105 protein-coding genes (2 of these 105 cut by a window edge) are annotated in these 115,343 nt (G+C 71.7%); 70 read left to right on the top strand and 35 right to left on the bottom strand.

Going from position 1 to position 115,343, the window contains the following annotated elements; genetic code table 11:
• Positions 1-311: the end of a thiamine-phosphate kinase gene (locus ABT057_RS06685; protein ID WP_352341365.1), read on the top strand. Its footprint begins 655 nt before the window's first position; 311 of the gene's 966 nt are visible here — the last part of the coding sequence; the start codon falls outside the window, past its left edge; its stop codon occupies positions 309-311.
• A complete protein-coding gene (gene thiD, locus ABT057_RS06680; protein WP_352341364.1) occupies positions 308-1,108 on the top strand; it encodes a bifunctional hydroxymethylpyrimidine kinase/phosphomethylpyrimidine kinase in 801 nt (266 codons plus the stop codon). Before ABT057_RS06685 ends, thiD begins: the two co-directional genes overlap by 4 nt.
• Positions 1,109-1,329: 221 nt before the next feature.
• Here the strand turns inward: thiD and rpmB are convergent, their stop codons facing one another.
• Positions 1,330-1,515 (bottom strand): 50S ribosomal protein L28, encoded by a 186-nt coding sequence (gene rpmB, locus ABT057_RS06675; RefSeq protein WP_003993230.1) that lies wholly within the window; start codon positions 1,513-1,515, stop codon positions 1,330-1,332.
• A gap of 229 nt (positions 1,516-1,744) precedes the next feature.
• Here rpmB and ABT057_RS06670 point away from each other — a divergent pair, with 229 nt between their 5' ends.
• Positions 1,745-3,439, top strand: a complete 1,695-nt coding sequence (locus tag ABT057_RS06670; protein WP_352341363.1) for a DAK2 domain-containing protein — start codon at positions 1,745-1,747, stop codon at positions 3,437-3,439.
• 98 nt (positions 3,440-3,537) lie between these two features.
• Here the strand turns inward: ABT057_RS06670 and ABT057_RS06665 are convergent, their stop codons facing one another.
• Together ABT057_RS06665 and ABT057_RS06660 are read right to left on the bottom strand one after the other, a co-directional pair.
• Complete coding sequence (locus ABT057_RS06665; RefSeq protein WP_352341362.1) at positions 3,538-6,516, bottom strand: tetratricopeptide repeat protein; 2,979 nt, start codon at positions 6,514-6,516, stop codon at positions 3,538-3,540.
• Entirely contained in the window at positions 6,509-8,362 is a 1,854-nt protein-coding gene (locus ABT057_RS06660; RefSeq protein WP_352341361.1) for an HSP90 family protein, read from the bottom strand. The genes ABT057_RS06665 and ABT057_RS06660 overlap by 8 nt, the downstream gene beginning before the upstream one ends.
• Before the next feature lie 167 nt (positions 8,363-8,529).
• On the opposite strand from ABT057_RS06660, the gene ABT057_RS06655 reads away from it, so the two are divergent.
• The 8 genes from ABT057_RS06655 (at position 8,530) to mutM (ending at position 17,081) form a co-directional block, all read left to right on the top strand.
• On the top strand, positions 8,530-11,760 hold the full coding sequence (locus tag ABT057_RS06655) for a helicase-related protein (RefSeq protein WP_352341360.1): 3,231 nt from the start codon (positions 8,530-8,532) through the stop codon (positions 11,758-11,760).
• Positions 11,761-12,081: 321 nt separating this feature from the next.
• Positions 12,082-12,666: a 16S rRNA (guanine(966)-N(2))-methyltransferase RsmD gene (gene rsmD / locus ABT057_RS06650; RefSeq protein ID WP_352341359.1), complete on the top strand. Its 585-nt coding sequence runs from the start codon at positions 12,082-12,084 to the stop codon at positions 12,664-12,666.
• 26 nt (positions 12,667-12,692) lie between these two features.
• Positions 12,693-13,172, top strand: coding sequence for a pantetheine-phosphate adenylyltransferase (gene coaD / locus ABT057_RS06645; protein WP_352341461.1), 480 nt, complete (start codon positions 12,693-12,695; stop codon positions 13,170-13,172).
• 69 nt (positions 13,173-13,241) lie between these two features.
• Positions 13,242-14,318, top strand: a complete 1,077-nt coding sequence (locus tag ABT057_RS06640; protein WP_352341358.1) for a F0F1 ATP synthase subunit B — start codon at positions 13,242-13,244, stop codon at positions 14,316-14,318.
• Between the two features lie 149 nt (positions 14,319-14,467).
• Positions 14,468-15,121: a YceD family protein gene (locus ABT057_RS06635; protein WP_352341357.1), complete on the top strand. Its 654-nt coding sequence runs from the start codon at positions 14,468-14,470 to the stop codon at positions 15,119-15,121.
• Positions 15,122-15,123: 2 nt separating this feature from the next.
• Positions 15,124-15,297, top strand: a complete 174-nt coding sequence (gene rpmF / locus ABT057_RS06630) for a 50S ribosomal protein L32 (RefSeq protein WP_003951102.1) — start codon at positions 15,124-15,126, stop codon at positions 15,295-15,297.
• Between the two features lie 19 nt (positions 15,298-15,316).
• Entirely contained in the window at positions 15,317-16,147 is an 831-nt protein-coding gene (gene rnc, locus ABT057_RS06625; protein WP_502973798.1) for a ribonuclease III, read from the top strand.
• 73 nt (positions 16,148-16,220) lie between these two features.
• Positions 16,221-17,081: a bifunctional DNA-formamidopyrimidine glycosylase/DNA-(apurinic or apyrimidinic site) lyase gene (gene mutM, locus ABT057_RS06620; RefSeq protein WP_352341460.1), complete on the top strand. Its 861-nt coding sequence runs from the start codon at positions 16,221-16,223 to the stop codon at positions 17,079-17,081.
• On the opposite strand, the gene ABT057_RS06615 is transcribed toward mutM, so the two are convergent.
• Complete coding sequence (locus tag ABT057_RS06615) at positions 17,054-17,446, bottom strand: winged helix-turn-helix transcriptional regulator (protein WP_352341355.1); 393 nt, start codon at positions 17,444-17,446, stop codon at positions 17,054-17,056. The genes mutM and ABT057_RS06615 overlap by 28 nt on opposite strands.
• Before the next feature lie 56 nt (positions 17,447-17,502).
• Here ABT057_RS06615 and ABT057_RS06610 point away from each other — a divergent pair, with 56 nt between their 5' ends.
• On the top strand, positions 17,503-17,955 hold the full coding sequence (locus ABT057_RS06610) for a flavodoxin family protein (protein WP_352341354.1): 453 nt from the start codon (positions 17,503-17,505) through the stop codon (positions 17,953-17,955).
• A 28-nt stretch (positions 17,956-17,983) separates the two neighbouring features.
• Here the strand turns inward: ABT057_RS06610 and ABT057_RS06605 are convergent, their stop codons facing one another.
• Positions 17,984-19,168, bottom strand: coding sequence for a CAP domain-containing protein (locus ABT057_RS06605; RefSeq protein WP_352341459.1), 1,185 nt, complete (start codon positions 19,166-19,168; stop codon positions 17,984-17,986).
• 195 nt (positions 19,169-19,363) lie between these two features.
• Between ABT057_RS06605 and ABT057_RS06600 the strand changes: the two genes are divergently transcribed.
• From ABT057_RS06600 to ABT057_RS06585, 4 genes are all read left to right on the top strand, one after another.
• Entirely contained in the window at positions 19,364-19,645 is a 282-nt protein-coding gene (locus ABT057_RS06600) for an acylphosphatase (protein ID WP_352341353.1), read from the top strand.
• 379 nt (positions 19,646-20,024) lie between these two features.
• The gene (locus ABT057_RS06595) at positions 20,025-20,228 is read left to right on the top strand and encodes a hypothetical protein (protein WP_352341352.1); all 204 of its coding nucleotides are present in this window, start codon (positions 20,025-20,027) and stop codon (positions 20,226-20,228) included.
• 276 nt (positions 20,229-20,504) lie between these two features.
• A complete protein-coding gene (smc, locus tag ABT057_RS06590; RefSeq protein WP_352341351.1) occupies positions 20,505-24,113 on the top strand; it encodes a chromosome segregation protein SMC in 3,609 nt (1,202 codons plus the stop codon).
• A gap of 154 nt (positions 24,114-24,267) precedes the next feature.
• On the top strand, positions 24,268-25,686 hold the full coding sequence (locus ABT057_RS06585) for a sugar porter family MFS transporter (RefSeq protein ID WP_352341350.1): 1,419 nt from the start codon (positions 24,268-24,270) through the stop codon (positions 25,684-25,686).
• Between the two features lie 131 nt (positions 25,687-25,817).
• On the opposite strand, the gene ABT057_RS06580 is transcribed toward ABT057_RS06585, so the two are convergent.
• Positions 25,818-26,171 (bottom strand): hypothetical protein, encoded by a 354-nt coding sequence (locus ABT057_RS06580; RefSeq protein ID WP_352341349.1) that lies wholly within the window; start codon positions 26,169-26,171, stop codon positions 25,818-25,820.
• A 61-nt stretch (positions 26,172-26,232) separates the two neighbouring features.
• On the bottom strand, positions 26,233-27,204 hold the full coding sequence (locus ABT057_RS06575) for an LLM class flavin-dependent oxidoreductase (RefSeq protein ID WP_352341348.1): 972 nt from the start codon (positions 27,202-27,204) through the stop codon (positions 26,233-26,235).
• Positions 27,205-27,360: 156 nt separating this feature from the next.
• Here ABT057_RS06575 and ftsY point away from each other — a divergent pair, with 156 nt between their 5' ends.
• On the top strand, positions 27,361-28,566 hold the full coding sequence (gene ftsY, locus ABT057_RS06570) for a signal recognition particle-docking protein FtsY (RefSeq protein ID WP_352341347.1): 1,206 nt from the start codon (positions 27,361-27,363) through the stop codon (positions 28,564-28,566).
• A 96-nt stretch (positions 28,567-28,662) separates the two neighbouring features.
• Here ftsY and ABT057_RS06565 read toward each other — a convergent pair whose 3' ends face one another.
• Positions 28,663-29,319: a bifunctional DNA primase/polymerase gene (locus ABT057_RS06565; RefSeq protein WP_352341346.1), complete on the bottom strand. Its 657-nt coding sequence runs from the start codon at positions 29,317-29,319 to the stop codon at positions 28,663-28,665.
• A 447-nt stretch (positions 29,320-29,766) separates the two neighbouring features.
• Between ABT057_RS06565 and nsdA the strand changes: the two genes are divergently transcribed.
• The 6 genes from nsdA (at position 29,767) to ftsH (ending at position 39,433) form a co-directional block, all read left to right on the top strand.
• On the top strand, positions 29,767-31,251 hold the full coding sequence (gene nsdA / locus ABT057_RS06560) for a transcriptional repressor NsdA (RefSeq protein WP_352341345.1): 1,485 nt from the start codon (positions 29,767-29,769) through the stop codon (positions 31,249-31,251).
• 340 nt (positions 31,252-31,591) lie between these two features.
• Positions 31,592-32,923: an ammonium transporter gene (locus ABT057_RS06555; protein ID WP_352341344.1), complete on the top strand. Its 1,332-nt coding sequence runs from the start codon at positions 31,592-31,594 to the stop codon at positions 32,921-32,923.
• The gene (locus ABT057_RS06550) at positions 32,920-33,258 is read left to right on the top strand and encodes a P-II family nitrogen regulator (RefSeq protein ID WP_003997576.1); all 339 of its coding nucleotides are present in this window, start codon (positions 32,920-32,922) and stop codon (positions 33,256-33,258) included. Before ABT057_RS06555 ends, ABT057_RS06550 begins: the two co-directional genes overlap by 4 nt.
• 26 nt (positions 33,259-33,284) lie before the next feature.
• A complete protein-coding gene (locus tag ABT057_RS06545; protein ID WP_352341343.1) occupies positions 33,285-35,732 on the top strand; it encodes a [protein-PII] uridylyltransferase in 2,448 nt (815 codons plus the stop codon).
• 122 nt (positions 35,733-35,854) lie between these two features.
• Entirely contained in the window at positions 35,855-37,405 is a 1,551-nt protein-coding gene (gene ffh, locus ABT057_RS06540; RefSeq protein WP_352341342.1) for a signal recognition particle protein, read from the top strand.
• Positions 37,406-37,501: 96 nt separating this feature from the next.
• Positions 37,502-39,433 (top strand): ATP-dependent zinc metalloprotease FtsH, encoded by a 1,932-nt coding sequence (gene ftsH, locus ABT057_RS06535; protein WP_352341341.1) that lies wholly within the window; start codon positions 37,502-37,504, stop codon positions 39,431-39,433.
• A 16-nt stretch (positions 39,434-39,449) separates the two neighbouring features.
• Here the strand turns inward: ftsH and ABT057_RS06530 are convergent, their stop codons facing one another.
• Positions 39,450-40,334 carry an SAM-dependent methyltransferase gene (locus ABT057_RS06530; RefSeq protein WP_352341340.1) on the bottom strand — a complete coding sequence of 295 codons (885 nt, stop codon included), beginning with the start codon at positions 40,332-40,334 and terminating at the stop codon, positions 39,450-39,452.
• 553 nt (positions 40,335-40,887) lie between these two features.
• On the opposite strand from ABT057_RS06530, the gene ABT057_RS06525 reads away from it, so the two are divergent.
• From ABT057_RS06525 to ABT057_RS06445, 17 genes are all read left to right on the top strand, one after another.
• The gene (locus ABT057_RS06525) at positions 40,888-41,487 is read left to right on the top strand and encodes a hypothetical protein (RefSeq protein WP_352341339.1); all 600 of its coding nucleotides are present in this window, start codon (positions 40,888-40,890) and stop codon (positions 41,485-41,487) included.
• Between the two features lie 283 nt (positions 41,488-41,770).
• Positions 41,771-42,199, top strand: a complete 429-nt coding sequence (gene rpsP / locus ABT057_RS06520) for a 30S ribosomal protein S16 (protein WP_352341338.1) — start codon at positions 41,771-41,773, stop codon at positions 42,197-42,199.
• A 2-nt stretch (positions 42,200-42,201) separates the two neighbouring features.
• Entirely contained in the window at positions 42,202-42,441 is a 240-nt protein-coding gene (locus ABT057_RS06515; protein WP_003973401.1) for an RNA-binding protein, read from the top strand.
• Between the two features lie 84 nt (positions 42,442-42,525).
• A complete protein-coding gene (gene rimM / locus ABT057_RS06510; RefSeq protein ID WP_352341337.1) occupies positions 42,526-43,068 on the top strand; it encodes a ribosome maturation factor RimM in 543 nt (180 codons plus the stop codon).
• Entirely contained in the window at positions 43,068-43,901 is an 834-nt protein-coding gene (trmD, locus tag ABT057_RS06505) for a tRNA (guanosine(37)-N1)-methyltransferase TrmD (protein ID WP_352341336.1), read from the top strand. The genes rimM and trmD overlap by 1 nt, the downstream gene beginning before the upstream one ends.
• 133 nt (positions 43,902-44,034) lie before the next feature.
• A complete protein-coding gene (gene rplS / locus ABT057_RS06500; protein ID WP_020128707.1) occupies positions 44,035-44,385 on the top strand; it encodes a 50S ribosomal protein L19 in 351 nt (116 codons plus the stop codon).
• 79 nt (positions 44,386-44,464) lie between these two features.
• Positions 44,465-45,163 carry a signal peptidase I gene (gene lepB / locus ABT057_RS06495; RefSeq protein ID WP_352341335.1) on the top strand — a complete coding sequence of 233 codons (699 nt, stop codon included), beginning with the start codon at positions 44,465-44,467 and terminating at the stop codon, positions 45,161-45,163.
• On the top strand, positions 45,156-46,259 hold the full coding sequence (gene lepB / locus ABT057_RS06490; RefSeq protein ID WP_352341334.1) for a signal peptidase I: 1,104 nt from the start codon (positions 45,156-45,158) through the stop codon (positions 46,257-46,259). Before lepB (ABT057_RS06495) ends, lepB (ABT057_RS06490) begins: the two co-directional genes overlap by 8 nt.
• A complete protein-coding gene (lepB, locus tag ABT057_RS06485) occupies positions 46,147-47,127 on the top strand; it encodes a signal peptidase I (protein WP_352341333.1) in 981 nt (326 codons plus the stop codon). The genes lepB (ABT057_RS06490) and lepB (ABT057_RS06485) overlap by 113 nt, the downstream gene beginning before the upstream one ends.
• A 103-nt stretch (positions 47,128-47,230) precedes the next feature.
• Entirely contained in the window at positions 47,231-48,016 is a 786-nt protein-coding gene (lepB, locus tag ABT057_RS06480; protein ID WP_352341332.1) for a signal peptidase I, read from the top strand.
• A complete protein-coding gene (locus ABT057_RS06475; protein WP_352341331.1) occupies positions 48,006-48,530 on the top strand; it encodes an NUDIX hydrolase in 525 nt (174 codons plus the stop codon). The genes lepB (ABT057_RS06480) and ABT057_RS06475 overlap by 11 nt, the downstream gene beginning before the upstream one ends.
• Before the next feature lie 56 nt (positions 48,531-48,586).
• On the top strand, positions 48,587-48,895 hold the full coding sequence (locus tag ABT057_RS06470) for a DUF2469 domain-containing protein (protein ID WP_056791138.1): 309 nt from the start codon (positions 48,587-48,589) through the stop codon (positions 48,893-48,895).
• A gap of 106 nt (positions 48,896-49,001) precedes the next feature.
• Complete coding sequence (locus ABT057_RS06465; RefSeq protein WP_352341330.1) at positions 49,002-49,364, top strand: YraN family protein; 363 nt, start codon at positions 49,002-49,004, stop codon at positions 49,362-49,364.
• A gap of 1 nt (position 49,365) precedes the next feature.
• Positions 49,366-50,991, top strand: a complete 1,626-nt coding sequence (locus ABT057_RS06460; protein ID WP_352341329.1) for a YifB family Mg chelatase-like AAA ATPase — start codon at positions 49,366-49,368, stop codon at positions 50,989-50,991.
• A complete protein-coding gene (gene dprA, locus ABT057_RS06455; protein WP_352341328.1) occupies positions 50,988-52,148 on the top strand; it encodes a DNA-processing protein DprA in 1,161 nt (386 codons plus the stop codon). Before ABT057_RS06460 ends, dprA begins: the two co-directional genes overlap by 4 nt.
• 281 nt (positions 52,149-52,429) lie before the next feature.
• Entirely contained in the window at positions 52,430-53,272 is an 843-nt protein-coding gene (gene whiG, locus ABT057_RS06450; RefSeq protein ID WP_352341327.1) for an RNA polymerase sigma factor WhiG, read from the top strand.
• A 94-nt stretch (positions 53,273-53,366) separates the two neighbouring features.
• Positions 53,367-53,924, top strand: coding sequence for a TetR/AcrR family transcriptional regulator (locus ABT057_RS06445; RefSeq protein WP_352341458.1), 558 nt, complete (start codon positions 53,367-53,369; stop codon positions 53,922-53,924).
• An 11-nt stretch (positions 53,925-53,935) separates the two neighbouring features.
• Here the strand turns inward: ABT057_RS06445 and ABT057_RS06440 are convergent, their stop codons facing one another.
• Positions 53,936-54,499, bottom strand: a complete 564-nt coding sequence (locus tag ABT057_RS06440) for a murein hydrolase activator EnvC family protein (RefSeq protein ID WP_352341326.1) — start codon at positions 54,497-54,499, stop codon at positions 53,936-53,938.
• A gap of 270 nt (positions 54,500-54,769) precedes the next feature.
• Here ABT057_RS06440 and rpsB point away from each other — a divergent pair, with 270 nt between their 5' ends.
• From rpsB to ABT057_RS06395, 9 genes are all read left to right on the top strand, one after another.
• Positions 54,770-55,696: a 30S ribosomal protein S2 gene (rpsB, locus tag ABT057_RS06435; RefSeq protein ID WP_352341325.1), complete on the top strand. Its 927-nt coding sequence runs from the start codon at positions 54,770-54,772 to the stop codon at positions 55,694-55,696.
• Between the two features lie 180 nt (positions 55,697-55,876).
• Positions 55,877-56,713, top strand: a complete 837-nt coding sequence (gene tsf / locus ABT057_RS06430) for a translation elongation factor Ts (protein WP_352341324.1) — start codon at positions 55,877-55,879, stop codon at positions 56,711-56,713.
• A gap of 210 nt (positions 56,714-56,923) precedes the next feature.
• The gene (gene pyrH / locus ABT057_RS06425) at positions 56,924-57,682 is read left to right on the top strand and encodes a UMP kinase (protein ID WP_352341323.1); all 759 of its coding nucleotides are present in this window, start codon (positions 56,924-56,926) and stop codon (positions 57,680-57,682) included.
• 146 nt (positions 57,683-57,828) lie between these two features.
• A complete protein-coding gene (gene frr, locus ABT057_RS06420) occupies positions 57,829-58,386 on the top strand; it encodes a ribosome recycling factor (protein ID WP_352341322.1) in 558 nt (185 codons plus the stop codon).
• The gene (locus ABT057_RS06415; RefSeq protein WP_352341321.1) at positions 58,386-59,567 is read left to right on the top strand and encodes a phosphatidate cytidylyltransferase; all 1,182 of its coding nucleotides are present in this window, start codon (positions 58,386-58,388) and stop codon (positions 59,565-59,567) included. The genes frr and ABT057_RS06415 overlap by 1 nt, the downstream gene beginning before the upstream one ends.
• Before the next feature lie 78 nt (positions 59,568-59,645).
• Complete coding sequence (gene rlmN / locus ABT057_RS06410) at positions 59,646-60,752, top strand: dual-specificity RNA methyltransferase RlmN (protein ID WP_352341320.1); 1,107 nt, start codon at positions 59,646-59,648, stop codon at positions 60,750-60,752.
• Between the two features lie 231 nt (positions 60,753-60,983).
• On the top strand, positions 60,984-62,051 hold the full coding sequence (locus tag ABT057_RS06405) for a thiamine ABC transporter substrate-binding protein (protein ID WP_502973805.1): 1,068 nt from the start codon (positions 60,984-60,986) through the stop codon (positions 62,049-62,051).
• Entirely contained in the window at positions 62,027-63,691 is a 1,665-nt protein-coding gene (locus ABT057_RS06400; protein ID WP_352341318.1) for an ABC transporter permease, read from the top strand. The genes ABT057_RS06405 and ABT057_RS06400 overlap by 25 nt, the downstream gene beginning before the upstream one ends.
• Entirely contained in the window at positions 63,691-64,710 is a 1,020-nt protein-coding gene (locus ABT057_RS06395) for an ABC transporter ATP-binding protein (RefSeq protein WP_352341317.1), read from the top strand. Before ABT057_RS06400 ends, ABT057_RS06395 begins: the two co-directional genes overlap by 1 nt.
• A 54-nt stretch (positions 64,711-64,764) precedes the next feature.
• On the opposite strand, the gene ABT057_RS06390 is transcribed toward ABT057_RS06395, so the two are convergent.
• From ABT057_RS06390 to ABT057_RS06360, 7 genes are all read right to left on the bottom strand, one after another.
• Positions 64,765-65,490, bottom strand: a complete 726-nt coding sequence (locus tag ABT057_RS06390) for an LAETG motif-containing sortase-dependent surface protein (RefSeq protein ID WP_352341316.1) — start codon at positions 65,488-65,490, stop codon at positions 64,765-64,767.
• A 163-nt stretch (positions 65,491-65,653) separates the two neighbouring features.
• Positions 65,654-66,784, bottom strand: a complete 1,131-nt coding sequence (locus ABT057_RS06385) for an LOG family protein (RefSeq protein ID WP_352341315.1) — start codon at positions 66,782-66,784, stop codon at positions 65,654-65,656.
• A gap of 111 nt (positions 66,785-66,895) precedes the next feature.
• Positions 66,896-67,315, bottom strand: coding sequence for a VOC family protein (locus ABT057_RS06380; protein ID WP_352341314.1), 420 nt, complete (start codon positions 67,313-67,315; stop codon positions 66,896-66,898).
• Positions 67,316-67,426: 111 nt separating this feature from the next.
• Entirely contained in the window at positions 67,427-68,647 is a 1,221-nt protein-coding gene (locus tag ABT057_RS06375) for a hypothetical protein (protein WP_352341313.1), read from the bottom strand.
• The gene (locus ABT057_RS06370; protein ID WP_352341312.1) at positions 68,629-69,393 is read right to left on the bottom strand and encodes an ABC transporter ATP-binding protein; all 765 of its coding nucleotides are present in this window, start codon (positions 69,391-69,393) and stop codon (positions 68,629-68,631) included. Before ABT057_RS06370 ends, ABT057_RS06375 begins: the two co-directional genes overlap by 19 nt.
• Positions 69,394-69,611: 218 nt before the next feature.
• Positions 69,612-70,976: an aspartate aminotransferase family protein gene (locus ABT057_RS06365; protein WP_352341311.1), complete on the bottom strand. Its 1,365-nt coding sequence runs from the start codon at positions 70,974-70,976 to the stop codon at positions 69,612-69,614.
• A 19-nt stretch (positions 70,977-70,995) separates the two neighbouring features.
• The gene (locus tag ABT057_RS06360) at positions 70,996-71,514 is read right to left on the bottom strand and encodes an Lrp/AsnC family transcriptional regulator (RefSeq protein WP_352341310.1); all 519 of its coding nucleotides are present in this window, start codon (positions 71,512-71,514) and stop codon (positions 70,996-70,998) included.
• Between the two features lie 168 nt (positions 71,515-71,682).
• Here ABT057_RS06360 and ABT057_RS06355 point away from each other — a divergent pair, with 168 nt between their 5' ends.
• Entirely contained in the window at positions 71,683-73,131 is a 1,449-nt protein-coding gene (locus ABT057_RS06355) for a gamma-aminobutyraldehyde dehydrogenase (protein WP_352341309.1), read from the top strand.
• A 30-nt stretch (positions 73,132-73,161) separates the two neighbouring features.
• Positions 73,162-74,340 carry a polyamine ABC transporter substrate-binding protein gene (locus ABT057_RS06350; RefSeq protein WP_352341308.1) on the top strand — a complete coding sequence of 393 codons (1,179 nt, stop codon included), beginning with the start codon at positions 73,162-73,164 and terminating at the stop codon, positions 74,338-74,340.
• 77 nt (positions 74,341-74,417) lie between these two features.
• On the opposite strand, the gene ABT057_RS06345 is transcribed toward ABT057_RS06350, so the two are convergent.
• The 10 genes from ABT057_RS06345 to ABT057_RS06300 all read right to left on the bottom strand — a co-directional run bounded on the left by ABT057_RS06345 (position 74,418) and on the right by ABT057_RS06300 (position 84,349).
• On the bottom strand, positions 74,418-75,116 hold the full coding sequence (locus tag ABT057_RS06345; protein ID WP_352341307.1) for a LuxR C-terminal-related transcriptional regulator: 699 nt from the start codon (positions 75,114-75,116) through the stop codon (positions 74,418-74,420).
• 91 nt (positions 75,117-75,207) lie between these two features.
• Positions 75,208-75,870: a YceI family protein gene (locus ABT057_RS06340; RefSeq protein ID WP_352341306.1), complete on the bottom strand. Its 663-nt coding sequence runs from the start codon at positions 75,868-75,870 to the stop codon at positions 75,208-75,210.
• An 81-nt stretch (positions 75,871-75,951) separates the two neighbouring features.
• Positions 75,952-77,154, bottom strand: a complete 1,203-nt coding sequence (locus ABT057_RS06335) for a hypothetical protein (RefSeq protein ID WP_352341305.1) — start codon at positions 77,152-77,154, stop codon at positions 75,952-75,954.
• Between the two features lie 19 nt (positions 77,155-77,173).
• The gene (locus ABT057_RS06330) at positions 77,174-78,013 is read right to left on the bottom strand and encodes an IclR family transcriptional regulator (RefSeq protein ID WP_352341304.1); all 840 of its coding nucleotides are present in this window, start codon (positions 78,011-78,013) and stop codon (positions 77,174-77,176) included.
• On the bottom strand, positions 78,010-78,729 hold the full coding sequence (locus tag ABT057_RS06325; protein ID WP_352341303.1) for an MBL fold metallo-hydrolase: 720 nt from the start codon (positions 78,727-78,729) through the stop codon (positions 78,010-78,012). Before ABT057_RS06325 ends, ABT057_RS06330 begins: the two co-directional genes overlap by 4 nt.
• On the bottom strand, positions 78,720-79,877 hold the full coding sequence (locus tag ABT057_RS06320) for a M20 family metallopeptidase (protein WP_352341302.1): 1,158 nt from the start codon (positions 79,875-79,877) through the stop codon (positions 78,720-78,722). The genes ABT057_RS06325 and ABT057_RS06320 overlap by 10 nt, the downstream gene beginning before the upstream one ends.
• Positions 79,874-80,812 (bottom strand): ABC transporter permease, encoded by a 939-nt coding sequence (locus ABT057_RS06315; protein WP_352341301.1) that lies wholly within the window; start codon positions 80,810-80,812, stop codon positions 79,874-79,876. Before ABT057_RS06315 ends, ABT057_RS06320 begins: the two co-directional genes overlap by 4 nt.
• A complete protein-coding gene (locus tag ABT057_RS06310; protein WP_352341300.1) occupies positions 80,809-81,762 on the bottom strand; it encodes an ABC transporter permease in 954 nt (317 codons plus the stop codon). The genes ABT057_RS06315 and ABT057_RS06310 overlap by 4 nt, the downstream gene beginning before the upstream one ends.
• Positions 81,755-83,269, bottom strand: coding sequence for a sugar ABC transporter ATP-binding protein (locus ABT057_RS06305; protein ID WP_352341299.1), 1,515 nt, complete (start codon positions 83,267-83,269; stop codon positions 81,755-81,757). Before ABT057_RS06305 ends, ABT057_RS06310 begins: the two co-directional genes overlap by 8 nt.
• 12 nt (positions 83,270-83,281) lie before the next feature.
• The gene (locus ABT057_RS06300) at positions 83,282-84,349 is read right to left on the bottom strand and encodes an ABC transporter substrate-binding protein (protein ID WP_352341298.1); all 1,068 of its coding nucleotides are present in this window, start codon (positions 84,347-84,349) and stop codon (positions 83,282-83,284) included.
• Positions 84,350-84,627: 278 nt separating this feature from the next.
• On the opposite strand from ABT057_RS06300, the gene ABT057_RS06295 reads away from it, so the two are divergent.
• The 7 genes from ABT057_RS06295 to ABT057_RS06265 all read left to right on the top strand — a co-directional run bounded on the left by ABT057_RS06295 (position 84,628) and on the right by ABT057_RS06265 (position 89,215).
• The gene (locus ABT057_RS06295) at positions 84,628-85,026 is read left to right on the top strand and encodes a sortase-dependent protein (RefSeq protein WP_502973797.1); all 399 of its coding nucleotides are present in this window, start codon (positions 84,628-84,630) and stop codon (positions 85,024-85,026) included.
• Complete coding sequence (locus ABT057_RS06290) at positions 85,023-85,652, top strand: class F sortase (RefSeq protein ID WP_352341297.1); 630 nt, start codon at positions 85,023-85,025, stop codon at positions 85,650-85,652. The genes ABT057_RS06295 and ABT057_RS06290 overlap by 4 nt, the downstream gene beginning before the upstream one ends.
• A complete protein-coding gene (locus ABT057_RS06285; protein ID WP_352341296.1) occupies positions 85,649-86,149 on the top strand; it encodes an RNA polymerase sigma factor in 501 nt (166 codons plus the stop codon). Before ABT057_RS06290 ends, ABT057_RS06285 begins: the two co-directional genes overlap by 4 nt.
• Positions 86,133-86,636: a hypothetical protein gene (locus tag ABT057_RS06280; protein WP_352341295.1), complete on the top strand. Its 504-nt coding sequence runs from the start codon at positions 86,133-86,135 to the stop codon at positions 86,634-86,636. The genes ABT057_RS06285 and ABT057_RS06280 overlap by 17 nt, the downstream gene beginning before the upstream one ends.
• Before the next feature lie 77 nt (positions 86,637-86,713).
• Positions 86,714-87,667, top strand: a complete 954-nt coding sequence (locus tag ABT057_RS06275) for a hypothetical protein (protein ID WP_352341294.1) — start codon at positions 86,714-86,716, stop codon at positions 87,665-87,667.
• Positions 87,668-87,711: 44 nt separating this feature from the next.
• Entirely contained in the window at positions 87,712-88,371 is a 660-nt protein-coding gene (locus ABT057_RS06270; RefSeq protein ID WP_352341293.1) for a hypothetical protein, read from the top strand.
• Entirely contained in the window at positions 88,346-89,215 is an 870-nt protein-coding gene (locus ABT057_RS06265; protein WP_352341292.1) for an inositol monophosphatase family protein, read from the top strand. The genes ABT057_RS06270 and ABT057_RS06265 overlap by 26 nt, the downstream gene beginning before the upstream one ends.
• A gap of 79 nt (positions 89,216-89,294) precedes the next feature.
• Here the strand turns inward: ABT057_RS06265 and ABT057_RS06260 are convergent, their stop codons facing one another.
• Positions 89,295-90,551 carry an ArsB/NhaD family transporter gene (locus ABT057_RS06260; protein WP_352341291.1) on the bottom strand — a complete coding sequence of 419 codons (1,257 nt, stop codon included), beginning with the start codon at positions 90,549-90,551 and terminating at the stop codon, positions 89,295-89,297.
• Positions 90,552-90,643: 92 nt separating this feature from the next.
• Here ABT057_RS06260 and ABT057_RS06255 point away from each other — a divergent pair, with 92 nt between their 5' ends.
• Positions 90,644-96,475, top strand: a complete 5,832-nt coding sequence (locus ABT057_RS06255; RefSeq protein WP_352341290.1) for a WD40 domain-containing protein — start codon at positions 90,644-90,646, stop codon at positions 96,473-96,475.
• Between the two features lie 10 nt (positions 96,476-96,485).
• On the opposite strand, the gene ABT057_RS06250 is transcribed toward ABT057_RS06255, so the two are convergent.
• Entirely contained in the window at positions 96,486-97,634 is a 1,149-nt protein-coding gene (locus ABT057_RS06250) for a serine hydrolase domain-containing protein (RefSeq protein ID WP_352341289.1), read from the bottom strand.
• Between the two features lie 259 nt (positions 97,635-97,893).
• Here ABT057_RS06250 and ABT057_RS06245 point away from each other — a divergent pair, with 259 nt between their 5' ends.
• Positions 97,894-99,585 carry an RNA polymerase sigma factor gene (locus ABT057_RS06245; RefSeq protein ID WP_352341288.1) on the top strand — a complete coding sequence of 564 codons (1,692 nt, stop codon included), beginning with the start codon at positions 97,894-97,896 and terminating at the stop codon, positions 99,583-99,585.
• Here ABT057_RS06245 and ABT057_RS06240 read toward each other — a convergent pair.
• Positions 99,530-99,937, bottom strand: a complete 408-nt coding sequence (locus ABT057_RS06240) for a winged helix-turn-helix transcriptional regulator (protein ID WP_352341287.1) — start codon at positions 99,935-99,937, stop codon at positions 99,530-99,532. The genes ABT057_RS06245 and ABT057_RS06240 overlap by 56 nt on opposite strands.
• A gap of 85 nt (positions 99,938-100,022) precedes the next feature.
• Between ABT057_RS06240 and ABT057_RS06235 the strand changes: the two genes are divergently transcribed.
• Positions 100,023-100,616, top strand: coding sequence for an NADPH-dependent F420 reductase (locus ABT057_RS06235; protein ID WP_352341286.1), 594 nt, complete (start codon positions 100,023-100,025; stop codon positions 100,614-100,616).
• Here ABT057_RS06235 and ABT057_RS06230 read toward each other — a convergent pair.
• Both ABT057_RS06230 and ABT057_RS06225 read right to left on the bottom strand, forming a co-directional pair.
• Complete coding sequence (locus ABT057_RS06230) at positions 100,613-101,290, bottom strand: glycerophosphodiester phosphodiesterase (protein WP_352341285.1); 678 nt, start codon at positions 101,288-101,290, stop codon at positions 100,613-100,615. The genes ABT057_RS06235 and ABT057_RS06230 overlap by 4 nt on opposite strands.
• 18 nt (positions 101,291-101,308) lie before the next feature.
• Positions 101,309-102,373 (bottom strand): adenosine deaminase, encoded by a 1,065-nt coding sequence (locus ABT057_RS06225; RefSeq protein ID WP_502973796.1) that lies wholly within the window; start codon positions 102,371-102,373, stop codon positions 101,309-101,311.
• Positions 102,374-102,726: 353 nt separating this feature from the next.
• Between ABT057_RS06225 and ABT057_RS06220 the strand changes: the two genes are divergently transcribed.
• Positions 102,727-103,227 carry a GNAT family N-acetyltransferase gene (locus tag ABT057_RS06220; RefSeq protein ID WP_352341284.1) on the top strand — a complete coding sequence of 167 codons (501 nt, stop codon included), beginning with the start codon at positions 102,727-102,729 and terminating at the stop codon, positions 103,225-103,227.
• A 116-nt stretch (positions 103,228-103,343) separates the two neighbouring features.
• Here ABT057_RS06220 and ABT057_RS06215 read toward each other — a convergent pair whose 3' ends face one another.
• The gene (locus ABT057_RS06215) at positions 103,344-103,742 is read right to left on the bottom strand and encodes a VOC family protein (protein ID WP_352341283.1); all 399 of its coding nucleotides are present in this window, start codon (positions 103,740-103,742) and stop codon (positions 103,344-103,346) included.
• Between the two features lie 93 nt (positions 103,743-103,835).
• Here ABT057_RS06215 and ABT057_RS06210 point away from each other — a divergent pair, with 93 nt between their 5' ends.
• Both ABT057_RS06210 and ABT057_RS06205 read left to right on the top strand, forming a co-directional pair.
• Positions 103,836-104,825: a helix-turn-helix transcriptional regulator gene (locus ABT057_RS06210; protein ID WP_352341282.1), complete on the top strand. Its 990-nt coding sequence runs from the start codon at positions 103,836-103,838 to the stop codon at positions 104,823-104,825.
• 264 nt (positions 104,826-105,089) lie between these two features.
• On the top strand, positions 105,090-105,779 hold the full coding sequence (locus ABT057_RS06205; protein ID WP_352341281.1) for a DUF4190 domain-containing protein: 690 nt from the start codon (positions 105,090-105,092) through the stop codon (positions 105,777-105,779).
• Here the strand turns inward: ABT057_RS06205 and ybiA are convergent.
• Positions 105,769-106,350: a riboflavin biosynthesis intermediates N-glycosidase gene (gene ybiA, locus ABT057_RS06200; protein WP_352341280.1), complete on the bottom strand. Its 582-nt coding sequence runs from the start codon at positions 106,348-106,350 to the stop codon at positions 105,769-105,771. The two genes, ABT057_RS06205 and ybiA, sit on opposite strands and share 11 nt — an antisense overlap.
• 211 nt (positions 106,351-106,561) lie before the next feature.
• On the opposite strand from ybiA, the gene ABT057_RS06195 reads away from it, so the two are divergent.
• From ABT057_RS06195 to ABT057_RS06170, 6 genes are all read left to right on the top strand, one after another.
• A complete protein-coding gene (locus ABT057_RS06195) occupies positions 106,562-108,076 on the top strand; it encodes a gamma-aminobutyraldehyde dehydrogenase (RefSeq protein ID WP_352341279.1) in 1,515 nt (504 codons plus the stop codon).
• A gap of 69 nt (positions 108,077-108,145) precedes the next feature.
• Positions 108,146-109,393: a polyamine ABC transporter substrate-binding protein gene (locus tag ABT057_RS06190; protein ID WP_352341278.1), complete on the top strand. Its 1,248-nt coding sequence runs from the start codon at positions 108,146-108,148 to the stop codon at positions 109,391-109,393.
• Positions 109,394-109,398: 5 nt separating this feature from the next.
• Positions 109,399-110,550: an ABC transporter ATP-binding protein gene (locus tag ABT057_RS06185; protein ID WP_502973803.1), complete on the top strand. Its 1,152-nt coding sequence runs from the start codon at positions 109,399-109,401 to the stop codon at positions 110,548-110,550.
• Positions 110,550-111,479: an ABC transporter permease gene (locus tag ABT057_RS06180; RefSeq protein WP_352341276.1), complete on the top strand. Its 930-nt coding sequence runs from the start codon at positions 110,550-110,552 to the stop codon at positions 111,477-111,479. Before ABT057_RS06185 ends, ABT057_RS06180 begins: the two co-directional genes overlap by 1 nt.
• Complete coding sequence (locus tag ABT057_RS06175; RefSeq protein ID WP_352341275.1) at positions 111,480-112,280, top strand: ABC transporter permease; 801 nt, start codon at positions 111,480-111,482, stop codon at positions 112,278-112,280. It abuts the gene before it with no gap.
• 32 nt (positions 112,281-112,312) lie between these two features.
• The gene (locus ABT057_RS06170; protein WP_352341274.1) at positions 112,313-113,731 is read left to right on the top strand and encodes an NAD(P)/FAD-dependent oxidoreductase; all 1,419 of its coding nucleotides are present in this window, start codon (positions 112,313-112,315) and stop codon (positions 113,729-113,731) included.
• A gap of 11 nt (positions 113,732-113,742) precedes the next feature.
• Here ABT057_RS06170 and ABT057_RS06165 read toward each other — a convergent pair whose 3' ends face one another.
• Positions 113,743-115,343 carry the 3' portion of a PucR family transcriptional regulator gene (locus ABT057_RS06165; RefSeq protein WP_352341273.1) on the bottom strand. It continues 19 nt past the right edge of the window, so 1,601 of the gene's 1,620 nt are visible here — the last part of the coding sequence; the start codon falls outside the window, past its right edge; it ends in the stop codon at positions 113,743-113,745.

The raw sequence follows: 115,343 nt of genomic DNA, 5'->3' as shown, positions 1-115,343 counted from the left end.
TCATCGCCGACCTCGGGCACATCGCCGAGGCCAGCAAGGTCCGCATCGACATCCGCTCCGGCGCCATCGACATCCCCACGCAGATGAACGACATCGGGCAGGCCGTCGGCGTCGACCCGATCCAGTGGGTGCTGACCGGGGGAGAGGACCACGCGATCGTGGCGACCTTCCCGCCGGACGTGAAGCTGCCCGCCCGCTGGAAGGTGATCGGCGAGGTCCTCAACCCGTCCGCGCTGCCCCAGGTGACGGTCGACGGGGCGCCCTGGACCCGGCAGGGCGGCTGGGACCACTTCGGGGACATGGAGCAGTGAGGCCGAGCGTGCTGACGGTGGCCGGCTCCGACTCCGGGGGCGGCGCGGGCATCCAGGCCGACCTGAAGACGATGCTCGCGCTCGGTGTGCACGGCATGAGTGTCGTCACGGCCGTCACCGCGCAGAACTCCCTGGGCGTGCAGGGCGCCTGGGAACTTCCGGCGGACGCGGTCCGGGCCCAGTACCGCAGTGTCGTGGACGACATCGGCGTACGGGCCGTGAAGACCGGGATGCTGGCGTCGGCCGAACTCGTGGAGACCGTCGCCGAGTTGATCGTCGCGACGGACGCGCCCGCAGTCGTGGACCCGGTCGGTGTCTCCAAGCACGGGGACCCGCTGCTCGCCGCCTCCGCGCTGGACGCCGTACGGACCAGGCTGCTTCCGGCGGCGACCGTCGCCACGCCGAACCTCGACGAGGTCGCCCAACTCACCGGCGTACAGGTCGAGTCGGAGGAACAGTTGCGGGAGGCGGCGGCCGCCGTCCTGGCGTACGGGCCGCGATGGGTGCTCGTCAAGGGCGGTCATCTCCCCGGTGACGCCGTGGACTTGCTGACGGACGGCACCGAGGAGCACTGGCTGCGCGCGCCGCGCCACGACAACCGGCACACGCACGGCACGGGCTGTACCCTCGCGTCCGCGATCGCCTCGCAGCTCGCGAAGGGCCAGACCGTGCCGGAGGCGGTGTTCGCCGCCAAGGAGTACGTCACCGGGGCGATCGCCGCCGGGTTCGCGCTCGGCGCGGGCATCGGCCCCGTGGACCACGGCTGGGAACTCACACGGGGTACGCGCGGAGCTTGATGTCCGTAGCGTGAGCAGGGCGCGGGGGCGGGGGCCGCCGGGGTCCGGAGGGGTGCCGTCGGCGACGCGAAGGTCCAGGGGGCCCAGGATGCCGAAGCGCATGGGCCGGAGTCTGCCAGGCGGCGGTCGGGCCGGTTACCGGGTACAGCAAAAAGCCGGTTCACCTGGGGTGAACCGGCTAATTGCAGCGAACCAGCAGTGGCCGCGCGCTTAGCTCTGCGTCAGCGCGAGACCTTGCCGGCCTTGATGCACGAGGTGCAAGCGTTCACGCGCTTCGGCGTCCCGCCGACCACGGTACGCACACGCTGGATGTTCGGGTTCCAGCGGCGGGACGTACGGCGGTGCGAGTGCGAGATGTTGTTGCCGAAGCCCGGCCCCTTGCCGCAGACGTCGCAGTTGGCAGCCACGGGTCACTCCAAAGACTTCAGATGCACTTACGGTTGATCCCGGCATGCCGGGATCAAGATCATGTGATCAGAGATCTGAGTGGCGGTGCCAGGGGATGGCCCGATACGGATCGGGCAACCGGAGCAGCATACAACGACTGCGCCAGTAGAACGAAACTACCATGGCTGCTCAGGGCGCCCGGCCCTCGGGCTACGCTGCGTGCAGTCCAGCCGCTCGAGGAGGCGACAGGTGGCGCAGGTGCCGCAGACATTCTTCGATGCTCTCGCGGTGCGCACCTGGTGCTCACTGGCGCTCACGCAGCTCGGCCGGGCCCGCGAGGAGATCGACTCGATCAACGTCTACCCCGTCGCGGACGGGGACACCGGCACCAACCTGTATCTGACGGTCGAGTCCGCCGCGACCGCCGTCGAGGCCGTGTTCGCGGGACACGAGGCGGGCGCCGTGAGCGGCAGCCCCTCCCTCGCCGACGCCGCGCGCGCGATGGCGCACGGTGCGCTCATCGGGGCGCGCGGGAACTCCGGCACGATTCTCGCCCAGTTGCTGCGCGGCATGTCGAAGGTGCTCGCCGCCGAGGGTGAGGCACCGCACACCGACGGGGACGGACTGCGGCTGGCGCTGCGGCACGCGGCCGACTCCGCCCGCCGGGCCGTCGCCCACCCCGTCGAGGGCACGGTCCTGTCGGTCGCCTCGGCCGCCGCCGACGCGGCCGCCGGGGCCGAGGGGGACTGCGGCGCGATCTCCCGCGCCGCCTACCAGGGGGCTTGTGCGGCGCTGGCCGTGACGCCGGCCCAGCTGGCCGTCCTGGAGGACGCCGGGGTGGTCGACGCGGGCGGGCGGGGGCTGGTCGCGGTCCTCGCCGCCCTGGTGGAGACCTTCACGGGGGAGGCGCCGGGGTTCTCCGGCCCGGTCGTCGGGGCCGGGGCCGGGACGCACGCGCGTGTGGCGTCGGCCCGCCACGGGCACGCCGAGGACTGCGCCGGCGGGCCGGACGGCGAGGACGGGCCGGCCTTCGAGGTGATCTACCTGCTGGAGGCGGGCGACGCGGCCGTGGACCGGCTGCGGCAGCGCCTGGACGACCTCGGGGACTCCCTCGTCGTGGTCGGCGGCGACGGCCTGTGGAACGTCCATGTGCACGTGGACGACGCCGGTGCCGCCGTCGAGGCGGGCGTCGAGGCCGGCCGGCCGTACCGGATCCGCATCACCCACTTCGGCGCGGACGACGCCCACGCGCGCGGAGGTGAGCGTCGGCCCCGCGAGCGCGTCCAGCGCGCGGTCGTCGCCGTGGTCCCCGGCGAGGGACTGGCCGGGCTCTACGCCGAGGCCGGCGCGACCACCGTCCTCGCCCGCCCCGGTGAACCGCCCGCCAGCGGGGAGCTCGTCGAGGCGGTACGGCGGGCCCACGCGCGTGAGGTCGTCCTGCTGCCCAACGACGCCGACCTGCGCCACACCGCCGCCGCGGCCGCGGAACAGGCCCGCGCGGAGGGCATCCGGGTGGCCCTGATCCCCACCCGCTCCGCGGTCCAGGGCATCGCCGCCCTCGCGGTGCACGAGCCGGATCGGCGCTTCGACGAGGACGTCGTCTCCATGACCTCGGCGGCCGGCGCCACCCGCTACGCCGAGGTCGCCGTCGCCGAGCGGCAGTCGTGGACCATGGCCGGCATCTGCCAGGCCGGCGACGTCCTCGGGCTCGTCGACGGTGACGTCGCCGTCATCGGTGCCGACGTCACCGCCACCGCTGCCGCGGTCCTGGAGCGCATGCTCGCGGCGGGCGGCGAACTCGTCACCCTCGTGCTCGGCGACGAGGCCCCCGCGGGCATCGCCGAGCACCTGGAGGCCCGGGTGCGGGAGGCGTACCTCGCGGTGGACACCGTGGTGTACCGGGGCGGGCGGCAGGGAGCGCTGCTGCTGATCGGGGTGGAGTAGGGGGAGCAGGGCGAGGGGCGAGGGACGTGAGGGATCGTTCAACGATCCTCTCGTCTATCCTGTGCCCCGCGCGCGCCCACCCGGTTTCCGAGGATCGTTCAACGATCCTCTTGCTCCATCGCCACCTGCAGCAACTGTTCCGCCTCCGCCCGCCGGGCCCGTACCGTCTCGCGGTCCTCCCCGTACTCGTCGCACTCGCCGTCCTCGTCGGCCGCCTCCGCGTAGGCCCGCAGCACCGCACGCGCGCGTGCCTCCGCCTCCGCCGACCGCCCCAGGTCCGCCTCCAGCCAGCCCGCCGCCAGTTCGGCGCCGGTGCGGGCGTGCAGGACGTCGTCGTCCAGGGCGACGAACACCGCGACCGCCTCCGCCATCTGCGAGAGCGCGTCCTCCAGGGTGTCCCGGATCGAGTCGTCGTCGGCGTCCTCGGCCGCCGAGCGGGCGAGCAGGTCCCCGAACTGGCGGTGGGTGTGGCCGAGTTCGGCGACCAGCCGCAGCCGCACCTCCTCCTCGTCCGCCACCTCCAGCGCGTCCGCGCACTCCTCCACGGCGCTCGTCATGAGCGCACGCGCTCCTTCCGTACCGTCCTCCGTGCGCAGCACCAGCCACGCGCGGGCGCGCAGGGACCGCACGAGGCCGTGCACATTGCCCAGCCCGCGCCACAGCTCACCCGCGCGCGCGTACGCCTGGTCCGCCTCCTCGGGCAGCCCCGCGTGACCGAGGGACTCGGCGGCCAGGTGGGCCAGGGTCGCGTGGTCGTGCTGCTCCGGCCAGTGCCGGGCGATCTCGGCGGCCTGCAGCCGGCGCTCGGCGGCGTCCCGGTGCTCGCCCAGCTCGCTCAGACAGTCGCCCAGCCACCACTGCGTCTGGACGACCGCCCCGTCGCCGTGGGTCTCCTCGCGCAGGTCCGTCAGCGCCGACTCCAGCACTTCCGCGGCCTCCGCCCAGCGGCCCTGCCGGACCAGGTACCCGCCGAGCTGGTGCCGCGCCCACGCACCGAACGTCGGGCCCTCACCGGCCTCGTCGGCCCAGTGCGCCGCCTCCAAGGCGTGCTGCGCGGCCTCCTCCGCATGCCCCCGGCCCCCGACCACCTCGGCGAGCTGGAGGTGCAGCTGGGCCCGCGCGACCGGCTCCAGATACGGCCCGCCGTGCTCCAGGGCCGCCCGCAGCGCCCGCTCCGCCTCCGCCATGTCGCCCAGGTGGTGGGCGAGACCGGCGAGCCGGGCCTCGTACTCCACCGCGAACCACGGCAGTCCCGCCCCGGTGAACTCCGCGGCCGACCGCGCGAACAGCTCCGCTCCCGTCGCCACGTCCCCGGAGTGCGTCGCGAGCTCTCCGAGCATCGCGTGCCCCTCCGCGACCCGGGCCAGGAGCCGTACGTCGTCCCCGGTCCGCCCGCCGACGAGTGCCAGCAGCTCCCGTGCGGCGGCCTCCGCCTCGGCCAGAACCGTTTCCGCGACCGGCCCCTCGGCCTCGTGGACGCGCCGCATCAGGATCCGCGCCCGCGCCATCAGCACCCCCGCGGCCTGCCGCATCTCGGTGCCGCCGCCGGCGTACAGGGCGAGGACGTCGTCGTACGGTCCCGTGACCGCCGTGAGCGCCTCGTCGACGTCCTCACCGGCGAGCGCGCGGACGTACGCCCCCCGCGCGCGTGCCGCCAGCGCCTCGCCGGGGTCGCCCGCCTCCGCGTACAGCTCCGCCGCCCGCTCGAACGTTTCCGCACCCTGGGGGCCGAGCGCGATCGCCTCGTGCTCGACGATCTCCGCACGGTCGCGCGCCTCCAGCTCCACCCCCTCGGCACGCTCGGCGGCCCGCGCGGCCGCCGCCCACGCCTCCACGGCCTCCGGCTGCAGGGCGTCCGACAACCGGCGCGCCTCGGCGAGCAGGACCGCCAGACCGGGTTCCGCCGTCTCGGGAACCACGGACGTCCGTGGTGCCTGTGGTGTCCTGGGCGCGACGGCCGGCCGGGCCGCCCGTACCCCCAGCGGCAGCCGCTCCACCAGCGGAAGCCGCGTCATACGCGCGCGTGCCCGCTCACTGACGTGCGCCGTGCCGTTGCGCTCGTCGAAGCGCGCCGCCAGCGCCAGGACCTCCCCACGCGTGTGGGCGGCGAGTTCACCGGCCGTCCACTCCCGCCCGGCCGGACCCGGCACCCGCTGCCCCTCGTGCCCCAGCTCGCTCAGGCGCCCCATCAGCAGCGCCACGACGCTCAGGAACTCCAGCCTGCTGCGCGGATGCCCGTCGTCCGTGAAGTACGCCGGCCGCTCCGCGAGCAGCTCCAGGGCCCGCGCCTCGTTGCCGGTCAGCGCGCAGAACTCGACGTGATCGGCGTACGCGCCCCGCATGCTCTCCATCGGCCGCACCAGCCGGAAACCCCGCAGATGGTTGGCGCGCGCCTCGTCCACGCGCCCCAGCCGCAGCAGCGGTACCAGGGACGAGGCCAGTGCCGTGTGCGGCTCGTGCGCGCACGCGTACTCGCCCGCCAGGACCGGCGCCCACAGCTCCAGCGCCTCGTCGTCGCGGCCGCGCTCCGCCTGCCACCAGCCCTGCCCGTGCAGCTCGCACGCGTGACAGTCGGCCATCGAGTCCCGGTCCGCGGCCAGCCACGCGGCGAACGCCCGCTCCGCGCGCGGGATGTCCCCCACATGCGCGGCCACACTGAACTCGGCGCTGCGCACCGCCCGCTCGGAGTGCCCGGCGAGCCGGTAGCGGTGCTCCATCTCGCCGAGCCACTTCTCCACCGACGCCAGCGGCACGTGCGGCTGGTCGAGCATGCCCGCCGACATCCACTTGAAGACCCAGTGCAGCGAGTGCGTCTCGTACTCGTCGAAGTCGCCGGGCCGCTCGTCCCACATGCGCAGCAGCCGCGCGAACGGGACGAACATCTTCCCCTTCTCGGAGCTGTAGTTGTAGACCTTCAGCTGATGCCCGAGCGCCTCGATCACCGCCAGCGGGATGTTCAGCCTCTCGGCCTCCACCAACAGCTGCTCCGCGCGCGCGTTGCGAGCGGGACCCTCCGGCTGCTCGCCGTTCTCCGCCATCGCCCGGCGCAGCGCGTCGAAGTCCGTGATCTCACTCATCAGTGGCCCCCTGCCCCTGTCCCTCTGTGGCCTCCCCGTGAGTGGCCCACTCCAGGAGGCCGATGAACGCCCGGTTCAGCAGCGCCGAATCAGCGGGCCGCAGCGGCCGCTGGGCCATCAGCAGCGCCTGCCCGTACAGGGACTCCGTGGCGGTGCCGATCAGTTCCGCCTCGCGCAGCGAACTGATCCTGCGGATCAAGGGGTTGAGATGGTTCAGCACCAGACGCGCGCGAGGGGCGCTCCCGCGCAGCGAGCCCAGGATGCCCGCCCACAGGTCGTCGGCCCGCTCCTCGGCCTCCGCCCGCGCCTGCTCGTGCCGCGCCGACCGGTCGTCCAGGTGCAGCGCCGGCACGGACAGCGGATGGAAGGCGCGCAGCACGACATCGCAGCCCAGGGGGTCGAGCTTCGCCCGCGCGGCCGCCAGGAAACCGGCGAGCGCCAGCTCCTCCGCCGGGTCCACTCCGTCCAGATGCGCGGTCACGGTGTCCGCGTCCAGCTCGGCCACCGGCGTACCCGGCCGCACCGACGGCAGCGCCTCGACCAGCTCGCTGTCGTACGTGTAACCGCCGTTGATCACCCCGATGCCCTGCGCGGACGCGATCGGCGCGACCTGCCGGTACTCCTCCACGGTCCGGGTGAAGTGCACCACCGGATGCCGCTGCGCGAACTCCTCCAGCGACAGCCGCCCGTCCGTCGTCTCGAACGGCAGCCACGGCAGCATCGTGCGCAGCATCTCCGGATCGTGCCGCGCGAGCGACTTCACCCCCAGATGGTGCACGGCGAGAAACGCCGCGAGCCGCTCGGGATCACCGGCGGCCAGCCCGGTCAGCCAGGACCGGATCCGTTCCCCCAGCGCGTCCCGTACGGCGGCCAGCGTCTCGTCCTCGTACAGCGACTCGCGCGAGGCCGTGGGCCGCAGACTGTCGGTGTCCAGGACACAGCGCACGAAGAACGCCCAGTCGGGCAGCAGCTGTTCGGCCCGCTCGGTGAGCAGCATGCCCTTCAGGTGCACCCGGTGCGTGGCCCGTTGCGCCGGACTGACCGCCGCCGGCAGCACGTACGCCACCCCGCGGATCCCGGCCAGCGGCACATCCAGCTCGATCGTGTCCAACGGCGTGAACCCGAACAGCCGATGGCAGTGCCGGGCCAGCGCCACCCGCCGGTTGGCGGGGGAGGGGTACGGCCGGTCCCAGGGCGCCGGAAGATCGGTGACCGCCTCCTCGCCCACCCGGACGTCGTACGGCAGCAGCGAACCGAAGTCCCGCGCCAGCCTGAGCACCCGCTCCTCGGTGAGCCACTCCCCGGCCCCGGCCCGCGCCACCAGATGCACGGTGGTGCCCGGCTCGGGCCGTTCGTCGTGGGGCAGCGTCCGCACGGTGTACGAACCGTCGTCGCGCGCCGTCCACTCCACCGGCGGCGCGCCCGGCGTACGGGAACTGCGGCTGACCACCCGGATCCGCTCGGCGACCACGAAACAGGCCAGCAGCCCGATGCCGAACTGCCCGAGGAAGTCCGACCGCGCCTCCTGCAGACCCTCCGCCCGCTTGGAGCTGCGCCCGATCGTCGCCAGGAGGCTGTGCACGTCGGCCTCGGTCAGCCCGATGCCGGAGTCCTCCACCCGCAGCGCCCCGCCCGACGCGAACAGCCGCACCCGCGCCGGGGCGTCGGGCTCCTCGGCCCGCCGGGCGGTGATGGCGTCCACCGCGTTCTGCAGCAGCTCGCGCAGGTAGACCCTGGGACTGGAGTAGAGGTGATGGGACAGCAGGTCCACCAGACCACGCAGGTCGACCTGGAACGAATGAGGTGACGGTGATGCCTGGGATGACTGTGAGGTCTGGGAGTCCATCGCTGCAGCGCCGCGAGGTGGGGAGGAGCGCGGCGCGGGGTCGGGCGGTCCCGGTGGGGCGGTGACCGCGGATGATGGCCGGAGGCGCGCCATCCTAGAGCTCGAGCGAGTCGCCTGACCAGGTCTTTCAGGACACGTATACGGCAATGTCAGTGACGTGGTGTGCAATGGATCTCGTGCCCGCACTCGAGGAACCACTGAAAAAGGTGCTCGGCCCACCGACCGCGAAGGTGATGGCCGAGCATCTCGGCCTGCACACCGTCGGCGACCTCCTGCACCACTACCCCCGCAGATACGAGGAGCGGGGCCAGCTCACCCACCTGGCCGACCTCCCCATGGACGAGCACGTCACGGTGGTCGCCATGGTCGCCGACGCCCGTCTGCACTCCTTCGCCTCCGCCAAGGCCCCCCGCGGCAAGGGCCAGCGGCTGGAAGTCACCATCACCGACGGCAGCGGCCGCCTCCAGCTCGTCTTCTTCGGCCACGGCGTCCACAAACCCCACAAGGAACTCCTGCCGGGCACACGCGCGATGTTCGCGGGCAAGGTCTCCGTCTTCAACCGCCGCCTGCAACTGGCCCATCCGGCGTACGAACTGCTGCGCGGCGAGGGGGACGACGCCGAGGAAGCCGTGGAGACCTGGGCGGGCGCCCTGATCCCGATCTACCCGGCCACCGCCAAACTGGAGTCCTGGAAGATCGGCAAGGCGATCCAGACGGTCCTGCCCAGCGCCCGGGAAGCCGTCGACCCGCTCCCCGCGGGCCTGCGCGAGGGCCGCGCCCTCGTCCCGCTCCCCGAGGCACTCCTCAAGATCCACCGCCCGCACACCAAGGCGGACATCGCCGACGCCCGCACCCGCCTCAAGTGGGACGAGGCCTTCGTCCTCCAGGTCGCCCTGGCCCGCCGCCGCCACGCGGACGCCCAGCTCCCGGCGGTCCCCCGCAGACCGTCCCCCGACGGCCTTCTCGCCTCCTTCGACGACCGTCTGCCGTTCACCCTCACCGAGGGCCAGCGGAAGGTCTCCAAGGAGATCTTCGACGACCTGGCCACCGACCATCCGATGCACCGCCTCCTCCAGGGCGAGGTCGGATCCGGCAAAGCTCAGCCTCTTGATTCGCTGGTGCTCACCCCTGTCGGTTTTCGTCGCATGGGGGACTTGAGGGTCGGGGACGAGATCGTCGTGCCGGACGGGGACATCGCGTTGATCGATGGTGTCTACCCGCAAGGAGAGCGAGAGGTCTGGCGCCTGATCCTGTCCGATGGGAGCTCCGTCGAGTGCGACGACGAGCATCTCTGGATCGTTGGTACGAGCTGTGGATGGCACCGAGGCCAAGCTCCCAAGGCCATGACGACTCGGGAGATCCGGCTGGATGCCTTCAAAGCCAACGGATCTTCGAAGTGGTACCTCCCGACAGCTGCCCCGGTTGATCTTGGAGATGACTCGGGGTTGCCCCTCGATCCGTACCTGTTCGGTCTCCTCCTGGGGGACGGATCATTCCGGCACAACCTACGTCTGGCGACTGTGGACGATGAGATCCGCGACGCTGTGGCGGCAGCAGTGGCGCCCGACTGCCGTCTGGTTCCCGTGACGGGATCCCGTTGCGACTACACGATCCAGCTGACACGCCGGGTGGGTGGTGCGCGCAATCCTGTGATTCAAACTCTGCGTGATCTGAACCTGTGGGGCATGACGTCGCATGGGAAGTTCGTTCCCGACGAGTTCAAGAACACTTCGATCAAGAACCGTCTCGCGCTGCTGCAAGGTCTTCTGGACACCGATGGCACCGTCGGCAAGGACGGCCTGAGCATTTCGCTCTGTTCAGCCTCGCGGAGGCTCGCTGAAGACGTTGCATGGCTTGTCCGCTCGCTGAGTGGTCGCGCACGAGTCCTTCCGAAGAAGGCCGCCTTCAACGTCTCGGTGGCTCTGCCGGACGACTACGCACCCTTCAGGCTCACCCGCAAAGCCGAGCGGGTGCGTTCGCGCCCCAAGTCCAACACCTTCCGGCGGGGAATCCGTGCGGTGGAACACGTGGGGCGAAAGCCCGTCCAGTGCATCAGCGTCGCCCACCCGAGCCATGCCTACGTCACCGACAACTTCACCGTCACACACAACACGATGGTCGCCCTCCGAGCCATGCTCGCCACCGTCGACGCGGGCGGGCAGGCCGCCATGCTCGCGCCCACCGAAGTGCTCGCCCAGCAGCACCACCGTTCCGTCGTCGAGATGATGGGTGACCTGGCCGAGGGCGGGATGCTGGGCGGGACCGAGCACGCCACCAAGGTGGTCCTGCTGACCGGCTCCATGGGTGCCGCCGCGCGCCGTCAGGCACTGCTCGACCTGGTCACCGGAGAGGCCGGAATCGTCATCGGCACGCACGCGTTGATCGAGGACAAGGTGCAGTTCCACGACCTCGGACTCGTCGTCGTCGACGAGCAGCACCGCTTCGGCGTCGAACAGCGCGACGCCCTGCGCGGCAAGGGCAGACAGCCCCCGCACCTCCTCGTCATGACCGCCACCCCCATCCCGCGCACGGTCGCCATGACGGTCTTCGGCGACCTGGAGACCTCGGTCCTCGACCAGCTCCCCGCCGGCCGCTCACCCATCGCCAGCCATGTCGTCCCGGCCGCCGACAAACCCCACTTCCTGGCCCGCGCCTGGGAGCGGGTCCGCGAGGAGGTGGGGAACGGCCATCAGGCGTACGTCGTCTGCCCGCGCATCGGTGACGAGGACGACGACCCGAAGAAGGCCGGCAAGAAGAAGTCCGCGGAGGACGAGGCGGAGAAGCGCCCCCCGCTCGCCGTCCTCGACATCGCCGACCAGCTGAGCCGCGGCCCGCTCCAGGGCCTCGGGGTCGAGGTGCTGCACGGCCGTATGCATCCGGACGACAAGGACGCGGTCATGCGCCGCTTCGCCGCCGGTGAGACCGCCGTCCTGGTCGCGACGACCGTCATCGAGGTCGGCGTCAACGTGCCGAACGCCACCGCGATGGTGATCATGGATGCCGACCGCTTCGGCGTGTCCCAGCTCCACCAGCTGCGCGGCCGAGTCGGCCGGGGCTCCGCCCCCGGCCTCTGCCTCCTGGTCACCGAGATGCCCGAGGCAAGCCCCGCCCGCCAACGTCTCAACGCCGTCGCCTCCACCCTCGACGGCTTCGAACTGTCCCGCATCGACCTGGAACAACGCCGAGAGGGCGACGTCCTCGGCCAGGCCCAGTCGGGCGCCCGTACCTCCCTGCGGGTCCTCGCGGTGATAGAGGACGAGGAGGTCATCGCCCAGGCCCGGGAGGAGGCGATGACGGTGGTGACGGCGGATCCGGAGCTGACCGGGTACCCGGGCCTGCGCACGGCTCTCGACGCCCTGCTGGACGAGGAGAGGGAGCAGTACTTGGACAAGGGCTAGTGCCGCGGCAGGCAACGTTCGCCCCGTCGCGACGCCCGGCACGCTCCCCCACTCTCGACTTCGCTCGAGCGGGAGGGGCCCCCACCGGCGCACCGGGCACAAGCCCAAGTACGTCCAGTACGAGGGCTTGCACCCGGCACGCCGGGAGCACGCGCCGGACGCCGCTCCTTGACGGGCAAACGTTGCCTGCCGCGGCACTAGGTGTATTGATCATGAGCGGCGCGGGGCTGCGTCGATGTGCGGCTGCCGCCGCGCGGGGGAGCGGCCACGACGCACCTGCTGCCACACTGAATCCGTAGCCACCCCGACCAAGGACCGAAGATGACCCGCGTAATCGCCGGCGCAGCCGGCGGACGCCGCCTGGCCGTCCCGCCAGGAACCGGCACCCGCCCCACCTCCGACCGCGCGCGCGAAGGTCTCTTCTCCACCTGGCAGTCCCTCCTCGGCGGCCCTCTCGACGGCGAACGAGTCCTCGACCTCTACGCCGGATCAGGCGCCGTGGGCCTCGAGGCCCTCTCCCGCGGCGCGAGCCACACCCTCCTGGTCGAGGCCGACGCCCGCGCGGCCCGCGTCATCCGGGAGAACGTGCGCAACCTCGGTCTCCCCGGCGCCGAGGTCCGCGCGGGCAAGGCCCGCCAGGTGATCCAGACGCCGCCGGCCACGCCGTACGAACTCGCCTTCCTCGACCCGCCCTACGCCGTCTCGGACGACGATCTTCGGGAGATTCTGCTCACACTCCGCTCGGAGGGCTGGCTCGCGGCCGATGCGCTCGTCACCGTGGAGCGCAGTACCAGAGGCGGGGAGTTCGGCTGGCCGGACGGTTTCGAAGGGCTACGCGCCCGTCGCTACGGCGAGGGAACGTTTTGGTACGGTCGCGCCGCCTCTACGTGCGAAGACGCACGATGACCGGACCGGAGAGCGAGGGACCACAAGTGCGCCGTGCCGTCTGTCCCGGGTCGTTCGACCCGATCACCAACGGACACCTCGACATCATTTCCCGCGCCTCCCGTCTGTACGACGAGGTCTATGTCGCGGTGATGATCAACAAGTCCAAGAAGGGCCTGTTCGAGATCGACGAGCGGATCGACCTGATCCGCCAGGTCACCGCGGAGTACGGCAACGTGAGGGTCGAGGCGTTCCACGGCCTCCTCGTCGACTTCTGCAAGCAGCGCGACATCCCCGCCATCGTCAAGGGCCTGCGCGCGGTCAGCGACTTCGACTACGAGCTGCAGATGGCCCAGATGAACAACGGGCTGTCCGGCGTCGAGACGCTCTTCGTGCCCACCAACCCCACCTACAGCTTCCTGTCCTCCTCCCTGGTCAAGGAAGTGGCGACCTGGGGCGGAGACGTCTCCCACCTGGTTCCGCCGATCGTTCTGGCGGCGCTCAACAAGCGTCTGCGGGGGGACTGATGGGGGACTGATGGGGCTACAGTCGTCCCGTCCGTCTCCAACACAGCTGTAGAGAGTGGCGAGCAACCGGTGGACGTACAGAAGAAGCTCGACGAGATCGTCACCGCGGTCTCCAGTGCCCGGTCGATGCCCATGTCGGCTTCGTGCGTGGTCAACCGCGCCGAGCTGCTCGCCCTGCTGGAAGAGGTGCGCGCGGCCCTGCCCGACTCCCTCGCCCAGGCCGAGGAGCTGATCGGCGGCCGCGAGCAGATGGTCGAGCAGGCCCGCCAGGAGGCCGAGCGGATCATCTCCACCGCGCACGCCGAGCGCGGCTCCCTGATCTCCGACACCGAGATCGCCCGCCGCTCCCAGGCCGAGGCCGACCGCATCCTGGCCGAGGCCCGCAAGGAGGCGGAGGACGTCCGCGCCGAGGCCGACGACTACGTCGACTCCAAGCTCGCCAACTTCGAGGTCGTCCTCACCAAGACCCTCGGCTCCGTCGGCCGGGGCCGCGAGAAGCTGCTCGGCACCGGGCCCGGCCTGGACGAGCAGGGGTACGAGGACGAGGACGCCCCCGAGCGCAGCCACGACCCCGAGACCCTGCGCAAGGACGCCGACGCCTACGTCGACACCAAGCTCGGCGCCTTCGAGGCCGTCCTCGCCAAGACGCTGGAGGCCGTCGGCAAGGGCCGGCAGAAGCTGCACGGCCGGATCGCCACCGACGACCTCGGCTCGCTGGCCGCCGACACCACGACTTTCCAGCACTCCTCCGACGCCGACTACCTCGCCGACCTGGCCGCCCTCGCCGAGCAGGACACGGCCGCCGCCGGGCAGCAGACCGCCCAGAGCCCGTACGAGCAGCCGCAGGAGGCCTACGCCTACCAACAGCAGCCGGCGGACCCGTACGGCGGCTACGGCGACCAGCAGCAGGCCTACGGCCAGCACGCGGACCCCTACGGTTATCCGCAGCAGGCCGACCCCTATGCGTACCAGGGCTACGACACCCACCAGGCCGCCTACGACCCGAACCAGGTGCCCCAGCAGCCCCAGCAGCCCCAGCACCAGGAACCCCAGGCGGGCTACGCCCTCGACGAGACCAGTCTCTTCGACACCGGGATGATCAGCGCCGAACAACTGCGCGCCTACGAACAGGGCCGCGGGCTCTAGAACCCCCCGGATTGGGCTGTGGGCGAAAGCTCCAGTATCCTGGCTCTTCGGTCGCGTGTGCGCTTCGCGGACTTCGCATACGCCCGCGATCACCGCTGCCCGGAACACCACGGGGCGGCGACCCCCGAGCTCAGAGATCGAAAGCAGGAATGGCCCTGAACGCCCGCCTCGACCACCGCAACCCTCTCGTGTTCGACACACACGAGCTGGGGCGGCGTCCTGGCGCGCTGCAGCGCCTGACCCGCGAGATCGACGCCCCCCGGGACCTCGGTATCCAGGGAGTGATCGGAGTGCCGGAAGGCGCCCCGGTCGAGCTCGAACTCCGCCTCGAGTCGGTCATGGAGGGGGTGCTCGTCACAGGCACCGCCCGTGCACGGGCCGAGGGGGAGTGCGTAAGGTGTCTGGAGCCGCTCGAGCTCGAACTCGAAGCGGACTTCCAGGAGATGTTCTCGTACCCTGACGCCGATGACCGGGGCCGCGTGAAGGCGGAACCGGCCGACGACGCCGAGGAAGACGAGGACAGGCTCTTTCTCGAGGACGGCCTGTTCGACCTCGAGCCCGTGCTGCGGGATGCGGTGGTGCTCGCACTGCCGATGCAGCCGGTGTGCCAGGACGACTGCCCCGGCCTGTGCTCCCAGTGCGGAGCCCGGCTCGCGGACGACCCGGACCACCACCACGACGCCGTCGACATCCGTTGGGCGGCACTGCAGGGACTCGCCGGTTCACCTGAAGACGGCGAGAAGGACGAGATGAGCGGCGACGCGCCTCGATCAGCACGCGTCGACGAGAAGCAGGAGAAGTAGCCGTGGCTGTTCCGAAGCGGAAGATGTCGCGCAGCAACACGCGCCACCGCCGGTCGCAGTGGAAGGCTGCGGTCCCCACCCTGGTTGCGTGCGAGCGCTGCCACGAGCCCAAGCAGCAGCACATCGCGTGCCCGTCTTGCGGCACCTACAACAAGCGCCAGGTCCTCGAGGTCTGAGCGGCTGGTGAGAGGCTCCATGTCTGACGCCAAGGCGGACTCGACCGCCAAGAAAAAGGCGGACAACACGGCCTCGTCCCACACGCTTCTGGAAGGGCGGCTCGGCTACCAGCTCGAGTCCGCCCTTCTGGTGCGTGCGCTGACCCACCGTTCCTACGCATACGAGAACGGCGGTCTGCCGACGAACGAGCGGCTGGAGTTCCTCGGGGACTCCGTGCTCGGCCTCGTCGTCACGGACACGCTGTACCGCACCCACCCCGACCTGCCCGAAGGCCAACTGGCCAAGCTGCGGGCCGCGGTGGTCAACTCGCGTGCGCTGGCGGAGGTCGGCCGCGGCCTCGACCTGGGCTCCTTCATCCGGCTCGGCCGGGGTGAAGAGGGCACGGGCGGCCGGGACAAGGCGTCCATCCTCGCCGACACCCTTGAAGCGGTGATCGGTGCGGTCTATCTCGACCAGGGCCTCGAAGCGGCCTCCGAACTGGTGCACCGCCTGTTCGACCCGCTGATCGAGAAGTCCTCGAACCTCGGTGCCGGCCTGGACTGGAAGACCAGCCTCCAGGAACTCACCGCGACCGAAGGGCTCGGTGTACCCGAGTACCTGGTCACGGAGACCGGCCCCGACCACGAGAAGACCTTCACTGCTGCCGCCCGCGTCGGAGGCGTCTCGTACGGCACCGGCACCGGCCGCAGCAAGAAGGAGGCGGAGCAACAGGCCGCCGAGTCCGCGTGGCGCGCGATCCGCGCCGCCGCGGACGAGCGCGCCAAGGCGGCGCAGGCGGCGCAGGCGGTCCAGGCCGCCGCGGCCACCGAAGCCGCCGCCGGCGCGGACTCCGAGTCCGCCTCCGCCTGACCAGAACACCAGTGCGCCGCCCGCTCCCCGGACCTGTCCGAGGGAGCGGGCGGTGCGTGTCCCGGGGGTCGTCATGCCCGAGTTGCCCGAGGTCGAGGTCGTCCGGCGCGGTCTGGAGCGGTGGGTCGCCCACCGCACGGTCGCGGACGCCGAGGTGCTGCACCCGCGTGCCGTACGCCGTCACCTCGCCGGTGCCGACGACTTCGCGCACCGACTCAAGGGCCGTCGCGTCGGCACGCCGAGCCGTCGCGGCAAGTACCTCTGGCTGCCGCTGGAGGACACCGGCCAGGCGATCCTGGCCCACCTCGGGATGAGCGGCCAGCTGCTGGTCCAGCCGCAGGGCTCACCCGACGAGAAGCACCTGCGCGTGCGCGTGCGCTTCGCCGACGCGCTCGCCACCGAACTCCGCTTCGTCGACCAGCGCACCTTCGGCGGCCTGTCGCTGCACGACACGACACCGGACGGACTGCCCGACGTCATCGGACACATCGCCCGCGACCCCCTCGACCCCCTGTTCGACGACGAGGCCTTCCACCAGGCACTGCGCCGCAAGCGGACCACCGTCAAGCGGGCCCTGCTCGACCAGTCGCTGATCAGCGGAGTCGGGAACATCTACGCGGACGAGGCGCTGTGGCGCTCCCGCCTGCACTACGACCGGCCGACCGCCACCTTCACCCGGCCCCGCACCCTCGAACTCCTCGGCCATGTCCGGGACGTCATGAACGCGGCCCTCGCCGTCGGCGGCACCAGCTTCGACAGCCTGTACGTCAACGTCAACGGCGAGTCGGGCTACTTCGACCGCTCCCTCGACGCGTACGGCCGCGAGGGGCTGCCCTGCAAGCGGTGCGGCACGCCGATGAGCCGGCGCCCCTGGATGAACCGGTCCAGCTACTTCTGCCCGAGGTGTCAGAACGCGCCGCGGGTCTCGTCGTAGCGCTCGCGGGCGGCCAGGACCTCGTCCATGCGGCCCTCCACGCAGTGGATGAGGGACAGCAGTCGCTCGGCGACCTCGCGGCCGAGCGGGGTCAGTTCGTAGTCCACGCGCGGCGGGTTGGTCGGCTGCGCCTCGCGGTGCACCAGTCCGTCACGTTCCAGCGCGTGCAGGGTCTGGGACAGCATCTTCTCGCTCACCCCGTCGACCCGGCGGCGCAGCTCGTTGAACCGCAGCGAGCCCTCGTACAGCGCGCCGAGCGTGAGTCCGCCCCAGCGGCCCGTGACGTGCTCCAGCGTGCCGCGGGAGGGGCAGGCCTTGGCGAACACGCTGTACGGGAGGTCCTGGTCCTCCTGGGTCGTCGTCATAGCTGAAGCGTACTCGACAGCAGCGCTAACCAACAGGTTGCACTATCTAAAAGTTAGTGCAGGCTCGCCACACCGTCGTCCTGGCCGAGGCGGTCCGCGCCGGTGCCGTCGACGCCGGTGCCGAGGTGCACCTGATCAAGGTCGACGAGATCACCGAGGACCAGTGGGCCCTCCTCGACGGTTCCGACGCGATCGTGTTCGGCTCGCCGACCTACATGGGCACCGCGTCCGGCGCCTTTCACGCCTTCGCGGAGGCGACCTCGGCGCGCTGGGCGACCCAGGCATGGAAGGACAAGCCGGCGGCCGGCTTCACGAACTCCGGCTCCAAGAGCGGCGACAAGCTGCACACCCTGCAGTTCTTCCAGATCCTGGCCGCGCAGCTCGGTATGCATGTCGACGAGGGTGCGGAGGCCGTCCACAAGGCCGACGCGGCGACGGCCGAGCACCTGGGCCGGCGGGTCGCCGAGACCGCGCGGGTCTTCCTGGCCGGCCGGGCCCAGGCTGCTTGATCGTTTCTGCGGGATCTTCCGGGGACGCTCAGTACCCGAAGTCCTGCGTCCACCAGGGTCCGCCGGACCCGAAGTGGACACCGACGCCCAGCGTCTTGAAGTCGCAGTTCAGTATGTTCGCCTTGTGGCCGGGGCTGTTCATCCAGGCCTCCATGACCGCGGCCGCGTCGGCCTGGCCGCGGGCTATGTTCTCGCCGCCGAGGTCGGATATCCCGGCCTTCGCGGCCCGGTCCCACGGCGTCAGCCCGTCCGGGTCGGTGTGGTCGAAGAAGCCCCGGGCGGCCATGTCGTCGCTGAACTTCTCGGCCAGGTCGGACAGCGCGCTGTTCGCGGCCAGGGCACTGCAGCCGACCTTGGCCCGCTCCTCGTTGACGAGCTTGAGCACCTCGGCAGCCGCCTGCGTCTCGGCCGAGACGGTCACCGCGGACTCGGAACTCTGCGGGGCCTTGGTGGCCGTCTTCCCGGACTTGGACGGCGTCGTCTCGGGCTTCTCCGACGGCGTGACCTCGGGCTTCTTGGTGGCCGTCCGGCTCGGCGAGGCGGTGGAGGCCGAGGGCGCGGGCGAGGACGAAGCGGAGCCCGACGCGGAGTCCGAGGCCGAGGGGGAGACGGTACGGCCTGCGTCGCGGCTGGTCGACGTACCGGCGCGGCCCGAGTCGGCGGAGCCGGAGGCGCCGCCCTGCTCGGAGGCGGAGTTGGTCGGGCTGTCGGCGGCCTGCACGTTGTCGCCGCTGTTGCTGCCGCCGCCGAGCTTGTAGTTCTCCAGTCCGGGCACCACACCGGTGGCCACCGCGACCGTGCCGAGCGCGACGGCGGCGGACACCCCGAGCAGACCGGCCTTGACCGGCGTCGCGGCCTTCCTCTTGCGACGGCGGCCGCCCCGGCCGGAACCCGGTCGCAGGGCACCGCCGTCGGGGGTGAAGCCGTCGGCGGGGAACATCGCGCCGTCGCCGTGGGCGTACGGGGCGTCGTCGGCGGAGTACCGGTCGTCGCCGTACCCCTGGCCTGTCGCGTACAGGTACTCCCGGCTTCTCGCGACGGTGTCGGCGTAGGCCTCCGGGTGCAGGTACGGCGCGATGCCGATCGTGTCCGGGCCGTCCGGGTACGAGTCCCGCTGGTCTTGGCTGTCCGTGTACGAGCCGTGCGTCTGTGTGACCCCCGTGGCGCGGCCCGTGGCGGCGCGGCCGGCGGCGGAGCGTCGGTGGCGTCCCATGTCCTTGCCTTCCTCGTCCATGCGGCTTCCCAACGGTCGACCCGAGCTCTGGGGCTGCGCCCCTCGTGCTCCCTCTGATCAACCCGCCTCACTCGATCGAGTGAGTTTCATATGAGAATCATTGGGTGGGGACGGTACCGCATGGCGCCCGGGGAGGAAGTGCCCCGAGGGACATTGCCCGGTTAGGTTGCACCCATGAGCGAGGATGTACGGCTGGTCGCCTGGGTGCGCGGAGACGTCCAGGGAGTGGGATTCCGCTGGTTCACGCGTGCCAAGGCGCTGGAGATCGGCGGCCTGAGTGGTTTTGCTCTCAATTTGGCCGACGGCCGGGTGCAAGTGGTCGCGGAGGGAACCCGGGAGGGCTGTCAGGGCCTGCTGGGCTGGCTCATGGGTGACGACACGCCCGGGCGCGTGGACGGAGTCACAGAGATATGGGACACACCGCGCGGCGGCTACGACGGCTTCGCGATCCGTTGACGACCACTCGCGAAGAGCCCCCGGACAAGCGGAGGGGCATGCCACCGGCACCTGCCCTCAGCAGGAATGAGCAGGTGGTTGCCAAGAATCGCTTGCGTTGGCATGCTCCGCACGCAAGGATGATCGCCACGCCCCGAGGGCCCCGCAGGAGGCGCAGCGCCGCCGTTTCGGCCGCGCGCGAGCGGGCTGCCCGCCAATACGGGGCGTGATCGTGTTGACCGTCAAACTTTTTGGTGAGACGCTGAAAGCACCCCGCGCACCTAGCTGTTTGGCATGGATGAACAGCAGCACGAACAAGATCATGTCAGGCACCGCGGGTGCGAATCCCTCACGACCCACACCGCTTCGGTCGGTCACTCAGTGTGGAGGACCATCCATCATGGCAAAGGCGCTTCTCGGTTACGTCGGCGGCTCCGACCCGCGACTCCTCGCCGAGATGCGACGGCTCCAGCAGCGCGTCCAGGATCTGGAATCCGAGCTCGTACGGATCCAGGCCGAGAACGACGCTCTCACGGCTGCCGCTTCTCACGACAGGTTCATGGAGAGCATCGACGCACACCAGGCGGAGCCTGCGCTCACCTGATCGCTGCACCGCTCCACGACAGCAGACGCAGCGGTTGGGCGACTCAGAAGTCAACCGCGTCGGACCGCTAAGTTGTCAGAGTTTGCAAGGGACGCTTCGGCGTCCCTTCTTTCTTTGCTTCCCCCGCGCCGCTCGCTTCCCCCGCTCCGCCGCCCGACCTCGCCCGCCCTTCCACACTTCTTAACGTGTGGTGTGCCCTGTGCGTTCATGGGCGAAACCGCGGGGTCGTCGGCCGTTCATCGTCTGTGACATCCCCGGAAGGTAGAGTCCAGCGCCGTGCACCTCAAGGCCCTGACCCTCCGAGGGTTCAAGTCGTTCGCCTCAGCGACCACACTCCGGTTCGAACCGGGTATCACGTGTGTCGTCGGGCCCAACGGTTCGGGCAAGTCGAATGTCGTGGACGCGCTCAGCTGGGTCATGGGCGAGCAGGGCGCGAAGTCGCTGCGCGGCGGAAAGATGGAGGACGTCATCTTCGCCGGCACCACCGGCCGCCCGCCGCTGGGCCGCGCCGAGGTGTCCCTGACCATCGACAACTCGGACGGGGCCCTGCCCATCGAGTACGCCGAGGTCACCATCACGCGGATCATGTTCCGCAACGGCGGCAGCGAGTACCAGATCAACGGCGACACCTGCCGGCTCCTCGACATCCAGGACCTCCTCTCCGACTCCGGCATCGGCCGCGAGATGCACGTCATCGTCGGGCAGGGCCAGCTCGACTCCGTCCTGCACGCCGACCCGATGGGCCGCCGCGCCTTCATCGAAGAGGCCGCGGGTGTGCTGAAGCACCGCAAGCGCAAGGAGAAGGCGCTGCGCAAGCTGGACGCGATGCAGGCCAACCTCGCGCGCGTGCAGGACCTCACGGACGAACTGCGGCGCCAGCTCAAGCCACTGGGCAGGCAGGCCGCGGTGGCGCGCAGGGCGGCCGTCATCCAGGCCGACCTGCGCGACGCCCGCCTCCGCCTCCTCGCCGACGATCTCGTACGACTCCGTGAGGCGCTCCAGGCCGAGGTGGCCGACGAGGCCGCGCTCAAGGAACGCAAGGAGGCCGCCGAGCAGGACCTGCGCAAGGCCCTCCAGCGCGAAACGCTCCTGGAGGACGAGGTCCGCCGGCTCACCCCGCGCCTCCAGCGCGCCCAGCAGACCTGGTACGAGCTCTCCCAGCTCGCCGAACGGGTCCGCGGCACCGTCTCGCTCGCCGACGCCCGGGTGAAGAGCGCCACCTCCGCGCCTCCCGAGGAGCGGCGCGGCCGCGACCCCGAGGACATGGAGCGCGAAGCCGCCCGGATCCGGGAGCAGGAGGCCGAACTGGAGGCCGCGTTGGAAGCGGCCCAGCACGCCCTCGACGACACCGTCGCCCACCGCGCCGACCTGGAACGCGAACTCGCCGTGGAGGAACGGCGGCTGAAGGACGCCGCCCGGGCCATCGCCGACCGTCGAGAGGGCCTCGCCCGGCTGAACGGCCAGGTCAACGCGGCCCGCTCGCGCGCCGCCTCCGCCCAGGCCGAGATCGACCGCCTGGCCACGGCGAGGGACGAGGCACAGGAGCGGGCGGTCGTGGCACAGGAGGAGTACGAGGCGCTCAAGGCGGAGGTCGACGGCCTCGACGCGGGCGACGCGGAGCTGGCCGAGCAGCACGACGCGGCGAAACGGCGGCTGGCCGAGGCGGAGACGGCCCTGACGGCGGCCCGGGACGCGGCCACCGCGGCCGAACGCCGGCGCGCCGCGACGCAGGCCCGCCACGAAACGCTGGCGCTGGGCCTCAGACGCAAGGACGGGACGGGGGCGCTGCTCGGGGCGAAGGACCGCATCACCGGTCTGCTGGGCCCGGCGGCCGAACTGCTCACGGTGACACCCGGCTACGAGGTGCCGCTCGCGGCCGCCCTCGGCGCCGCCGCCGACGCGATCGCCGTGACGACCCCGGCCTCCGCCGCCGACGCGCTCCGCCTGCTGCGCAAGCAGGACGCGGGACGGGCGGCACTCCTCCTCGCCGGGGCACCGGACGCGCCCCGAAGCGGCGCGGGGCAGGGGCCGACCGAGGCCCCGCCGCGGGGAGCGACCGGCCACGACGCACTCTCGGAGGGCGGGCGGCGCCTGGCCGCAGACCTCGTCCGCGGCCCCGACGACCTCATGCCCGCCGTCCGCCGCCTCCTGAGCGGCATCGTCGTCGTCGACACCCTGGAGGGCGCCGAGGAACTGGTCCACCGGCACCCGGAACTGACCGCCGTCACCGCCGAAGGCGACCTCCTGGGAGCCCACTTCGCCCACGGCGGCTCCGCCGGCGCGCCCAGCCTCCTCGAAGTCCAGGCCTCCGTGGACGAGGCCGCCGGCGAACTGGAAGAGCTGGCGGTTCGCTGCGAGGAGCTGACCGAGGCGCAGCGGGCGGCCCAGGAAGCCCGCAAGGCGTGCACCGCGCTCGTCGAGGAGCTGGGGGAGCGGCGCCGGGCCGGCGACCGGGAGAAGTCGGCCGTGGCCCAGCAGCTCGGGCGGCTCGCGGGTCAGGCGCGTGGTGCCGCCGGCGAGGCCGAGCGGTCCACGGCGGCGGCGGCGCGGGCACAGGAAGCGCTCGACAGGGCCGTGGAGGAGGCCGAGGAGCTGGCCGAACGGCTGGCCGTCGCCGAGGAGATGCCGGCCGAGGAGGAGCCCGACACGTCCGTGCGGGACCGGCTCGCCGCCGACGGGGCGAACGCGCGGCAGACCGAGATGGAGGCGCGGCTCCAGGTCCGTACGCACGAGGAACGGGTCAAGGGTCTGGCCGGCCGGGCCGATGCGCTGGACCGGGCCGCGCGGGCGGAACGTGAGGCACGCGCGCGTGCGGAGCAGCGGCGGGCCCGGCTGCGGCACGAGGCGGCCGTCGCCGAGGCCGTCGCCTCCGGCGCGCGGCAGCTGCTCGCACACGTCGAGGTGTCCCTCGGGCGGGCCGAGGCGGAACGCGCCGCCGCCGAGGCCGCCAAGGCACGGCGCGAACAGGAGCTGGCCGCCGCCCGCACCTCCGGGCGTGACCTCAAGGCCGAACTGGACAAGCTGACGGACTCGGTGCACCGGGGCGAGGTGCTCGGCGCCGAGAAGCGGATGCGGATCGAGCAGCTGGAGACCAAGGCGCTGGAGGAGCTGGGGGTGGAGCCCGCCGGGCTCGTCTCCGAGTACGGCCCCCACCAGCTGGTGCCGCCCTCGCTGCCCGCCGAGGGTGAGGTGCTGCCGGAGGACCCCGAGCATCCGCGCAACCAGCCCGTGCCGTTCCGGCGCGCCGAGCAGGAGAAGCGGCTGAAGGCTGCCGAGCGCGCATACCAGCAGCTCGGCAAGGTGAACCCGCTCGCGCTGGAGGAGTTCGCCGCGCTGGAGGAGCGCCACAAGTTCCTCAGCGAGCAGCTGGAGGACCTGAAGAAGACCCGTGCCGACCTCCTTCAGGTGGTGAAGGAGGTCGACGAGCGGGTCGAGCAGGTCTTCACCGAGGCGTTCCGGGACACGGCCCGGGAGTTCGAAGGCGTGTTCAGCCGGCTCTTCCCGGGCGGGGAGGGGCGGCTCATCCTGACCGACCCCGACAACATGCTCACGACGGGCGTGGACGTGGAGGCCCGGCCGCCGGGGAAGAAGGTCAAGCGGCTCAGTCTGCTCTCCGGCGGTGAGCGGTCGCTGACGGCCGTCGCCATGCTGGTGTCGATCTTCAAGGCCCGGCCCAGCCCGTTCTACGTCATGGACGAGGTCGAGGCCGCCCTCGACGACACCAACCTGCAGCGGCTGATCCGCATCATGCAGGAGCTGCAGGAGTCGTCGCAGCTGATCGTGATCACCCACCAGAAGCGGACCATGGAGGTCGCCGACGCGCTCTACGGCGTGTCCATGCAGGGCGACGGCGTCTCCAAGGTGATCAGCCAGCGGTTGCGCTAGCCGTCTTCACATCTTCAACTCTTGAACACACTCTCCTTACTCGTGCCTGGTTTCTCACATCACTCTGCCTGGTGATTTCGAAACTTGAAGGCATAAGGTCTTCAACGTTGTTCTTGCCTTCAGGCAGCGTTGCCGGTGGCCTTAGGAGTTGAACGTGACCAGCACAGCGCAGGCACACAAGTCAGGAGCCGGGACGGCTCACCCCGATCACCTCGGGCACGTCATCTTCATCGCGGCGGCCGCGGCGATGGGCGGTTTCCTCTTCGGCTACGACAGCTCCGTGATCAACGGCGCCGTCGAGGCCATCCGGGACCGCTACGACATCGGCTCCGCGGCCCTCGCCCAGGTCATCGCCATCGCCCTGATCGGCTGCGCGATCGGCGCCGCGACCGCGGGCCGGATCGCCGACCGCATCGGCCGCATCCGGGTCATGCAGATCGCCGCCGCGCTGTTCACGGTCAGCGCCGTGGGTTCGGCCCTGCCGTTCTCCCTGTGGGACTTCGCCCTCTGGCGCGTCGTCGGCGGCTTCGCCATCGGCATGGCCTCGGTCATCGGCCCCGCCTACATCGCCGAGGTCGCCCCGCCCGCCTACCGCGGCCGCCTCGGCTCCTTCCAGCAGGCCGCGATCGTCATCGGCATCGCGATCTCGCAGCTGGTCAACTGGGGTCTGCTCAACGCCGCCGGCGGTGACCAGCGCGGCAGCCTGATGGGTCTGGAGGCCTGGCAGGTCATGCTCGGCGTCATGGTCGTCCCGGCCGTGCTCTACGGACTGCTCTCCTTCGCCATACCCGAGTCCCCGCGCTTCCTGATCTCCGCCGGCAGGCGCGAGCGCGCCCGCGAGATCCTCGCCGAGGTCGAGGGCGACAGCGCCGACCTGGACGCCCGGGTCACCCAGATCGAGCACGCCATGAACAGCGAGCACAAGTCCACCTTCAAGGACCTGCTCGGCGGCGGCTTCCTCTTCAGGCCGATCGTCTGGGTCGGCATCGGCCTCTCGGTCTTCCAGCAGTTCGTCGGCATCAATGTCGCGTTCTACTACTCCTCGACCCTGTGGCAGTCGGTCGGCGTCGACCCGACGGAGTCGTTCTTCTACTCCTTCACCACCTCGATCATCAACATCGTCGGCACCGTGATCGCGATGATCTTCGTGGACCGCGTCGGCCGCCGCCCGCTCGCCATCATCGGCTCGGCCGGCATGGTGGTCGGTCTCGCCCTGGAGGCCTGGGCGTTCTCCTTCGACCTCGTCGACGGCAAGCTGCCGGCCGCGCAGGGCTGGACCGCCCTGATCGCCGCACACGTCTTCGTCCTCTTCTTCGCCCTGTCCTGGGGCGTGGTCGTCTGGGTCATGCTCGGCGAGATGTTCCCGAACAGGATCCGCGCCGCCGCCCTGGGCGTGGCCGCCTCCGCGCAGTGGATCGCCAACTGGGCCATCACCGCGAGCTTCCCGTCGCTGGCCGACTGGAACCTCTCGATCACCTACGTGATCTACACGGTCTTCGCCGCGCTCTCGATCCCGTTCGTCCTGAAGTACGTCAAGGAGACGAAGGGCAAGGCGCTGGAGGAGATGGGCTGACGGCCGCCGCGAGAACCCGCCCCCACGAGCCCGGGGAGAAGGGCCCAGACCCCGCTGCCCCTCTCCCCGCACCTGTCGCCGCCCCCGGCCCGGCCACCCCGGACCGGGGGCGGCGGCGTCCTGTGCGCCGGTCACCAGATGACGACGCCGGCCCCGAGGTCCCGGGCGCGCAGAGCGGTCGCCTCGATATTGTCCAGCCGGAGCTCGATCCCGCTCTCGTGCTCGACGAGTTCCCGGGGGCGCCGGGTGGTGGCGGCGATCAGCTCGAGGTTCGCCCGCAGCAGCGCGACCTCGTCCAGGAGGTCCGCCACCTCGTCCGCCTCGACGTACAGGTCGCTCTCGGCCAGCACGGGCAGGAACCGGGCGCCCAGCGAGCGCACCGCCTCGGAGCCCCATACCGTTTCCCGCCATACCTCGAACCCGGCGGAGTCGTTGCAGCCCTCCGGGACGTCGAGGACCTGCCACTGCCCGTTCGCGTCACGCACGAACACATCCACGCACAGACTCACGGGCCCAGTGGACCACCGCATCGGCACACCGCACAGCTCAATTCCCCAACGCCGGCAGCACCTCCTCCACGAACAGCCGCAGGCTCCGCCATCCCTCCTCCACCGGCATTCCGCCCGCGAGCGGATGCAGGACGAGATTGTCGAGACCCTGAGCCACACACTCCTCGGGCGTCAGGATCCGGTACACGCCCTCGTCGCGGAGCTCCCCGACCGTCGCCGCCCCCGACCGCACCGCCGAGCGGATGTCACCGGACTGCCAGGAGGCGTACGTCCGCGCCTCGTGCAGGAAGTGCTCGCCGTACCGCTCCCACGCCCGGTCCGGGTCCTCGGCGATGTGCAGCAGCGGCGTCTCGGCGCCCGGCATCAGCGTCCACCCCTCCGTGCCGTACTCGACCAGCCGCTCCTTGTAGTACGCCTCCAGCTCCGGCAGATGCGCGCTGGGGAAGAACGGCAGCCCCAGCCGGGCGGCCCGGCGGGCGGCGGCCTTCGACGAGCCGCCCACCAGCAGCAGGGGGTGCGGAGCGGTCCCCGGCCGCGGGGTGACCCGTACCGTGCGCCCCTGGTACTCGAACTCCTCGCCGGTCCACGCCTTCAGCACGGTCTCCAGCAAGGCGTCCTGAAGCCGGCCCCGGCGCTTCCAGTCCACGCCGGCCCGGGCGTACTCCTCGGGCCGGTACCCGATCCCCGCGACCGTCACCAGCCGGCCGCCGCTCAGCAGATCCAGCACGGCGATGTCCTCGGCCAGCCGCAGCGGGTCGTACAGCGGGCCGATCACCGCGGAGACGGTGACCGCCAGCCGCCGGGTCGCCCCCAGCACCGCGCCCGCGAAGACGAACGGCGACGGCAGCCAGTTGTTCTCGACCCCGTGATGCTCCTCGGTCTGCACGGTGGTCACTCCGTGCTCGTCGGCGTAGGCGGCCATCTCCAGCGCGGCCCGGTAGCGGGCGCCCAGCTCGGCGGGGGAGGCGCCGGGCGCGACGAGGTTGAAACGGACGACGGTGACGGGCATGGGACCCCCTTCGGCGGATGTGGGGGGACCGTAGCTGACGTTCCGTCAGGTAACCAGGGGTGTGAGGTGCGGACCACCGGGCCTGCGCCTCTGCGGAACACACCCGCCCCGGGGAGCCGGGCCACCGCGCGGGGCGGGATGGATACTGGTCGAGTTATGGAAACCGTCATCCTTGCTGTAGTCATCGCCGTGGTCGTGCTCGCGGTGCTCGGCGGGCTCGTCGTCGGCAGCCGGCGCAAGAAGCCGCTGCCCCCGCCGCCCCCCGCCGCGCCCGACATCACCGCGCCTCCGGCCGAGCCGCACGTCGGCGACGAGGCCGAGACGCCGCGCGACGAACCGCGCCGCACGATCGAGGAGGTGGACCTTCCCGACGGCGGCCAGACCGGCGTCGCCGTCGAGGAGCCGCCTGTCGTCGAGGCTCCGGAGATCGAGGTCCCCGAGCCCACCGCGGGGCGTCTCGTACGCCTGCGCGCCCGTCTGTCCCGCTCCCAGAACGCCCTCGGCAAGGGGCTGCTCACGCTGCTCTCGCGCGAGCACCTCGACGACGACACCTGGGAGGAGATCGAGGACACCCTGCTCACCGCCGACGTCGGTGTGATGCCCACCCAGGAGCTGGTCGAGCGGCTGCGCGAACGGGTCAAGGTGCTCGGCACCCGCACCCCCGCGGAGCTGCGCACCCTGCTGCGCGAGGAGCTGCTGAAGCTGGTCGGCACCGAGGCCGACCGCGCGGTGCGGACCGAGCCCGAGGGCCGCAAGCCCGGGATCGTGATGGTCGTCGGCGTCAACGGCACGGGCAAGACCACCACCACCGGCAAGCTCGCGCGCGTGCTCGTGGCCGACGGCCGGACCGTCGTGCTCGGCGCCGCCGACACCTTCCGGGCCGCCGCCGCCGACCAGCTGCAGACCTGGGGCGAGCGGGTCGGCGCCCACACCGTGCGCGGTCCGGAGGCCGGCGACCCCGCCTCCGTCGCCTTCGACGCGGTGAAGGAGGGCAAGGAGATGGGGGTCGACGTCGTCCTCATCGACACCGCCGGGCGGCTGCACACCAAGACCGGGCTCATGGACGAACTCGGCAAGGTCAAGCGGGTCGTGGAGAAGCACGCCCCGCTCGACGAGGTGCTGCTCGTCCTCGACGCGACGACCGGGCAGAACGGGCTGGTCCAGGCCCGGGTCTTCGCCGAGGTCGTCGACATCACCGGCATCGTGCTCACCAAGCTCGACGGCACCGCCAAGGGCGGCATCGTCGTCGCGGTCCAGCGGGAGCTGGGCGTCCCGGTCAAGCTCGTCGGGCTCGGCGAGGGCGCGGACGACCTGGCGCCGTTCGAGCCGGAGGCGTTCGTGGACGCCCTTATCGGGGAATGAGACCCGACACCAGGACTGGTATGCACGCGGAAGCGCCCGTCCCCGGACCACCGGGAGCGGGCGCTTCGCCGTACACGAAGGCCTAGTAGGGCCGCCCTAGGCGCGCGACCGGTGCGCCACGTATGCCAGGGTTCCCAGCAGCAGCCGTGCCTCGGGGGGCCGGGTCGCCGAGTCCAGGGCCGGGGGGCGCAGCCAGTGCACCGGGCCGAGGCCGCCGCGGTCGGAGGGCGGCGCGGTGATGTACGTACCCGGACCGAGGCCGCGCAGGTCGAGCGCGGCCGGGTCGTCCCAGCCCATGCGGTAGAGCAGGCCGGTCAGCTCGGCGGCGGCGCCGGGGGCGACGAAGAACTGGGTGCGGCCCTCGGGGGTGGCGGTGACCGGGCCGAGCGGGAGGCCCATGCGCTCCAGCCGGACCAGGGCACGGCGGCCGGCGGGTCCGGCCACCTCGATCACGTCGAACGCCCGGCCGACGGGCAGCAGCACCGCGGCGCCCGGGAACTCCGCCCAGGTCCGCGTCACGTCGTCGAGCGTCGCGCCGGCCGGCACGCGGGCGGCGAACTCCAGCGGGTGCGCGCCGGGTTCACGGCAGGTGCCGCGGCCGCAGGAGCAGACGCCGGCCGCGGCCCGGGCGCCGGGAACGACGTCCCAGCCCCACAGACCCGTGAACTCGGCGACGGCGGTGCACTCGGACGAGCGACCGCGCCTGCGCGCGCCGGAGCGGATCTCGCGAATGCCGCCGATCGTGAAGCCCATGCCCCCTCCAACGGGTTCGACGCGCCGGTGGTTACGTAACGGACGCATGTCGTAACTCTGCGTGCTTGCGCCGTCCGTCGGCCGCCCCTTCCGGGCGGCGTTCGGAAGCGCGCCGGGTGGTGTGTTCGACTGTGCGCGCCCCTGAGTGCTCCGCTCCGCTCACTTCCGGCCGCGCTGTGTCAAGTGAATCGCGTACCGGCCATCGCGAGTTCATTCGAAGGGGTGGCGAATGGTGGCGTTTCCGGGATCGCCGTGGCTGGACGCGTGATCGTGGGATTACGTTGAGTGTGCGGATCCCGGAGGCACATGCCGGATCGGGTATGCCGGAGGCAAGTCGACTCTCTGTTCGAAGGGTGGCAACTACCGGACGAGGAGCCGTATTTACCGGCATTCTGATAAGGCTTGGCGCACTAGGTGACAAGTGGTCCAAGGGATGGGGGCGTTCCAGTGAGCGGCAACGGCGGTGGCGGGAACAACGCTGCGAGCGGGGACAAGCGCCCGAACGAGCTGCTCACTTCGTGGTTCGTGCGCAGCGGCTGGTCCAAGGGCGAGCTCGCCCGCCAAGTCAACCGCCGGGCCCGCCAGTTGGGCGCCAACCACATCTCCACGGACACCTCGCGGGTGCGCCGCTGGCTGGACGGCGAGAACCCCCGCGAGCCCATCCCCAGGATCCTGTCGGAGCTGTTCTCCGAGCGGTTCGGCTGCGTGGTCTCCGTCGAGGACCTCGGTCTGCGCGCCGCGCGCCAGGCACCCTCCGCGACCGGAGTCGACCTGCCGTGGACGGGCCCGCAGACGGTGGCCCAGCTCAGCGAGTTCTCGCGCAGTGACCTGATGCTGGCGCGGCGCGGCTTCCTCGGGACCTCGCTGGCCCTGTCGGCGGGCCCGACCCTGATCGAGCCCATGCAGCGCTGGCTGGTCCCCTCGCCGCCCGCTCCGCTCCGCGAGCCGGAGTCCGTCCCCACCACCCGGGCCCGCGGCCGCCTGTCCAGGCCCGAGCTCGACCTCCTGGAGTCCACCACCGTGATGTTCCGGCAGTGGGACGCCCAGTGCGGCGGCGGACTGCGCCGCAAGGCCGTGGTCGGCCAGCTCCACGAGGTGACGGACCTCCTCCAGGAGCCCCAGCCCGAGGCCACCTCGAAGAAACTGTTCAAGGTCGCCGCCGAGCTGGCGGAGCTCGCCGGCTGGATGTCGTACGACGTGGGGCTCCAGCCGACCGCCCAGAAGTACTTCGTCCTCGCCCTGCACGCCGCCAAGGAGGCCGGTGACCGGCCGCTCGGCTCGTACGTCCTCTCCAGCATGAGCCGCCAGATGATCCACCTCGGGCGGCCCGACGACGCTCTGGAGCTGATCCACCTCGCTCAGTACGGCAGCCGGGACTGCGCGAGCCCGCGCACCCAGTCCATGCTGTATGCGATGGAGGCCCGCGCCTACGCCAACATGGGTCAGCCCGGGAAGTGCAAGCGGGCCGTCCGGATGGCCGAGGACACCTTCGCCGACGCCGACGAATGGGACGAGCCCGACCCCGACTGGATCCGCTTCTTCTCCGAGGCCGAGCTGTACGGCGAGAACAGCCACTCCTTCCGTGATCTCGCCTATGTCGCCGGCCGCAGCCCCACCTACGCCTCGCTCGCCGAGCCCCTGATGCGGAAGGCCGTCCGGCTGTTCTCGGACGACGGCGACCATCAGCGGTCGTACGTGCTCAACCTGATCGGCATGGCCACCGTCCACCTGCTGCAGCGGGAGCCCGGGCAGAGTGCCGTCCTGGCCACACAGGCGATGAAGGAGGCGAAGAAGGTGCGCTCCGAGCGCGTCAACACTCGTATCCGAAAGACGGTCGACAGCGCCGTACGCGACTTCGGGGATCTCTCCGAGGTCGTGGACCTGACGGAGCGGCTCACGATCGAGCTGCCGGAGACCGCCGAGGCCGTCTGACCCACCGCCCGGCAGAGCAAAACCCTTGAACCCCGGCCGCGGCCGGCCTTCCCGAAGTGCCCGACTCGGCTCCCCCATGCCAGGTCATCGGAAGGCCGTCCGCGGCCGGTTTTGCTTCCCCCGGTGAAGGTTGCGCCACGATAACGATCCACTCGAAGAACATCAGTCAGTTCACCCAGGCGTAACGCAGAAGGCGCCTTCGTCACGGCGGCGAAACAACGAGGGGCTTCCACCGAAACCGCGCTGCGTCAATCTCATGGCGCATAACCGGCCCACCCCTCACCACCCCCGCCTCTGGCTTCGCCCGCACGGGGCCGTACCTATCGACGAGGAGACGCCGATGGCACCAGCCATCACGCTTGCCGCAGACAAGCTGTCTGCCGCCAACACAGGCTTCATGCTCATCTGTTCCGCCCTGGTGCTGATCATGACCCCGGGCCTCGCCTTCTTCTACGGAGGCATGGTCCGCGTCAAGAGCACCCTCAACATGCTGATGATGAGCTTCATCAGCATGGGCATCGTGACCATCCTGTGGGTGCTCTACGGCTTCTCCATGGCGTTCGGCACGGACCACGGCTCGCTCATCGGCTGGGAGTCCGACTTCGTCGGATGGACCGGTATCGACAAGGCCGACATCTGGTCCGGGTACACGATCCCGGTCTTCGTCTTCGCCGTCTTCCAGATGATGTTCGCGATCATCACGCCCGCCCTGATCAGCGGTGCGATCGCCGACCGGGTGAAGTTCACCGCCTGGTCGATCTTCCTCGTGCTGTGGGCGACGCTCGTGTACTTCCCGGTCGCCCACTGGGTCTGGGGCACCGGCGGCTGGGCCTTCGAGCTCGGCGTGATCGACTTCGCCGGTGGTACGGCCGTCCACATCAACGCGGGTGCCGCGGCACTCGGCGTGATCCTGGTCATCGGCAAGCGCGTCGGCTTCAAGAAGGACCCGATGCGCCCGCACAGCCTCCCGCTGGTCATGCTCGGCGCCGGTCTGCTGTGGTTCGGCTGGTTCGGCTTCAACGCCGGCTCGTGGCTCGGCAACGACGACGGCGTCGGCCCGCTGATGTTCGTCAACACGCAGATCGCCACCGCCGCCGCCATGATCGCCTGGCTCGCCTACGAGAAGATCCGCCACGGCGCGTTCACCACGCTGGGCGCCGCCTCCGGTGCGGTCGCCGGTCTGGTCGCCATCACCCCGTCGGGTGGCGCGGTCTCCCCGATGGGCGCCATCGCGGTCGGCGTCATCGCCGGTGTCGCCTGTGCCGCGGCCGTCGGCCTGAAGTACAAGTTCGGCTACGACGACTCGCTGGACGTCGTCGGTGTCCACATGGTCGGCGGTGTCGTCGGCTCCCTGCTGATCGGCCTCTTCGCCAGCGGCAAGGGCCAGTCCGACGTCGAGGGCCTCTTCTACGGCGGCGGCATGGACCAGTTCTGGAAGCAGTGCGCCGGCGTCTTCGCCGTCCTCGGCTACTCCCTGGTCGTCTCCGCGGTCCTCGCCTTCCTCCTCGACAAGACCATCGGTATGCGGGTCAGTGAGGACGAGGAGGTCTCCGGCATCGACCAGGCCGAGCACGCCGAGACCGCGTACGACTTCAGCGGCGCCGGTGGTGGTGCCGCCCGCAGCGCCGTGCCCGCCGGTGTCGGTGCCGACAGCAAGAAGGTGGACGCATGAAGCTCATCACCGCCGTCGTCAAGCCCCACCGGCTCGACGAGATCAAGGAGGCCCTGCAGGCCTTCGGCGTCCACGGTCTGACGGTCACCGAGGCGAGCGGCTACGGTCGTCAGCGGGGACACACCGAGGTCTACCGCGGTGCCGAGTACACCGTGGACCTCGTCCCCAAGATCCGCATCGAGGTGCTGGCCGAGGACGACGACGCCGAGCAGCTGATCGACGTCATCGTCAAGGCGGCCCGCACCGGCAAGATCGGTGACGGCAAGGTCTGGTCCCTCCCGGTCGAGACGGCCGTACGGGTCCGCACCGGCGAGCGCGGCCCGGACGCGCTCTGACCGCAGAACAGAACAGGAGTCGCTGGGTGTCGAGCACGGACGTGCGAAAAGAAGCAGAGGACTCGGGACCCAGCGGCTATGCGGCGGCCCGGCTGCGCCTCCTCACCGAGGAGGCGCAGTCCGGGCCGCCGCGCCGTGCGGCCCTCTCCGCGCTGACCGACGAATGGCTGGCGGGCCTGTTCACCGCGGGCGCCGAGGACCTCAGAGGCGTCTCGCTGGTCGCCGTCGGCGGCTACGGCCGCGGCGAGCTGTCCCCGCGCAGCGACCTCGACCTGCTGCTCCTGCACGAGGGCGGTGACGCCAAGGCGGTCGCCGCCCTCGCCGACCGCCTCTGGTACCCCGTCTGGGACCTGGGCCTCGCCCTCGACCACTCGGTCCGCACCCCCGCGGAGGCCCGCAGGACCGCCGGCGAGGACCTCAAGGTCCAGCTCGGTCTGCTGGACGCCCGGCACCTCGCCGGCGACCTCGGTCTGACCGCCGGACTGCGGACCGCCGTCCTCGCCGACTGGCGCAACCAGGCGCCCAAGCGGCTGCCCGAACTCCAGGAACTGTGCGCCGAGCGCGCCGAGCGCCAGGGCGAACTGCAGTTCCTGCTGGAACCGGACCTGAAGGAGGCCCGGGGCGGGCTGCGGGACGCCACCGCGCTGCGCGCCGTGGCCGCCTCCTGGCTGGCCGACGCGCCGCGCGAGGGCCTCGACGACGCCCGGCGCCGGCTCCTCGACGTCCGGGACGCCCTGCACCTGGCGACCGGCCGCGCCACCGACCGGCTCGCCCTCCAGGAGCAGGACCAGGTCGCGGCCGGGCTGGGCCTGCTCGACGCCGACACCCTGCTGCGGCAGGTGTACGAGGCGGCGCGGGTCATCTCGTACGCGAGCGATGTCACCTGGCGTGAAGTGGGGCGCGTGCTGCGCTCGCGCGCCGTGCGGCCCCGGCTGCGCGCCATGCTCGGAGGCGGCAAGCCCGCGCCCGAGCGGTCGCCGCTGGCCGAAGGGGTGGTGGAGCAGGACGGCGAGGTGGTGCTCGCCCGCGCCGCACGCCCCGAACGCGACCCCGTGCTCCCGCTGCGCGCCGCGGCCGCCGCGGCGCAGGCCGGCCTCCCGCTCTCCCTGCACGCCGTACGGCGCCTGGCGGCCATCGTGCGCCCGCTGCCCACGCCCTGGCCCGCCGAGGCCCGCGAACAGCTGGTCACCCTGCTCGGCTCCGGCCGGCCCACCATCGAGGTCTGGGAGGCGCTGGAGGCCGAGGGCCTGATCACCCAGCTGCTCCCCGACTGGGAGCGGGTGCGCTGCCGCCCGCAGCGCAACGCCGTGCACATCTGGACCGTCGACCGGCACCTGATCGAGACCGCCGTGCGCGCCTCGGAGTTCACCCGCCGGGTCAGCCGCCCCGACCTCCTCCTCGTCTCCGCGCTGCTGCACGACATCGGCAAGGGCTGGCCCGGCGACCACTCGGTGGCCGGCGAGATCATCGCCAAGGACGTCGCCGCCCGGATCGGATTCGACCGAGCGGACGTCGCCGTCCTCTCCACCCTCGTACGGCACCACCTGCTGCTCATCGAGACCGCCACCCGGCGCGACCTGGAGGACCCGGCCACCGTACGGTCGGTCGCCGAGGCGGTCGGCTCGCAGAGCACCCTGGAACTGCTGCACGCGCTCACCGAGGCCGACGCGCTGGCCACCGGTCCCGCCGCCTGGTCCTCCTGGCGGGGTTCGCTCGTGGCGGACCTGGTCAAGCGGGTCGCGGCGGTACTCGCCGGGGACGAGCCCGACGAGCCGGACGCCGCCGCGCCCACCGCCGAGCAGGAACGGCTCGCGATCGAGGCGGTCGCCACCGGCAGCCCCGTCCTCGCCCTGCGCGCCCAGACGGAACCCCCGACGGAGGAACAGCCGCCCGGCGATCCCGAGCCGCTCGGCGTGGAGCTGCTGATCGCCGTACCCGACCAGGCGGGCGTCCTGCCCGCGGTGGCCGGGGTGCTCGCCGTGCACCGGCTGACCGTGCGCACCGCCGAACTGCGCGCCCTGGACCTGCCGGACGGCGTCGAAGGCTCCGTCCTGCTGCTGAACTGGCGGGTCGCCGCCGAGTACGGCTCGCTGCCCCAGGCCGCCCGGCTGCGCGCCGACCTCGTCCGCGCCCTGGACGGCTCCCTGGACATCGGCGCCAGACTCGCGGAGCGGGACGCGGCCTACCCACGCCGGCGGGGCGTGGTCGCGCCCCCGCCGCGGGTGACGGTGGCCCCGGCGGCCTCCCGGCACGCCACGGTCATCGAGGTCCGCGCCCAGGACGCGCCGGGGCTGCTGTTCCGGATCGGGACGGCGCTGGAGGACGCGGGGGTGCTGGTGCGCAGCATGCACGTCTCCACGCTCGGCGCGAACGCCGTCGACGCCTTCTACGTCACAGGCGCGGAGGGCTCGCCGCTGCCCGTCGAAGAGGCGACGGCCGTGTCGCGCAAGCTGGAGGAGACCCTGAGGGGCTGAACCCGAGACGCCCGAGAGGGGCGAGGCCGGGTCGGATCGGACCGACCGTGACCCGGTCTTGTCCCGCCGGGATACCCTGGAAGACGCTCAGACCGCCCCCGACTCCGAGGACCGACGCCGCCGTGTTCGATACTCTCTCCGATCGCCTCTCAGCGACCTTCAAGAACCTGCGCGGCAAGGGACGGCTCTCCGAGGCGGACATCGACGCCACCGCGCGCGAGATCCGCATCGCCCTCCTCGAAGCCGACGTGGCCCTGCCGGTCGTCCGCACGTTCATCAAGAACGTCAAGGAACGCGCGCTCGGAGCCGACGTCTCGCGGGCGCTGAACCCCGCCCAGCAGGTCCTGAAGATCGTCAACGAGGAACTCGTCACCATCCTCGGCGGCGAGACCCGTCGGCTGCGCTTCGCCAAGCAGCCGCCCACCGTGATCATGCTCGCCGGTCTGCAGGGTGCCGGTAAGACCACCCTCGCGGGCAAGCTCGGCCGCTGGCTGAAGGAGCAGGGCCACTCGCCGCTGCTCGTCGCCTGTGACCTCCAGCGCCCCAACGCCGTCAACCAGCTCAGTGTCGTCGCCGACCGCGCGGGCGTGGCCGTCTACGCCCCCCAGCCCGGCAACGGCGTCGGTGATCCGGTCCAGGTCGCCAAGGACTCCATCGAGTTCGCGAAGTCCAAGGTCCACGACATCGTGATCGTGGACACCGCCGGCCGGCTGGGCATCGACGCCGAGCTGATGCAGCAGGCGGCCGACATCCGCGACGCCGTCTCGCCCGACGAGATCCTCTTCGTCGTCGACGCGATGATCGGCCAGGACGCCGTCAACACCGCCGAGGCCTTCCGCGACGGCGTCGGCTTCGACGGCGTGGTGCTCTCCAAGCTCGACGGCGACGCCCGTGGTGGCGCGGCCCTGTCGATCCGCCAGATCACCGGCAAGCCGATCATGTTCGCGTCGAACGGCGAGAAGCTCGACGACTTCGACGCGTTCCACCCTGACCGGATGGCCTCCCGCATCCTCGACATGGGTGACCTGCTCACCCTGATCGAGCAGGCGGAGAAGACGTTCAGCCAGGAAGAGGCCCAGAAGATGGCCTCCAAGCTGGCGTCCAAGAAGGGCCAGGACTTCACCCTGGACGACTTCCTGGCCCAGATGGAGCAGGTCAGGAAGATGGGCAGCATCTCCAAGCTGCTCGGCATGCTGCCCGGCATGGGGCAGATCAAGGACCAGATCAACAACCTCGACGAGCGTGACGTCGACCGTATGGCCGCGATCATCAAGTCGATGACCCCGGGCGAACGCCAGGACCCGACGATCATCAACGGCTCGCGCCGTGCCCGTATCGCCAAGGGTTCCGGCGCCGAGGTCAGCGCGGTGAAGGGGCTGGTCGAGCGGTTCTTCGAGGCCCGCAAGATGATGTCCCGCATGGCCCAGGGCGGCGGCATGCCCGGCATGCCGGGGATCCCGGGCATGGGCGGCGGCCCCGGCCGGCAGAGGAAGCAGCCCAAGCAGGCCAAGGGCAAGCAGCGCTCCGGCAACCCGATGAAGCGCAAGCAGCAGGAGGAGGAGGCGGCCCGCCGCCGCGAGGCGGGCGCCCAGGGCGGCGGCGCGTTCGGGTTGCCGCAGCAGGGCGGCCAGGACTTCGAGCTGCCGGACGAGTTCAAGAAGTTCATGGGCTGAGCCCGTAGGACCCTTGAGGACCCGGAGGGCGTTCTCCCGTGCGGGAGGGCGCCCTCAGCGTGTGCCGAGGGCCGCCCTCTGCCGTAACGTCCAGATATGAGCAATGCCGGTCCGGCGCGCAAGGCACCCGACCAGCCGTGGCGTACCGAGGGCACCCCGGACGAGGCGCCACGGCCCCCCGGCGGCAGGAGGACGCGGGGCCGCTGGTGGGGGCTGGCCGTCACCGCGGTGATCGTCTTCCTTGTGGTGTACGTCGGGCTCAACTACCTCGGCGGGGGCGATGAGCCGACGATCTCCTACACGGAGTTCAGCAGACAGGTCGACGCGGGCAACGTCGACAAGATCTACTCCAAGGGCGACGCGATCCAGGGCCAGCTCAAGCAGGCCCGGGACGACCCGGACGGCGGCGGCGACTACACCAAGTTCAAGACCCAGCGGCCGGCCTTCGCCGACGACAGGCTGTGGCAGGAGCTGAGCAGCCACGACGTCACGGTGACCGCACGGCCGGTGGTGCAGCAGCGCAGTCTGGTGTCCAACCTGCTGCTCTCACTGGTGCCGATCGTGCTCCTGGTCGCCGTGTGGATCTTCTTCGCCCGGCGGTTCGGCGCTGCGGGCGGCGTCGGCGGCATGCTCGGCCGCAAGGCGCCGCCCAAACCGGTGGGCCTGCGGCCCGGCACCCAGCGCACCACGTTCGCCGACGTGGCCGGCATCGACGAGGTCAAGGGCGAGCTGGACGACGTCGTCGACTTCCTGGAACACCCGGACGTCTACCGGAGGATGGGCGCGAAGATGCCCCGCGGCGTGCTGCTCGCCGGCTCGCCCGGAACCGGCAAGACCCTGCTGGCGCGCGCGGTCGCGGGCGAGGCGGGCGTGCCCTTCTTCTCCGCCTCCGCGTCCGAGTTCATCGAGATGATCGTCGGCGTCGGCGCGTCCCGGGTGCGCGAGCTGTTCGCGGAGGCCCGCAAGGTGGCGCCGTCGATCATCTTCATCGACGAGATCGACACCATCGGACGGATCCGCAGCGCAGGCGCCTCGGTGGGCGGTCACGACGAGCGCGAGCAGACGCTGAACCAGATCCTCACCGAGATGGACGGCTTCTCGGGGTCCGAGGGCGTCGTCGTCATCGCGGCGACCAACCGCGCCGACATCCTGGACCCGGCGCTGACCCGGCCCGGCCGCTTCGACCGGGTGGTCAGCGTCTCCCCGCCGGACCGCGCCGGGCGGGAGGCCATCCTCGCCATCCACACCCGCGAGATCCCGCTCGCGGGTGACGTGGACCTGGCCCGGGTGGCGCGGACGACCCCGGGCATGACCGGGGCGGATCTGGCCAATCTCGCCAACGAGGCCGCGCTCCTCGCCGTGAAGCGGAAACAGGAGCAGGTGACGCAGTCCGACCTGTCCGAGGCCCTGGAGAAAGTGCAGCTCGGGGCCGAACGGACGCTGGTCATGCCCGAGGAGGACCGCCGCCGTACGGCGTACCACGAGAGCGGCCACGCCCTCCTCGGCATGCTGCAGCCGGGCGCCGACCCGGTCCGCAAGGTGACCATCGTGCCGCGCGGCCGCGCGCTCGGCGTGACCATGTCGACCCCGGAGGTGGAGCGGTACGCGCACTCCGAGGTGTACCTGCGCGGCCGGATCATCGGCGCCCTCGGCGGGATGGCGGCCGAGCAGGTGGTCTACGGGGTCGTCACGACCGGCGCGGAGAACGACCTCGAACAGGTCACCAACATCGCGCGCGGGATGGTCGCGCGCTGGGGGATGAGCGAGCGGGTCGGCCGGCTCTCCGCCCTGCCGAGCGACGCCCAGCAGGCCTACGGCCTCGCCGCCGCCCCGGCGACCCTCGACGTCATCGACCACGAGATGCGCCGGATCGTCGACGAGTGCTACATCGAGGCGTGCCAGAAGCTGCGCGACGAGCGCGACCGGCTCGACGCCCTCGCCGAGGCGCTGCTCGAGCACGAGACGCTGGAGGAGGCGGACGCCTACCGCATCGCGGGGGTCGCCCGGATCCGCAAGGACGAAGGGTGACCGTCCGGAACCGGCGTCAGGGCGTCCGGGCGATCAGGTACCGGAACACGTTCGGCATCCACACCGTGCCGTCCCGCCGCCGGTAGGGGTGCAGCGCCTCGGCCAGCTCCTTGGCCACCTGCTCCTGGTCCGTGGCCGCGACCGCCGCGTCGAACAGACCCGTGGACAGCAGGCCCTTGAGGGCGCTGTCCACCCCGGCGTACCCGAACGGGCAGGCCACCCGCCCAGACCCGTCGGGCCGCAGCCCGGCCCGCTGGGCGGCCTCCTCCAGATCGTCCCGCAGCGCGTGCCGCAACCGGCCCGCGCCCCGCGGCCGGCCGTCCGCTCCGCCGGTACGGGCCACGGCCTCCGGTCCCGCGACGGCCCGTACGACGGCCGACGTCGCGCAGCGCTCCGGCGGACCCCAGCCGACGAGCACCACCGGCGCGCCCCGTTCGGTGAGCGGGACCGCGGACGTGAGGAGGTCGGCCAGGGCCTCCGCGTCACCCGCGCGGAAGCCGATCGGTTCGAAGGCGGTCACCAGGTTGTACGCGGGCGCCGTCACGCCGGCGGTGTCCCCGGGCACCGCGTCGGTCAGCCGGACGTCCCCACGCACGCGTGCCTCCCGCTCCCCGGACTCCAGCCGCTCGCGCGCGAGGGCCAGCCGCTGCGGGGAGGCGGACTCGACTCCGGTGAGGGCCGCGCCTCTCGAGGCGGCCAGCACCAGGGCGAGCCCGGAGCCGCAGCCGAGGCCGAGGAGCCTGGTGCGGGGGCCCACTTCCAGTCGCTCGTGGACGGCCTCGTAGAGCGGGACCAGCATCCGCTCCTGGATCTCGGACCAGTCACGCGCGCGTGCACCCGGATCTGTGCGGGGCACCGGCCCCGCGTGAGGAAGGTGCTGCCGCACGAGCACAGGTGTCATGAACAAGCGCCCCAATCCGCCGAGAGTTTGCCGCTGTACCGATCAGATGGCCCCCGTGCAGTGCGCGCGCACTTCCCCCGTATGCCAGGTAACTCCCCTGCCGCGGTCGCGTCCAGGGGTCTCGGGTCCTCGCTTGTGGACTGACTGTGCCAGTGGCGAGAATTCACATTCCGGCAACGTGACCGTACGGTGGCCGGTCGCGGAGGGACGGGCCGGTGCCGGACGGCGGGGGCGCACCGGGTAACGTCGCGGTCGTCGCGCGCGCTCACCGAGAGAGAGCCCTCCGGCCGGAGCCGGTCCCTTCACGGCGGGCAGAGCGACCGAAACGCCCCTTGCGCCCCGACGCACACCGGCTCCCCGGCGCGCGGACAGGATCTACGCGCCGGGGCGTAGAGCGAACTACGCACCACCTTGGTATGAGCTGTGAGGCTTCTCCGCAGATCAGCGCACCCGCCCTCGTCAGGACGCATCAGCGGCAACTGACGGGTACGTGCAAATTATTTGGGATGCCCCGGAATAGGAACACAGCGGCACCCCCGCTCGTTGTCATTACGTGAGCACGACACAGACACCACCTGTTCTCGCCGCAGAGCTGGCACAGGCGTGGGCCGACATTCAGCGGTACCACCCCGAACTGCCGGACCTTGCCGCGCCAGAGTCCCTGATCGGGGAGTCGTCGTCCGCCTGCGGTCACGAGCTCTCCTTCGAGCGACTGCTCCATGAGGCAGTCCATGGCGTCGCCGCCGCCCGCGGCGTCCGCGACACCTCCCGCGCCGGCCGCTACCACAACCGCAGATTCCTCGCGATCGCCGAGGAACTGGGCCTGGACCACCCCGAGGAGCCGCACCCCAGCAGCGGCTTCTCGCTGGTCACGCTCAACCCCGAGGCGAAACGCCGCTACCGCCCGACGATCGAGCGCCTGCAGCGGGCCCTCAAGGCCCACCTGGCCGCCACCTCCGCCGACAACACCACCCGCACCTTCCGGGGCCCCGCCGCGCGCCACGGCTCCTCCGGGGGCGGCGTCCGCGTGAAGGCCGTCTGCGACTGCGGTCGCAACGTCCGGGTGGTGCCGTCGGTCCTGGCCCAGGCGCCGATCGTGTGCGGAGGCTGCGGCAAGCCGTTCCGCATCCCGGAGATCGCGGGCGCGGCATAGCCGGACGGCACACCGCCGACGACACGCACCGGCATCTCGTGGCTGCCGGTTCACTGCGGTGCGGGGCCCCACCCCCGCACCGCCGGGAGTTCCTCAAGCCTGCCCGCGCGGCCCTGCGGCCGGGGCGACCCGCGGGGTGTGGCACAATGGCAAGCTGTACTCGACAGTCGCACAGGACCCCTCTCTCCTCCGGCTGACGCGTCCATCGGGCACTCGGGTACCGCAACCCCACGCGGCAGCCTCGCCGTGCCCAATCACGTCAAAACCAGGAGAACCCACTCCCGTGGCAGTCAAGATCAAGCTGAAGCGTCTGGGCAAGATCCGTTCGCCTCACTACCGCATCGTCGTCGCCGACTCCCGTACCCGTCGCGACGGTCGTGCGATCGAGGAGATCGGCAAGTACCACCCGACCTACCACCCGTCGGTCATCGAGGTGGACGCCGACCGCGTGGCGTACTGGCTGGGTGTCGGCGCGCAGCCGACCGAGCCCGTGCTCGCCATCCTGAAGAAGACCGGCGACTGGCAGAAGTTCAAGGGCGAGCCCGCCCCGGCTCCGCTGCTCGTCGCCGAGCCGAAGAAGGCGCGCCCGTCGTTCGAGGCCCTCGGTGGCGACGACGAGGGCAAGGGTGAGGCGATCACCCAGAAGAAGAAGGCCGAGAAGAAGGACGAGGCTGCCGCCGAGTCTTCCTCGTCTGAGTCGACCGAGGCCTGAGCATGCTCGAGGAGGCTCTCGAGCACCTCGTGAAGGGCATCGTCGACAACCCTGACGATGTGCAGGTCGCTTCGCGCAACCTGCGTCGCGGGCGTGTGCTCGAGGTCCGGGTCCACCCGGACGACCTCGGAAAGGTGATCGGCCGCAACGGCCGCACCGCACGCGCTCTGCGCACCGTCGTGGGCGCCATCGGCGGCCGCGGTGTCCGTGTCGACCTCGTCGACGTGGACCACGTCCGCTGACGCCAAACGCAGCACCGGCTCGGGCCGGGGAGGGCCACTGGGCCGTCCCCGGCCCGTAGTCGTATCGACAGGAGATTTGGACACGTGCAGCTGGTAGTCGCACGGATCGGCCGTGCCCATGGCATCAAGGGCGAGGTCACCGTCGAAGTACGCACCGACGAGCCGGAACTCAGGCTCGCGCCGGGCGCCGTGCTCACCACCGATCCCGCCTCCGCGGGACCGCTCACCATCGAGACCGGCCGGGTCCACAGCGGCCGGCTCCTCCTGCGCTTCGAGGGCGTCGCCGACCGCAACGCCGCCGAGGCCCTGCGGGGCACTCTCCTCATCGCCGAGGTCGACCCGGAGGAACTGCCGGAGGAGGAGGACGAGTACTACGACCACCAGCTCATCGACCTCGACGTGGTCACCCGGGACGGGGCGGAGGTCGGCCGGATCACCGAGATCTCGCACCTGCCCTCCCAGGACCTCTTCATCGTCGAGCGGCCGGACGGCAGCGAGGTGCTGATCCCGTTCGTCTCGGAGATCGTCACCGAGATCGACCTCGAGGAGCAGCGGGCGGTCATCGATCCGCCGCCGGGCCTGATCGACGACAAGGCGGAGATCGCCTCTTCGCGGGACGAGTCCTGATGCGCCTCGACGTCGTCACGATCTTCCCCGAGTACCTCGAACCGCTGAACGTGTCCCTCGTCGGCAAGGCACGCGCGCGTGGGCAGCTGGACGTGCGCGTGCACGACCTGCGGGAGTGGGCCTACGACCGCCACAACACGGTCGACGACACGCCTTACGGCGGCGGCCCCGGCATGGTCATGAAGACCGACCCCTGGGGCGACGCCCTGGACTCGGTCCTCTCCGACGGCTACGAGACGGGTTCGGGCCGGCCCGCGCTCGTCGTCCCCACCCCCAGCGGCCGCCCCTTCACCCAGGAACTCGCCGTGGAGCTCTCCGAGCGCCCCTGGCTGATCTTCACCCCGGCCCGCTACGAGGGCATCGACCGACGGGTCGTCGACGAGTACGCCACCCGGATCCCGGTCTACGAGGTCTCCATCGGCGACTACGTCCTCGCCGGCGGCGAGGCTGCCGTACTCGTCGTCACCGAGGCCGTGGCCCGGCTGCTGCCCGGGGTGCTCGGCAACGCCGAGTCGCACCGCGACGACTCCTTCGCGCCCGGCGCCATGGCGAGCCTCCTGGAGGGGCCCGTCTACACCAAGCCGCCCGAGTGGCGCGGCCGCGGCATCCCGGACGTCCTGCTCAGCGGCCACCACGGGAAGATCGCCCGCTGGCGCCGCGACGAGGCCCTGCGCCGCACGACGGCCAACCGGCCCGACCTCATCGAGCGGTGCGAACCCAAGGCCTTCGACAAGAAGGACCGCGAGATGCTCTCCATCCTGGGCTGGGAGCCCGACCCGGCAGGTGAGCCGTACGGTCGATTTTGGCGCAGGACCGAGGACGTGGAAGAATAGGCGGCTGTTGTGCGCCGTCCAGTGTGCGCCCCTGCCACAGGGGGACACGACGCCCGCCCCGACGGCCGCAGCCCACCTCCTGGAACCTATCTCCCGCTGATGACCTGTGGCATCGGCGAAGAAAGCAGACACAATGTCTCACCTGCTCGACTCCGTCGACGCCGCGTCGCTGCGCAGCGACGTCCCGGCCTTCCGCCCGGGTGACACCGTCAACGTCCACGTGCGCGTCATCGAGGGCAACCGCTCCCGTGTGCAGCAGTTCAAGGGCGTGGTGATCCGCCGCCAGGGCGCCGGTGTCCGCGAGACCTTCACGGTCCGCAAGGTCTCCTTCTCCGTCGGCGTCGAGCGCACCTTCCCGGTGCACACCCCGATCGTCGAGAAGATCGAGCTCGTCACCCGCGGTGACGTCCGTCGCGCCAAGCTGTACTACCTCCGTGAGCTGCGCGGCAAGGCCGCGAAGATCAAGGAGAAGCGCGACAACTGAGCGCACACAGTGGATCCACTGGTGATCCACTGAGCACACTCGGGTGATCCACAGAGGGGCCGGATAGCATCTGGCTCCGATGGACACCGAAGCTCAGCCGACGACGGAGCGCGACCGCTCCTCCCGCCCCGCTCCAGGGGCCGCGGAGGGGCGGTCGCGTTTCGCGTTGCCGACGCGGATCACCGACTGGCTGCCGGGCGGCCGGATCAGCCTGACCCTCTTGATCTGCCTGGTCTTTTTGCTGCTCCTCAACGCTTTCGTGGTGCAACCCTTCCAGATTCCCAGCGGATCCATGGAAAACGGATTGAGGATCGGCGACCGCGTTCTCGTAAATAAGTTGGCGTACCGTTTCGGTGCCGAGCCGCGGCGCGGCGACGTCGTCGTGTTCGACGGCACCGGGTACTTCGGGAACTCCGACTACATCAAGCGCGTCGTGGGTGTGGGAGGAGATCACGTGGTCTGCTGCGACAAGGAGGGGAGGATCAGGGTGAACGGCCGGTCGGTCGACGAGTCGACGTTCCTGTATCCAGGCGACAGCCCGTCCGCGGTGGACTTCGACGTGCGGGTGCCCGACGGCACCCTGTTCGTCCTCGGCGACCACCGCAGCTCCTCCAGCGACTCCCGTGACCACCTGGGCTCACCGGGCGGCGGCATGATCCCGGTGACCGACGTGATCGGCCGCGCCGACTGGATCGTGTGGCCGTACGCGCACCTGACCCGGCTGGCCCGCTCGAGCGCCTACGCGCGCGTGCCCGGTGCGGAGGGCGCCCATGGGTAACCGCGGCAAACCGCGCGGAGTGCCGCAGACCTCCGCCATCGACCAGCTCCTGCCCACCGGCGTCCGGCGCGCCTCCAGTCCCGCAGGCGGCCGCACCCGAGCGGAGCGCCGCAAGCTCCAGCGCAAGGTCAAGCGCAAGCGCAGGCGCTCGGCCGTGCGGGAGATACCGCTCCTCGTCGGTGTCGCCGTCCTGATAGCCCTGGTCCTGAAGACCTTCCTGGTGCAGGCCTTCGTCATCCCGTCCGGCTCGATGGAACAGACGATCCGGATCGGCGACCGGGTCCTCGTGGACAAGTTCACGCCGTGGTTCGGCTCCAAGCCGCAGCGCGGGGACGTCGTCGTGTTCAAGGACCCCGGCGGCTGGCTCAACGACGAGACGACGACCACGAAGAAATCGGACCCCGTCGTCGTCAAGCAGGTCAAGGAAGGGCTCACCTTCATCGGCCTGCTGCCGTCCGACAACGAGAAGGACCTCATCAAGCGGGTGGTCGGCGTGGGAGGCGACCACGTCAAGTGCTGTGACACGCAAGGGCGAGTCACCGTCAACGGCGTTCCCCTGGAAGAGGGAAGCTATCTGTACCCCGGGAACAACCCCTCCGACACGGCGTTCGACATCACCGTCCCCCAGGGCCGGCTGTGGGTGATGGGCGACCACCGGGGCAACTCGGCGGACTCCCGCGCCCACCAGAACACGGACTACGGAGGTACCGTCTCCGAGGACGAGGTGGTGGGCCGGGCCATGGTGATCGCCTGGCCGTTCGGCCACTGGGAGCGTCTCAAGGAACCGCAAACTTTCTCTTCCGTGACCGGCTCGACCGCCACGGCGACTTCGTCGGCCCAGCAGTCGCATAGGGTTGCCCCGGACGATCCGAACGAGAGCGTCCGACAACTCCCGAGCCCTGCGGAACTCCCGCTCGTTATGGGAGTGGTGGGCCTGCGTCGCGCATGGGGCGGCAGGCGGCGGCACGGAGTAAGGAGTTGGCGTGGGGGATGTGGCGGTTGGCGCACGGTCCGGGCACGACGGCGAGGAGCACCGCGGACGTCCCGTGGAAACCGCCGACCCGGCTGGGGACGGCGCCGTGACCTCCGGGAGTGACCCGGCGGCGGGCGGCGAGGGCCCGCCGGCGGACGAGCCCCCCGGCGGCGGGGGCGACGGGCCGGGCGAGCCGGGCCCGAAGGCGAAGAAGCCGCGCTCCTTCTGGAAGGAGCTGCCGATCCTGATCCTCATCGCGCTCGTCCTCGCGCTGATCATCAAGACCTTCCTGGTGCAGGCGTTCTCGATCCCGTCCGCGTCGATGGAGAACACCCTCAAGGAGGGCGACCGGGTCCTCGTCGACAAGCTGACGCCCTGGTTCGGCTCCGAACCCGAGCGCGGCGAGGTCGTCGTCTTCCACGACCCGGACAACTGGCTGGCCGGCGAGGCCACGACCGACCCGAACGCCGTGCAGACCTTCCTCAGCTGGATCGGCCTGATGCCGTCCGCGGAGGAGAAGGACCTGATCAAGCGGGTCATCGGCGTCGGCGGCGACACGATCTCCTGCAAGGGCACGGGCCCGCTGAAGGTCAACGGCAAGGCGCTGAACGAGCCGTACGTGTACCCCGGCAACACCCCGTGCAGCCAGGACGACCAGGGCGGTCAGTTCACGGTGAAGGTGCCCAAGGGCTTCATCTGGGTGATGGGCGACCACCGGCAGAACTCGCGGGACTCCCGCTACAACCAGTCCGACAAGAACCACGGCATGGTTCCCGTCGACCAGGTCGTGGGTCGCGCCATCGTCAAGGCCTGGCCGATCAACCGATGGGACACGCTCCCGGTGCCGGACACCTTCGACCAGTCCGGGCTGAACGACCAGTCGGCGGCCTCCGCGGCCCTGACGGTGGCCCCGCAGGGCCTCGCCGTCGCCGGCACCGTCCCGCTGGTCCTGTGGCACCGCAGGCGCACCCGGGTGACCGAGACCCGCTGACCGTTTCCCCGGACCCCTTCTGCAAACCCTTTCCCAAGCTTGTGACCTTGGGCGGCAAGGAAGGGCTGACCCGGATCGGTACCGCCGGGTAGGGTGCGGGTCCATGGGCGGCGAGAGCACGACACGTACGGCCCCGCGCAGCGGCGGTGGCACCAGCAGCGGCCCGGTGGGCAGCCGGACCGGACAGCGACTGTCCGGTCTGGTCGTCGCACTGGGCCTTGTGCTGTTCCTGGGCGGTTTCGTCTGGGGCGCCCTGGCCTACCGGCCGTACACCGTGCCCACCGGCTCCATGACCCCGACGATCGACCCCGGTTCCCGGGTGCTGGCCCAGAAGCTGGACGGCGACAAGGTGCGCCGCGGTGACGTCGTCGTCTTCAAGGACACGTCGTGGGTGAGCAACGCGCTGGTGGTCAAGCGGGTGGTGGCGGTCGGCGGCGACACGGTCGCCTGCTGCACCAAGGGCAAGCTCACCGTCAACGGCAAGCAGATCGAGGAACCGTATCTGCCGCCGGGCAGTCTCGCCGAGATCACCGACTTCCCGACCGTGAAGGTTCCCGCGGGCAGGCTCTTCCTGCTCGGCGACGAGCGGCAGGGCTCCCTGGACTCCACCGCCCACCTCACCGACGCGGCCCAGGGCACGGTGGCGAGCAGCGCCGTCCGGGCCCGTGTGGACGCCGTCGTCTGGCCCTGGGACGGCTTCCTCAAGCGTCCGACGGGCTTCGAGACGCTGGGCACGATCTCCCAGCCGGGACCGCTGCGTCCGATCCTCTGGATGATCGGCGCCGGGGTGGTGCTGATCCTCGGCGGCAGCGCCTACGGCCCGATCGCCAAACGGACCTCCGCCCGGCGCGTCCGCGCCGCGAAACCGGAGCCGGCCGGTGCCCGCTGAGACCGCGGACACGGGCGCCGGCACCTACGAGGGCGGGCTGCGCAAGGTCGCCAGGGTGGTCCTCCTCGACCCCCGGGACCGCATCCTGCTGCTGCACGGCCACGAGCCGGACGATCCGGCCCACGACTGGTGGTTCACGCCCGGCGGCGGCGTGGAGGGCGAGGAGACCCGTGAACAGGCGGCCCTGCGGGAACTCGCCGAGGAGACCGGCATCACCGACGTCGAGCTCGGGCCGGTGCTGTGGCGGCGGACGTGCTCCTTCCCGTTCGCGGGACGCCGCTGGGACCAGGACGAGTGGTACTACCTGGCCCGTACGACCGTGACGACGATCCGGGCCACCGCGCTGACCGAGCTGGAGCGGCGCAGTGTCGCCGGAGCACGCTGGTGGACGTGTCAGGAACTGACCCGGGCACATGAGACGGTGTATCCGATCAGACTCGCCGAACTGCTGGGCAGGCTGCTAGACGAAGGTCCCCCGGCCGGACCCGTAACCCTTGACACGGAAATCGTCTAGGGGCTCGCGGGACTGGCGCACAATGGGGGGATCGCACGGCTGAAGGGGAACATGCCATGAGCGCCGAGGACCTCGAGAAGTACGAGACCGAGATGGAGCTGAAGCTCTACCGGGAGTACCGCGATGTCGTCGGTCTGTTCAAATTCGTGATCGAGACCGAGCGTCGCTTCTACCTGACCAACGACTACGAGATGCAGGTGCACTCGGTCCAGGGCGAAGTGTTCTTCGAGGTGTCGATGGCGGACGCCTGGGTGTGGGACATGTACCGGCCGGCGCGGTTCGTGAAGCAGGTGCGGGTACTCACGTTCAAGGACGTGAACATCGAGGAGCTCAACAAGAGCGACCTGGAGCTGCCGGGAAGCTGATGAGCCGCCTGTGGGTGACGGAGTTGTCCACAGGCGCCGGCTCGTCCACCGAGATCCACTTCTTGGTGGCGGGTGCGTGAGCGTTGGTGCCGGAGGTGGTGCCGACATGAACGCACGACGTGCGATGGGCAGGTACGGCGAGGACATGGCCGCGCGGCGGCTGTCCGAGGCCGGTATGACGATCCTGGAGCGCAACTGGCGCTGCGGCAGGACCGGCGAGATCGACATCGTCGCCCACGACGGGGACGTCCTCGTCATCTGTGAGGTCAAGACCCGCCGCGGCGGCTCCTACGAGCACCCGATGGCCGCGGTCACCCCCGAGAAGGCGCAGCGGCTGCGAGGACTCGCCGAACGCTGGATCCAGACACACGGCGGGGCCCCGCCCGGCGGCGTCCGCATCGACCTGGTGGGCGTCCTGCTCCCCGACCGCGGCGCACCCGTCGTCGAGCATGTGCGAGGGGTGGCCTGAGATGGGGTTCGCGCGTACGTGCTCGGTGGCGCTGGTGGGCGTCGAAGGCGTCGTCGTCGAGGTCCAGGCGGACCTGGAGCCCGGGGTGGCGGCCTTCACGCTGGTGGGCCTGCCGGACAAGAGCCTGAGCGAGAGCCGGGACCGGGTACGGGCGGCGGTGGTGAACTCGGGCGGCGAATGGCCGCAGAAGAAGCTCACCGTCGGACTCAGCCCGGCCTCGGTGCCGAAGGCCGGCAGCGGCTTCGACCTGGCGGTGGCCTGCGCGGTGCTGGGCGCCGCCGAGCGGATCGACCCGCGGGTCCTGGCCGACATCGTGATGATCGGCGAACTGGGCCTCGACGGCCGGGTGCGCCCCGTCCGGGGCATCCTGCCCGCGGTACTGGCCGCCGCCGACGCGGGCTACGAACAGGTGGTGGTCCCCGAGTGCGCGGCGGCGGAGGCCTCGCTCGTGCCGGGTGTGTCCGTGCTCGGGGTGCGCACCCTGCGGCAGCTCGTCGCCGTCCTCGCGGACGAGCCCGTGCCCGAGGAGGAGCCGGACGACCTGGGCCGCCCCGATCCGCTCCTCGCCGGTCTGCGCATGCCCGGCACCGGCGCGGCGACCGGCATGCGCACCCTCGGCGCCGCACAGCACGACCAGGAGCACGACCTGGCGGACGTCGTGGGACAGCGGTCGGCGAGGACGGCGGTGGAGGTGGCCGCGGCGGGCGGCCACCACCTCTTCCTGGAGGGGCCACCGGGCGCGGGCAAGACCATGCTCGCCGAGCGGCTGCCGGCCGTCCTGCCCGAGCTGACCCGGCAGGAGTCGTTGGAGGTCACGGCGGTGCACTCGGTGGCCGGGCTGCTGCCCCCGGGCAAGCCCCTGATCGGCGTCGCCCCGTACTGCGCCCCGCACCACTCGGCCACCATGCAGTCGCTGGTCGGCGGCGGCCAGGGGATCGCCCGGCCCGGGGCCGTCTCGCTGGCTCATCGGGGCATCCTCTTTCTGGACGAGGCGCCGGAGTTCAGCACCCAGACCCTCGACGCGCTGCGGCAGCCCCTGGAGGCGGGGCATGTCGTGATCGCGCGCAGCGCGGGAGTGGTGCGGTTCCCGGCCCGCTTCCTGATGGTGCTGGCGGCCAACCCGTGCCCGTGCGGCCGTTTCTCGCAGCGGGACACCCAGTGCGAGTGCCCGCCCTCGGTGATCCGCCGCTATCAGGCCCGGCTCTCCGGGCCCCTGCTCGACCGGGTCGACCTGCGCGTCGAGGTCGACCCCGTCGGCCGGTACGAGCTGGCCCACCGCGGCCCCGGGGGCGAGTCCACGGCGACGGTCGCCGACCGGGTCCGGGCCGCCAGGGAGCGTACGGCGGCGAGGCTGGCGGGCACCCCCTGGCGGACCAACAGCGAGGTGCCGGGACGGGAGCTGCGGCACCGCTGGCACGCGGCGTCCGGCGCGATGGACGAGGCCGAGCGGAACCTCGAGCGGGGCGTGCTGACCGCCCGCGGGCTCGATCGCGTCCTCAGGGTCGCCTGGACCGTCGCCGACCTCGTCGGCCACGACCGGCCCGACGCCACCGACGTCGCCCTCGCCCTGCAACTGCGCACCGGCGTTCCGCGCGGGGTGCCGATGGCGCTCGGAGCCCTCACGTGAGCGGCACGGGCGGGCCGGGCCACGACCGGCTCGCCCGCGCATTCCTCACGCGGGTCGTCGAGCCCGGGGACGAGGCCGGGGGGCGGTGGGTGCGGGAGTGGGGGGTCCGGGAGGTGGTGCGGCGCGTGCGGGGCGACGGGGAACCGCTGCCCGGGGTGAGTCCGCGGCGCTGGGAAGGGCTGCGCGCCCGGGCCGCCGGGGTGTCGGCGCAGCGGGACCTGGAGATCGCGCGGGCCGCCGGTGTGCGGTTCGTGTGTCCCGGCGACCCGGAGTGGCCGAGGACGCTGGACGACCTCGGGGACGGGCGCCCGCTCGGGCTGTGGGTGCGAGGACGGCCCAGCCTGCGGATGTGGGCGCTGCGCTCGGTCGCCGTCGTCGGCGCCCGCGCCTGCACCGGGTACGGCGCCCACATGGCCGCCACGCTCGGGGCGGGTCTCGCCGAGCGGGGCTGGGTGGTGGTGTCCGGTGGGGCCTACGGCGTCGACGGGGCCGCCCACCGGGGCGCCCTCGGCGCCGGCGGCGCCACCGTCGCCGTCCTCGCCTGCGGGGTCGACCGGCCCTACCCGCGCGGCCACACCGAGTTGATCAACAGGATCGCCGAGCAGGGCCTCGTGGTCGGCGAGCTGCCACCCGGCGATCATCCGACGCCCAGCCGGTTCGTCCTGCGCAACAGGGTGATCGCCGCCCTCACCCGGGGCACGGTGGTCGTGGAGGCCGCCTACCGCAGCGGCTCGCTGGTCACCGCGCGGCAGGCGCAGCGCCTGGGCCGGCACACCATGGGCGTGCCGGGGCCGGCCACCAGCGCCCTCTCCGCGGGGGTGCACGAGCTGCTGCGGGGAGAGGCGGTGCTGGTCAGCGACGCCGCGGAGGTCGTGGAAATGGTCGGTGACATGGGCGAGCTGGCCCCGGACCGGCGCGGGCCGGTGCTCCCGCGCGACCTGCTGGAGCCGGGTGCCCGGCGCGTGCTGGCCGCGCTCCCCGGCGGCCGGCCGGCCGGGCCGGAGGAGATCGCGCGCGAGGCGCACACCACCCCGGACGACGCGATCGCCAGGCTGTACGAACTCCGAGCACTTGGCTACGTCGAACGACACGGCGACGGCTGGAAGTTGACACGCCAGGCGATGGTCTCCGTTCGAGGGGGCCCGGGCCCGTGCTGACCGACGGCGTTCGGCCGTCCGGGGGAACGCCGAAGTCCTTGGGAATTCCCCCAGTTGACGCCGCGGGCGGTCACCCGGAGCGACCTCGGCGCCCCCGCGGGACACCCAGCGGAACGTATCTGCGTACAAGTCGGGCCACGCCCTTCGCGCACCGCGACAGTCCAGTCACGCTACGCTCACGAGGATTCCGGTACAGACCGGCAGCGAAGCGACTTCCGACCAGCAGGCACCCAGGCACCCCGACTCCACGTACTTCACGGCAGAACGGCACAAGGCGACGAATGCCCCAGCACACCTCCGGGTCCGACCGGGCGGCGGTTCCCCCAGCCGCCCGCGACGGTGGCAGCGTGCGGCCGCCCGCTCCCTCGACGCTCGACGAGCTGTGGCGGTCGTACAAGGCGACCGGGGACGAGCGGCTGCGGGAGCAGCTGATCCTGCACTACTCGCCGCTGGTGAAATACGTGGCGGGGCGGGTGAGCGTCGGTCTGCCGCCCAATGTGGAGCAGGCCGACTTCGTCTCCTCCGGGATCTTCGGACTGATCGACGCGATCGAGAAGTTCGACATCGAACGCGAGATCAAGTTCGAGACGTACGCGATCACCCGCATCCGGGGCGCCATGATCGACGAACTGCGGGCGCTGGACTGGATCCCGCGGTCCGTACGGCAGAAGGCGCGCAACGTGGAGCGGGCGTACGCGACGCTCGAGGCACGCCTCAGGCGGACGCCGTCGGAGTGCGAGGTGGCGGCCGAGATGGGCATCGGCGTCGACGAGCTCCACTCCGTGTTCAGCCAGTTGTCGCTGGCCAACGTGGTGGCGCTGGAGGAGCTGCTGCACGCCGGGGACGAGGGCGGCGACGGGCTGAGTTTCATGGACACCCTGGAGGACACCGCCGCGGACAACCCCGTGGAGGTCGCCGAGGACCGGGAGCTGCGCCGCTTCCTGGCACGGGCGATCAACACGCTGCCGGACCGGGAGAAGACCGTCGTCACGCTCTACTACTACGAGGGGCTGACGCTCGCCGAGATCGGCAACGTGCTCGGGGTGACCGAGAGCCGGGTCAGCCAGATCCACACCAAGTCCGTGCTCCAGCTGCGCGCGAAACTGGCGAGCTTCGGTCGCTGACCTGGCAGAATCCGGAGGGTTCGGGCTCGGTCACTCCCGCCGGGCGGCCGGCGTCCGTAAAGTGGTCGACGTGCCAAGGATTCGAGCGGCCTCCGTGGCCGAGCACCGGTCGATGCAGCGTGCCGCCCTGCTGGACGCGGCACGCTCGCTGCTGTCCGAGGGCGGGACGGAGGCACTGACCTTCCCCGCGCTCGCCGAGCGGACGGGACTCGCGCGCTCCTCCGTCTACGAGTACTTCCGGTCGCGGGCGGCCGTGGTCGAGGAACTGTGCGAGGTCGACTTCCCCGTGTGGGCGGCGGAGGTCGAGGCGGCGATGGCGGCGGCGGACGGGCCGCGGGCCAAGGTCGAGGCGTATGTGCGGCGGCAGCTGGCGCTGGTGGGGGACCGGCGGCACCGGGCCGTCGTGGCGATCTCGGCGAGCGAGCTGGACGCCGGGGCCCGGGAGAAGATCCGGGCGGCGCACGGCGGGCTGGTCTCGATGATCGTGTCGGCGCTGGGGGAGATGGGGCACGCGGAGCCCCGGCTCGCGGCGATGCTGGTGCAGGGGGTCGTGGACTCCGCCGTACGGCGGATCGAGCTGGGGGCGGCCGAGGAGCCGGCGGTGGTCACCGAGGCGGCCGTCGGGATGGTGCTGCGGGGCGTCTCGGGCTGAGGGGCCGCGCGTCATGGCCAGGGGACCGGGAGCAGGCGGGACGGACCCCTTCCCAGGAGCCACGGGGGCAGCAGGGTGAGCGGGTTCAGGTAGTCCTCGCCCCTCCGCAGCCCCCAGTGCAGGCATGTCGTCGCGCAGTGCGAGCCGGTCGGTTCCACCTCGCCGATCGGCTCGCCCGGCGACACCTCGGCGCCCTTCCGCACCGTCGGCCGCACCGGCTCGTACGTCGTGCGCAGGTCTGTGCCGGCCAGAAGCACCGACACCACCCCTCTGCCCGCCACCCGGCCCGCGTACGAGACGCGGCCCGCCGCCACCGCGCGCACCGGGGCGCCGGGGGACGCCGCCAGGTCGACTCCGCGGTGGCCCCGGGCGTACGGCGTCGGCGGGGGGTCCCAGCCGCGCACCACCGCCGGGCGCGTGCCCACCGGCCAGGTCCGGCCGATGGCCGGCACCGGCCGGGGCGGGGGCCCGGGCGCCGGTGGCGGCGGTTCGGCCCGGGCCACGGACGCCGTCAGTGTGATCAGCGGGAGCAGCAGCAGGCCCAGGCGGCGCGGCGCGTTCACGGAAGAGTCCATGGCGCAACGGTCCCGCGCCCGCCGGATCCCGGCCGGAAGCTGTGGACAACCCGCCGCCTGTGGAGAGCGGCGTCACCCGCCACCCCGCGGGTCCCGTACACTTCTTCTGGCGATCCGGGTCACCGGGTCGACTTCGCACGCCCCGGCACCAGACCCTCACAGGTCCGGAGCCAGCGCCCCTCGGTCCTTCGTGGCACGGCGCATGCGGGCGTCAGGCGCGGGAGCCGTCCGGCCTCCGCGGCACAACCGAGAACAACGAGGAGAACGGCCATGGCCGTCGTCACGATGCGGGAGCTGCTGGAGAGCGGCGTCCACTTCGGTCACCAGACCCGTCGCTGGAACCCGAAGATGAAGCGCTTCATCTTCACCGAGCGCAACGGCATCTACATCATCGACCTGCTCCAGTCGCTGTCGTACATCGACCGCGCCTACGAGTTCGTCAAGGAGACCGTCGCCCACGGCGGCACGGTCATGTTCGTCGGCACGAAGAAGCAGGCGCAGGAGGCCATCGCCGAGCAGGCCACCCGCGTCGGCATGCCCTACGTCAACCAGCGCTGGCTGGGCGGCATGCTCACCAACTTCTCGACCGTCTACAAGCGTCTGCAGCGCCTCAAGGAGCTCGAGCAGATCGACTTCGAGGACGTCGCCGCGTCCGGTCTGACCAAGAAGGAGCTTCTCGTGCTCTCGCGCGAGAAGGCCAAGCTGGAGAAGACCCTCGGTGGTATCCGCGAGATGTCCAAGGTTCCCAGCGCCGTCTGGATCGTGGACACCAAGAAGGAGCACATCGCGGTCGGCGAGGCCCGGAAGCTGAACATCCCGGTCGTCGCCATCCTCGACACCAACTGCGACCCCGACGAGGTCGACTACAAGATCCCGGGCAACGACGACGCGATCCGCTCCGTCACCCTGCTCACCCGTGTGATCGCCGACGCCGTCGCCGAGGGCCTCATCGCCCGCTCCGGCGTCGCCACCGGTGACAAGGGCGAGAAGGCCGCGGGCGAGCCGCTCGCCGAGTGGGAGCGCGACCTGCTCGAGGGCGAGAAGAAGGCGGACACCGACGAGGCTGCCGAGAAGCCGGCCGAGGCTCCGGCCGAAGCCGCTGCCGAGGCTCCGGCCGAGGAGGCCCCGGCTGCGGAGGCCCCCGCCGCCGAGGCGCCGGCCGCCGAGGCTCCGGCTGCCGAGGACGAGCAGGCCTGACCGTTCCGTCGGCGTTGACGGCGGGGGCGGGCACTGCATCCACCAGCGCCTCCGGCGCGGTGAGGTCCGCCCCCGCCGTTCACCCGTAGGTCGGCACGCGTCGTAGATCCACGGCTACACATGGATCTCGGACCGTACAGATCTTCGATCTTCCAGACTTCGAGAAAGATTCTCAGACTCATGGCGAACTACACCGCCGCCGACGTCAAGAAGCTCCGTGAGCTCACGGGCGCCGGCATGATGGACTGCAAGAAGGCGCTGGACGAGGCCGACGGCAACGTCGAGAAGGCCGTCGAGGCGCTCCGCATCAAGGGCCAGAAGGGCGTCGCCAAGCGCGAGGGCCGCTCCGCGGAGAACGGCGCCGTGGTCGCGATCATCGCCGACGACAACGCCTCCGGCGTCCTGGTCGAGCTGAAGTGCGAGACGGACTTCGTCGCCAAGGGCGACAAGTTCCAGGCCGTCGCCAAGGCCATCGCCGAGCACGTCGCCAAGACCGCCCCGGCCGACCTCGCCGCGCTGCTCGCCTCCGAGATCGAGGCCGGCAAGACCGTCCAGGCGTACGTCGACGAGGCCAACGCCAACCTCGGCGAGAAGATCGTCCTCGACCGCTTCTCGCAGTTCGGCGACGGCTTCGTCTCCGCGTACCTGCACCGCACGATGCCCGACCTGCCCCCGCAGATCGGTGTCCTCGTCGAGCTGGACAAGCCGAACGCCGACATCGCCAAGGGCGTCGCCCAGCACATCGCCGCCTTCGCGCCGAAGTACCTCTCCAAGGACGACGTGCCGGCCGAGGTCGTCGAGTCCGAGCGCCGCATCGCCGAGGAGACCACCCGCGCCGAGGGCAAGCCCGAGGCCGCGATCGCCAAGATCGTCGAGGGTCGCCTGAACGGCTTCTTCAAGGACGCCACGCTGCTCGGCCAGCCGTACGCGCTCGACAACAAGAAGTCCGTCCAGAAGGTCCTGGACGAGGCCGGTGTCACCCTGAAGCGCTTCTCGCGCATCAAGGTCGGCATCTGAGTCCGTACCGCGACGGACGCCCGGCCGCTATAGGGTCGGAAGCAGTCGGCCGCGTTGTCGGCGTATGCCGTCACGCGCGCGTGCGGGGCGGACGACAGCAGATCTGACGAGGAGGCCATTGCCGCGCATGGGATGCGAACGACACCCCACCGGCAATGGCCTTCTTCGTATGCGCAGCAATGTGCATCACGTGAAAGAGGCGGGAACTCCATGACCACCAAGGCTCAGAAGAGCGACGACGGCAAAGTACGCGGCCGGTTTCTGCTGAAGCTGTCCGGTGAGGCATTCTCCGGCGGCGGGGGCCTGGGCGTGGACCCCGACGTGGTGCACAAGATCGCCCGGGAGATCGCGGCCGTGGTGCGGGACGGCGCGCAGATCGCGGTCGTCATCGGCGGCGGCAACTTCTTCCGCGGTGCCGAACTCCAGCAGCGCGGCATGGACCGGGCCCGCTCCGACTACATGGGCATGCTCGGCACGGTCATGAACTGCCTCGCCCTCCAGGACTTCCTGGAGAACGAGGGCATCGACAGCCGGGTGCAGACCGCCATCACCATGGGGCAGGTCGCCGAGCCGTACATCCCGCTGCGTGCCGTGCGCCACCTGGAGAAGGGCCGCGTCGTGATCTTCGGCGCCGGTATGGGCATGCCGTACTTCTCGACCGACACCACCGCCGCGCAGCGCGCCCTGGAGATCGACGCCGAGGCGCTGCTGATGGGCAAGAACGGGGTCGACGGCGTCTACGACTCCGACCCCAAGACCAACCCCGAGGCCGTCAAGTTCGACGCCCTCGGCTACGGCGAGGTCATCACGCGCGACCTGAAGGTCGCCGACGCCACCGCCGTCACGCTGTGCCGCGACAACAAGCTCCCGATCCTCGTCTTCGAGCTTCTGCGGGAGGGCAATATCGCCCGCGCCGTCAAGGGTGAGAAGATCGGCACGCTTGTGGGTGAGCAGGGCAGCCGGGCCTGACCGCAAACCCCCGACGGACCCTGGTCGGGGGATGGACAATGTCCTGGCGGTCGGGAACCGTGCAGGAAGAAGACGCGACGCAGCCGGCCGCCGCCACCGACAGGGAACCGCAGCCGGGCCTTACTCAAGACACGCAGGAGCAAGTGGTGATCGAAGAGACCCTCCTCGAGGCCGAGGAGAAGATGGAGAAGGCCGTCGTGGTCGCCAAGGAGGACTTCGCCGCGATCCGCACCGGCCGTGCGCACCCGGCGATGTTCAACAAGATCGTCGCCGACTACTACGGCGCGCTGACGCCGATCAACCAGCTGGCTTCGTTCTCCGTGCCGGAGCCGCGCATGGCGGTGGTGACCCCGTTCGACAAGTCGGCGCTGCGCAACATCGAGCAGGCGATCCGCGACTCGGACCTGGGCGTCAACCCGAGCAACGACGGCAACATCATCCGTGTGGTGTTCCCCGAGCTCACCGAGGAGCGCCGCCGCGACTACATCAAGGTCGCCAAGGGCAAGGCGGAGGACTCCAAGGTGTCCATCCGTTCCGTGCGCCGCAAGGCCAAGGACGCGATCGACAAGCTCGTCAAGGACGGCGAGGTCGGCGAGGACGAGGGCCGCCGCGCGGAGAAGGAGCTCGACGACACCACCGCCAAGTACGTCGCCCAGGTGGACGAGCTCCTGAAGCACAAGGAAGCCGAGCTGCTCGAAGTCTGATGAACGACTCTTCCTGGGGAGCGCCGCAGCAGCAGGGGTACTGGGGGCCCGTCGACCAGGGGCCTGTCCAGGGGGCTGCCCCGGCGGGTCCCGCGTACGATGCGCCTGAGGCGCAGCAGACTCGCCCCATGCCCATCGTCCCCGACGTACCCGCACACGGCGGAAACCAGGATGACGACCGGGGGGCCGCTCGGCGGGGCGGCCCCTTGTTCCGAGACGAGACGTACCGCCCCGAGGCGTCCGATCAGGGTTTCGGTGCGCAGGCCTTCCGCCACGAGACCCCGTCGGCACAGCCTCACGCGGCGGTGCCGCAGAATCCGGATCCCATGCCCGACGCCCCACAGCCCGCGCCCGCACCGCAGAAGAAGAGTGCGGGCCGAGACCTGGGTGCGGCCATAGGGGTCGCGGTCGGGCTCGGTGTGGTGATCGTCGCGTCGCTGTTCGTCGTCAAGGCCGTGTTCGTCGGCGTGATAGCGGTCGCCGTCGTCGTGGGTCTGTGGGAGCTGACCAGCCGGCTGCAGGAGCGCAAGCAGATCAAGGCACCGCTGGTGCCGCTGGCGCTCGGCGGGGCCGCGATGGTCGTCGCCGGGTACGTCCGCGGGGCCGAGGGGGCCTGGGTCGCCATGGCGCTGACCGCGCTGGCGGTCCTGGTCTGGCGGATGACGGAACCGCCGGAGGGCTACCTCAGGGACGTCACGGCGGGTGTCTTCGCCGCCTTCTACGTCCCGTTCCTGGCCACGTTCGTCGCCCTGATGCTCACCGCGGACGACGGTCCGCGGCGCGTCCTCGTGTTCTTTCTCCTCACCGTCGTCAGCGACACCGGGGCGTACGCCGTCGGCTGGCGCTTCGGCAAGCACAAGCTCGCTCCGCGCATCAGCCCCGGCAAGACCCGCGAGGGCCTGCTGGGCGCGGTGTCCTTCGCGATGGTCGTGGGCGCGCTGTGCATGCAGTTCCTGATCGACGAGGGCACCTGGTGGCAGGGCCTGCTGCTCGGCCTCGCGGTCGCGGCCAGCGCCACGCTCGGCGACCTCGGCGAGTCCATGATCAAGCGGGACCTGGGCATCAAGGACATGGGCACGCTCCTCCCGGGCCACGGCGGCATCATGGACCGCCTGGACTCCCTGCTTCCGACGGCTCCGGTGGTGTGGGCGCTGTTCGTGCTGTTCGTGGGCTCGGGCTGAGGGATCGCGGCGCCGGACCGCGGCCGACCGCCGGGCCCGGACGGGACAGGTCAGTGGATCTGCGACACTGGTACGGCCATGCCTAAGCCCGGAGAACTCACATTCGTCGCCCCCCGCGGAGCCAAGAAGCCGCCGCGGCACCTTGCCGATCTTTCGCCCGCCGAGCGCAAGGACGCCGTCGCGGAGATCGGTGAGAAGCCGTTTCGCGCCAAGCAGCTCTCGCAGCACTACTTCGCGCGGTACGCGCACGACCCGGCGGAGTGGACCGACATCCCCGCCGGCGCCCGGGAGAAGCTGCGTGAGGCGCTGCTGCCCGATCTGATGACGGTCGTACGGCATCTGTCGACGGACGAGGGCGCCACCCGCAAGACGCTGTGGCGGCTGTTCGACGGCACGCTCGTGGAGTCGGTGCTGATGCGGTACCCGGACCGGGTGACCATGTGCATCAGCTCGCAGGCGGGATGCGGGATGAACTGCCCGTTCTGCGCCACCGGGCAGGCGGGGCTGGACCGGAACCTGTCCACCGCCGAGATCGTCCATCAGATCGTCGACGGGATGCGGGCGCTGCGGGACGGGGAGGTGCCGGGTGGTCCGGCCCGGCTGTCCAACATCGTCTTCATGGGCATGGGCGAGCCGCTCGCCAACTACAAGCGGGTCGTGGGGGCCATTCGCGCGCTCACCGATCCGGCGCCGGACGGGCTGGGGCTGTCGCAGCGCGGGATCACCGTCTCGACCGTCGGGCTCGTGCCCGCCATCCACCGGTTCGCGGACGAAGGTCTCAAGTGCCGGCTCGCGATCTCCCTGCACGCGCCGGACGACGAGCTGCGCGACACCCTCGTCCCCGTCAACACGCGGTGGAAGGTGCGCGAGGTGCTCGACGCCGGGTTCGAGTACGTCGAGAAGTCCGGGCGGCGGCTGTCGATCGAGTACGCGCTGATCAGGGACATCAATGATCAGGCCTGGCGTGGGGATCGGCTCGGCCGGCTGCTGCGGGGCAAGCCCGTGCATGTCAATCTCATCCCGCTGAACCCGACTCCGGGGTCCAAGTGGACCGCCTCCCGGCCCGAGGACGAGAAGGCGTTCGTCGAGGCCATCGCGGCGCACGGGGTGCCGGTGACCGTCCGGGACACCCGTGGCCAGGAGATCGACGGTGCCTGTGGTCAGCTCGCGGCCACCGAGAGGTAATCTGGCCACCAGCCATCACATCTTCATACTCTGACATCTTCATATTCCGACAGGGGAGCGCCACAGCGCTGAGAGTGCGGCAACCAGGCCGCAGACCCTCTGAACCTCGCCCAGGTCATTCTGGGTAGGAAGTTCGGTCACCGCTCAAGCTGTTGTGCCCCGCCCGGGCCGTCCGGGCGGGGCCGCGTCTCTTCCTGGCCAACCCCAGGAGGAAAACCAGTGCACACCAGGATGTTTGTGGCCGCGGCCGTCGGCCTCGGTCTCGTCACGCTGTCCGCATGCGGTTCGTCGTCCGACGACACCGCGTCGAGCGGAGGGTCCAAGACCGTCACCCTCGTCAGCCACGACTCGTGGGCCGTCTCCAAGAGCGTGCTCGCCGCCTTCGAGAAGGAGTCCGGGTACAAGGTCAAGGTCCTCACCGACGGCGATGCCGGGCAGGCCGTCAACAAGGCGATCCTGACCAAGGACAACCCGCAGGGCGACGTCTTCTTCGGCGTCGACAACACCCTCCTGTCCCGTGCCCTCGACAACGGGCTCTTCCAGTCGTACGAGGCCAAGGGGCTCGACCAGGTCGGCGGCGCGTACCAGCTCGACGCCGGCAAGCACCGGGTCACGCCCGTCGACTACGGCGACATCTGCGTGAACTACGACAAGAAGTACTTCACCGACCACAAGCTGGCCCCGCCCACCTCGTACGACGATCTGATCAAGCCCGCCTACAAGAACCTCCTCGTCACCGAGAACGCCGCCACCTCCTCGCCCGGCCTCGGCTTCGTGCTCGGCACCGCGGCGAAGTACGGCGACGGAGGCTGGGAGGGCTACTGGAAGAAGCTCAAGGCCAACGGTGTGCAGGTCGTCGACGGGTGGGAGCAGGCCTACAACGAGGAGTTCTCCGGTTCGGCGGGCGGAAAGAAGGCCAAGGCCGACCGTCCGCTCGTGGTGTCGTACGCCTCCTCACCGCCCGCCGAGGTGATCTACGGCGACCCCAGGCCCAGCACGGCCCCGACGGGCGTCGCCGACGGCACCTGCTTCCGGCAGATCGAGTTCGCCGGGCTGCTGCGCAACGCGGGCAACAGCAAGGGCGGCAAGGCCTTCATCGACTTCCTGATCAGCAAGAGGTTCCAGGAGGACATGCCGCTCAACATGTTCGTCTACCCGGTGGTCAAGGGCGCGACCGTGCCCGCCGAGTTCACGGAGTACGGGCCCGCCGCCAAGGACCCCGAGACCATGGACCCGGCGAAGATCGCCGACCACCGCGACCAGTGGGTCAAGTCGTGGACCTCGCTCGTACTCAAGTAGCCCCGCGCAGGACCGGGAGCGCGGCCCGGGCGGCGCTGCTGGTCCTGCCCGTCGCGTTCTTCGGGCTGTTCTTCGCCTACCCCGTCGCCGCGATCGTCGTGCGCGGGCTGAGGGTCGACGGCGCTTGGCAGGCGGGCCGGCTGTGGGACGTCCTCGCCCAGCCCGACATCCGGCACGTCCTGTGGTTCACCACCTGGCAGGCGCTCGCCTCCACGGCGCTCACCCTGCTGGTCGCGCTGCCGGGCGCGTATGCCGTCGCGCGCCTGGACTTCCCGGGCCGGCAGGTGCTGCGGGCCATCGTCACCGTCCCGTTCGTGCTGCCGACGGTCGTGGTCGGTACGGCGTTCCTCGCGCTCGTCGGGCGCGGCGGGCTCCTCGACGAGCTGTGGGGCGTACGGCTGGACACGACCGTGTGGGCGATCCTGCTCGCGCACGTCTTCTTCAACTACGCCGTCGTCGTGCGGACCGTCGGCGGGCTGTGGGCGCAGCTCGACCCGCGGCAGGAGGAGGCCGCGCGGATGCTGGGCGCCTCGCGGCTCAGGGCCTTCAGGACGGTCACGCTGCCCGCCCTCACGCCCGCCGTGGCGGCCGCCGCGCTGATGGTCTTCCTGTTCACCTTCACCTCCTTCGGGGTGGTGCAGATCCTCGGCGGGCCCACCTTCTCCACGCTCGAAGTGGAGATCTACCGGCAGACCACCGAGGTGTTCGACCTGCCCACGGCCGCCGTGCTGACGATCGTGCAGTTCGTGGCGGTGGGCGCGATCCTCGCCGTGCACGCCTGGACGGTGCGGCGGCGGGAGACCGCGCTGCCGCTGGTGGACGCGCACCTCACCGCACGGCGGCCGCGCGGGGCCGGGCAGTGGGCGCTGCTGGCCGGGGTGCTGGTGAGCATCGCCGTGCTGCTCGTGCTGCCGCTCGCGGTGCTGGTACGACGGTCCTTCGACGCCCCCGGCTTCGCCTACTACCGGGCGTTGGCCGACGAGGACGGCAATGTCTTCCTGGTGCCGCCGATCGAGGCGATCGGCAACTCGCTGGAGTACGCCGTCGCCGCGACCGCGATCGCGGTGGTGATCGGCGCCCTGGCCGCGGCGGCGCTCGCCGGACGGGACGCGGGGCGGATCGTCCGGGGTTTCGACGCGCTGCTGATGCTGCCGCTCGGCGTGTCGGCCGTGACCGTCGGCTTCGGGTTCCTGATCGCGCTGGACGAGCCGCCGCTGGACCTGCGCAGCAGCTGGATCCTCGTCCCCCTCGCCCAGGCGCTGGTCGGCGTCCCCTTCGTCGTGCGGACCATGCTGCCCGTGCTGCGGGCGGTGGACCACCGGCTGCGGGAGGCGGCGGCCGTGCTGGGCGCCTCGCCCTGGAGGGTGTGGCGGGAGGTGGATCTGCCGATGGTGCGGCGGGCGCTGCTCGTCGCGGCCGGATTCGCCTTCGCCGTGTCGCTGGGGGAGTTCGGGGCGACCGTGTTCATCGCCCGGCCCGACAACCCGACGCTGCCGGTGGCCGTGGCACGGCTGCTCGGACGGGCCGGTGAGCTCAACTACGGCCAGGCGATGGCCCTTTCGACGATTCTGATGGTGGTGTGCGCGGTGGCTCTGCTGGTGCTGGAGCGGCTGCGGACCGACCGGACGGGGGAGTTCTGATGCTGCTGGGTCTCGAGGCCGCGACGGTGTGCTTCGGCGGGCGGCCCGTGCTGGACGCGGTCGATCTTGCGGTCGCCGAGCACGAGGTGGTGTGTGTGCTCGGGCCCAGCGGCAGCGGCAAGTCGACGCTGCTGCGGGCGGTGGCCGGGCTCCAACCCCTCGACTCCGGGCGGGTGTTGCTGGACGGGCGCGACCAGGCGGGAGTGCCCGCGCACAAGCGCGAGTTCGGGCTGATGTTCCAGGACCATCAGCTGTTCCCGCAGCGGGACGTGGGCGGCAATGTGGCGTTCGGGCTGCGGATGCACGGGGTCCCGAAGGTGCAACAGAGGGAACTGGTGGGGGAGTTGCTGGAGCTGGTCGGGCTGCCGGGCGCGGCCCGTCGGGCCGTCGCCGCGCTCTCCGGCGGCGAGCAGCAGCGGGTCGCCCTGGCCCGTGCCCTCGCTCCCCGTCCCCGGCTGCTGATGCTCGACGAGCCGCTCGGCCAGCTCGACCGTTCGCTGCGGGAGCGACTGGTCGTCGAACTGCGGGAGCTCTTCGGGCGGTTGGGCACGACCGTGCTCGCGGTCACCCACGACCAGGGGGAGGCGTTCGCGCTCGCCGACCGGGTGGTGGTGATGCGGGACGGGCGGATCGCCCAGTCCGGTTCGCCCCTCGAGGTGTGGCAGCGGCCGGCGGACGCGTTCGTCGCCCGCTTCCTGGGCTTCGACAACGTGGTGGACGCGACGGTCACGGGCGGGGTGGCGGTGACGCCGTGGGGCAAGGTTGCGGTGCCGGACGGCTCGCCGCAGGGCGCGCGCACGCTGCTGGTGCGGCCCGCCGGGGTGCGTCTCACCGGCCCCGACGAGGGCCTGCGCTGCACGGTCGCGGCACGCACCTTCAAGGGCACGCATGTTGCCGTACGGCTTCAGCCGGAGGGCGCGCCCAGGCTGGAGGCCGCGTGCGGACTGCGGGAGGCGCCGGAGGTCGGGGACGCGGTCGGGGTGGCGTTCGACGCGGCGGAGACCGTCGTACTGGACTGACCGCAGACGCCGAGTGGCCCGCCCCGTGTGAGGGGCGGGCCCTTTCGCTCTGGCTCAGCGGTTGCCGGAGCCGCGGCGGCGCATGCCGAAGAAGACCGCGCCACCGCCGATCACCACGAGCAGGGCCGCGATGCCGGCGATCAGTCCGGTGTTGGAGCCGGCGCCGGTCTCGGCGAGGTTGGACTCCTGGGCCGCGGGCGACACGTCGTTGCCGACGGGGGCGGCGGCGGAGCCGCTCTGGCTTTCGGACTCCGAGGAACTCGGGGTGATCGTCTCACCCGGGGACGGGGCGGTCTGCGACGGGGTCGCGGACGCCGAAGCCGAAGCCGACTCCGACGCCGAGGGGGACGGGCTGGTGGTGTCGTCGCCCTGGCAGGCCTTGGACGGGGTGGTCAGGTTGCCCGCGATGTCCTTGTCGACGAGGACCTTGTCCTTCTTGATGGCCTTGACGTGGATCCGGTAGATCGCGTCGGGCGCCCAGTCCTCGGCGAAGGTGATGGTGGTGCCCTTCGCGGAGCCTTCTACTGTCTGCTCGCCGACCTGGCGCAGGTCGGCGCCGTTGTTCTCCAGGAAGACGGTGACGACGGCGGGCACGCCGGAGGCGTCCTTGTCGGTGACGGTGATGACGCCCTTCGTGCCGTCACAGGAGGCTGCGGCGGCGAAGTCGCCTATCTCACAGGCCAGGGCGGTGCCGGCGGCACTGAACGCGAGGGCGGCGGAGGCGGCGGTGACACCGAGGACGCGCAGCGAGGAAGCGGCGGTACGGCGGGAAAGGGACACGTTTGTCCTTTACGGGAAGCGCAACTGCGGGGGGTGGAGGGGGAGATGGCGCCCCCGGTGATGCCGAGTGCGTCACCATCCCCAGCAGACTCACAGATCTATAAGCGTTTCATAAGCAGTGTCAATCCGTGGACCCCGCCCAGCGGCTGGCTTTGCCCGCTTATTAATGACCGAGACGTTTCAATGCCTCCGGAGCATCCTCGATCCGGTCAACAAGGGCGATACGGGACTCCATCGACCGCTCCCGGGCGAGTGACCGCAACAGGGGCCAGGCGGGCAGACGTTCCGTCCAGTGCTCCCGGTCCACGAGCACCATCGGCGTCGGTTCGCCGCGCGACTCGTAGTAGTTGGGCGTCACGTTGTCGAAGACCTCCTGCACGGTCCCGGCGGCGCCCGGCAGGAAGACCACCCCGGCGTTGCAGCGGGCCAGCAGGCCGTCCTCGCGGGTGGCGTTGGAGAAGTACTTGGCGATGTGCGCGGCGAACGGGTTCGGCGGCTCGTGGCCGTAGAACCAGGTGGGGATGCCGACGGAGGGACCGCCGCCGGGCCAGTCGGCGCGCACCTCGAAGGCGGCCCGCGCCCAGTCGGTGATCGACGGGGTGAACTTCGGTGCCTTGGCGAGGAGTCGCAGCGCCTCGGTCAGCATCTCGTCGCCGAACGGCGCCGCGTACGCCCCCAGGTTCGCCGCCTCCATCGCGCCGGGGCCGCCGCCGGTCGCCACCGTGAGCCCGGCGCGGGCGAGTTCACGGCCGAGGCGGGCCGCGCCTGCGTACGCCTCCGTGCCGCGCGCCATCGCGTGGCCGCCCATCACGCCCACCACCCGGGCGCCGACGAGGAGTTCGTCGAGCGCGTCGGAGACCGCGTCGTCGTGGATCGAGCGGAGCATCGAGCCGAATATGTCGCCGTCCGCCTTGGTCTGCTGGAACCAGGCGTAGGTCAGGGCGTCCGGGGTCGCCTCGTAGCCTCCCTCGTCGAGGGAGGCGAAGAGCTCGTCGGGGGAGTAGACGAAGCCGCGGTACGGGTCGAAGGACAGCCCGGGTACCGGCGGGAAGACCAGGGCGCCGGAGGCGCGTGCCTTCACCGCGGCCTCCGGATCCATCGGGCAGCCGAGGAACACGGCTCCCGAGGTGTCCAGGGCGAGCAGGATGTCCGTACGGCCCGTCAGGTCGACGGCCTGGACGCGGAAGTGGGACAGCGTGCCGTGGTCACGGACCACCTCGTCGAACTCGGCGAGGCACTCGATCTCGCGGTCGTGGGAACCGTCGAACGGCTGGGCGGGTGTCGTCGGATGCACCCGCCCATGCTAGGGCGTGTTTCGAAAGTCCCGCCTGCCTGGCGGCCTGCCCTTCGGGCAGACGACGCCACTTTCGAAACACGCCCTAGGACTCAGGTCTTCGGGGGAGGGTCAGCTTTCGATGGCCGACGGGTCCATCCAGACGACCTCCCACGTGTGGCCGTCGAGGTCGTCGAAGGCACGGCCGTACATGAAGCCCATGTCCTGGGTCCGGCCGCTGGGGGAGCCGCCGAGGGCGAGCGCCCGGTCGACCAGTTCATCGACCTTCTCGCGGCTCTCGGCGCTCAGGGCGATGAGGACCTCGCTGGTCTTCGAGGAGTCCGCGATCTCCTTGTCGGTGAAGGTCGCGTAGAACGGCTTGGTGAGCAGCATCGCGACGATCGTGTCGCTGATCACCACCGAGGCCGCGTTGTCGTCGCTGAACTGCGGGTTGATCGAGTAGCCCAGCTCCGTGAAGAACTTCTTCGACGCGTCGAGGTCGTTCACGGGCAGGTTGACGAAGATCATCTGCTGGTGGGCGGGGGCGGTCATCGGGTCTCTCCCATCGGATGGTGTGTCGTACGTCGGGGTAGACCGGCGGGCCGCGCGGAACTCATCGGTGGGCGCGATCGTGTGTCGTACGGGTCCCGGTTCGTACGGCGTTCAGCGGGCCAGCGGGATCGCCGCGAGCTCCGCCACCACCAGGGTCAGCGGGACGAAGAGGGTCAGCAGCGCGCCGGTGCGCATCGCGGCGGCGGTGCGCAGGGTCCGGCTCGGGGCGCCCAGACGGAGCAGGGCGGCGGTGGTGTCGGCGCGGGCCTGCCGCGCCTCGACGGCGGCGGTGAGCAGTGTGGCGACCGTGCAGCCCGCGACGACCGCGGCGCCCAGCGTGGTGAGGGGGCCGGAGGAGGGGTCGGCCGGGTCGTACAGGGCGGAGATGGTGTACGCGCCCGACGCCACCGCGCAGAGCACGCCCAGGGGGCGGCCGATGCGGGACGCCTCCTCCATGAGGCCGCGGCCCGCCAGGAGGCGCAGGGCGCCCGGGCGGACGGCCTGCAGGAGGCGGCCGCAGAGGTGGGTGAGGCCGGGGCCGGCGAGGGCGAGGCCGATGGCGGTGAGGGTCCAGCCGAGGAGGACGGCGGTGGGGGCGGTGGGGAGGCCGGAGGGCAGCGGGGTGGTGGCGTCCGTCGCCGTGCGGCTCGCGTAGCCCTCCACCGCGAGGCCGGTGGCGAGGAGGGCCGCGCCCCAGGGGAGGGCGGTGGGCTCGGGGAGGTGCGGCGGGTCGGGGAGCTCTTCCGGGGTGTCCTGGCTGCTGTCGGCCGGGGCTGGGCCGAGCGAGGCGGGCCGCGTGGGCCGGCCGGCCGCCGGGCGGGCGTCCCTCGGGCGGAGCGACAGGGCCACGGCGGTCGATGCCGCCGCCGGTACCAGGGACAGCAGGGTCAGGGCCGCGGGGAGGGGGAGGGGATGGTCCGCCGCCAGGAAGTCCGTGGCCGCGCCGTCGAAGGGCATGCCGGTGAGATCGCCGCGGAGGTGGAGGAAGAGGAGGAGGGACAGCATCGAGCCGAGCAGGGTCGACAGGGCCGTCGTCGTGGCCGAGACGGCCATCAGGCGGGCCGGGCCGAGGCCGATCGCCGCGAGGCCGGGGCGCGGGCGGGTGCCGGGGTCGGTGCGGGCGACGGCGACGGCGAGGTGGACCGTGGCGGCCAGGGGGAGCGCGCACCAGGCCAGGCGGAGCGCGGACCCCGCCGAGGCTTCCGGGTGCGCGAGGGCGTGGCCGAGGGTGGAGAGGAGGAGGAAGCCGGTGGCCGCCGATGCCGTCGCCACCAGGAGGCGGCGCAGCTGTACGGCGGGGTGGGCGCTGCGGGTCAGACGGAGAGCGAGCACGAGGCCCCCCGGCCTTCCGGCTCGGCTCCCCGGCCTTCCGGCTCCGTGTCCGGGGGAAGGTGGACGGTGTTGACCCGGCGGCCGTCCAGGAGGGCCACCCGGCGGTCGGCGAGGGCCGCGGTCTCCGCGTCGTGGGTGGCCAGCACCACCGTGATGCCGTGCGAGCGGGCCGCCGTGGTGAGCGTGCGCAGGACGTGGGCGCGGTCCGCGCGGTGCAGGGGGGCCGTCGGCTCGTCCGCGAAGAGCACGGAAGGGGCCGGGGCGAGGGCGCGGGTGATGCAGACGCGCTGGCGCTCGGCCTGGGTGAGCTCGTGCGGGCGGCTGTGGGACTTGTGGCCGACGTCGAGGCGGTCCAGCCACTCCAGCGCGGCTGCCTTGGCGCGGCGGCGGCTGGTGCCGCGCAGCATGAGGGGGAGGGCCGCGTTCTCCCAGACGTTCAGCTCGGGGACGAGGACGGGGGCCGGGTCGATCCAGCCGAAGCGGTCGCGGCGCAGCCGTTCGCGGGCCATCGGGCCCATGGTGTGGACGGCCACGCTGTTGAACCAGACCTCGCCGTGCTGGGCGGGCGACAGGCCGGACAGACACTGCAGCAGGGTCGTCTTGCCGCTGCCGCGCGGGCCGCTGACGGCGAGGATCTCGCCCTCCCGCACGCCCAGCGAGACACCGCCCAGCGCGGGTGAGCCGTCGCGGTGCGTGAAGTGCAGGGAGCGTGCCCAGAGCACGTCGTTGTCCGGCGGGGCCTCCATGGGCGTACACCTCGGTTCAGATCTGTGGTTCCCGTGCCAATCCCCCGTACGGGGGAACGAAGGCGGGGCCGATCGGTCACGAGCACGCTAAGGAGGTCGTGGCGGGCATCCGGACAGCACACGGCCCCGGGCGGCCGTTTCTCACTCGAACGGCAGACTCCGGGGCCGGTGTTGATCACAGGGTCAGCTGATCACAGCTTCGTCTCACGGGTTTCGTCTCACAGCTTCGTCCACGCCTCCGTCAGCGTCGCGCGCAGTATCTGCTCGATCTCGTCGAACGTCTCCTGGTCGGAGATCAGCGGCGGGGCGAGCTGGACGACCGGGTCGCCGCGGTCGTCGGCACGGCAGTACAGCCCGTTGTCGAAGAGGGCCTTGGACAGGAAGCCGTACAGGACCCGCTCGGTCTCCTCGGCGTCGAAGGACTCCTTGGTCGCCTTGTCCTTGACGAGCTCGATGCCGTAGAAGAAGCCGTTGCCGCGGACGTCGCCGACGATCGGCAGGTCGTGCAGCTTGTCCAGCGTGGCGCGGAACGCGCCCTCGTGGTCCAGCACGTGCTGGTTCAGGCCCTCGCGCTCGAACAGGTCGAGGTTGGCGAGGCCCACGGCCGCCGAGACGGGGTGGCCGCCGAAGGTGTAGCCGTGCAGGAAGGTGTTGTCGCCCCGGTAGAAGGGCTCGGCCAGCCGGTCGGAGATGATGCAGGCGCCGATGGGGGAGTAGCCCGAGGTCATGCCCTTGGCGCAGGTGATCATGTCCGGGACGTAGCCGAACTTGTCGCAGGCGAACATCGTGCCGAGGCGGCCGAAGGCGCAGATGACCTCGTCCGACACCAGCAGGACGTCGTACTGGTCGCAGATCTCGCGCACGCGCTGGAAGTATCCGGGCGGGGGCGGGAAGCAGCCGCCCGCGTTCTGGACCGGCTCGAGGAAGACCGCGGCGACGGTGTCGGGGCCCTCGAAGAGGATCTGCTGCTCGATCTGGTCGGCGGCCCAGCGGCCGAAGGCCTCGGGGTCGTCGCCGAAGATCGGGGCGCGGTAGATGTTGGTGTTGGGGACCTTGTGCGCGCCGGGCACCAGCGGCTCGAAGGGGGCCTTCAGGGCCGGGAGGCCGGTGATGGACAGGGCGCCCTGCGGGGTGCCGTGGTAGGCGACCGCGCGGGATATGACCTTGTGCTTGGTGGGCTTGCCGGTGAGCTTGAAGTACTGCTTGGCCAGCTTCCAGGCGGTCTCCACGGCCTCGCCGCCGCCGGTGGTGAAGAAGACCTTGTTGAGGTCGCCCGGCGCGTGGCCGGCGAGACGCTCCGCGAGCTCCACGGCCTTGGGGTGGGCGTAGGACCAGACGGGGAAGAACGCGAGCTCCTGGGCCTGCTTGAAGGCGGCTTCCGCGAGCTCCACGCGGCCGTGACCGGCCTGGACCACGAACAGGCCGGCGAGACCGTCGAGGTAGCGCTTGCCCTTGTCGTCGTAGATGTAGGTGCCCTCGCCCCGGACGATGGTCGGGACCGGGGAGTTCTCGTACGAGGACATGCGGGTGAAGTGCATCCACAGGTGGTCGTACGCGGTGCGGCTGAGGTCCTTGGAGCTCACGGTTATCGGGTCCTCACGGTTATCGGGTTCCCCACATGTAGGTCTGCTTCTTCAGCTTCAGATAGACGAAGCTCTCGGTCGAGCGGACGCCGTCGAGCGCCCGGATGCGTTTGTTGATGACGTCCAGCAGCTGGTCGTCGTCCTCACAGACGATCTCCGCGAGGATGTCGAACGAGCCCGCGGTCATCACCACGTACTCGACCTCGGACATGTCGGTGAGCGCCTCGGCTATGGACTCGACGTCGCCCTCGATGTTGATCCCGACCATCGCCTGCCGGCGGAAGCCCACGGTGAGCGGGTCCGTGACGGCGACGATCTGCATCACGCCCTGGTCGAGCAGCTTCTGCACGCGCTGGCGCACGGCCGCCTCGGACAGGCCGACGGCCTTGCCGATCGCGGCGTACGGCCGGCGGCCGTCCTCCTGGAGCTGTTCGATGATGGCGAGGCTGACGGCATCCAGGTGGGGCTTGCCGCCGGTCCTGGACTCGCGGGAGTCCCTCTGCTCTGCGCTTCGACTGGCCACGGCCTCACTGTGCACGACGTATCGACAGTTCCGCAAGGTCGGGGCAATGAAATTCGTTGTTTACGTGAGTGAGATCTGCGAATTCCGCAGCCTTCATAGGATCGGGGGTGTTGAAAACGCGGAGCAGCGGATTAGTGTGGGTGTCTCAGTCGATGGACACCTGCGAAGTTGGAGGGCTGGTCAGTGAGCACCGAGCTGGGGCGGCTGCGGAAACTACAGAACTACATCGCCGGTGAGTTCCGGGACGCCGCCGACGGACGGACCACCGAGGTGGTCAACCCCGTGACCGGCGAGCCGTACGCGACCGCGCCGCTGTCCGGACGGGCCGACGTGGACGCCGCGATGGCGGCCGCCGCCGCGGCCTTCCCCGGCTGGCGGGACACCACGCCCGCCGAGCGGCAGAAGGCCCTCCTGAAGATCGCCGACGCCTTCGAGGACCGCGCCGAGGACCTCATCGCGGCCGAGGTGGAGAACACGGGCAAGCCGATCGGGCTGACCCGCTCCGAGGAGATCCCTCCCATGGTCGACCAGATCCGCTTCTTCGCGGGCGCGGCCCGGATGCTGGAGGGGCGCTCGGCCGGCGAGTACATGGACGGGATGACGTCCATCGTCCGCCGCGAGCCGGTCGGCGTCTGCGCGCAGGTCGCGCCGTGGAACTACCCGATGATGATGGCCGTGTGGAAGTTCGCCCCGGCGATCGCGGCCGGCAACACGGTCGTCCTCAAGCCGTCCGACACCACCCCGGCCTCCACCGTCCTGATCGCCGACATCATCGGCTCGATCCTCCCCAAGGGCGTCTTCAACGTCATCACCGGCGACCGTGAGACCGGCCGCCTGATGGTCGAGCACCCCACCCCCGCGATGGCCTCGATCACGGGCTCGGTGCGGGCCGGCATGCAGGTCGCCGAGTCGGCGTCCAGGGACCTCAAGCGGGTCCACCTGGAACTGGGCGGCAAGGCGCCGGTCGTCGTCTTCGAGGACACCGACATCGCCAAGGCCGTCGAGGACATCTCGGTGGCGGGCTTCTTCAACGCCGGCCAGGACTGTACGGCGGCCACCCGCGTCCTCGTCCAGGAGTCCATCCACGACGAGTTCGTCGCCGCGCTCGCGAAGGCCGCGTCCGAGACGAAGACCGGGCAGCCGGACGACGAGGACGTGCTGTACGGCCCCCTCAACAACCCCAACCAGCTGGGCCAGGTCACCGGCTTCATCGAGCGGCTGCCCGCCCACGCCAAGGTCGAGACCGGTGGCCACCGGGTCGGCGAGAAGGGCTACTTCTACGCCCCGACCGTCGTCTCCGGCGTGAAGCAGGACGACGAGATCATCCAGAAGGAGGTCTTCGGTCCCGTCATCACCGTCCAGTCCTTCTCGGACGAGGAGCAGGCGGTGGCATGGGCCAACGGCGTCGAGTACGCCCTCGCCTCCTCGGTGTGGACCCGGGACCACGGCCGCGCCATGCGGATGTCCAAGAAGCTCGACTTCGGCTGTGTGTGGATCAACACCCACATCCCGCTGGTCGCCGAGATGCCGCACGGCGGCTTCAAGAAGTCCGGCTACGGCAAGGACCTCTCGGGCTACGGCTTCGACGACTACACCCGCATCAAGCACGTCATGACCTCCCTGGACGCGTAGTTGACGGACCACAGCAGGGAGGGGCGTGCCGTGCGCACGCCCCTCCCCTCTCGCCGCTCCCTGCTGCGCGCCCTCGGCGGCACCGCCGCGCTGGGCACCCTCACCGGCTGCGGGGTACAGGCCGCGTACGTCCCCGCCGGGGACCGGGCGGCCGCCGACGTCTCCGCCACCGACAAGCACCTGACCTGGGCCAACTGGCCGCTCTACATCGACACGGACGACGACGACGCGACGAAGCGGCCCACGCTGGACGCCTTCACCGAGCACACCGGCATCTCCGTCGACTACGTCGAGGAGATCAACGACAACGACGAGTTCTTCGGCAAGATCAGTCCGGCGCTGATGAACCACCAGCAGACCGGCCGCGACCTCGTCGTCATCAGCGACTGGATGTGCGCGCGGTTCGTACGGCTGGGCTGGGTGCAGGAGATGGACCGCTCCCGCCAGCCGAACGTCACCGAGTACCTCGACCCGCTGCTCCGTTCGCCCGCCTTCGACCCGGGGCGCGAGTACACCGTGCCGTGGCAGTCCGGCATCACCGGCATCGCCTACGACCGCCGCAGGCTCGGCCGCGAGATACGCGGGGTCGCCGACCTGTGGGCCGGTGACCTGAAGGGCCGCGTCACCCTCCTCTCCGGCCTGGACGAGGCGTTCGCGCTGCTGATGCAGGGCAAGGGCGTCGACGTCACGAAGTGGACGGCCGACGACTTCCACGCCGTGTGCGACCAGGTGGAGAAGGAGGTCCGGGCCGGCCAGATCCGCCGCTTCACCGGCAACGACTACACCAAGGACCTGGTCAGCGGCGACGTCCTCGCCTGTCAGGCCTACTCCGGCGACGTCATCCAGCTCCAGGCCGACAACCCGGACATCCGCTTCGTCGTCCCCGAGGAGGGCGCGGAGCTGTGGTCGGACTCCCTGATGATCCCCGACCTCGCCCGGCACAAGGCCAACGCCGAGCGTCTGATCGACTACTACTACGACCCCGAGGTCGCCGCCGAACTCGCGTCCTGGGTGAACTACGTCTGCCCGGTCCCGGCCGCGCAGGCGGTCCTCGCCGACTCCGACGACGAGGACACGGCCGCCCTCGCCCGCAATCCGCTGATCTTCCCCGACAAGGCCATGCGCGACCGCCTGGCGATCGCCCGTGACATCACCTCCGCGGAACGACTGGAGTTCGCCAAGCGCTGGAACGTGATCGTGGGCCTGTGACGGGCCGGGGACGGGCCTGACGTCAAGGCCACCGCTTGGCGGCGGTCGGCCGGGCGGCTCCTGCCGGAGCGCCCCTGTCAGGCCGCGGGCCGTACGAGGCCGGACTCGTAGGCGAAGGCCACCGCCTGGACCCGGGCGCGGGCGCCGATCTTGGCGAGGATGTGGCTGACGTGGCTCTTCACGGTCGTCGGGGCGATGGACAGCCAGTCGGCGATCTCGGTGTTGGACCAGCCGGAGGCGACGGCGACGAGGACGTCGCGTTCCCGTCCGGTGAGCGTGCCGAGTCCGGATGTGCGGGGGAGAGGGCGGGTGGTGCGCTGTTGCCGGACCGTCTCGATGAGCGCGCGCGTCAGACCGGGGGTGATGACGGCGTCTCCGGCGGCCACGATGCGGACGGCCGCGGTCAGTTCCTCCGGGGCGGCGTCCTCGAACAGGAACCCGCCGGCTCCGGCGCGCAGCACGGCGTAGGCGTACCCCTCGTGGCCGGCGGGGGCGAGGACCAGGACGCGGGGAGGGCGCGCCTGTGCCGTCACCGGTTCCAGGGGGCGGGGGAGGTGGGCCGGCCGTGCGATGCGCCGGACGGTCTCGATGCCGTCCGCCCCGGCGTGGCGGCTGTCCATCAGGACGACGTCGGGGCGGAGCGAGGCGCTCGTCAGGACCGCCTCGGCCCCGCTCACCGCTTCCCCGACGACGTCCAGACCGGGCTCGGCGGCAAGGAGCACGCGCAGGGCGAGGCGTTGCAGGGACCGGTCGTCGACCACGAGTACGGAGACCATGTCTGTCTTCTCCCTGCCGGCGGCGAGGCCGCCTTGTGCGAAACGAAACAGTTTCGTTCCTTACGCTACCGCGGCGCGTGTAAAGCCGGAATCAGTCGGCGGGGGTCGTCCGGATGGCCGCGATGTCGAACTGGAGGCGGACCTTCTCGCTCACCATCGCGCCGCCCTCCGCCAGTCTCTGGTTGTAGGTCAGGCCCCATTCGGAACGGTTGATGGTGGTCGTGCCGTCGAAGCCGGCCCGCTCGTAGCCGAACGGGTCGGTGACGTGGCCGATGTAGGTGAGATCCAGGTCGACGGGACGGGTGCGGTTCCTGATGGTGAGGTCGCCGGTCATGCGGTAGACGTCGTTGCCCGCGAGACGCACGGCCGTGCTCGTGAAGCGCATCCGCGGATAGGCGCGGGCGTCCAGGAAGTCCCGGCCGACGAGATGGGCGTCGCGCTGTTCCACGCCGGTGTCGACGGACGCCGTGGACAGGGTGATCTCGGCCCGGGAGCGGGCCGGATTGCGGCCGTCGAAGAAGAGCCGGCTCTCGTACTCGGTGAAAGCCCCGCGCACGGTCGTCACCAGGGCGTGGCGGACGGAGAAACCGATACGGCTGTGCGCGGGGTCGATCATCCATTCCCCGGTCAGTGCCGCCAGGGCGGGATCGGGCAGCCCGCCGACGGGGGTGAAGGCCGGTGACTCGTGGGGGAGTTGGGGGGCGGTGGGGGGAGCCGGGCGGCGCAGGGACGCAGCACGGGTGAACAGGTTCATGGTTCACGTGATTACGGCACGACGGGAACCGTCGCAAGGTGCTCCAGAACTCGCACACATGGCCGACACCATTTCCACCGGTCAACGCTCCTTGAGCGCCACCGGGATGCGGTCCAGCACCGGGTGGGGCACCAGGCCGTAGTGGTAGAAGTCCACGGCGTCGGCCCTGCCGGGAGCGGTGGCCGCGGCGGTCTTGGCCGCCAGCTGCGCGGCGGACCCGGTGTCGGGGACCCCTGGGCGCAGCACCGCGCGCAGCGAGCAGCCGTCCGCGAGGGCGGACCGGTAGGCGGCGGTGTCGGCCGCGATCCGCTCCGGGTCCCGCGCGTAGGCGAGCATCGCGTAGCCGGGGACGACCGCGCTGACCGCGGCCGGGTCGACACCCGTCCGCCAGGCCTCGTCGACGGCGAGCGGGCCCGTCGGCAGGCCGTCCGCGTAGCCCTTGATCGCGCCGGTGAGATCGAGGAAGACCAGCCGTGAGCCCTCCGCGGCCACCGCCTCCGCCACGGCGGCCGCGAGCGAGGTGACCGTCCCGGTGCGGGTGCGGACGTAGGCGGCGACGGGCTCGGGGAGCTCCCACGGCCGGGGATCCCCGCCGTCCAGGACCCGGCCGGCCGCCCGGGCCGCCTCGGCTCGCGCGGCGCCCGCGTCCACCCCGGCGGACTCGGCGTGCCGTACGCAGTGCGGGCAGAAGCACAGGCCCAGCAGGAAGTCCTCCAGCGGGCCCAGCGGGACGAAGCTGCGCTCGTGGTGGTAGCCGTGGCCGAAGGTGCCGTAGTGGAGGGATTCGGCGACCACCGCGTCCATGCCCAGCCGGGCCACCGAGCGGGCCAGTGCGACGGCGTACGCCCGCACGTCGGGGTGGGCCGGGCAGAGGTCGGCCGGTGCGGCCCGGTCGCCGAAGCAGTTCTCCTGGGTGACGTCGGGGTGGGCGAGGCCGAGCGTGGTGTTGTGCAGGAACACGGTCCAGCCGTGCAGCGCGGCGCCCCGCTCCGCCGTCTGTCTGCGTACCTCGCGCAGCGGCTCCTCCTCGGCGCCCGCCTGGACGGGAGGTGTCAGACGCAGTCCGTCGAACAGCCCGGCCGGCGGGACGAAGTGGGCGCCGTCGTGGCGCAGGGTGACCCGCGCCGGACCGTGCGGGGTGACGTCGCGGGCGCGGTGGTAGGCGGCGGCGACGGTGAGGGTGTCGCAGCCGTACGTCCCCAGGACGCGGTCGAGCACCGAGCTCACGCCCTCGGCGCGCAGATCCTCGACGAAGGCGTACGTCGACGCCGTGGACGTTTCCATGCCCAGCCCCTCCGGGGAGTCAGTTGCCGTTGCTGTTGCCGTGGTTGTCCCGGGCCCGGGGAGAGCCGAGGACGTGGGAGATCTCCAGACCGGTGCGGACGACCATCGGGCCGACCTCGCGGACCCGGGCCGGCGTCATCCGGGTGGTGAGGCCGGAGACGCTGACCGCCCCGACCGCCGCGTCGGTGTGGTCGAAGACGGGCGCGGCGACGCACCGCACCTCCGGCTCGTTCTCACGGTCGTCGATGGCGTAGCCCTCCCGCCGGACCCGGGCCAGCTCGGCCCGCAGCCGCTGCGGGTCGGTGGTCGTGTGCGGGGTGACCGGCGGCATCCCGGCGGCGACCACGACCCGGAACTCCTCCTCGCCCAGCCAGGCGAGGATGGCCTTGCCGACGGCGGTGCGGTAGGCGGGGACCCGGCTGCCGACCCGGGAGGCCATCCGGACGTTGGTCTCGTTCTCGACCTTGTCGATGTAGACGACGTCCGGCGGTTCGTACACCACCAGGTGGCAGGTCTCCCCGACCGCGTGCTGGAGCAGTCTCAGCGGCTCGGTGGCCACGGTCCGCAGGTCCAGCGAGGAGAGATAGGCCTGCCCGAGCCGCAGGGTGCCGTGGCCGAGCCGGAACCACCCGGTCTCGCGGTCACGGACCAGCAGGTCGGCCTCCATCAGGGGCGTGGTGAGCCTGAGCACCGTGCTCTTGTTGATGCCCAGCTCCTCGGCGAGCCGGGTCAGCGAGAGCCCCCGGCCGGTGCCGGCGTGGTCGCGGATGTGCTCGAGGACGGTGAGGGCGCGGCGCAGCGAGGAGGACTGGTTGCGGCGGGCCGACGATCCGGAGGCGGATCCCGATGTGGCGGTCAAGTCGTACTCCTCGGCAGCAGTCCCCGGGCGACGGTGTCGCGGGCGGTGGCCAGGTGCCGCCCGGCCCGGGCGAGGGAGATCTCGTGGTGGCCCGGGAAGAGCGCGTCGACGTCGAGCGCGGCCAGCAGGGTGAGACTGGCCGCGTACTCGGGCACGCGGCTGTCGTGCAGATTCTGCAGTGAGATCCGGCCCCCGGTGAAGACGCAGTCGCCGGAGAAGAGGGCGCGGTGACCGGGGGTGCGCAGGTGGTAGCAGGTGTGGCCGTCGGCGTGGCCGGGTGTCGCGACGGCCCGCAGGACCACCCCGCCGCCGAGGTCGACCTCCTCGCCGTCGGCGATGGGTTCCACGCGGGGGCAGGGGGCGAAGGTGTAGTCGGGCGGGTAGACGCCGGCGGCTCTGCCCCTGTCGACGCTCAGGCCGCGTTCGTCCCCGGTGGCGATCCAGTCCACCGCCGCGGCTCCGGCCCGCACGCGCAGGCCGGGGTACCGCTCGGCGAGCGCGGCGGCCCCGCCCGCGTGGTCGGCGTGGCCGTGGGTGAGGAGGAGGTGGTCGGGGGGCGTGCCGTCGAGGGGGAGCGCGCAGCGGCCCGCGCCGGCGTCGACGAGGGCGGTGTGCCGGCTGCCCCTGACCAGGTAGACGTGGCAGTCCAAGGGGTCGGAGAGGTCGAAGCCGGCGGCTCCGCTGGCGACGAGGGTGACGTGATCGGTCAGTCGCACGACGGCTCCCCGAGTCCTCGTACGGCGGCTGCCACGACCCGCGCCGCCAGCTCCACCTCCGCCAGGTCCACCGACTCCTCCGCCGAGTGCGCGTCCGCCACCGAACCCGGGCCGAAGACCACCGACGGGATTTCGGCCCTGGCGAGCTTGCTGGCGTCCGTACCGAAGGGCATGCCGCGGATCTCGGACGGCCGTCCGTGCTCGTCCAGTGCCCGGCGCAACGCGGTGACGACGTCCGCGTCCGCCGCGGTGTCCAGGGCCGGGTCCACCGTGAACGGCGAGTCCACCTCCGCGCCCAGCGCGGTGAGTTCGGCACGGTCGTGCTCCCACACGGTCTCCGGGTCCTCGCCGGGGAGCGTGCGGCGGTCGACGTCCACCTCGCAGCTGTCGGGGATGGTGTTGGGACCGGTGCCGCCCCGGACACGGGTGACGGAGCGGGTGGCCGAGCCGAGGAGGGGGTGCGGCGGGACGGCCGGAGGACTGCCGGCCAGGTGGGCGATGACGGGGGCCATCAGGGTGATCGCGTTGACGGCCTCCTCGGGGCGCGAGCTGTGTCCGGCGCGCCCCCGTGTCCGCACGGTGTAGCGGACGACTCCCTTGTGCGCGACGGCCGGGACCAGCCCGGTCGGTTCGCCGACGATCGCGCCCACGACCGGGCGGTCCGTGAGCGCGTCCACCAGGTGCAGGACCCCCAGGCAGCCGTGCTCCTCGTCGCAGACCCCGGCCAGCACCACGGTGTACGGCGGTGGGCCGTCCCCGGCGGCGAGTTCGGCGAGGGCCAGCAGGAACGCGGCCAGCGGGCCCTTGGCGTCGCAGGCGCCCCGCCCGTACAGCCGGCCGTCGTGGACCGCGCCGTCGTACGGATCGACGGTCATGCCGTCCGTCTCGACCGTGTCGAGGTGCGACTCCAGCAGGACCACCCCGGGAGCGCGGCCCGGCACGACGGCCACCACGTTGCGGCGTCCCGGCAGCACCTCGGGCAGCTCGGCCCGCACACCGCGCCGTTCCAGCCAGTCCCGTACGTACTCGGCGACCGCCGTCTCACCCCCGTCGGCCGCCCCGTCCCGGGGGTTGACGGAAGGGATCCGTACGAGGTCCCGCAGGAGGTCCTCCACCGAGGTCGGGTCCGGCGTCAGGTCCGGTGTCATGTCCGGCGCTCCCTCGCGTAGACCAGCAGCAGGCCGATGATCAGGACGCCGAGCACGACCTGCCGTACGCCCTCCGAGAGGTTCCACGAGGTCAGCAGCGCGGTGAGCAGTGTGAGCAGCAGGGCGCCGCCGACCGTGCCGAGGAGGTGGCCGCGCCCGCCGAGGATGGAGGTGCCGCCGAGCACGACCGAGGCGATGGACAGGAGCTGGTAGGGGTTGCCCATGGTCAGTGAGCTGGTGCCGGTGAAGCCGAGCAGCACCAGGCCCGCCACGCCGGCGAGCAGCGCGCAGGACACGTACGCCGTGAACGCCGTCGACACGAGCGGCACCCCGGACGCCCGGGCCGCGTCCTCGCCGGCGCCCAGCGCGAAGGCGTACCGGCCGGTGCGGGACAGGTGCAGCAGCCAGAACGCGGCGGCCGTGACGAGCAGCCACAGCAGGAACGACCGGGGGACGCCCAGCAGTCGGCCGCCTGCGAGTGAGTCCAGCAGCGGAAGGTGCGCCGAACTCGGGGAGCCGTCCGTGTAGACGAGCAGGGTGCCCGACAGGATCGTTCCCGTGGCCAGTGTCATCACCATCGGCGGAACCCGCAGCCAGACGACCCCGGCCGCGTTCACCGCGCCGACGAGCGCGCTCAGCAGCAGCGCCACCGTCATAGCCGCGGCGCCACCGCCCGTGCCGGAGGCGACCTTGGCGCACACCACCGCCGACAGGGCCACCACACCGGACACCGACAGGTCGATGCCGCTCATCATGACGACCAGGGTCTGGCCGACCGCGACGATGCCCAGGAAGGACGCCGTCTGCACCAGGTAGCGGAAGCTGGAGACGGTGTCGAAGCCGTCCGCGAACAGGATCGCGGCGAGCCAGGTGACGGCCAGCACGCCGAACGCCCAGGTCGCTCTGCCGCCGTTCTGCAGCGCCAGGCCGCTCATACGGCCGCCTCCCTCGTGAGGTACGTCTTCAGGGCGAGCGCCACCACGAGGATCACGCCCTGCAGGATGAGCTGGTAGAAGGGCGAGATCCCGGTGAAGAGCAGGAGATTGGTGAGCAGGCCGATGACCAGCGCGCCCAGGACCGTGCCGCGCATCCGGCCGACTCCGCCGAAGAAGCTGATGCCGCCGAGCACCGAGGCGGCGATGGAGTTGAGCGTGTAGGGGGCGCCGATCGTCGGGTCGGCCGAGCCGGTCTGGATCGCGAGGCCGATCCCGGCGAGTCCGGCGAACGCGCCCGCCAGCGCGTATCCGCCGATCTTCACGCCCCGGGTGTGCAGGCCGCTGGCGTAGGCGCCGTGTTCGTTGCCGCCGACCGCGTACAGGGCGAGGCCGTGGCGGGTGGTGCGCAGCAGTTTCCACAGGGCGAGGACGAGGGCGATCGCGACGGCCGGCAGGGCTATGCCGTTCCAGCCGTTGTTGTACGCGTTCACCAGCCCGCCCGGTACCGCGCCGCCCGGCTGCGGCAGGACCACCAGGGTGACCCCGCCCCACAGGAAGGAGGCGGCGAGGGTCACCACGATCGGCGGCAGTCCGGCGTAGGCGACCAGCGTCCCGTTGACCGCGCCCGCCAGGGCGGCCGTGCCCAGGGCGAGCACCGCGGCCGTGACGACTCCGCCGGCGCCCCGGGCGTCGTAGGTGGCGAACACGGCCATGGCGAGGCCGAGCACCGCGCCCAGCGAGAGGTCGATCCCGCCGAGCAGCATCACCGTCGTCTGGCCCGACGCGGCGAGGACCAGCGGCAGGAACTGGGCGGAGAGGATGGTGACGGAGGCGGGGGTGAGCAGGCTGGAGTCGTAGTGCTGGTAGGCGATCAGCAGCACCAGCAGCAGCGCCGCCAGGGCGAGGAGGTCGGTGCTGCCGCGTGCGGCACCGAGGAGGCGCTCACGCATGGACCACGCCCCCGGTGCCCATCACCGACGACCTGACCAGACGTTCCTCCGTCAGGTCGGGTCCCGTGAGGCGGTCCACGACCGTCCCCTCGTACAGGACGGCCACCTCGTCGCACAGGCCGACCAGTTCCATGGTGTCTCCGGAGGTGACGAGCACCGCGAGGCCGTCGTCGGCGAGGCGGCGCAGCAGGTGGTAGATCTCGCGCTTGGTGCCGATGTCGATGCCCCGGGTCGGTTCGGCGAGCAGCAGGACGCGGGGCGCGGTGGGCAGCCACTTGGCGAGCGCGACCTTCTGCTGGTTGCCGCCGGAGAGGCGGCGGGCCTCCTGCGCGGGGGAGGCCGCCTTGATGCGCAGCCGTCCGATCAGGTCGTCGACGAGGGCGGTCTCGGCGCCGCGCGAGACGGTGGTGAGCCGGCTCGCGGGTGCCAGGGCGCGCATGCTGGGCAGGGCGAGGTTGTCGCGGACGGCGCGCACGGTGTGGACGCCCTCGGTCTTGCGGTCCTCGGGGACGTAGGCGATACGGCGCCGGATGGCGTCCCGGGGCGAGGAGAGCCGCAGCGGACGGCCCTCGAAGGTGATGTCCCCGGTGTGGCGGGCGAGGCCGAACAGGGCGCGCAGCACTTCCCGCTGTCCCTGTCCCTGCAGTCCGCCGAGGCCGGTGATGCGGCCGGGCACGAGGTCGAGGTCGACGCCGGCGCAGGCGCGGGGGACGGTGAGTCCCCGGACCCGGAGCAGGGGGTCGGGGCCGGCGGCCGTCGCCTTCGCCGGGAACAGGTTGGACAGTTCCCGGCCCACCATCAGCCGCACGATGTCGTCGTGATCGGTCTGCCGCCGTTCCCGGGTCGCCGTGACCGCCCCGTCCTTCAGGACCGTCAGCCGGTCGCCGATCGCGAAGAGTTCGGCCATGCGGTGGCTCACCAGGATCACCGAGCCGCCCTGGTCGCGCAGTTCGCGCGCCACCCGGAAGACGGCGCCCACCTGGTCCTCGTCGAGCGCCGAGGTGGCCTCGTCGAGGATGAGCAGCCGGGGCTCGCCCGCCAGCGCCTTGGCCAGTTCGACCAGTTGCCGGCTGCCCAGCGGCAGCCGGCCGACCGGGGTGCCCGGGTCGACGTCGAGACCGACCCGGGCGAGCAGCGGCCTGGCCCGGGCCGCGAGGTCGCGGCGCCGGACCAGACCCCGGCGGGTGGGCCAGGCCCCGAGGAACACGTTCTCCGCGACGCTCTGGTGCGGGTTGAGGCTCAACTCCTGGTGGACGGAGCCGATCCCGGTGGCCCGGGCGCGGTGGGGAGACCACGCCCGGGGCACCGGGGTGCCGTCGAAGACGACACGGCCGGAGTCGGGCGCGAGGAGCCCGGTGACGAGGGAGAGCACGGTGGACTTGCCGGCCCCGTTCTCGCCGACCAGGGCCAGCACCTCCCCGGGCTCGACGTCGAAACTCACGTCCGTCAGCACCCGGTTGCCCGCGAACGACTTCGACACCTTCTCCACACTCAGCAGCGGCGGCACTGGGTCACCCGCTCACTTGCCGATGAGCTTGTCGATCTGGGACTGCGGGATGTCGTTGATCGGGTAGGAGTCGTCGGGCTCGGCGGGCTTGGCGTACTGGGAGAGGTTGCTGTCGGTGATCTCGGGCAGCGGGACGACGACGTTGTGCGGCACGTTCACACCCTCGCGGTGGGCGACGGCCGCCTCCAGGGCGATCACCGAGAGGTAGTTGGGCTGGGCGGTGGCAAGAGAAGAGAAACCTTCCTTCTGCTTGCTCTGCCACAGCTTCAGGAAACCGTTGTAGTTCTCGCCGGTGATCGGGACCAGCTTCTTGTCCTGCTTGACCAGCGTCTGCAGCGCGGCCGCCGACAGCGCCCCGCCCTGCGAGAACACCCCGTCGATGTCCGGGTGGGCGGAGTAGGCGGCGGCGAAGGCCTGGGCGGCCGGCGCGAGGTTGTACTCGCTGTGCACATTGCTGACGATCTTGATGTCCGGATACTTCTTGAAGACCGCCGCGGCCCCCGACCACCGGTCCTCGCTGACGGCCACACCGGCCGGGCCGTTCATCGCGATGACGCTGCCCTTGCCGTTCAGCTTCTTGGCCAGCCAGGTCGCCATCATCGAGCCCCAGGCCTTCTGGTCCGTGCCGACCGTGATCACCTTTTTGGAGGTCGGCAGCGAGTCGAAGGCGACGACGGTGATGCCCGCGGCCACGGCCTGCTCCAGCGCCGGGTTGAGCGCGGTGGAGGAGCCCGCGTCGACGAGGATCACGTCGTACTTCTGCTGGATCATGGCGCGGATCTGGGCGATCTGCTGAGAGGTGTCGCCGTTGGCGTTGAAGGTCTTGAAGGAGGACACCTTGCCCGCCGACTTCAGCTTGTCGACGTCCGTCTGCAGCATCTTCAGGGTCTGCTGCATCCACGACGGGGTCAGGTAGATCGTCGACCAGCCGACTCTCAGGTTCTTGGCCGTGGCGGGCGAGGCGCTGGCATCCGCGGCAGCCGTGTCGCTGTCCGACTGGACGTTGCACGCGGCGACCCCGGCCAGAGCGCAGAGGGAGGCGGCGACGGCCACCGCACCACGTACGGAACGAGCGTTCATCGAAGTTCCTCGAATCCCTCGAAGGGTGCCCGGGCCGTCGAAAAGGGCCCGGATGACGGGTGAGTGGGGGGTGAGGACCGGCCTGTTGAGAGGGGAACGTAGGAGGTGAGCTCAGGCGGGCACCACTTGTGCAACACAAAATTTCGCATTGCACAACAGCCCCGCTCCAGGGCCCCTCCGGACCTCGTCGGCGGCTTTGCCATCTCTTTACAACCCGGTCCCCCGCTGCCTCGTCTCTCCGCTCGATCCGTCAACGGACCGATGAAAGAGAGCGACACATGCGACGCATGTCCACAGCGGGCCTCGGTGCCCTGGCAGTCACGGGCGCGGCCCTGCTGATGAGCGCGGCCCCGGCGTTCGCCGACGGACAGTCGGCGAGCCCGGTGCCCAGCACCGCGACGAAGAGTTCCGGCACCCCCGTGTCAGAGGCCGCCAGCCCGGTGCCGAGCATCGAAAAGACGGCCGACGCTTCCACCGCCCCGACGGACGACGACCTGGCTTCGACCCCGGAGCCGAGCCAGGTCGGCCGCGTACCGAAGGGCGCCGCCGACACCGGTGTCGAGAAGCCCTCCGAGGGCAACGGCGGCCTGGTCGGAGTCGGTTCCGCCGCCGCCGCGTTCGCCGTGGCGGGCGCCGGCTTCTACGTCGTACGGCGCCGGAGGGCGACCGGCGCATGAGCCCGTTCTCCAGGCGCGCCCTGGCCGCCACCGCCCTCGCCGTGCTGCTCGCCGGCTGCGGCGGCCCGCCGGCCGACCGGGGCACCGACCCGGCCACCCCCAAGGCCACCACCGGAACCTCCACGGCCTCCCCGAGGCAGACCACGCAGGCCGCGCGTCCCCTCGCGCGGTCCGTACCGGTCGCGCTGCGGATCCCGGCCATCGGGGTCGACACCCCGGTGATGCGGCTCGGGCTGGCCTCCGACGGCAGCGTCGAGGTGCCCCCCGTCGAGAAGGACGACCGGGCCGGCTGGTACCGGCACTCGCCCACCCCGGGCCAGACCGGACCGTCCGTGATCCTCGGTCATGTCACCGTCGGCCAGTACGGCGACGGCGTCTTCCGGCACCTCGACGAGCTGGGCCGGGGCGACCGGATCACGGCGCGCCTGGAGAACGGCACCACGGCCGAGTTCGCCGTCACCGGCGTACGGACCGTCGACAAGAGCGAGTTCCCGACCGAGGACGTCTACGGGAACGTGGACCGGCCGGAGTTGCGTCTCATCACGTGCGGAGGTCCCCGCTCCGGGGACGGATACCGCGACAACGTGATCGTCTTCGCCGCCCTGATCCCCGCGGGAGAACGTTGAAACGGCCCGCTCGGTCCCGTGAGAGGGCGGCGTCCGAGCTGTTCGCCGCCCTCTACCCGCGCCTCGCGGGCTGGTGCCGCCGTCTCGTCGACGACGACGGCACCGCCCACGAGATCGCCTCGGAGGCCTTCACCCGCCTCTGGGCCCGCTGGACGTCCGTGGCGGAACCCCAGGGCTTCCTCTTCGTCACCGCCGCCAACCTGGTCCGCGACCACTGGCGCAAACTGGAGCGTGAGCGGCGGGCCGTGCGCCGGGCGACCGTCGAGGCCGCGGTGCAACCGCACGCCGAACAGGACGACCCGTCCGTCCGCCTGCTCGTGCAGTCGCTGCCCGACCGGCTGCGGGTGCCGATCCTGTTGCACTACTACGCTGACATGCCGATCAGGGAGGTGTCCGTGCTGACCGGGCGCAAGGAAGGAACCGTCAAGGCCGACCTGCACGCGGCCCGCGAACTGCTCCGCGCCCACTTGAGGAGAAGCTTTGATCACACCCGCTGACGACTTCGACGACGGCGCGGAGCCCGAGGAGTTCGACCCCGAGGACCCGCTCACGGTCATCCTGCGGCCGGCCCACGGCCACCTCGCCCCGCCGCCCGGCCGCTACACCGAGGTCCGCCGCGGCGCGGCCCGCCGCCGGCTGCTGCGCACGGCGGCCGGAGCCGCCGTGGTCTGCGCCGTCGCCGCCCTCGCCGTCCTGCTGCCGGGCACGCACGGCGGGCCCGCCACCCCGACGGTCCCGCTCGCCCCGCCGGCGGACCGGTACACGCCGACCGCCCCGGACACGCCGGTCCCGTCGGACGCCACGCCCGTGCCGGCCCCGTCCGTCGCGCCGGACACCTCGGCGCTGCCCGTCCCTTCCGAGGGGGCCCCGACCGGCGATGCGCAGTCCGCCACCGATGCCGCGACCAAGGCCCCCATCACCGCCGACTCCGTCATTGAGGACCGGAGCGCGATCGAGCCCTCGCTGGCGAGTACGCGCCGTTGAGGCCGGTGAACGCGCCGTAGCCGTCGCCCGCGGGTTGCTCCTACCATGGATGTCACCGTCGGGGGAGGGTGGGGGACGTGTCGCGCAGTACACCGCAGCCGTCGGGGCGCCGGCTGGAGGACTCGATCGCCTGGGCGGTCCGCAACGCGGACGGCGTCGTCGCCATCGCGGTGGCCCTCACCGTGGGCCTGCTCGACATCACCAACAAGGACTTCGACAACGACATCGTCACCGGCTCCATCCTGCTCGTGCTCGCCGCGCTGGTCTACGGCTCACTGACCGAGCGCCGGCGCCGGATGGCCGACATCCGGGCCGCCACAGCCGCCACCGGCCGCGCGATCGAGGACCTGGCCATGGTGCGCACCCTGGCCGGACCCGAGGTGGCCCTCGCGCACGAACAGGCCCGCCGCTCCACCGCCCGCTGGGTGTTCAAGGGCGGCACCGGCACCTATCTGCGGGCGGTCACCCTGCCGCAGTGCGTCCTCGAGGCGCAGCGCCAGCGCCGCGCCCTCACCATGAAGATCGACATCGTCAACCCGGCCGACGACCGGGTCTGCGAGGCCTACGCCCGTTTCAGACGCACCTTCGGCCACGGCGACACCGTCGGCTGGACCACCGAACGCACCCGCAAGGAGTCGTACGCCACCGTCCTGGCCGCCGGCTGGTACCGGCAGCGGCTGGACACCCTCGAGATCGACGTGCACCTGAGCTCCGTCGCCCCCGCGCTGCGCTTCGACCTCTCCGACACCTGCCTGATCATCACCCAGGACGACCCGCGCCGCGTCAGCCTGTACGTGGAGCGGGACCGGCCGCTGTACGACTACTACGTCACCGAGCTGCACCAGAGCCGCGAACAGGCCGTCAAACTCGATCTCCGGGAGGCGACCGCACTCAGCGACGAGCCGACCGTCGACGAGGTCAGACGCCTCCTCGACCGGCTCGGGCTGCCACTGCCGACCAGCTTCACCGACCGTGACGTCGGCGACATCATCGACAAGGCGCTGCGCGCGGAGGATCCCTACCGCACATGAGCGCCGCGGGGTGGGCGAGGGCCTTTCTTCCGGTGGGAGGAACGATGGACTACCCGGCCCTGGAACGGGCCGCCCGGCGGGGCGAGACCGCCGACCTGGTGCGGCACGCCGCATCGGAACTCCACGAGGTCGCCTCCGGCCGCCGCGTACTGCTCGCGGTGCGACATCCCCTGGGGTTCGTCTGCCTGCCCGTGCTGCGGGACGGCGCGGAGGGCGTCTGCGTCCACGTCTTCGGCCCCACGGGCCGGCTGCTGACGGACCATCAAGTGCACTCGCACAGCTGGGACCTGATCAGCACCGTGCTCTACGGCCGCCTGGACAACCGGCACATGAACGTCGAGGAGGACACACCCGCCCCCACCCACCGGCTGTTCGAGGTGCACAGCGAACCGTCCGGAGTGGACGAACTACGGCCCACCAGACGGCTCGTGCGCGCCCTGCCCGGAGCCGAGCAGTCCAGCGCGCGGGGCCAGACCTACGCCCTTCCGGCGGGCGAGTTCCACACCACCAGGGTGCCGGACGGCCGTCCGACCGCCACCCTGGTGCTGGGGCGGACCCTGCCCGGCCGGGCGGACCTCTCCCTGGGACCCCTGCGGGCCCCGGGCCACCGGGTGGTGCGCAGGACCTGCGACGCGGCCCAGACCGCCCGGATCGCCCGGGCCGCCCTCAGGAGGATCCATGAGCCCGAAGCCCCGTACGTCTGACCCCGCGTCCGACTACACCTCCGAGTGCCGTACCGCCGTGGCGGCCGCCGAGGCGGCGGGGGCACTGCTGCGCTCCCGCTTCCCGGACGGCTTCGCGGCCCGGCCCAAGGGCGAACTCGGCGATGTCGTCACCGACCTGGACCTGCTCGCCGAGCGCCTGGTCGTCGACCGGATCCGCGCCGACTTCCCGCACGACCGGATCCTGGCGGAGGAGGCGGGCGACGCGGCCGACGGCGACGGGGGCGCCCGCACCTGGCTGGTCGACCCGCTCGACGGCAGCAACAACGTGGTGATCGGGCTGCCCGTCTACGTCGTCGGCATCGCCCTGTGCGTCGACGGGACTCCGGTGGTCGGGGTGGTCCACGACCCGGTGGCCGGCCGGACCTGGTCGGCCCGGCACGGCGCCGGCACCCACGGACCGGCCGGCCGGCTCGCCCCCGCCCCCCGCCCGCCCGCCGCCGCGGGCCCGCTCCTCGCCTGGACCCAGGGCCACGCCGTACGCCGCGACGACCCCGTCGCCCGCGCCCTGCGCCACACCCTGGAACTCCGCTCCCGCCGCCTGCTCCAGCTCTGGGCGCCCCTGGTCGCCTGGACCATGCTGGCCCGGGGCGACATCGACGGCTTCGTCGGCTACCGCGCGGAGGCGATCGACCTGCCGGCGGGCGCCCTGCTGGCCCGCGAGGCCGGGGTGGCCCTGCGGCACCTGGACGGCACCGAGTTCACCGCCGGTTTCGCCGGCCCCGACACCGGCCGCTCCTTCGTCGCGGCCCGCCCGGAGACGCTGCCCGCCCTCCTCGACCTGGTGGCGGCCGCCGGGACACCGCTGCCGGGCAGGGTGCCGTAGGGGGTGCCGTTCGGATCATCCCGGGTCGAGGCGGTCCGAACGACACCCCCCGCGACGAGCGGGCGCCGCGGTGCGTCGCCTACCGCGTCACCGCCAGTGCCGTCACCGCCGCCGCCACCGCCGCGGTGGCCAGGACCGCACCCGTGCCGACCAGGCGGGCCACCGGTACCCGCACGCCGTACGCCACGCACCGCTCGTACCAGAGCAGGGTCGCCAGGGAGGCCCACGGGGTGATCACCGGGCCGGCGTTGGTGCCGATCAGGAGGGCGAGGAGCTGGTCGTGGTTGCCCACCGGGACCGCTCCCTCGCCGGCCAGGTAGACGGGCAGGTTGTTCAGCACGTTCGACAGCCCGGCGCCGACCGCCGCCGCGCGGAACAGGCCCAGGGTGCCGCCGTCGTGGCCGACCGCCGAGGCCAGCAGGTCGTGCAGACCGTGCGCGTTGACCGTCTCCACCACCAGGAACATCCCCGGCACCATCACCAGCAGCCGCCACGGCACGAGGGACCACCGCAGCGCCCGGCGGTCGCGCACCGCGAACACCGCGACGGCGACCGCGCCCGCCGTCGCGGACGCGATCCACAGCTCCACGTCGGCGACCAGGATGGCCAGCAGGAAGCCCGCACAGGCGAGCGCGCAGACCCGGAACACGACGGGATCGGCGGGCCGGTGCACACCGGGCGGCACATAGCGCAGGTCCGCCGCCCGGACGTCCTCCACGCGCGCCGCCCCCGGACCGCCCCGGAGGAGCCCCGCGGACTCGGTGCCGCGCCGCCCCCGGCGCCAGAAGAACCCCCACAGGCACGCCGTCGTCACCGCGATCGCCGCCAGCTGCGGGGCCCACATGCGGCCCGCAAGGCCCAGGGAGGACAGCGCGACCCGGTCGGCCGCCAGCAGGTTCGTGAGGTTGGAGACCGGCAGGAGGAGGCTCGCCGTGTTGGCCAGCCACACCGTCGTCATGGCGAGCGGGACCGCCGCGATGCCGACCCGGCCGGCCAGCGCCAGCATCACCGGCGTCAGCAGCACGGCCGTGGTGTCCAGGTTCAGCGCGATCGTCGTGACGGACGCGAAGGCCACGCACAGCAGGAACAGCAGCGGGTAACTGCCCCGGCCCGCCCGCGCGACCCGCGCCGCCACCACGTCGAACACCTCGGCCCTGCTGGTCAGTTCGGCCAGCACGATCACGGTGCCGAGGAACGCGAGGAGCGGTGCGATCCGGCTCATCGCGTCGCCCGCGTCGGCGGTCGGCAGCAACCCCGAGGCCACGCACACCAGCCCGGTCACGAGCAGACCGATCGCCACCCGGTCCAGCACATGCAGACGCCGTAAGACAGACACGGGGGAAGGGTCGCACAATTGTGCTCCACTGTGACCAGCGGGTTGCTGTGGAAACAGTCCAAAACGACGCTCGTTCATTGCACTATGAATACATGGGGGCTCGTCAGATGACCGGTGACACCGGGCCGTTGGACTTCTTCGTCAGTTACTCGCCCGCGGACGAACGGTGGGCGTCCTGGATCGCCTGGACCCTGGAGGAGGCCGGCTACCGGACCGTCCTTCAGGCCTGGGACTTCGTGCCGGGGACGAACTTCGTGGACTTCATGGACCGGGGCGTGAGCGAGTCCGCGGCCGTCATCGCGGTCCTGTCCCGGAACTACGAACGCTCCCGGTACGGCCGGATGGAGTGGCAGGCCGCCCTGCGCGCCGACCCGGACGCGCCCGAGCGCCGGCTGATCACCGTCCGGGTCGAGGACATCCCGGTGGAGGGGCTGCTCGCCACCATCACCTACGTCGACCTGGTGCCGGTGACCGACCCGTCCGACGCCCGCGACCTGCTGCTCACCCGGGTCCGGCAGGCCCTCGACGGCCGGGCCCGGCCCAGCCTGCGGCCCGACTACCCGGGGAACGGACAGCCCGTGCCGCCCGCCCCCGCGGTGCCGGTGGCCCCGCGCACCGGGCGGCCGCTCGGACGCCCCGGCTGGGCCGGCCGGCGCAGGCCCGCCGCGCCGCCCGCCTACCCGAGGGGCTCCGGGGCCGCCGGCGCGGCCCGCGAGGCGGTCACCGTGCTCCACCTGGCCGGGCCCGCCTTCGGGCGCGGCCAGGAACCCGCCGAGTTACAGGCGGCGATCTGGGGAGACCTCGTCGAGCTGACGGACGCCGGGGCGCCCCCACCCGACCTGCTCGTCGTCACCGGTGACCTCACCGCCTCCGGCAGCCCCCGCGAGTTCGACCAGGCGCTCGCCTTCCTCACCGGTCTGCGCGCGCTCCTCGGCCTCGAACCGCACCGGGTCGCCCTCGTCCCCGGCGGCCGGGACGTCAACCAGGCCGCCTGCCGTGCCTACTTCAGCACCTGCGAGGCCGACGAGATGCCGCCCCGGCCGCCGTACTGGCCCAAGTGGCGCCATTTCGCCCGGCTCTTCCAGGAGCTGTACCAGGGCCTCGACGCCGTCTTCGACAGCGACCAGCCGTGGACCCTCTTCCCCGTGCCCGAACTGCACACCGTCGTCGCCGGGCTCAACTCCTCGATGGCGTACAGCCATCGGCTCGACGACCAGTACGGGATGGTCGGACCCGAGCAGGCCGCCTGGTTCGCCCAGGCCCTCAGACCCTACGAGGAGGAGGGGTGGCTGCGGATCGGTGCGCTGCGCCACGCGCCCGGCACCGCCGCGCCGGGAGCGCCGCGCGCGGCGGCCGCCCAGGACGGCTCCGGGCCGCTGCGCGACACCGACGTGCTGGCCCGCCTCACCGCGCCCCGGCTGCATCTGCTGCTGCACGGTCCGACCGGCCCCGGCGCCCGCCCCGTGCTGACCACGGCCGGCGGCGAGCTGCCGCTGCTCGGCGCCGCCGGACCCGCCCGGCACCAGCTGCTGCGCATCGCCCGCGACGGGCTCGCCACCTGGCCCGGCCCCGGGGAACCGAGGCGCGACCGGGTCGAGTGGCGCCGGGCCCACCGCGCCTTCGCGCCCGAGGACCCGGAAGCTCCCGACGCCCGCGCCGCCACCGGCCCCGGGTCCGGCGCCGCCCCGGACCCCGAGCCGCGCTCCCTGCGGTCCCCGGCCGACATACTGCTCGCCCGGGTCGCCGAGGTCTGCCGGACCCGCCACGAGGGCGCCCAGATCCGCCCGGTCGCCTCGGACGTGCCCCAACTCCTCGTCACCTGGACCCAGTCGGGCTTCGTCCGCCAGCAGCGGGTCGCCGTGCACACCGGCACCCCGACCGCCCAGGACGTCGACCGGGTCGTCGCCCTGGTGCACGCGGCCGACTCCGAGACCGAGGCCGAACTCGTCCACGACGGCCCGCCACCCGCCCGCGAACTGCGCGACCTGGCCCGCCGCCGAGGCGTCCGGGTGCGCAGCTTCACCGAGTTCCAGGGCCTGCTGGACCTGCGTGCCTACGTCGCCGCCCAGAGCGAACGCCTGCGCACCGACCCCCGCTACCCCCCGGGCCTCTACCTCCCCCAGCGCTACCGCGAGATCGAGCGCCTCGACGCCGAGGACCAGGGCGGCCTGGTCGACGCCATGCTCCGCCTGCTCGACTCCGACCAGGGCCGGTTCCTGCTGCTGCTCGGCGACTTCGGCCACGGCAAGACCTTCGCGCTGCGCGAGCTGGCCCGCCGTGTCCCCGCCGAACTCCCGCACCTCGTACCGCTGTTGATCGAGCTGAACGCGCTCGACCGGGCCTACTCCTTCGAGGGGCTGGTCGCCGCGCACCTCGCCGCGCACGGCGTCGACAACATCGACCTGCGTGCCTTCCGGTACATGCTCCAGCAGGGCCGGATCGTGCTTCTCTTCGACGGCTTCGACGAACTCGTCACCCGCGTCACCTACGACCGCGCCGCCGAACGCCTCCAGGTGCTGCTGGACTCGGCCGTGGACAGCGCCAAGATCGTCGTCAGCAGCCGCACCCAGCACTTCCGCTCCCAGGGCCAGGTGCTGACCGCCCTCGGCGAACGTGTCGGCATGCTCCCGCACCGCAGGGTCCTCGCCGTCCAGGAGTTCACCCCGCAGCAGATCCGCGCCTACCTCGTGGGCCGCTACGACGGCGACGACCGGGCCGCCGACCGCAGGCTGCGCCTGCTGGACGCCATCCCCGACCTGCTCGCCCTGTGCCGCAACCCCCGGCTGCTGGGCTTCGTCGCCGACCTCGACGACGACCAGCTGCGTGCCGTCGCCGGAGCCGGCCGCGCCCTCAGCCCCGCCGGCCTCTACCAGGAGGTCCTCACCGCCTGGCTGACCTTCGAGCAGCAGCGGGCGGGCGGCGGCGCCGGCCGGGCCCCCGGGCTCAGTCTCGACCAGCTGTGGAGCGCGGTGACCGCGCTCGCCCTCAGACTGTGGCAGAGCGGCCAGGAGTCGCTCAGGCTCGACGAGCTGACCGACGTCGCGGAGACCCTCACCGGTCTGGCCGGCAGCCGGCTCTCCGCCGGACAGGCCGCGCACGCGGTCGGCTCCGGGAGCCTGCTGGTGCGCAGCGAGGACGGCGTGTTCCGGTTCATCCACGGCTCGGTCGTGGAGTGGCTCATCGCCCGCGAGTGCGCGGTGCGGCTGGCCGCGGGCGACAGCGCCCTGCTCGGCCGGCGCGGGCTCAGCCAGCTCGCCGTGGAGTTCCTCTGCGACCTCGCCGACCACCGGACCTGCCAGACGTGGGCCGAACACACCCTCGACACCAGCGACGACGGCGTGGCCCGGGCCAACGCCGTGAAGATCCTCTCCCGGCTGCGGGTGCCCGCCCACACCGACCTGCGCGGCGCCGCGCTCGCCGGGGAGGACCTCTCCTACCGGGACTTCTCACGGGTCGACCTCACCCGCGCCGACCTCACCGACGCCCGCCTCGTCGGCGCCAACCTCTCCGGCGCGGTCCTGCGGGACACCCGGCTGACCGGCGCCCGGCTCGACGGCGCCGACCTCACCGGGGCCGACCTGCGCGGCGCCGACCTGCGCCGGACCCGGCTGATCCGCACCGACCTGACCGGCGTCCGCGTCGAGGGCGGGCGCTGGCAGCGGGCCGCACTGATCGCCGCCACCACCGACGCGGGCCTGCCCGACACCCCCGAACTGGCCCCGGCCGCCTTCGCCCCCGGCATGGCGGTCGACGCCGGCTTCCGGCCCTCCGCCGTCGGCGTGCCGTACGGCTTCGACATGCGCACCAGCCGGCTGCCCGAGCCCATCTCCTACAGCCCCGACGGCGAACTCCTCGCCGTCGGCGCCGAGGACGGCGGAGTGCTGGTCTGCGACGCCGTCACCGGCACCGCCCTGCGCACCCTGGCCGGCCACACCGACCGCGTCTACGCCGTGAAGTTCCGGGACCGGGTCCTCGCCACCGGCAGCGCCGACGGGACGGTACGGCTGTGGGACCCGGTCTCGGGCCGCTGTCTGCACCTGCTGGAGATCCACCCGCGCGGGGTGTGGCCGCTCGCCCTCGACGCCGACGGCTCCCTCATGGCCACCGGAGACGCCGACGGCGTGGTCACCGTCTGGGACACCGCCACGGGCACCCCGCTGCACCGGCTGCCCGGCCATGTCGCGCCCGTCTACACCGTGGCCTTCGGACCGGGCAGCGCCACCCTGGTCACCGGGGACGCCTCCACCGCCGTCCGCCTGTGGGACCTCACGACCGGGCGGCGGACGGGGCAGCTGCCCGGGCATCGCGGCGCGGTGTACCGGGCGCGGTTCAGCCCGGACGGCCGGCTGCTGGCCACCGGCGACCGGGGTGACGAGCGGCGGGGCGGCACGGTCCGGATCTGGGATCTCGCCGACCGCGGCCTGCGCCACGAGTTCACCGGGCACACCGGCCGGGTCTACACCCTCGACTTCCACCCCGGCGGCCGGTACCTGGTGAGCGGGGACACCGAGGGCGAGGTGCGGCTGTGGGACCTCGCCGAAGGCGCGGCCGCCGGGCTGCTCGGCGGCTGCCGCGGGGCCGTCTACCAGGTGCTGTTCGATCCCGAGGGAACCCTGCTCGCGGCCGGGGACAGCCAGGGCGTGGTCCGGCTGTGGCGGGTCGTGCCCGAGTCCGACCCGGTGGCGGTGCCGCTGACCCGGCAGCCCGCCGAGCACCGCGGCTCGGTCTGGGTGTGCAAGTTCCGCCCGTACGCCGCGGGACCCGCAGGCTCCGCCCCGGACGCCGGTTCCCTCCTCGTGACCGGCGGCAACGACGGGGTCGTACGGCTCCACGACCCCGCCACCAGCCAGGGCCGCCGCATCCTGCGCGGCCACGGGCGGCGGATCGGCACCCTCTCCTTCAGTGCCGACGGCTCCCTGCTCGCGGCCGGCGGCAACGACGGCGTGATCCGGCTGTGGGACACCACCGCCGGGCGCCGGCTGCGGGAGCTGACCGGGCAGAGCGACCGCCTGGTCTCGGCCGTGTTCGGCTCGACGGGCACCCTGCTGGCCACCGCGAGCAGCGACGGCGACATGTACCTGTGGAACGCCTCGACGGGTGAGTACCAGCGCGAGCTGGACGTCGAGACGGACCATGTGTGGGCCGAGGCGTTCAGCCCGGACGGGGAACTGCTGGCCACCGCCAACGACGACGACACCGTACAGCTGTGGTACCGGGCCACCGGCGCCCATGTCACCACCATCGGCGAGCACTTCGGCCGGGTCCGCTCCATCGCCTTCCGGCCCGACGGCGGGACTCTGGCCACCGGCTGCGACGACCGCAAGGTGCGGGTCTGGGAGCTCGCCGAGGGCCGGATGAGCGCCGTCCTCGACGGCCACACCGACCGGGTGTACGCGGTGGCGTTCGCGCCGGACGGCTCCTGGCTGGCCAGCGCCTCCTGGGACGGGGAGGCGGTGATCTGGCGGGACGGGGTGGCCGTGCACCGGCTGTCCGCCCACACCGGCAAGCTGTGGACGGCGGCGGCCCATCCGCTGAGACCCCTGCTGGCGACCGCGGGCGACGACCGCACGGTCCGCCTGTGGGACGTCCGCACCGGCCGCGAGACGGCGGCGCTGAGCGGCCACACGGGCCGTGTCCTCGCCGTCGCCTTCAGCCCCGACGGCTCGCTGCTGGCCAGCGGCGGCGAGGACGGCACGGTCCGCCTGTGGGACGTCACCGCCGATGGCCCCGTGACCCTGCGCTCCACCCTGGTCGGCCTCCCCGGCGGCTGGGCCGCGCTGGCGCCGTCCGGCGGCTACAAGTACGAGGGCGACGTCACCGGCGAGTTCTGGCACGCGGTCGGCATGTGCCGGTTCGAACCGGGGGAGCTCGACGGGCATCTGCCGGGGGTGCGGAACGTGCCGCTGGAGGAGCCGTTGCGGTGAGGACCGCCCACTACCTGAGCGCGGCCATGATGATCCGGATGACGACCGGATTCGCGTCCTCGCTCTTGGCGTCCGTGGAGTTGACCGAGTAGACGAGGGTGCGGCTGAGGTCGCGGGTGGCGGCGATCGCCGAGCTGTAGCCGTACCGGGCACCGGACTTGACCCAGTAGACCCTGCCCGCCGACTCGAAGCGCTGGAGCCCCGCGCTGTAGGTGGCGCCCTCGATGTCCGCCGGGACCGTGAACATCTCCTTCAGCTGCGGCTCCGGCACGATCCGGCCCTTGAAGAGGGAGGTGAGCAGCCGCTCCAGGTCGGCGGTCGTGGAGATCATGTCCCCGGCGGCGAACCGGTCCGCCTGGTTCCACTCGGTGACGTCCAGGAACTCCGTCGTCCCGTCGGCCTGCTCCACCGCCTGGTAGCCGAGGTTGTGCGGGCCGAGGATGCGCGGGTCGGTGCCCGGGAAGTACGTGTCCCGCATGCCGGCCGGGGCCAGCACCAGCCGGGTGGCCTCGGAGGCGTACGACCGCCCGGTCACCTTCTCGATCAGCAGACCGAGAAACGTGTAGTTGATGTTGAGGTAGTGCTGCTTCTTCCCCGGGCGGAACTCCGGCTGCCCGGCGCCCGCCGACGCGGCGACCCGCTGCGGGGTGAGGGTGTCGTAGCGGTGGGCGTACACCTCCTCGAAGGTGTCGCCGAGACCGTCGCCCGCCGGGATGCCGCTGGTGTGGTTGAGCAGCTGCCGTACGGTGATCGGCCGGAACTGCCTGCCGAGGAGGCCGGGCAGGTAGTGCTGGATCGGCGTGTTCAGGTCGATCCGCCGCTCTGCCGCGAGCCGCAGCACGGCCGCCGCGGTCACCACCTTCGTCGTCGAACCGGCCCGGAACCGGGCGTCCGGGTCCGCGGGCGCGCCGCTCGCCAGATCGTGCACGCCCGCGCTGCCGCGCCAGGTGCCGTCGGTGCCGCCGACCCGGACCAGCGCGGCGGTCGCGTCGGCGTCCGGCAGGCCCGCGAGCGCGGCGGCCAGGGCCTCGGTGTCCAGGGCGCCCGCCCGCTGGACCGCGGGGGCCGCGAAGGCGGGGGCGGCGGCCAGCGGCCCGGCCGCCGCGAGGGCGAGGACGAGGGAGGCGGCGAGGGCGGTGGTGCGGCGGCGAGCACGCATACGGGGGCTCCAGGGGATCGGAAGATCGGTTCGGGGTTCGGGTCGATCCTCCGGGGCGGGACCGTCGTACCGGATCGTCGGCGGGGAGGGGACCGGCCCCTGACGGAACCCCGAGCAAGTGCCTTACGCAATAGGGGAGTTGACGGGGATGGCCCTTAAGGGTGCCGAAAAAGTGTTATCCCGTGGGTGCCGTCTCCGTCCCCACGGGTGTGATCTCCGACATTGCCAACAGCGGGGGCCCGGCTGAGAGGGTGCGGGCATGAGGACGTACGCCGGCGCCCAGGCCGGACGGCACTGGCGGGCCACCATCGCCGCCGCACAGGCCGGTGACCGGCACGCGCTGGACGAACTGGTGGCGGGCTGGCTCCCGCTGGTCTACAACGTCGTCGGCCGCGCCCTGAACGGCCACGCCGACGTCGACGACGTCGTCCAGGAGACCATGCTGCGCGCCGTCGGTAACCTGGGCTCGCTGCGGGACCCCGACAGCTTCCGCTCCTGGCTGGTGGCCATCGCCATGCGGCAGATCCGCGACCGGGCACGCCGCAGGACCGCCGCCACTCTCGACGAGAGCACGACCCCCGACGGCGCCTCCGACTTCGCCGAACTGACGGTGCTGCGACTCCAGTTGGAGGGGCAGCGGCGCGAGGTCGCGGAGGCGGTGCGCTGGCTGGACGACGAGGACCGGCAACTGCTGTCCCTGTGGTGGCTGGAGGTCGCGGGCGAACTCACCCGACGCGAGCTGGCCGCGGCCGTCGGCATCAGCCGGCAGCACGCCGCCGTGCGGGTCCAGCGCATGAAGGAACGCCTGGAGGTCTCCCGGGGCATCGTGCGCGCCCTCGACGGCGCCTGCCCCGACCTGCGCGAGCTGACCGCCCGCTGGGACGGCCGCCCCGACTCCGTCTGGCGCAAGCGGCTGGCCCGGCACATCCGGGGCTGCGGCTACTGCGGCGACACCCGGGAGTCCGTCGTACCGGCCGAGCGCCTCCTCGTCGGCATCGCGCTCGTCCCCGTGCCCGTCGGCTTCACCCTCTCCCTGGGGCTCGGCGGCAAGACGGCCGTGGCCGCCACGTCCGCAGGCTGGTCCGCGAAGGTCCTGGGCATCCTCACCAAGCCCGCCGTCGCGGTCACCGCCGGCGCGACCTTCGTGGCGGGCGGCGCCTACGTCGCCGTCCACACCCCCGACGACCCGCCCCCGCGCGCGGCCTCGAGCCCGACGGCGTCGTTCACACCCGCCGAGCCGCCGTCCTCACCCGCCCCGGCCTCGTCCGCCTCGCCGTCGGCGACCCCCTCCTCGTCCCCGTCGGCGACCGAGGGGAAGACGGCCGGGTACGGCAGTGTCGTCGACGCCGTGGACAAGGCGCCGGACCCGGACACCCCGCCCGCGGCCCTGCCGCGCCGCCCCGCGTCCGGTGTCACCAGCACCGGCGGGGCACACGCCACCATGAACCACCGAGGGGACGGCGTGACGCTCAGCGGCCAGGGATACGTCCTCGTGCGCTGGCAGATCTCCCCGCAGTACCGGGCGGGCAGCCTGGTCATGCCGTCCTGGACGGGCCTGACGGGCAGACTCTTCCACGTCGCCTCGGGCGGCGGCCGCCGGATGGACGACCCGACGAGCGCCACCGACCCCACCGCAACCGGCATGGGCAGCGCGGCCACCGGCTACGCGGTCCTCCCGTCCGGCACCCAGCAGATGTGGCAGAACGAGTACTTCTACGTCGACGGCAGCGTCACCCTCACGGTGAACGAACGGGGCGCCGACTACGGCCTGAACGTCTTCCCCACGACCTGGGACAAGGTGGAGGACGACGTCACCTCCGGCCCGCCCCAGGGCGCGCGGCGCTACGGCCTGGTCCGCGACACCGGCACCGACGACACCCCGGTCCCGCAGTACCTCACCCGCGCGACCCCGTCCGACCCCGCGACGGTGGCTCAGCGCTCGGAGGTGTAGCGGACGTGTAGCGGTCCTGAGCCTCCATCACCTCGTCACCGTGGTCGTGCGCCCAGGCACCGAAGCCCTGGATCGGCGCGAGCAACGTCCTTCCCAGGCCGGTCAGTTCGTACTCGACCCGGGGCGGGGACCCGCCGTACGCCTGCCGCGCCACCAGCCCGTTGAACTCCAGCCGGCGCAGAGTCTCCGTCAGCACCTTCTGACTGATCCCTCCGATGAACTCGCGCAGTTCGCCGGGGCGTCCGGGGCCGTCCTTGAGGGACCAGAGCACCACCGGGTTCCAGGTGTGGGAGACGAGATCGAAGGCGAGCCGGGTCCGGCAGTCGGCGAGGAAGGCGGGTTCTGTGGTCACACACCGAATGGTGCCCGAGCGGCTTCCTACTGTCGTGGGAGATCGCGGAGAGAACTCCGCGGAACTCGGCACGGCAGGAGGCGACATGCGCGTGGGGATTCTCGGCACCGGCGCAATGGCGGACGCGCTCGGCACCCAGTGGCGGCGGGCCGGACACCAGGTGGTGACCGGAGGCCGCTCCGGAGGGCTGCGGGAGGCGGCGGAGTCCGGGACGGACGCGGTGCTGCTCGCCGTGCCGTACGAGGCCGTGGTCGACGTGGTGGCGGGGCTGGAGGAGTCCCTGCGCGGACGGGTGCTGATCGACTGCACCAACCCGGTCGGCCCCGACTTCGGTCTGCTCACGGCGGGCGGCCCCGCGGCCGCCGAACGCGTCGCGGCCGCCGCACCCGCCGCGCACGTCGTGAAGGCCTTCAACCTGTGCCATGCCGGCGTATGGCGGCTGACCCCGCCCGTCTTCGACGGCCGCCCCCTCGCGGTCCCGCTGTGCGGGGACGACGAGGCGGCCCTGTCCGTCGTACGGCGACTCGTCCGCGACCTGGGCTGCGAGCCGCTGAACGCGGGAGGACTCACCGCGGCCGGCCTGCTGGAGGCGACGGCCGCGCTGCTGATCCGACTGTGGCTGGGAGAGGGCGCGGACGCCCAGGCCATCTCGCCACCCCTGGCGTACGCGAAGGGTTAGCGCAGGGCGGTCAGCACGTCGATGCGGTTCGTGGTGATCGAGTCGACGCCCAGGCCGATCAGACGGCGCATGGAGCGGCGGGTGTCGGGGGTCCACACCGAGAGGAGGAAACCGTCGTGACGGACCCGGGCGGCCAGGTCGCGGTCGACCAGGGAGAAGCGGTAGTTCAGCCAGCGCGGCTTGACCACCTCGAGCAGGGCCGGACGCGGGGGCGCCAGGCTGGTGCGGGTCAGGGCGATCTCGGCGGACGGGTCGGCCGCGCGGACGGCGAGCATCTCGGCGGCCCCGGCACAGTAGTAGGCCCGGTCGGCCGCGCCCGCCTCCCGTACGACGTCCACCACCCGGCGCGCGGCCCGCACGTCCCGGATCCCCGGCAGGTCGACCATCACCCGGCTGCCCTCGGTCGCCGTCAGCGCCTCCGCCAGGGTCGGCACCCCGCCCGCCGTCAGTCCGCGCACCTCGGCGGCCGACAGCGACCGCAGCGGCCGGTCCAGCTCCCACAGCCGCTTCAGCGTCTCGTCGTGCAGCAGTACCGGCACGCCGTCCTTGGTGAGCCGCACGTCGAACTCGACCGCGTCCGCGCCCAGGGCGAGCGCGGAACGCAGCGAGTCGAGCGTGTTCTCACGGAAGCGGTAGGGATCGCCGCGATGAGCCACGGCCGTCAGGGTCTGCATGCGCCCATTGTGTCCAGGTCAGGCCGAGAGCCACGCGGCGGTGTACGTGTCGATCTCGGTCCGGATCCGGCCCTTGCCCGCCTCGTCCAGGAAGGAGACGTCGACCGCGTTCTTCGCGAGGTCGGCGACGCCGCGCTCGTCGAGGCCGAGGAGCCGGGCGGCGACCGCGTACTCGTTGTTGAGGTCGGTGCCGAACATCGGCGGGTCGTCGGAGTTGATCGTGACCAGCACACCGGCCCGCACGAACTCCTTCACCGGGTGCTCGTCGAGGGTGCGCACGGCACGCGTGGCGATGTTCGAGGTCGGGCACACCTCGAGGGCGATGCGCTGCTCGGCGAGGTGCGCGAGGAGCTTCTCGTCCCGCGCGGAACTTGTGCCGTGCCCGATGCGCTCGGCGCGCAGGTGGGTCAGTGCGTCCCACACCGTCTCCGGTCCTGTCGTCTCCCCGGCGTGCGGCACCGACCGCAGCCCCGCGGCGATCGCCCGGTCGAAGTACGGCTTGAACTGCGGGCGCGGTACGCCGATCTCCGGACCGCCGAGCCCGAAGGAGACCAGCCCCTCGGGGCGGATGCGGTCGTCGGTGGCGAGCCGGACGGTCTCCTCGGCGGACTCGAGACCGGCCTCGCCGGGGATGTCGAAGCACCAGCGCAGCACGGTCCCGAACTCCGCCTCGGCCGCCTTCCGGGCGTCCTCGATCGCGTCCATGAAGGCGAGTTCGTCGATCCCGCGCCGGGTGGAGGAGAACGGCGTGATGGTCAGCTCGGCGTACCGCACCTGCTGGCGGGCCAGGTCCCGGGCCACCTCGTACGTCAGCAGCCGGACGTCCTCCGGGGTACGGATGACGTCCACGACGGACAGGTACACGTCGATGAAGTGCGCGAAGTCCGTGAAGGTGAAGTAGTCGGCCAGCGCCTCGGGGTCGCTGGGCACCCTGGAGTCGGGGTGCCGGGCGGCCAGCTCGGACACGATGCGAGGGGAGGCGGAACCGACGTGGTGGACGTGCAGTTCGGCCTTGGGCAGCCCGGCGATGAAGGCGCCCAGGTCACGGACCCCGGCGGCGGAGGCGTCGAGATGATCGGTCAAGGGGTCCTCCCCGGGACGGCGCCCCGGGCCACGAGGGGCCACGCGGGACGCGGGTGATCGGCTGATCGATGAGTCGGGATCATCCTAGGCGGTGGGGAATCGCGGGGGCCGGCCCGGCCGATCGGCGCACCGTGGCCGCTCCCTTCGCCCGGGCAGGCGGTGGCGATGGCGGTCTGCCGCGGCGCCATTCAGCGTTCCGCCCGTGTCCGGGATCCCGAGCGGGCGCGGTACCGAGGTGGCGCTGCGGCCGCCGGCCGCGTACTCGCTGTCGCCGGCGTGTGCCCTGGTCCGGGGGCTCTGCCGCCGACGGAAACTCAGGTGGCCTCGACGCGTCATCCGGGTAGAGTCGGGCGGTGCCCGAGCTGAAGCGGCTGGATGCCGGCCATGCCCCGGCGGTCCTGGCCTTCGAGCTGGCGAACCGCGCCTATTTCGCCGCCTCGGTCTCCGACCGCGGTGACGAGTTCTTCGACCAGTTCGCCGACCGGCACGCCGCTCTGTTGGCTGAGCAGGAGGCCGGTGTCGGAGCCTTCTACGTGCTCGTTGCCGAGGATGGCTCGGTTCTGGGCCGGTTCAACCTGTACCGCTTCGGGGACGGCACTGCCGAGCTCGGTTACCGGGTCGCACAGCACGTCGCCGGCCGCGGCGTGGCGACCGCGGCCGTCCGGGAGCTGTGCCGGCTGGCGGTGGTGCGGCACGGGCTGCGCACGCTGCGGGCGGCCACCTCCCATCAGAATGCCGCGTCCCAGAGGGTGCTGACCAAGGCCGGGTTCGTCCCGGTCGGCCCGGCAGACCCGGCCGACCTCGGCGGCAAGCCGGGCACCTGGTACCAGCACGGTCTGGTGCTCCAGCCATAGACCGTGATCTTGTGCGCGGACCGGCTGCGGGAAGACCCCGATACGCCCTCCGCGCTGCCCGAAGGCGTCGTCGGCCGGGGAAGTGACGACATGGCCGCCGACTGCGATGCGTGGCGTCAGCGTGCGAACTTTTCGATGGCCGCCGGGGTGACGGGGGTGAAGAAGTTGACGAGGTTGCCGTCGGGGTCGCGGAACAGCAGAGACCGGTTGCCCCAGGGCATCGTGGTGGGCTCGGTGACGAAGTCGGTGACGAAGCCGGTCAGGTTCTGGTGAACGCGGTCCACGTCGTCGACGAGGAACTCGGTGATCACGCTGTGGTTGTCCGCCGGGCGGGCAGAGCCCGGGGCGAACAGCGGGACGGTGCGGGTACCGGCGATCGCGAGGGTGCCGCCCTGGGTCCTGAGTTCGGCGAAGTCCTCGGTGGCCCACGCCGCCCGCACTCCTGTGGCCCGCTCGTAGAACTCGACGAGGCGCGCCACGTCGCTGGTGATGATGCGGATCGAGACGAAGTCCATGGGGATCTCCTTGGCTGTGCTGAAGGCGTGCACGTGGCAGGCTAGGAGAAATAGTGGACGGAATCGGTCCTGTATTCGCGTTAGGTTGTGCACATGTCTCGCCCCACCGGCCGCGTGCTGACACTCCTGGAGCTGCTGCAGTCGGGCGGCACCCGGACGGTGGCCGAACTGGCCGGCCGGCTCGGCGTCGAAGGGCGCACCGTGCGGCGGTATGTGGACCAGCTGATCGACCTCGACGTGCCCGTGGAATCGGTGCGCGGCCGCTACGGCGGGTACCGGCTCGCCCCCGGGTACCGCTTGCCTCCGCTCATGCTCAGCGACGACGAGGCGCTGGCCGTGCTGCTCGGCCTGGTCGCCGGCCGCCGGGCAGGTCTTACGACGACGCAGCACACGGCGAGCGAGACGGCATCGGCGAAGATCCGGAGGGTGCTGCCCAAGCACATCGCCCGCCGGCTCGACACACTCCTGGAATCCCTCGCCTTCACGGAACAGCCCGGAGAGTCCGACACTCCGGACGCCGGCGTCCTGCTCACCGTCGCCGATGCGGTGCGCCACCGCCGACCGGTCTCGATCCGCTACACCGACCGCGAAGGACGGCGCAGCGAACGCACGCTGCACGCGTACGGGATCGTCGCCCATTCGGGCCGGTGGTACGTCACGGGCAAGGACGCCCGGATCGGCGAGGATCGAACCTTCCGGCTCGATCGCATCGCCGACGCGCGGACCCTGCCCGGTTCGTTCGAAGCGCCGGCCGGTCCCGGTCCGGCGGAGCGTGTGCTGTCAGGCTTCGCCACGGCCGAGTACCGGTATGAGGTGACCTTGCGGATCCACGGGACGGTCGAGCAGATCCGCGCCCGCCTTCCCGCCGGCGTCGCGAGCCTGGAGGAGCACGAGCCGGCGGCAGGCGAGGACCGGGCGACCGAGCGCTGGCTGCGCGTCGAGCTGCGGGCGGAGCGGCTCGACTGGTTGCCTCCGTTACTCGCCTCACTCGACCGGCCGTTCGTCATCGAGCGCCCCCCCGAACTGCGCGACCTCGTCATCGCGCTCGCCGATCGCCTCGCGTCCCACGCCCGCCAGGCCTGACCGCGAGGAACCGATGTCATGAGATGGCCCACCCGAGGCATCGGCGCACGGGATCTTTCTCCGAGCCGGCGCCCGCCGAGCTGCTGCGCAATGTCACGGCGGAGGCTCGCGATGTTCGGTGATGTGCACGGGGATGCCGGTGTCGTCGATGACGCGGGCAGCCGTCTCACCGCCGGCCAGGGCGGGCGGTTTCGGCCCCCGCCGCCCCGCGGCCACCCTTGGGCCGTAGCATGACGGAACGTACGACAGAGGGGACCCCTGTACATGTCCGACCACGATCCGTGGCCCGAGCCGACCTCCGACGAGGCGGACGCGACGGACGCTCGGCAGGACGCGGCCCCTGAGGTGCGGTTGGACAAGAGGGACCGCGGAGATACGGTTCCAGCTCCGCAGGATCACGTTCCGCAGGACCAGGCCCCGCCCCCCACCGTCGCCGTTCCCCAGACCTGGGCCGGCCCCGTGGTCCCACCGGGGCCGGGCGCCTTCGCCTCCTTCCCGCCGCCGAACCCCGCCACCGCGGCCGGCGGTCCGCCGCCCAACCCCTTCGCGCCGCCCGCCCCGCAGCACGGTGCCGTGCCCCCGCCGCCCATCTCGCCCGACGGCCCTGGGCAGCTTCCGTACGGCTACCCGGGTACGTATCCGGGCGGGTACGGCTACCCGGCCCCGCCCCCTGCGCCCGGCGGCTACTACTGGCCCGGAGTGCCGGGCGGCGACAGCAACGGCATGGGTATCGCCGGGATGGTGCTCGGGATCGTCTCGGCCGTGGTGTTCTGTCTGTGGCCGCTGGCGATCGTCGCCGGGATCCTGGGCGTCGTCTTCGGCGCGATCGGCCGCGGGAAGGCCCGCCGGGGCGAGGCCGCCAACCCGGGCCAGGCGCTGGCCGGCATCATCTGCGGTGCCGTGGGCACGGCCCTCGCGATCGGGTTCGGGCTCCTGTTCATCCTCACGCCCTGACCGATCGGCACTCCCGCAGTCGCCGTCGGGCCTCCATCAGGGCGAAGCCCAGCAGGTTCGGACCCCGCCAGCGCTCCGGGTCGCCCGCCGCCTCGTCGTCCGCCGCGAGGCCGATGCCCCACACCCGGTCCACCGGGCTCGCCTCCACCAGTACGCGCTCGCCCGTGCCCAGCAGGAAGGCGGTCAGCTCCGGATCCGAGCGGAACTTGTGGACGCTGCCCTCGACGACGATCCGCAGCCGCTCCCGCTGCCATATCGCCTCGTCGAAGCCGCGCACCAGCCGCCCGGCCTTCTTCGCCTGGGAGGGGTGGCCGGCGGCCAGCGCCTGCGTCTCCGCCTCCGCGTCGCCGAACAGCCGGGCCTTCTCCGCCATCATCCAGTGCTCGGCCGTCGCGTAGCCGACCCCCTCGACCACGAAGGGTGACGGCCACCACTGGCTCAGACAGCTTTTGCCCACCCGGCCGTCCGGCCGCGGCTTGTGCCCCCAGAAGTGCAGATACTTGATCGCGGCCCCCGCCCGAACAGCCCTGACCAGGGCCTCCACCGAATCCACCGCATCGATCCGCTCCATGCACGCCAGCATGGCAGGCGCCACTGACACTGCGTCCCGCCTTTTCCGCTCCGACTCGACAGCTGGTCAACAGATTCCGTCGCGTAACCAAAAGGCAACAACGGAATCCCTTGTTGACGTGCCTTTGCTCTGTCAGGATCGGCACTCAAATCAGGCTGAAGCTACGCCACCCGCCTCGGCGCACATCGGGGCGAAGGCGGAGGAGAGCGACATGCAGGACCGGTTTCCCGCGCGGGAACGCTTCGCGGACGGCGCTCAGTACATCGCGGGCCGCCTCACCCACGGCACTTCGGGCCACAGCCACACCGTGGTCGACCCGGCCACCGGCGAGGAGGTGCACACCTACGAGCTGGCCTCCACGGTCGACGTGGACGCGGCCGTCGCCGCCGCCCGCGCCGCCTTCCCGGACTGGGCGGGTGCCACCCCGGGCGAGCGCTCCGACGCGCTGCACCGTTTCGCCGCGGTCCTCGCCGACCGTGCGGACGAGTTCGCCCGCGCCGAGTCCCTGCAGTGCGGCAAGCCGCTGAAGCTGACGCGGGAGTTCGACGTCCCGGGGACGATCGACAACACGGCCTTCTTCGCGGGGGCCGCCCGGCACCTCACCGGCCAGTCGGCGGGGGAGTACTCCGGCGACCACACCTCCTACGTGCGCCGCGAGCCCATCGGCGTGGTCGGCTCCATCGCCCCCTGGAACTACCCCCTCCAGATGGCCGCCTGGAAGATCCTCCCGGCGATCGCCGCGGGCAACACGATCGTGCTCAAGCCCGCCGAGCTGACCCCGCTCACCTCCCTCCTCTTCGCGCAGGCGGCGACGGAGGCCGGCCTCCCCGACGGGGTCGTCAACATCGTCACCGGGACCGGCAGGGAGGCCGGTGAGCACCTCGTCGGTCATCCCGACGTGGCCATGACCTCCTTCACCGGCTCCACCGCCGTCGGCAGGCGGGTCGCGGAGATCGCCACCGCCACCGTCAAGCGGCTGCACCTGGAGCTCGGCGGCAAGGCGCCCTTCGTGGTCTTCGACGACGCCGACCTCGACGCCGCCGTCCACGGAGCGGTCGCGGGCGCGCTCATCAACACCGGGCAGGACTGCACGGCCGCCACACGCGCGTACGTGCAGCGCCCCCTCTATGAGGCGTTCGTCGAGCGGACCGCCGCCCTGATGGAGACCGTCCGGGTCGGGGACCCGTTCGTGGCGGGCACGGACATCGGCCCGCTCGTCTCCCACGTCCAGCGCGACCGGGTCGCCGGGTTCGTCGACCGGGCCCGCGGCTACGCGCGCGTGGTCACCGGCGGCGAGGCCCCGCAGGGGGAGCTCGGGAAGGGCGCCTACTACCTCCCCACCCTGATCGCGGATGCGGCCCAGGACAGCGAGGCCGTCCAGTCCGAGATCTTCGGTCCGGTGCTGGTCGTCCTGCCCTTCGACGGCGAGGACGAGGGGATCCGGCTCGCCAACGACACGCCTTACGGACTCGCCGCCTCCGCGTGGACCCGGGACGTTTTCCGGGCGAACCGGGCGACCCGCGAGATCAAGGCCGGATGCGTGTGGATCAACGACCACATCCCGATCATCAGCGAGATGCCGCACGGCGGATACAAGGCCTCCGGCTTCGGCAAGGACATGTCGGCGTATTCGTTCGAGGAGTACACCCAGATCAAACACGTTATGTTCGATAACACGGCGGTGGCCCGGAAGCCCTGGCACCGCACCGTCTTCGGGGACGCGTAAGCGACGGACCACAAGCGACGACGATCGGCCGCCGACCACGGCCGGACCTCCCGAAAGGGCACCACGCGCATGGAGCAGTACCAGCCCGACCGCCTGAGCCCGGCCCAAGCGGCCGCCATACGGCGCAGCCTCCGCAACGGCAGGGCGGCCATGAGCCGCCGGTCGCTGCTGCGCGCCTCCGGCGGCGGCGCGCTCACCCTGGGCGGCCTCGGCGCGCTTGCCGGCTGCGGGATCCCCGCGGCCGGCAAGACCCAGGGCGGAACGTCAGCCGAGGACCACTCGGCGAAGGAGAAGACCGTCGACTTCTCCAACTGGACCGAGTACATGGACGTCGACGACAGCGGCAAGCACCACCCGACGCTCGACGCGTTCACCGAGCGGACCGGCATCAAGGTCAAGTACACCGAGGACATCAACGACAACAACGAGTTCTTCGGCAAGATCAAGCCGCAGCTCGCCGCGGGCCAGGACACCGGCCGCGACATCATCGTCCTCACCGACTGGCTGGCCGCCCGCCTCATCCGCCTGGGATGGGTCCAGAAACTGGACGCGTCCAACCTGCCGCACGCCTACGCCAACCTGTCGGAGCAGTTCCGCAGCCCCGACTGGGACCCGGGCCGGGCCTACTCCTACCCCTGGCAGGGCATCTCCACGGTCATCGCCTACAACAAGAAGGCGCTGGACGGCGTCGAGGTGAAGTCGGTCTCCGACATGCTGGACAACCCCAGGCTCAAGGGCCGTGTCGGCTTCCTCACCGAGATGCGCGACACCATGGGCATGACGCTGCTCGACATGGGCAAGGACCCGGCGAAGTTCACCGACGACGACTACGACGCGGCGATCGCGCGCCTGCAGAAGGGTGTCGACAGCGGCCAGATCCGCCGCTTCACCGGCAACGACTACACCTCCGACATCACCAGCGGCGACTTCGCGGCCTGTATCGCGTGGGCCGGGGACGTCGTGCAGCTCAAGGCGGACAGCCCCGACGTCGACTTCGTCATCCCCGACAGCGGCTACCTGACGTCCAGCGACAACATGCTGATCCCCAACAAGGCACGCCACAAGACGAACGCCGAGCGGCTCATGGACTACTACTACGAGCCGGGGCCGGCCGCCGAGCTCGCCGCCTACATCAACTACGTCTGTCCCGTCGACGGAGTGAAGGCCGAGCTCGCGAAGATCGACAAGGACGCGGCGGACAACCCGCTGATCATCCCTGACAAGGCCATGCAGGCGAAGTCGCACGCCTTCCGCTCCCTGAGCTCGAAGGAAGAGACCGCCTACGAGGCGAAGTTCGCGAAGCTCACTGGGGCGTGACGACGATGAAGACGACCAACGGCGGCAGCGGCGACGTCCGCCTCTCCGGCATCAGCAAGACCTACGGCGCCTTCACCGCCGTCCACCCGATGGACCTGACCGTCCCCCAGGGCTCCTTCTTCGCCCTGCTCGGCGCCTCCGGCTGCGGCAAGACCACCACCCTGCGCATGATCGCCGGCCTGGAGGAACCCTCCTCCGGCACCGTCCACCTCGGCGACCAGGACGTCACGGCCCTCCCGCCGTACAAGCGCCCGGTGAACACCGTCTTCCAGTCCTACGCGCTCTTCCCGCACCTCGACATCTTCGAGAACGTCGCCTTCGGCCTGCGCCGGCGCGGCATCAAGAGCGTGAAGAAGCAGGTGCACGACATGCTCGAGCTCGTCCAGCTCGGCGAGCAGGCCCGCAAGAAGCCGCACCAGCTCTCCGGCGGCCAGCAGCAGCGCGTCGCGGTCGCCCGCGCCCTCATCAACCACCCCAAGGTGCTCCTTCTCGACGAGCCCCTCGGCGCCCTCGACCTCAAGCTGCGCCGCCAGATGCAGCTGGAGCTCAAGCGCATCCAGACCGAGGTCGGCATCACCTTCGTGCACGTCACGCACGACCAGGAGGAGGCCATGACGATGGCCGACAGGGTCGCCGTGATGAACGCGGGCCGTGTCGAACAGCTCGGCTCCCCGACCGACCTCTACGAGAACCCGAACACCACGTTCGTCGCCAACTTCCTCGGCACCTCCAACCTGATCGAGGCCGAGGTCGACACCAAGAACGGCGACGACATCGTGCTCAAGGCGGGCGACGGCAAGCTCGTCCTGCCCGAGGCCCGCTGCGCCGCGCCCACCACGGCCGGCGGCAGGGTGCTGGTCGGCGTCCGCCCGGAGAAGATCTCCCTCACCCACGCCGACGACGCGGGCGAGGTCCCCGAGGGCCGCAACCGCATCACCGGGAAGATCGCCAACTCCTCGTTCATAGGCGTCTCCACGCAGTACGTCATCGACAGCTCGGTCTGCCCCGAGTTCGAGGTCTACGTCCAGAACGTCGAACGCGACACCCGGCTGGTGCCCGGCGCCGACGTCGTCCTGCACTGGAACCCCGTGCACACCTTCGGCCTGGACGCGACGCAGGACATCGACGCCGGCATCGACGAACAGGTGGCGGTCTGATGGCGACGCTCACCGAGGCGCCCCCGCCTCTCTCCCCGACGGCCCCGGAGAAGCGGCCGCCCCGCAAGCGCGGCCGCTGGACGCCGTACTGGCTGCTGCTGCCGGGCTTGCTCTGGCTGATCGTGTTCTTCGCGCTGCCGATGATCTACCAGGCCTCCACGTCCGTGCAGACGGGCTCCCTGGAGGAGGGCTACAAGGTCACCTGGCACCTCGCGACCTACTGGGACGCGCTCAGCGCGTACTGGCCGCAGTTCGTCCGCTCGGTCCTGTACGCCACCGCCGCGACGGTCCTGTGCCTGGTCCTGGGCTACCCGCTGGCCTATCTGATCGCCTTCCGCGCGGGCCGCTGGCGCAACCTGATCATGATCCTGGTGATCGCGCCGTTCTTCACCAGCTTCCTGATCCGCACCCTCGCCTGGAAGACGATCCTCGCGGACAGCGGCCCGGTGGTGAGCGCCCTCAACACCCTGCACGTCCTCGACGTCACCAACTGGCTCGGCTGGACCGCCGGCGACAGAGTCCTCGCCACACCGCTCGCGGTCGTGTGCGGTCTGACGTACAACTTCCTGCCGTTCATGGTCCTGCCGCTCTACACCTCGCTGGAACGCATCGACGGACGGCTGCACGAGGCGGCCGGCGACCTGTACGCCAAGCCGTTCACCACCTTCCGCAAGGTCACCTTCCCGCTGTCGATGCCCGGTGTCGTCTCCGGCACGCTGCTGACCTTCATCCCGGCGGCCGGCGACTACGTCAACGCCGAACTCCTCGGCTCCACCGACACCCGCATGATCGGAAACGTGATCCAGACGCAGTTCCTGCGCGTCCTGGACTATCCGACGGCGGCGGCGCTCTCCTTCATTCTCATGGCCGCGATCCTGCTCATGGTCACCTTCTACATCCGCAGGTCCGGGACGGAGGATCTGGTCTAAATGCCCTTCGTCAACTGGTTCAGGCGCAATCTCGTCGTCATCGCGGGACTGCTGACCCTCGGCTATCTCCTGCTGCCCAACGTCGTGGTCACGGTGTTCTCCTTCAACAAACCGAAGGGGCGCTTCAACTACCAGTGGCAGCAGTTCTCCACGGACGCCTGGAAGGACCCCTGCGGGGTCGCCGGAATGTGCGGCTCGCTGTCGATCAGCCTCCAGATCGCGATCTGGGCGACGATCGGCGCGACCCTGCTCGGCACGGCGATCGCCTTCGCGCTGGTCCGCTACCGCTTCCGCGCGCGGGGCGCCGTCAACTCGCTGATCTTCCTGCCGATGGCGATGCCCGAGGTCGTCATGGCCGCCTCCCTGCTCACCCTGTTCCTCAACCTGGGTGCACAGCTCGGATTCTGGACGATCCTCATCGCGCACATCATGTTCTGCCTCAGCTTCGTCGTGACCGCCGTCAAGGCACGCGTCATGTCGATGGACCCGCGCCTGGAACAGGCCGCCCAGGACCTCTACGCCGGACCGGCGCAGACCTTCCTGCGCGTCACCCTGCCCATCGCGGCCCCCGGCATCGCCGCGGGCGCCCTGCTCGCCTTCGCGCTCTCCTTCGACGATTTCATCATCACCAATTTCAACGCGGGCTCGACCGTCACCTTCCCCATGTTCGTCTGGGGTTCGGCACAGCGCGGCACACCCGTGCAGATCAACGTCATCGGTACGGCCATGTTCCTGGTCGCCGTACTGCTCGTCCTGACGTCGATGATCATCGGCAATCGCCGTAACAGGCAAAAGGCATAAGCCCGGTAGAACCTCTGTAGGGAGTTGAAATCATGGCCCCAAGCGCCATGAGCCGCTGGATCACTTCTCTTTCCGACGCCCAGCCGGTCCCGTACTGGCTGGAAGACCCCGGCAAGCCCCGCCCCGAGCCCGCGCTCACCGGCCCCGAGACCTGCGACCTGCTGGTCGTCGGCGGCGGCTACAGCGGACTGTGGACCGCGCTCGTCGCCAAGGAGCGCGAACCGCAGCGGGACGTGGTGCTGCTGGAGGGCCGCGAGGTGGGCTGGGCCGCCTCGGGCCGCAACGGAGGCTTCTGCGCGGCCTCCCTCACCCACGGTCCGGCCAACGGGCTCGCCCGCTGGCCGGACGAGATCCACACACTCCAGGAACTGGGGATGCGCAACCTCGACGAGATCGAGGCGGCGGTCGCCCGGCACGGCATCGACTGCGACTTCGAGCGCACCGGCGAGATCGACGTCGCCACCGAGACGTACCAGGCGTGGGAACTGCGCGACTGGTACGAGGAGCTCGACCGCAAGGGCCTCGCCGAGGGCCTGGAGTTCCTCGACGCCGACGCGGTCCGCGAGCAGGTCGCCTCACCCACCTTCGAGGCGGGCCTGCACGACCGCCGGGGCGTGGCCATGCTGCACCCCGCCAAGCTGGCCTGGGGCCTCAAGCGGGCCTGCGTCCGTCTCGGCGTCCGGATCCACGAGCACACCCCCGCCCTCGAACTGAAGCCGTACGGCGCCGGGATGACCGTACGCACGCCGTACGGCCGGGTCCGCGCCCGGCAGGTGGCCCTGGGGACGAACATCTTCCCCAGCCTGGTCAGACGGCTGCGGCCGTACACCGTCCCGGTCTACGACTACGCGCTGATGACCGAACCGCTCAGCGCCGAGCAGCTCGGCGCGATCGGCTGGAAGAACCGGCAGGGCCTCGGCGACTCCGCCAACCAGTTCCACTACTTCCGGCTGTCCGCCGACAACCGGATCCTGTGGGGCGGGTACGACGCGATCTACCCGTACGGCGGCCGGGTGCGCGCCGAGTACGACGACCGGCCGGAGACCTACGCCAAGCTCGCCGGGCACTTCTTCACCTGCTTCCCGCAGCTGGAGGGCGTCCGCTTCACCCACGCGTGGGGCGGCGCGATCGACACCTGCTCCCGCTTCTCGGCGTTCTTCGGCACCGCCCACCAGGGGAAGGTCGCCTACGCGGCCGGGTACACCGGCCTCGGTGTCGGCGCGACGCGGTTCGGTGCCGAGGTGATGCTCGACCTGCTGGCGGGGGAGGAGACCGAGCGGACCCGGCTGGAGATGGTCCGCAAGAAGCCGCTGCCCTTCCCGCCCGAGCCGTTCGCCTGGACCGGGATCGCGCTCACCAAGTGGTCGCTGGCCCGGGCGGACGCGCACGCGGGCCGGCGCAACCTCTGGCTGAAGGCCATGGACCGGCTGGGCCTGGGCTTCGACAGCTGACCTGCCCGACCCTAATCGGCCGCCGTCGCCTTCAGGGCCAGCCACAGTTCCATGCGGACGTCCGGGTCGTCGAGCGAGCGGCCGAGGATCTCCTCGACCCGGCGCATCCGGTAGCGCAGGGTGTGGCGGTGGACGCCCAGGTCGGCCGCGGCCGCGTCCCACTGGCCGTGGCGGGAGAGCCAGGCGCGCAGGGAGGCGACGAGGTCGCCGCGGCCGGTCGCGTCATGGTCGTGCAGCGCCCGCAGCAGCCCGTCGGCGAAGGCCTTCACCGCGTCGTCCGCGAGCAGCGGCAGGACCGAGCCCGCCGCCAGCTGTTCGTGTTCGACGAGGACCCTGCCCCGCCGCCGGGCCACCGACAGCGCCTGCTCGGCCTGCTTGTACGCAGCCGCCGCCGCGATCGGCCCGGCCGGCGCGGACAGTCCGGCGACCAGTTCCCCGTCCTCGAGCTCCTCGCCGTTCGCCCGCGCCCCCTCCAGCGTCGTCGCGAACCGGCCCGCCGCCTGGGCCGCGGCGCCCCCGTCCGCCGCCAGCACCACCAGCCGCTCGCCCTCGGGGACCGCGAGGACGGCCTCGCCGGAGCGGGCGGCCGCCGACTCGACGACCTCGGTCAGCCCGCCGAGCGGATCACCCTCCCGGGCGGTGGACTCCGCTTCCGCCACGATCACGCGGAAGGGTGCGTCCAGCAGGTCGCCGTACAGATCCCCGGCGACCGCCCGGGCGTGGTCCGGTTCGCCCGCCAGCAGCATCCGCAGCACCGCCGCGCCGATGCGCTGCTCCGCCGCGTGCAGCGGGCGGGAGCGTTCCGTCGTCAGGGTGAGCAGGGCGATCGCCGAATGGACGGCGTACCGCTCCGCCGTACCCGGGGCCGCGGCCGTGCCCACGGCGAGCGCGGCGCGCGGGCGGCGGCCGGAGCCCAGGGTGTGCAGCTCGATCCGGTCCGCGTTCCCGCCGGTCTCGCCGTCCTTGCCGTTCCCGCCGCTCTCTGCGCTCCCCGTCCCGCCGACCACGGCCGAGGCCGGCGCCGGGCGCTCCCGCAGCCGCTCCACCTCCTCGGTCAGCCGAGCGGCCCGCCGGACCGCCCACTCCGGCGCGGCCGCGACGACGGCGCCCGACGCGTCGTAGAGCGCCGCCCAGCCGTCGACCTGCGAGGCGAGCGCGGACAGCAGCCCCTCCGGGCCGTGCGTCAGCGCCTGCTTCGTCAGTTCCCGCTGGGCCGCGAACCCGGCCGTCACCGCCCGGTACTGGTCGGCCGCGATCGCCGCCGACACCGCCTTGCTGATGGCGAGGAACGGGGTGCGGCGCGGCACCTCGAGAAGCGGCAGGCCCTCCCGCTCGGCCGCCTCGACGAGCGCCTTGGGGATCTCGTCGTAGTTGACGCCGACGGCGAAACCCAGCCCGACCACGCCCGCCCCGGCCAGCCGCTTCACATAGCGCCGCATGGCCTCGGGGTCCTCCGCGTCCAGCTTCAGCGCGGTGATCAGCAGCAGCTCCCCGCCCTCCATGTACGGCACCGGGTCCGCGAGCTCGCTGGCATGGGCCCAGCGCACCGGCACGTCCAGGCGGTCCTCGCCCGCCCGCACGGTCAGCTTCAGCGCGGAATGGTGGACGAGCG

Source organism: Streptomyces sp. NPDC002588, assembly GCF_040295925.1.
Lineage (GTDB): Bacteria > Actinomycetota > Actinomycetes > Streptomycetales > Streptomycetaceae > Streptomyces.
Note: the sequence above shows the minus strand (reverse complement) of the source record. Positions and strands in the feature narration are given on the sequence as shown.

Bases quoted from the DNA above. Each gene is read 5' to 3' on its own strand.
- ftsH (WP_352341341.1), top strand. From the start codon at position 37,502: ATGAGCAATGCCGGTCCGGCGCGCAAGGCACCCGACCAGCCGTGGCGT.
- ABT057_RS06460 (WP_352341329.1), top strand. From the start codon at position 49,366: ATGGGGTTCGCGCGTACGTGCTCGGTGGCGCTGGTGGGCGTCGAAGGC.
- ABT057_RS06170 (WP_352341274.1), top strand. From the start codon at position 112,313: ATGGCCCCAAGCGCCATGAGCCGCTGGATCACTTCTCTTTCCGACGCC.
- ABT057_RS06380 (WP_352341314.1), bottom strand. From the start codon at position 67,315: ATGACCGCCCCCGCCCACCAGCAGATGATCTTCGTCAACCTGCCCGTG.
- ABT057_RS06335 (WP_352341305.1), bottom strand. From the start codon at position 77,154: ATGGAAACGTCCACGGCGTCGACGTACGCCTTCGTCGAGGATCTGCGC.
- ABT057_RS06600 (WP_352341353.1), top strand. From the start codon at position 19,364: ATGAGCGAGGATGTACGGCTGGTCGCCTGGGTGCGCGGAGACGTCCAG.
- ABT057_RS06340 (WP_352341306.1), bottom strand. From the start codon at position 75,870: ATGAACCTGTTCACCCGTGCTGCGTCCCTGCGCCGCCCGGCTCCCCCC.
- ybiA (WP_352341280.1), bottom strand. From the start codon at position 106,350: ATGGAGCGGATCGATGCGGTGGATTCGGTGGAGGCCCTGGTCAGGGCT.
- ABT057_RS06245 (WP_352341288.1), top strand. From the start codon at position 97,894: ATGAGGACGTACGCCGGCGCCCAGGCCGGACGGCACTGGCGGGCCACC.
- ABT057_RS06270 (WP_352341293.1), top strand. From the start codon at position 87,712: ATGGACTACCCGGCCCTGGAACGGGCCGCCCGGCGGGGCGAGACCGCC.
- ABT057_RS06310 (WP_352341300.1), bottom strand. From the start codon at position 81,762: ATGCGTGAGCGCCTCCTCGGTGCCGCACGCGGCAGCACCGACCTCCTC.
- ABT057_RS06255 (WP_352341290.1), top strand. From the start codon at position 90,644: ATGGGGGCTCGTCAGATGACCGGTGACACCGGGCCGTTGGACTTCTTC.
- lepB (WP_352341335.1), top strand. From the start codon at position 44,465: ATGGACACCGAAGCTCAGCCGACGACGGAGCGCGACCGCTCCTCCCGC.
- mutM (WP_352341460.1), top strand. From the start codon at position 16,221: ATGCCCGAGTTGCCCGAGGTCGAGGTCGTCCGGCGCGGTCTGGAGCGG.
- ABT057_RS06665 (WP_352341362.1), bottom strand. From the start codon at position 6,516: ATGAGTGAGATCACGGACTTCGACGCGCTGCGCCGGGCGATGGCGGAG.
- ABT057_RS06635 (WP_352341357.1), top strand. From the start codon at position 14,468: ATGGCCCTGAACGCCCGCCTCGACCACCGCAACCCTCTCGTGTTCGAC.
- rplS (WP_020128707.1), top strand. From the start codon at position 44,035: ATGTCTCACCTGCTCGACTCCGTCGACGCCGCGTCGCTGCGCAGCGAC.
- ABT057_RS06415 (WP_352341321.1), top strand. From the start codon at position 58,386: ATGAACGACTCTTCCTGGGGAGCGCCGCAGCAGCAGGGGTACTGGGGG.
- ABT057_RS06295 (WP_502973797.1), top strand. From the start codon at position 84,628: ATGCGACGCATGTCCACAGCGGGCCTCGGTGCCCTGGCAGTCACGGGC.
- ABT057_RS06190 (WP_352341278.1), top strand. From the start codon at position 108,146: ATGGAGCAGTACCAGCCCGACCGCCTGAGCCCGGCCCAAGCGGCCGCC.
- ABT057_RS06185 (WP_502973803.1), top strand. From the start codon at position 109,399: ATGAAGACGACCAACGGCGGCAGCGGCGACGTCCGCCTCTCCGGCATC.
- pyrH (WP_352341323.1), top strand. From the start codon at position 56,924: ATGACCACCAAGGCTCAGAAGAGCGACGACGGCAAAGTACGCGGCCGG.
- ABT057_RS06470 (WP_056791138.1), top strand. From the start codon at position 48,587: ATGAGCGCCGAGGACCTCGAGAAGTACGAGACCGAGATGGAGCTGAAG.
- ABT057_RS06320 (WP_352341302.1), bottom strand. From the start codon at position 79,877: ATGACACCGGACCTGACGCCGGACCCGACCTCGGTGGAGGACCTCCTG.
- trmD (WP_352341336.1), top strand. From the start codon at position 43,068: ATGCGCCTCGACGTCGTCACGATCTTCCCCGAGTACCTCGAACCGCTG.
- tsf (WP_352341324.1), top strand. From the start codon at position 55,877: ATGGCGAACTACACCGCCGCCGACGTCAAGAAGCTCCGTGAGCTCACG.
- ABT057_RS06440 (WP_352341326.1), bottom strand. From the start codon at position 54,499: ATGGACTCTTCCGTGAACGCGCCGCGCCGCCTGGGCCTGCTGCTGCTC.
- ABT057_RS06565 (WP_352341346.1), bottom strand. From the start codon at position 29,319: ATGGGCTTCACGATCGGCGGCATTCGCGAGATCCGCTCCGGCGCGCGC.
- ABT057_RS06235 (WP_352341286.1), top strand. From the start codon at position 100,023: ATGCGCGTGGGGATTCTCGGCACCGGCGCAATGGCGGACGCGCTCGGC.
- ABT057_RS06290 (WP_352341297.1), top strand. From the start codon at position 85,023: ATGAGCCCGTTCTCCAGGCGCGCCCTGGCCGCCACCGCCCTCGCCGTG.
- ABT057_RS06405 (WP_502973805.1), top strand. From the start codon at position 60,984: ATGTTTGTGGCCGCGGCCGTCGGCCTCGGTCTCGTCACGCTGTCCGCA.
- rpsB (WP_352341325.1), top strand. From the start codon at position 54,770: ATGGCCGTCGTCACGATGCGGGAGCTGCTGGAGAGCGGCGTCCACTTC.
- ABT057_RS06550 (WP_003997576.1), top strand. From the start codon at position 32,920: ATGAAGCTCATCACCGCCGTCGTCAAGCCCCACCGGCTCGACGAGATC.
- ABT057_RS06615 (WP_352341355.1), bottom strand. From the start codon at position 17,446: ATGACGACGACCCAGGAGGACCAGGACCTCCCGTACAGCGTGTTCGCC.
- ABT057_RS06595 (WP_352341352.1), top strand. From the start codon at position 20,025: ATGGCAAAGGCGCTTCTCGGTTACGTCGGCGGCTCCGACCCGCGACTC.
- ABT057_RS06175 (WP_352341275.1), top strand. From the start codon at position 111,480: ATGCCCTTCGTCAACTGGTTCAGGCGCAATCTCGTCGTCATCGCGGGA.
- ABT057_RS06605 (WP_352341459.1), bottom strand. From the start codon at position 19,168: ATGGGACGCCACCGACGCTCCGCCGCCGGCCGCGCCGCCACGGGCCGC.
- ABT057_RS06370 (WP_352341312.1), bottom strand. From the start codon at position 69,393: ATGGAGGCCCCGCCGGACAACGACGTGCTCTGGGCACGCTCCCTGCAC.
- ABT057_RS06395 (WP_352341317.1), top strand. From the start codon at position 63,691: ATGCTGCTGGGTCTCGAGGCCGCGACGGTGTGCTTCGGCGGGCGGCCC.
- ABT057_RS06660 (WP_352341361.1), bottom strand. From the start codon at position 8,362: ATGGACTCCCAGACCTCACAGTCATCCCAGGCATCACCGTCACCTCAT.
- lepB (WP_352341332.1), top strand. From the start codon at position 47,231: ATGGGCGGCGAGAGCACGACACGTACGGCCCCGCGCAGCGGCGGTGGC.
- ABT057_RS06180 (WP_352341276.1), top strand. From the start codon at position 110,550: ATGGCGACGCTCACCGAGGCGCCCCCGCCTCTCTCCCCGACGGCCCCG.
- rnc (WP_502973798.1), top strand. From the start codon at position 15,317: ATGTCTGACGCCAAGGCGGACTCGACCGCCAAGAAAAAGGCGGACAAC.
- rsmD (WP_352341359.1), top strand. From the start codon at position 12,082: ATGACCCGCGTAATCGCCGGCGCAGCCGGCGGACGCCGCCTGGCCGTC.
- ABT057_RS06315 (WP_352341301.1), bottom strand. From the start codon at position 80,812: ATGAGCGGCCTGGCGCTGCAGAACGGCGGCAGAGCGACCTGGGCGTTC.
- whiG (WP_352341327.1), top strand. From the start codon at position 52,430: ATGCCCCAGCACACCTCCGGGTCCGACCGGGCGGCGGTTCCCCCAGCC.
- ABT057_RS06555 (WP_352341344.1), top strand. From the start codon at position 31,592: ATGGCACCAGCCATCACGCTTGCCGCAGACAAGCTGTCTGCCGCCAAC.
- ABT057_RS06530 (WP_352341340.1), bottom strand. From the start codon at position 40,334: ATGACACCTGTGCTCGTGCGGCAGCACCTTCCTCACGCGGGGCCGGTG.
- ABT057_RS06300 (WP_352341298.1), bottom strand. From the start codon at position 84,349: ATGAACGCTCGTTCCGTACGTGGTGCGGTGGCCGTCGCCGCCTCCCTC.
- ABT057_RS06195 (WP_352341279.1), top strand. From the start codon at position 106,562: ATGCAGGACCGGTTTCCCGCGCGGGAACGCTTCGCGGACGGCGCTCAG.
- ftsY (WP_352341347.1), top strand. From the start codon at position 27,361: ATGGAAACCGTCATCCTTGCTGTAGTCATCGCCGTGGTCGTGCTCGCG.
- ABT057_RS06215 (WP_352341283.1), bottom strand. From the start codon at position 103,742: ATGGACTTCGTCTCGATCCGCATCATCACCAGCGACGTGGCGCGCCTC.
- ABT057_RS06655 (WP_352341360.1), top strand. From the start codon at position 8,530: ATGGATCTCGTGCCCGCACTCGAGGAACCACTGAAAAAGGTGCTCGGC.
- ABT057_RS06205 (WP_352341281.1), top strand. From the start codon at position 105,090: ATGTCCGACCACGATCCGTGGCCCGAGCCGACCTCCGACGAGGCGGAC.
- ABT057_RS06265 (WP_352341292.1), top strand. From the start codon at position 88,346: ATGAGCCCGAAGCCCCGTACGTCTGACCCCGCGTCCGACTACACCTCC.
- ABT057_RS06515 (WP_003973401.1), top strand. From the start codon at position 42,202: ATGCTCGAGGAGGCTCTCGAGCACCTCGTGAAGGGCATCGTCGACAAC.
- ABT057_RS06230 (WP_352341285.1), bottom strand. From the start codon at position 101,290: ATGCAGACCCTGACGGCCGTGGCTCATCGCGGCGATCCCTACCGCTTC.
- lepB (WP_352341334.1), top strand. From the start codon at position 45,156: ATGGGTAACCGCGGCAAACCGCGCGGAGTGCCGCAGACCTCCGCCATC.
- rlmN (WP_352341320.1), top strand. From the start codon at position 59,646: ATGCCTAAGCCCGGAGAACTCACATTCGTCGCCCCCCGCGGAGCCAAG.
- ABT057_RS06345 (WP_352341307.1), bottom strand. From the start codon at position 75,116: ATGGTCTCCGTACTCGTGGTCGACGACCGGTCCCTGCAACGCCTCGCC.
- ABT057_RS06250 (WP_352341289.1), bottom strand. From the start codon at position 97,634: ATGCGTGCTCGCCGCCGCACCACCGCCCTCGCCGCCTCCCTCGTCCTC.
- ABT057_RS06575 (WP_352341348.1), bottom strand. From the start codon at position 27,204: ATGCCCGTCACCGTCGTCCGTTTCAACCTCGTCGCGCCCGGCGCCTCC.
- ABT057_RS06465 (WP_352341330.1), top strand. From the start codon at position 49,002: ATGAACGCACGACGTGCGATGGGCAGGTACGGCGAGGACATGGCCGCG.
- ABT057_RS06210 (WP_352341282.1), top strand. From the start codon at position 103,836: ATGTCTCGCCCCACCGGCCGCGTGCTGACACTCCTGGAGCTGCTGCAG.